This window comes from Kribbella sp. NPDC049584, from assembly GCF_040675555.1.
In the GTDB taxonomy this organism is placed as follows: Bacteria; Actinomycetota; Actinomycetes; order Propionibacteriales; family Kribbellaceae; genus Kribbella.
The window spans coordinates 263,961-376,707 of the sequence record NZ_JBFAPF010000007.1; the positions used below are offsets into that span (position 1 = coordinate 263,961).

At 68.5% G+C, this 112,747-nt stretch carries 108 protein-coding genes (1 of these 108 running past the window's edge); 56 read left to right on the forward strand and 52 right to left on the reverse strand.

What is annotated here, in order from left to right; genetic code table 11:
• Positions 1-9 precede the first annotated feature (9 nt).
• A complete protein-coding gene (locus AB0J62_RS24680; protein WP_363875475.1) occupies positions 10-708 on the forward strand; it encodes a helix-turn-helix domain-containing protein in 699 nt (232 codons plus the stop codon).
• Between the two features lies 1 nt (position 709).
• Here the strand turns inward: AB0J62_RS24680 and AB0J62_RS24685 are convergent, their stop codons facing one another.
• The 3 genes from AB0J62_RS24685 to AB0J62_RS24695 form a co-directional block, all read right to left on the reverse strand.
• On the reverse strand, positions 710-2,878 hold the full coding sequence (locus tag AB0J62_RS24685) for a DEAD/DEAH box helicase (protein ID WP_363875478.1): 2,169 nt from the start codon (positions 2,876-2,878) through the stop codon (positions 710-712).
• A 193-nt stretch (positions 2,879-3,071) separates the two neighbouring features.
• The gene (locus AB0J62_RS24690; RefSeq protein WP_363875481.1) at positions 3,072-3,527 is read right to left on the reverse strand and encodes an SRPBCC family protein; all 456 of its coding nucleotides are present in this window, start codon (positions 3,525-3,527) and stop codon (positions 3,072-3,074) included.
• A complete protein-coding gene (locus AB0J62_RS24695) occupies positions 3,520-4,497 on the reverse strand; it encodes a TIGR03557 family F420-dependent LLM class oxidoreductase (protein ID WP_363875484.1) in 978 nt (325 codons plus the stop codon). Before AB0J62_RS24695 ends, AB0J62_RS24690 begins: the two co-directional genes overlap by 8 nt.
• A gap of 102 nt (positions 4,498-4,599) precedes the next feature.
• Here AB0J62_RS24695 and AB0J62_RS24700 point away from each other — a divergent pair, with 102 nt between their 5' ends.
• Positions 4,600-6,084: an alpha-amylase family glycosyl hydrolase gene (locus AB0J62_RS24700; RefSeq protein WP_363875488.1), complete on the forward strand. Its 1,485-nt coding sequence runs from the start codon at positions 4,600-4,602 to the stop codon at positions 6,082-6,084.
• On the opposite strand, the gene AB0J62_RS24705 is transcribed toward AB0J62_RS24700, so the two are convergent.
• Positions 6,060-7,052 carry an SDR family oxidoreductase gene (locus tag AB0J62_RS24705; RefSeq protein WP_363875491.1) on the reverse strand — a complete coding sequence of 331 codons (993 nt, stop codon included), beginning with the start codon at positions 7,050-7,052 and terminating at the stop codon, positions 6,060-6,062. The genes AB0J62_RS24700 and AB0J62_RS24705 overlap by 25 nt on opposite strands.
• Positions 7,053-7,212: 160 nt before the next feature.
• Here AB0J62_RS24705 and AB0J62_RS24710 point away from each other — a divergent pair, with 160 nt between their 5' ends.
• From AB0J62_RS24710 to AB0J62_RS24720, 3 genes are read left to right on the forward strand one after another with little or no spacing between them, the layout of a single operon-like run.
• Positions 7,213-10,101: an FAD-linked oxidase C-terminal domain-containing protein gene (locus tag AB0J62_RS24710; protein ID WP_363875494.1), complete on the forward strand. Its 2,889-nt coding sequence runs from the start codon at positions 7,213-7,215 to the stop codon at positions 10,099-10,101.
• Between the two features lies 1 nt (position 10,102).
• On the forward strand, positions 10,103-11,890 hold the full coding sequence (locus tag AB0J62_RS24715) for a thiamine pyrophosphate-requiring protein (protein ID WP_363875497.1): 1,788 nt from the start codon (positions 10,103-10,105) through the stop codon (positions 11,888-11,890).
• Positions 11,887-12,972, forward strand: a complete 1,086-nt coding sequence (locus AB0J62_RS24720; RefSeq protein WP_363875501.1) for an enolase C-terminal domain-like protein — start codon at positions 11,887-11,889, stop codon at positions 12,970-12,972. The genes AB0J62_RS24715 and AB0J62_RS24720 overlap by 4 nt, the downstream gene beginning before the upstream one ends.
• 5 nt (positions 12,973-12,977) lie before the next feature.
• Here the strand turns inward: AB0J62_RS24720 and AB0J62_RS24725 are convergent, their stop codons facing one another.
• Together AB0J62_RS24725 and AB0J62_RS24730 are read right to left on the reverse strand one after the other, a co-directional pair.
• Entirely contained in the window at positions 12,978-13,331 is a 354-nt protein-coding gene (locus AB0J62_RS24725) for a hypothetical protein (RefSeq protein ID WP_363875504.1), read from the reverse strand.
• A 53-nt stretch (positions 13,332-13,384) separates the two neighbouring features.
• Entirely contained in the window at positions 13,385-14,329 is a 945-nt protein-coding gene (locus AB0J62_RS24730; RefSeq protein ID WP_363875507.1) for an SDR family oxidoreductase, read from the reverse strand.
• Positions 14,330-14,418: 89 nt separating this feature from the next.
• Between AB0J62_RS24730 and AB0J62_RS24735 the strand changes: the two genes are divergently transcribed.
• Entirely contained in the window at positions 14,419-14,787 is a 369-nt protein-coding gene (locus AB0J62_RS24735; RefSeq protein ID WP_363875510.1) for a TraR/DksA C4-type zinc finger protein, read from the forward strand.
• A 150-nt stretch (positions 14,788-14,937) separates the two neighbouring features.
• Here AB0J62_RS24735 and AB0J62_RS24740 read toward each other — a convergent pair whose 3' ends face one another.
• The 5 genes from AB0J62_RS24740 to AB0J62_RS24760 all read right to left on the reverse strand — a co-directional run bounded on the left by AB0J62_RS24740 (position 14,938) and on the right by AB0J62_RS24760 (position 18,471).
• Complete coding sequence (locus tag AB0J62_RS24740) at positions 14,938-15,147, reverse strand: hypothetical protein (protein ID WP_363875513.1); 210 nt, start codon at positions 15,145-15,147, stop codon at positions 14,938-14,940.
• 70 nt (positions 15,148-15,217) lie between these two features.
• Positions 15,218-16,102, reverse strand: a complete 885-nt coding sequence (locus AB0J62_RS24745) for an NAD(P)-dependent oxidoreductase (RefSeq protein WP_363875516.1) — start codon at positions 16,100-16,102, stop codon at positions 15,218-15,220.
• A gap of 10 nt (positions 16,103-16,112) precedes the next feature.
• Positions 16,113-16,490: a VOC family protein gene (locus AB0J62_RS24750; RefSeq protein ID WP_363875519.1), complete on the reverse strand. Its 378-nt coding sequence runs from the start codon at positions 16,488-16,490 to the stop codon at positions 16,113-16,115.
• Positions 16,487-17,101: an NAD(P)H-dependent oxidoreductase gene (locus tag AB0J62_RS24755; protein WP_363875522.1), complete on the reverse strand. Its 615-nt coding sequence runs from the start codon at positions 17,099-17,101 to the stop codon at positions 16,487-16,489. Before AB0J62_RS24755 ends, AB0J62_RS24750 begins: the two co-directional genes overlap by 4 nt.
• A gap of 86 nt (positions 17,102-17,187) precedes the next feature.
• Complete coding sequence (locus AB0J62_RS24760) at positions 17,188-18,471, reverse strand: cytochrome P450 (protein ID WP_363875526.1); 1,284 nt, start codon at positions 18,469-18,471, stop codon at positions 17,188-17,190.
• A gap of 102 nt (positions 18,472-18,573) precedes the next feature.
• Here AB0J62_RS24760 and AB0J62_RS24765 point away from each other — a divergent pair, with 102 nt between their 5' ends.
• Both AB0J62_RS24765 and AB0J62_RS24770 read left to right on the forward strand, forming a co-directional pair.
• A complete protein-coding gene (locus tag AB0J62_RS24765) occupies positions 18,574-18,897 on the forward strand; it encodes a plasmid stabilization protein (RefSeq protein ID WP_134099862.1) in 324 nt (107 codons plus the stop codon).
• Positions 18,898-18,912: 15 nt separating this feature from the next.
• A complete protein-coding gene (locus AB0J62_RS24770; protein WP_363875530.1) occupies positions 18,913-21,282 on the forward strand; it encodes a phosphoketolase family protein in 2,370 nt (789 codons plus the stop codon).
• 38 nt (positions 21,283-21,320) lie between these two features.
• On the opposite strand, the gene AB0J62_RS24775 is transcribed toward AB0J62_RS24770, so the two are convergent.
• Genes AB0J62_RS24775 through AB0J62_RS24785 form a run of 3 tightly spaced genes read right to left on the reverse strand, consistent with a single transcriptional unit; the run spans position 21,321 to position 23,349 of the window.
• Positions 21,321-21,938 (reverse strand): UdgX family uracil-DNA binding protein, encoded by a 618-nt coding sequence (locus tag AB0J62_RS24775; RefSeq protein WP_363875533.1) that lies wholly within the window; start codon positions 21,936-21,938, stop codon positions 21,321-21,323.
• Positions 21,939-21,967: 29 nt separating this feature from the next.
• Positions 21,968-22,438 (reverse strand): vitamin K epoxide reductase family protein, encoded by a 471-nt coding sequence (locus AB0J62_RS24780; RefSeq protein ID WP_238159633.1) that lies wholly within the window; start codon positions 22,436-22,438, stop codon positions 21,968-21,970.
• 2 nt (positions 22,439-22,440) lie between these two features.
• Positions 22,441-23,349: a DUF929 family protein gene (locus AB0J62_RS24785; protein ID WP_363875536.1), complete on the reverse strand. Its 909-nt coding sequence runs from the start codon at positions 23,347-23,349 to the stop codon at positions 22,441-22,443.
• Positions 23,350-23,542: 193 nt separating this feature from the next.
• On the opposite strand from AB0J62_RS24785, the gene AB0J62_RS24790 reads away from it, so the two are divergent.
• On the forward strand, positions 23,543-24,169 hold the full coding sequence (locus AB0J62_RS24790) for an SAM-dependent methyltransferase (RefSeq protein WP_363875539.1): 627 nt from the start codon (positions 23,543-23,545) through the stop codon (positions 24,167-24,169).
• Here the strand turns inward: AB0J62_RS24790 and AB0J62_RS24795 are convergent.
• A complete protein-coding gene (locus AB0J62_RS24795) occupies positions 24,144-25,274 on the reverse strand; it encodes an MFS transporter (RefSeq protein ID WP_363875900.1) in 1,131 nt (376 codons plus the stop codon). The two genes, AB0J62_RS24790 and AB0J62_RS24795, sit on opposite strands and share 26 nt — an antisense overlap.
• A gap of 97 nt (positions 25,275-25,371) precedes the next feature.
• On the opposite strand from AB0J62_RS24795, the gene AB0J62_RS24800 reads away from it, so the two are divergent.
• The gene (locus AB0J62_RS24800; RefSeq protein ID WP_363875542.1) at positions 25,372-26,238 is read left to right on the forward strand and encodes a diiron oxygenase; all 867 of its coding nucleotides are present in this window, start codon (positions 25,372-25,374) and stop codon (positions 26,236-26,238) included.
• Positions 26,239-26,278: 40 nt separating this feature from the next.
• Positions 26,279-27,550 (forward strand): FAD-dependent oxidoreductase, encoded by a 1,272-nt coding sequence (locus AB0J62_RS24805; protein WP_363875545.1) that lies wholly within the window; start codon positions 26,279-26,281, stop codon positions 27,548-27,550.
• Here AB0J62_RS24805 and sigJ read toward each other — a convergent pair.
• On the reverse strand, positions 27,513-28,433 hold the full coding sequence (sigJ, locus tag AB0J62_RS24810) for an RNA polymerase sigma factor SigJ (protein ID WP_363875548.1): 921 nt from the start codon (positions 28,431-28,433) through the stop codon (positions 27,513-27,515). The two genes, AB0J62_RS24805 and sigJ, sit on opposite strands and share 38 nt — an antisense overlap.
• A gap of 83 nt (positions 28,434-28,516) precedes the next feature.
• On the opposite strand from sigJ, the gene AB0J62_RS24815 reads away from it, so the two are divergent.
• Positions 28,517-28,957, forward strand: coding sequence for a nuclear transport factor 2 family protein (locus AB0J62_RS24815; RefSeq protein WP_363875551.1), 441 nt, complete (start codon positions 28,517-28,519; stop codon positions 28,955-28,957).
• On the opposite strand, the gene AB0J62_RS24820 is transcribed toward AB0J62_RS24815, so the two are convergent.
• Both AB0J62_RS24820 and AB0J62_RS24825 read right to left on the reverse strand, forming a co-directional pair.
• Complete coding sequence (locus tag AB0J62_RS24820) at positions 28,947-29,723, reverse strand: serine/threonine-protein kinase (RefSeq protein ID WP_363875555.1); 777 nt, start codon at positions 29,721-29,723, stop codon at positions 28,947-28,949. The genes AB0J62_RS24815 and AB0J62_RS24820 overlap by 11 nt on opposite strands.
• 171 nt (positions 29,724-29,894) lie before the next feature.
• Positions 29,895-31,658 (reverse strand): ABC transporter ATP-binding protein, encoded by a 1,764-nt coding sequence (locus AB0J62_RS24825; RefSeq protein ID WP_363875558.1) that lies wholly within the window; start codon positions 31,656-31,658, stop codon positions 29,895-29,897.
• Positions 31,659-31,763: 105 nt separating this feature from the next.
• On the opposite strand from AB0J62_RS24825, the gene AB0J62_RS24830 reads away from it, so the two are divergent.
• The 3 genes from AB0J62_RS24830 (at position 31,764) to AB0J62_RS24840 (ending at position 34,316) form a co-directional block, all read left to right on the forward strand.
• Positions 31,764-33,107, forward strand: coding sequence for a histidine kinase (locus AB0J62_RS24830; RefSeq protein WP_363875561.1), 1,344 nt, complete (start codon positions 31,764-31,766; stop codon positions 33,105-33,107).
• A complete protein-coding gene (locus AB0J62_RS24835) occupies positions 33,104-33,736 on the forward strand; it encodes a response regulator transcription factor (RefSeq protein WP_363875564.1) in 633 nt (210 codons plus the stop codon). The genes AB0J62_RS24830 and AB0J62_RS24835 overlap by 4 nt, the downstream gene beginning before the upstream one ends.
• A gap of 67 nt (positions 33,737-33,803) precedes the next feature.
• Positions 33,804-34,316, forward strand: coding sequence for a hypothetical protein (locus AB0J62_RS24840; RefSeq protein WP_363875567.1), 513 nt, complete (start codon positions 33,804-33,806; stop codon positions 34,314-34,316).
• Here AB0J62_RS24840 and AB0J62_RS24845 read toward each other — a convergent pair.
• Positions 34,290-34,931, reverse strand: coding sequence for a class I SAM-dependent methyltransferase (locus AB0J62_RS24845; protein ID WP_363875570.1), 642 nt, complete (start codon positions 34,929-34,931; stop codon positions 34,290-34,292). The genes AB0J62_RS24840 and AB0J62_RS24845 overlap by 27 nt on opposite strands.
• A 92-nt stretch (positions 34,932-35,023) precedes the next feature.
• On the opposite strand from AB0J62_RS24845, the gene AB0J62_RS24850 reads away from it, so the two are divergent.
• From AB0J62_RS24850 to AB0J62_RS24860, 3 genes are all read left to right on the forward strand, one after another.
• A complete protein-coding gene (locus AB0J62_RS24850) occupies positions 35,024-35,371 on the forward strand; it encodes a YciI family protein (RefSeq protein WP_363875573.1) in 348 nt (115 codons plus the stop codon).
• On the forward strand, positions 35,368-36,555 hold the full coding sequence (locus tag AB0J62_RS24855; RefSeq protein WP_363875577.1) for a sigma-70 family RNA polymerase sigma factor: 1,188 nt from the start codon (positions 35,368-35,370) through the stop codon (positions 36,553-36,555). The genes AB0J62_RS24850 and AB0J62_RS24855 overlap by 4 nt, the downstream gene beginning before the upstream one ends.
• A 102-nt stretch (positions 36,556-36,657) precedes the next feature.
• Positions 36,658-37,095 carry an SRPBCC family protein gene (locus AB0J62_RS24860; protein WP_363875580.1) on the forward strand — a complete coding sequence of 146 codons (438 nt, stop codon included), beginning with the start codon at positions 36,658-36,660 and terminating at the stop codon, positions 37,093-37,095.
• Between the two features lie 17 nt (positions 37,096-37,112).
• On the opposite strand, the gene lexA is transcribed toward AB0J62_RS24860, so the two are convergent.
• Entirely contained in the window at positions 37,113-37,766 is a 654-nt protein-coding gene (gene lexA / locus AB0J62_RS24865; protein ID WP_363875583.1) for a transcriptional repressor LexA, read from the reverse strand.
• Positions 37,767-37,835: 69 nt separating this feature from the next.
• Between lexA and AB0J62_RS24870 the strand changes: the two genes are divergently transcribed.
• Complete coding sequence (locus tag AB0J62_RS24870; protein ID WP_363875587.1) at positions 37,836-38,633, forward strand: TIGR02569 family protein; 798 nt, start codon at positions 37,836-37,838, stop codon at positions 38,631-38,633.
• Here AB0J62_RS24870 and AB0J62_RS24875 read toward each other — a convergent pair.
• Positions 38,591-39,784 (reverse strand): Cmx/CmrA family chloramphenicol efflux MFS transporter, encoded by a 1,194-nt coding sequence (locus AB0J62_RS24875; protein WP_363875590.1) that lies wholly within the window; start codon positions 39,782-39,784, stop codon positions 38,591-38,593. The two genes, AB0J62_RS24870 and AB0J62_RS24875, sit on opposite strands and share 43 nt — an antisense overlap.
• Before the next feature lie 46 nt (positions 39,785-39,830).
• Positions 39,831-40,406: a TetR/AcrR family transcriptional regulator gene (locus AB0J62_RS24880; protein WP_363875593.1), complete on the reverse strand. Its 576-nt coding sequence runs from the start codon at positions 40,404-40,406 to the stop codon at positions 39,831-39,833.
• Positions 40,407-40,578: 172 nt separating this feature from the next.
• On the opposite strand from AB0J62_RS24880, the gene AB0J62_RS24885 reads away from it, so the two are divergent.
• A complete protein-coding gene (locus AB0J62_RS24885; RefSeq protein ID WP_363875596.1) occupies positions 40,579-42,594 on the forward strand; it encodes a DUF1906 domain-containing protein in 2,016 nt (671 codons plus the stop codon).
• Here the strand turns inward: AB0J62_RS24885 and AB0J62_RS24890 are convergent.
• The gene (locus AB0J62_RS24890; RefSeq protein WP_363875599.1) at positions 42,591-43,463 is read right to left on the reverse strand and encodes a LysR family transcriptional regulator; all 873 of its coding nucleotides are present in this window, start codon (positions 43,461-43,463) and stop codon (positions 42,591-42,593) included. The two genes, AB0J62_RS24885 and AB0J62_RS24890, sit on opposite strands and share 4 nt — an antisense overlap.
• 85 nt (positions 43,464-43,548) lie before the next feature.
• Here AB0J62_RS24890 and AB0J62_RS24895 point away from each other — a divergent pair, with 85 nt between their 5' ends.
• The 3 genes from AB0J62_RS24895 to ctaD are packed head-to-tail and all read left to right on the forward strand — an operon-like array spanning position 43,549 to position 46,958.
• Positions 43,549-44,355 (forward strand): alpha/beta hydrolase, encoded by an 807-nt coding sequence (locus tag AB0J62_RS24895; RefSeq protein WP_363875602.1) that lies wholly within the window; start codon positions 43,549-43,551, stop codon positions 44,353-44,355.
• Positions 44,356-44,357: 2 nt separating this feature from the next.
• Positions 44,358-45,158 carry an LLM class flavin-dependent oxidoreductase gene (locus AB0J62_RS24900; protein WP_363875605.1) on the forward strand — a complete coding sequence of 267 codons (801 nt, stop codon included), beginning with the start codon at positions 44,358-44,360 and terminating at the stop codon, positions 45,156-45,158.
• 36 nt (positions 45,159-45,194) lie between these two features.
• Positions 45,195-46,958, forward strand: coding sequence for a cytochrome c oxidase subunit I (gene ctaD, locus AB0J62_RS24905; RefSeq protein ID WP_363875608.1), 1,764 nt, complete (start codon positions 45,195-45,197; stop codon positions 46,956-46,958).
• On the opposite strand, the gene AB0J62_RS24910 is transcribed toward ctaD, so the two are convergent.
• The 4 genes from AB0J62_RS24910 to AB0J62_RS24925 all read right to left on the reverse strand — a co-directional run bounded on the left by AB0J62_RS24910 (position 46,959) and on the right by AB0J62_RS24925 (position 50,765).
• Positions 46,959-47,831 (reverse strand): helix-turn-helix transcriptional regulator, encoded by an 873-nt coding sequence (locus AB0J62_RS24910; RefSeq protein ID WP_363875611.1) that lies wholly within the window; start codon positions 47,829-47,831, stop codon positions 46,959-46,961. It lies immediately after the preceding gene.
• A gap of 44 nt (positions 47,832-47,875) precedes the next feature.
• Entirely contained in the window at positions 47,876-48,457 is a 582-nt protein-coding gene (locus tag AB0J62_RS24915; RefSeq protein ID WP_363875614.1) for a class I SAM-dependent methyltransferase, read from the reverse strand.
• Positions 48,458-48,541: 84 nt separating this feature from the next.
• Positions 48,542-49,216 carry a class I SAM-dependent methyltransferase gene (locus AB0J62_RS24920; RefSeq protein ID WP_363875617.1) on the reverse strand — a complete coding sequence of 225 codons (675 nt, stop codon included), beginning with the start codon at positions 49,214-49,216 and terminating at the stop codon, positions 48,542-48,544.
• Entirely contained in the window at positions 49,209-50,765 is a 1,557-nt protein-coding gene (locus tag AB0J62_RS24925) for an ATP-dependent DNA ligase (protein ID WP_363875620.1), read from the reverse strand. Before AB0J62_RS24925 ends, AB0J62_RS24920 begins: the two co-directional genes overlap by 8 nt.
• Before the next feature lie 105 nt (positions 50,766-50,870).
• On the opposite strand from AB0J62_RS24925, the gene AB0J62_RS24930 reads away from it, so the two are divergent.
• The gene (locus tag AB0J62_RS24930) at positions 50,871-51,791 is read left to right on the forward strand and encodes a hypothetical protein (protein ID WP_363875623.1); all 921 of its coding nucleotides are present in this window, start codon (positions 50,871-50,873) and stop codon (positions 51,789-51,791) included.
• A gap of 3 nt (positions 51,792-51,794) precedes the next feature.
• On the opposite strand, the gene AB0J62_RS24935 is transcribed toward AB0J62_RS24930, so the two are convergent.
• Positions 51,795-52,757: a Dyp-type peroxidase gene (locus tag AB0J62_RS24935; protein ID WP_363875626.1), complete on the reverse strand. Its 963-nt coding sequence runs from the start codon at positions 52,755-52,757 to the stop codon at positions 51,795-51,797.
• Between the two features lie 56 nt (positions 52,758-52,813).
• On the opposite strand from AB0J62_RS24935, the gene AB0J62_RS24940 reads away from it, so the two are divergent.
• Together AB0J62_RS24940 and AB0J62_RS24945 are read left to right on the forward strand one after the other, a co-directional pair.
• Positions 52,814-54,007 carry a CPBP family intramembrane glutamic endopeptidase gene (locus AB0J62_RS24940; protein ID WP_363875630.1) on the forward strand — a complete coding sequence of 398 codons (1,194 nt, stop codon included), beginning with the start codon at positions 52,814-52,816 and terminating at the stop codon, positions 54,005-54,007.
• Between the two features lie 57 nt (positions 54,008-54,064).
• On the forward strand, positions 54,065-54,769 hold the full coding sequence (locus AB0J62_RS24945; RefSeq protein ID WP_363875633.1) for an HAD family hydrolase: 705 nt from the start codon (positions 54,065-54,067) through the stop codon (positions 54,767-54,769).
• An 82-nt stretch (positions 54,770-54,851) separates the two neighbouring features.
• Here AB0J62_RS24945 and AB0J62_RS24950 read toward each other — a convergent pair whose 3' ends face one another.
• From AB0J62_RS24950 to AB0J62_RS24975, 6 genes are all read right to left on the reverse strand, one after another.
• Positions 54,852-55,811: a sigma-70 family RNA polymerase sigma factor gene (locus tag AB0J62_RS24950; protein WP_363875636.1), complete on the reverse strand. Its 960-nt coding sequence runs from the start codon at positions 55,809-55,811 to the stop codon at positions 54,852-54,854.
• A 247-nt stretch (positions 55,812-56,058) separates the two neighbouring features.
• A complete protein-coding gene (locus tag AB0J62_RS24955; protein ID WP_363875639.1) occupies positions 56,059-58,140 on the reverse strand; it encodes a S9 family peptidase in 2,082 nt (693 codons plus the stop codon).
• 32 nt (positions 58,141-58,172) lie between these two features.
• Positions 58,173-58,880: a hypothetical protein gene (locus AB0J62_RS24960; protein WP_363875642.1), complete on the reverse strand. Its 708-nt coding sequence runs from the start codon at positions 58,878-58,880 to the stop codon at positions 58,173-58,175.
• A gap of 25 nt (positions 58,881-58,905) precedes the next feature.
• Positions 58,906-59,709, reverse strand: a complete 804-nt coding sequence (locus AB0J62_RS24965; RefSeq protein WP_363875645.1) for an exodeoxyribonuclease III — start codon at positions 59,707-59,709, stop codon at positions 58,906-58,908.
• 9 nt (positions 59,710-59,718) lie between these two features.
• Positions 59,719-60,183, reverse strand: coding sequence for a hypothetical protein (locus AB0J62_RS24970; protein ID WP_363875648.1), 465 nt, complete (start codon positions 60,181-60,183; stop codon positions 59,719-59,721).
• 8 nt (positions 60,184-60,191) lie between these two features.
• Complete coding sequence (locus tag AB0J62_RS24975) at positions 60,192-60,779, reverse strand: TetR/AcrR family transcriptional regulator (RefSeq protein WP_363875651.1); 588 nt, start codon at positions 60,777-60,779, stop codon at positions 60,192-60,194.
• A gap of 73 nt (positions 60,780-60,852) precedes the next feature.
• Here AB0J62_RS24975 and AB0J62_RS24980 point away from each other — a divergent pair, with 73 nt between their 5' ends.
• The 5 genes from AB0J62_RS24980 to AB0J62_RS25000 are packed head-to-tail and all read left to right on the forward strand — an operon-like array spanning position 60,853 to position 64,807.
• Entirely contained in the window at positions 60,853-61,746 is an 894-nt protein-coding gene (locus AB0J62_RS24980) for an SDR family oxidoreductase (protein ID WP_363875654.1), read from the forward strand.
• Positions 61,743-62,879, forward strand: coding sequence for a saccharopine dehydrogenase NADP-binding domain-containing protein (locus tag AB0J62_RS24985; protein WP_363875657.1), 1,137 nt, complete (start codon positions 61,743-61,745; stop codon positions 62,877-62,879). The genes AB0J62_RS24980 and AB0J62_RS24985 overlap by 4 nt, the downstream gene beginning before the upstream one ends.
• Positions 62,851-63,699, forward strand: a complete 849-nt coding sequence (locus tag AB0J62_RS24990) for an alpha/beta fold hydrolase (protein WP_363875660.1) — start codon at positions 62,851-62,853, stop codon at positions 63,697-63,699. The genes AB0J62_RS24985 and AB0J62_RS24990 overlap by 29 nt, the downstream gene beginning before the upstream one ends.
• Positions 63,696-64,088 (forward strand): YccF domain-containing protein, encoded by a 393-nt coding sequence (locus tag AB0J62_RS24995; protein WP_134099988.1) that lies wholly within the window; start codon positions 63,696-63,698, stop codon positions 64,086-64,088. Before AB0J62_RS24990 ends, AB0J62_RS24995 begins: the two co-directional genes overlap by 4 nt.
• Complete coding sequence (locus AB0J62_RS25000) at positions 64,085-64,807, forward strand: MBL fold metallo-hydrolase (protein ID WP_363875665.1); 723 nt, start codon at positions 64,085-64,087, stop codon at positions 64,805-64,807. Before AB0J62_RS24995 ends, AB0J62_RS25000 begins: the two co-directional genes overlap by 4 nt.
• Here AB0J62_RS25000 and AB0J62_RS25005 read toward each other — a convergent pair.
• Entirely contained in the window at positions 64,797-65,312 is a 516-nt protein-coding gene (locus AB0J62_RS25005; RefSeq protein WP_363875668.1) for a hemerythrin domain-containing protein, read from the reverse strand. The two genes, AB0J62_RS25000 and AB0J62_RS25005, sit on opposite strands and share 11 nt — an antisense overlap.
• A 51-nt stretch (positions 65,313-65,363) precedes the next feature.
• Here AB0J62_RS25005 and ddaH point away from each other — a divergent pair, with 51 nt between their 5' ends.
• Positions 65,364-66,125: a dimethylargininase gene (gene ddaH, locus AB0J62_RS25010; protein WP_363875671.1), complete on the forward strand. Its 762-nt coding sequence runs from the start codon at positions 65,364-65,366 to the stop codon at positions 66,123-66,125.
• Here the strand turns inward: ddaH and AB0J62_RS25015 are convergent.
• Both AB0J62_RS25015 and AB0J62_RS25020 read right to left on the reverse strand, forming a co-directional pair.
• Complete coding sequence (locus AB0J62_RS25015) at positions 66,094-67,029, reverse strand: tetratricopeptide repeat protein (protein WP_363875674.1); 936 nt, start codon at positions 67,027-67,029, stop codon at positions 66,094-66,096. The two genes, ddaH and AB0J62_RS25015, sit on opposite strands and share 32 nt — an antisense overlap.
• Positions 67,022-68,377: a DNA polymerase IV gene (locus AB0J62_RS25020; RefSeq protein ID WP_363875677.1), complete on the reverse strand. Its 1,356-nt coding sequence runs from the start codon at positions 68,375-68,377 to the stop codon at positions 67,022-67,024. The genes AB0J62_RS25015 and AB0J62_RS25020 overlap by 8 nt, the downstream gene beginning before the upstream one ends.
• 37 nt (positions 68,378-68,414) lie before the next feature.
• Here AB0J62_RS25020 and AB0J62_RS25025 point away from each other — a divergent pair, with 37 nt between their 5' ends.
• From AB0J62_RS25025 to AB0J62_RS25070, 10 genes are all read left to right on the forward strand, one after another.
• Positions 68,415-69,176, forward strand: coding sequence for an MBL fold metallo-hydrolase (locus AB0J62_RS25025; RefSeq protein WP_363875680.1), 762 nt, complete (start codon positions 68,415-68,417; stop codon positions 69,174-69,176).
• A 78-nt stretch (positions 69,177-69,254) separates the two neighbouring features.
• The gene (locus AB0J62_RS25030) at positions 69,255-70,733 is read left to right on the forward strand and encodes a glutamate--cysteine ligase (protein ID WP_363875683.1); all 1,479 of its coding nucleotides are present in this window, start codon (positions 69,255-69,257) and stop codon (positions 70,731-70,733) included.
• A 378-nt stretch (positions 70,734-71,111) separates the two neighbouring features.
• Positions 71,112-71,540: a universal stress protein gene (locus AB0J62_RS25035; protein ID WP_350856676.1), complete on the forward strand. Its 429-nt coding sequence runs from the start codon at positions 71,112-71,114 to the stop codon at positions 71,538-71,540.
• 1 nt (position 71,541) lies between these two features.
• The gene (locus AB0J62_RS25040; protein WP_134100016.1) at positions 71,542-72,162 is read left to right on the forward strand and encodes an HhH-GPD-type base excision DNA repair protein; all 621 of its coding nucleotides are present in this window, start codon (positions 71,542-71,544) and stop codon (positions 72,160-72,162) included.
• Between the two features lie 285 nt (positions 72,163-72,447).
• Positions 72,448-73,767 (forward strand): RNA polymerase sigma factor, encoded by a 1,320-nt coding sequence (locus tag AB0J62_RS25045; protein ID WP_363875688.1) that lies wholly within the window; start codon positions 72,448-72,450, stop codon positions 73,765-73,767.
• Positions 73,767-74,045 carry a DUF6412 domain-containing protein gene (locus tag AB0J62_RS25050; protein WP_363875691.1) on the forward strand — a complete coding sequence of 93 codons (279 nt, stop codon included), beginning with the start codon at positions 73,767-73,769 and terminating at the stop codon, positions 74,043-74,045. Before AB0J62_RS25045 ends, AB0J62_RS25050 begins: the two co-directional genes overlap by 1 nt.
• A gap of 45 nt (positions 74,046-74,090) precedes the next feature.
• On the forward strand, positions 74,091-74,768 hold the full coding sequence (gene yidC / locus AB0J62_RS25055) for a membrane protein insertase YidC (RefSeq protein ID WP_363875694.1): 678 nt from the start codon (positions 74,091-74,093) through the stop codon (positions 74,766-74,768).
• Between the two features lie 74 nt (positions 74,769-74,842).
• Positions 74,843-75,967 carry an ROK family transcriptional regulator gene (locus tag AB0J62_RS25060; RefSeq protein WP_363875697.1) on the forward strand — a complete coding sequence of 375 codons (1,125 nt, stop codon included), beginning with the start codon at positions 74,843-74,845 and terminating at the stop codon, positions 75,965-75,967.
• A gap of 20 nt (positions 75,968-75,987) precedes the next feature.
• Entirely contained in the window at positions 75,988-76,830 is an 843-nt protein-coding gene (locus AB0J62_RS25065) for a TIM barrel protein (protein WP_363875700.1), read from the forward strand.
• A 1-nt stretch (position 76,831) separates the two neighbouring features.
• Entirely contained in the window at positions 76,832-77,887 is a 1,056-nt protein-coding gene (locus AB0J62_RS25070; protein WP_363875702.1) for a Gfo/Idh/MocA family oxidoreductase, read from the forward strand.
• A 124-nt stretch (positions 77,888-78,011) separates the two neighbouring features.
• Here AB0J62_RS25070 and AB0J62_RS25075 read toward each other — a convergent pair whose 3' ends face one another.
• On the reverse strand, positions 78,012-78,821 hold the full coding sequence (locus tag AB0J62_RS25075) for an aminoglycoside phosphotransferase (RefSeq protein ID WP_363875705.1): 810 nt from the start codon (positions 78,819-78,821) through the stop codon (positions 78,012-78,014).
• Positions 78,822-78,897: 76 nt separating this feature from the next.
• Here AB0J62_RS25075 and AB0J62_RS25080 point away from each other — a divergent pair, with 76 nt between their 5' ends.
• Positions 78,898-79,524, forward strand: coding sequence for a class I SAM-dependent methyltransferase (locus tag AB0J62_RS25080; RefSeq protein WP_363875708.1), 627 nt, complete (start codon positions 78,898-78,900; stop codon positions 79,522-79,524).
• Between the two features lie 42 nt (positions 79,525-79,566).
• Complete coding sequence (ppk2, locus tag AB0J62_RS25085; protein ID WP_363875711.1) at positions 79,567-80,475, forward strand: polyphosphate kinase 2; 909 nt, start codon at positions 79,567-79,569, stop codon at positions 80,473-80,475.
• A gap of 16 nt (positions 80,476-80,491) precedes the next feature.
• On the opposite strand, the gene AB0J62_RS25090 is transcribed toward ppk2, so the two are convergent.
• Positions 80,492-81,280, reverse strand: a complete 789-nt coding sequence (locus AB0J62_RS25090) for a methyltransferase domain-containing protein (protein WP_363875714.1) — start codon at positions 81,278-81,280, stop codon at positions 80,492-80,494.
• Positions 81,281-81,297: 17 nt separating this feature from the next.
• Between AB0J62_RS25090 and rox the strand changes: the two genes are divergently transcribed.
• The gene (gene rox / locus AB0J62_RS25095; RefSeq protein ID WP_363875717.1) at positions 81,298-82,728 is read left to right on the forward strand and encodes a rifampin monooxygenase; all 1,431 of its coding nucleotides are present in this window, start codon (positions 81,298-81,300) and stop codon (positions 82,726-82,728) included.
• Between the two features lie 22 nt (positions 82,729-82,750).
• On the opposite strand, the gene AB0J62_RS25100 is transcribed toward rox, so the two are convergent.
• The 4 genes from AB0J62_RS25100 to AB0J62_RS25115 all read right to left on the reverse strand — a co-directional run bounded on the left by AB0J62_RS25100 (position 82,751) and on the right by AB0J62_RS25115 (position 86,144).
• On the reverse strand, positions 82,751-84,247 hold the full coding sequence (locus tag AB0J62_RS25100; RefSeq protein ID WP_363875720.1) for a HAMP domain-containing sensor histidine kinase: 1,497 nt from the start codon (positions 84,245-84,247) through the stop codon (positions 82,751-82,753).
• Positions 84,247-84,948, reverse strand: a complete 702-nt coding sequence (locus AB0J62_RS25105; protein WP_363875723.1) for a response regulator transcription factor — start codon at positions 84,946-84,948, stop codon at positions 84,247-84,249. Before AB0J62_RS25105 ends, AB0J62_RS25100 begins: the two co-directional genes overlap by 1 nt.
• Positions 84,949-85,027: 79 nt before the next feature.
• A complete protein-coding gene (locus AB0J62_RS25110) occupies positions 85,028-85,558 on the reverse strand; it encodes a DUF5666 domain-containing protein (protein ID WP_363875726.1) in 531 nt (176 codons plus the stop codon).
• Positions 85,559-85,670: 112 nt separating this feature from the next.
• Positions 85,671-86,144, reverse strand: a complete 474-nt coding sequence (locus AB0J62_RS25115) for a DUF456 domain-containing protein (RefSeq protein WP_363875729.1) — start codon at positions 86,142-86,144, stop codon at positions 85,671-85,673.
• A 53-nt stretch (positions 86,145-86,197) separates the two neighbouring features.
• On the opposite strand from AB0J62_RS25115, the gene AB0J62_RS25120 reads away from it, so the two are divergent.
• Positions 86,198-88,210 carry a glycogen debranching N-terminal domain-containing protein gene (locus AB0J62_RS25120; RefSeq protein ID WP_363875732.1) on the forward strand — a complete coding sequence of 671 codons (2,013 nt, stop codon included), beginning with the start codon at positions 86,198-86,200 and terminating at the stop codon, positions 88,208-88,210.
• On the opposite strand, the gene AB0J62_RS25125 is transcribed toward AB0J62_RS25120, so the two are convergent.
• Positions 88,168-88,791, reverse strand: coding sequence for a LysE family translocator (locus AB0J62_RS25125; RefSeq protein WP_363875735.1), 624 nt, complete (start codon positions 88,789-88,791; stop codon positions 88,168-88,170). The genes AB0J62_RS25120 and AB0J62_RS25125 overlap by 43 nt on opposite strands.
• An 83-nt stretch (positions 88,792-88,874) precedes the next feature.
• Between AB0J62_RS25125 and AB0J62_RS25130 the strand changes: the two genes are divergently transcribed.
• Positions 88,875-90,350, forward strand: a complete 1,476-nt coding sequence (locus AB0J62_RS25130) for a PLP-dependent aminotransferase family protein (protein WP_363875738.1) — start codon at positions 88,875-88,877, stop codon at positions 90,348-90,350.
• Positions 90,351-90,455: 105 nt separating this feature from the next.
• Here the strand turns inward: AB0J62_RS25130 and AB0J62_RS25135 are convergent, their stop codons facing one another.
• Positions 90,456-90,686: a hypothetical protein gene (locus tag AB0J62_RS25135; RefSeq protein WP_363875741.1), complete on the reverse strand. Its 231-nt coding sequence runs from the start codon at positions 90,684-90,686 to the stop codon at positions 90,456-90,458.
• A 404-nt stretch (positions 90,687-91,090) separates the two neighbouring features.
• Here AB0J62_RS25135 and AB0J62_RS25140 point away from each other — a divergent pair, with 404 nt between their 5' ends.
• Both AB0J62_RS25140 and AB0J62_RS25145 read left to right on the forward strand, forming a co-directional pair.
• A complete protein-coding gene (locus AB0J62_RS25140) occupies positions 91,091-93,175 on the forward strand; it encodes a DNA topoisomerase IV subunit B (RefSeq protein WP_363875744.1) in 2,085 nt (694 codons plus the stop codon).
• Positions 93,175-93,798 carry an HAD family hydrolase gene (locus tag AB0J62_RS25145; RefSeq protein ID WP_363875747.1) on the forward strand — a complete coding sequence of 208 codons (624 nt, stop codon included), beginning with the start codon at positions 93,175-93,177 and terminating at the stop codon, positions 93,796-93,798. Before AB0J62_RS25140 ends, AB0J62_RS25145 begins: the two co-directional genes overlap by 1 nt.
• Here AB0J62_RS25145 and AB0J62_RS25150 read toward each other — a convergent pair.
• A complete protein-coding gene (locus AB0J62_RS25150) occupies positions 93,791-95,902 on the reverse strand; it encodes a Xaa-Pro dipeptidyl-peptidase (protein ID WP_363875750.1) in 2,112 nt (703 codons plus the stop codon). The two genes, AB0J62_RS25145 and AB0J62_RS25150, sit on opposite strands and share 8 nt — an antisense overlap.
• A gap of 45 nt (positions 95,903-95,947) precedes the next feature.
• Positions 95,948-97,924 (reverse strand): hypothetical protein, encoded by a 1,977-nt coding sequence (locus tag AB0J62_RS25155; protein ID WP_363875753.1) that lies wholly within the window; start codon positions 97,922-97,924, stop codon positions 95,948-95,950.
• A gap of 279 nt (positions 97,925-98,203) precedes the next feature.
• Between AB0J62_RS25155 and AB0J62_RS25160 the strand changes: the two genes are divergently transcribed.
• From AB0J62_RS25160 to AB0J62_RS25185, 6 genes are all read left to right on the forward strand, one after another.
• A complete protein-coding gene (locus AB0J62_RS25160; protein WP_363875756.1) occupies positions 98,204-99,316 on the forward strand; it encodes a LacI family DNA-binding transcriptional regulator in 1,113 nt (370 codons plus the stop codon).
• A 110-nt stretch (positions 99,317-99,426) separates the two neighbouring features.
• Positions 99,427-102,516 carry an endo-1,4-beta-xylanase gene (locus tag AB0J62_RS25165; protein WP_363875759.1) on the forward strand — a complete coding sequence of 1,030 codons (3,090 nt, stop codon included), beginning with the start codon at positions 99,427-99,429 and terminating at the stop codon, positions 102,514-102,516.
• Positions 102,517-102,534: 18 nt separating this feature from the next.
• Entirely contained in the window at positions 102,535-104,007 is a 1,473-nt protein-coding gene (locus AB0J62_RS25170; protein WP_363875762.1) for an extracellular solute-binding protein, read from the forward strand.
• A complete protein-coding gene (locus tag AB0J62_RS25175) occupies positions 104,007-104,990 on the forward strand; it encodes a sugar ABC transporter permease (RefSeq protein WP_363875765.1) in 984 nt (327 codons plus the stop codon). The genes AB0J62_RS25170 and AB0J62_RS25175 overlap by 1 nt, the downstream gene beginning before the upstream one ends.
• Complete coding sequence (locus AB0J62_RS25180; RefSeq protein WP_363875768.1) at positions 104,987-105,817, forward strand: carbohydrate ABC transporter permease; 831 nt, start codon at positions 104,987-104,989, stop codon at positions 105,815-105,817. The genes AB0J62_RS25175 and AB0J62_RS25180 overlap by 4 nt, the downstream gene beginning before the upstream one ends.
• A gap of 50 nt (positions 105,818-105,867) precedes the next feature.
• Complete coding sequence (locus AB0J62_RS25185) at positions 105,868-107,163, forward strand: Gfo/Idh/MocA family oxidoreductase (RefSeq protein ID WP_363875771.1); 1,296 nt, start codon at positions 105,868-105,870, stop codon at positions 107,161-107,163.
• A gap of 49 nt (positions 107,164-107,212) precedes the next feature.
• Here the strand turns inward: AB0J62_RS25185 and AB0J62_RS25190 are convergent, their stop codons facing one another.
• Positions 107,213-108,505 carry a hypothetical protein gene (locus tag AB0J62_RS25190; protein WP_363875774.1) on the reverse strand — a complete coding sequence of 431 codons (1,293 nt, stop codon included), beginning with the start codon at positions 108,503-108,505 and terminating at the stop codon, positions 107,213-107,215.
• Positions 108,506-108,638: 133 nt separating this feature from the next.
• Between AB0J62_RS25190 and AB0J62_RS25195 the strand changes: the two genes are divergently transcribed.
• A complete protein-coding gene (locus AB0J62_RS25195) occupies positions 108,639-109,373 on the forward strand; it encodes a carbonic anhydrase (RefSeq protein WP_363875777.1) in 735 nt (244 codons plus the stop codon).
• Positions 109,374-109,391: 18 nt separating this feature from the next.
• On the opposite strand, the gene AB0J62_RS25200 is transcribed toward AB0J62_RS25195, so the two are convergent.
• The 4 genes in view from AB0J62_RS25200 to AB0J62_RS25215 are tightly spaced (at most 46 nt apart) and all read right to left on the reverse strand, a layout consistent with a single transcriptional unit that may run on beyond the window.
• Positions 109,392-109,889, reverse strand: coding sequence for a carbonic anhydrase (locus tag AB0J62_RS25200; RefSeq protein WP_363875780.1), 498 nt, complete (start codon positions 109,887-109,889; stop codon positions 109,392-109,394).
• On the reverse strand, positions 109,886-110,836 hold the full coding sequence (locus tag AB0J62_RS25205; RefSeq protein ID WP_363875783.1) for a sucrase ferredoxin: 951 nt from the start codon (positions 110,834-110,836) through the stop codon (positions 109,886-109,888). Before AB0J62_RS25205 ends, AB0J62_RS25200 begins: the two co-directional genes overlap by 4 nt.
• Positions 110,837-110,882: 46 nt before the next feature.
• Entirely contained in the window at positions 110,883-112,550 is a 1,668-nt protein-coding gene (locus AB0J62_RS25210) for an MFS transporter (RefSeq protein WP_363875786.1), read from the reverse strand.
• Positions 112,547-112,747, reverse strand: the 3' portion of a protein-coding gene (locus tag AB0J62_RS25215) for an LppX_LprAFG lipoprotein (RefSeq protein WP_363875790.1). It continues 504 nt past the right edge of the window; only the last 201 of its 705 coding nucleotides appear in the window; its start codon lies beyond the right edge, outside the window; the stop codon is at positions 112,547-112,549. The genes AB0J62_RS25210 and AB0J62_RS25215 overlap by 4 nt, the downstream gene beginning before the upstream one ends.

Genomic DNA, 112,747 nt, shown 5'->3' on the forward strand with positions numbered 1-112,747 from the left:
GTTGAGCAGGTGAACGATCGGGAGATCGAGGCGGTGGCGTCGCTCAGCGACCCGTCCCGGCGCCGGATGTTCGAGTTCTGCCGGCGGGCCGGGCGGCCGGTCAGCCGGGACGAGGCGGCCGCCGAGGCCGGGATCTCGCGGAAGCTGGCCGCGTTCCATCTGGAGCGGCTGGTCGAGGCCGGGCTGCTGCGCGCGAGCTTCGACCACCCGGGGCGACTGCGGAAGGTCGGGCGGGCACCGAAGCTCTACGAGCCGGTCGCTGCCGACCTGAGGGTGTCGATCCCGCCGCGGCAGCCGGATCTGCTCGCCGAGATCCTGCTCGACGGGGCGCTGAGCGACGACCAGGGCAGTCCAATGGAGTCGGCCCGGCGCGCGGCCTTCCGGCGCGGTGAGCGGGTGGCCGCGGACGAACGCGCCCGGACCCGCCCCGGCCGGCTGAGTGCCGAGCGGGCCCTGACGTTGTCAGAGGCAACTTTGTTGCGGGCCGGCTTCGAGCCGGTGCGTCCACGGCCGGACTGCGTGCGGCTGCACAGTTGCCCGTTCCACCCGCTGGCGCAGGAGCAGCCGGAGGCGGTCTGCGGTATCAACCACGCGTTCCTGACCGGTCTGCTGTCCGGCCTGCAGGCGAGGACGGTGCAGGCGGTGCTCGATCCCGACGGCGGTGAGTGCTGTGTGGAGATCACCGTCGCCGGGAACGCGTCAGGCTAGCTCAGGCAGCAGCTTCCAGGGCCTGGGTGAGGAGGGCGGCGAGGGCCTCGAGCTGGAAGTCGGCGGAGGCGCCTACCTCCTCGTCGGACCCGTCCAGTGCCTTGGCGGCCAGGCCGGCCTTGGCGTCGATCAGGTCGGCGATGCGGGTGTCGATCGTCTGCGCGGCGATGATCCGCCAGGCGGTGACCGGCTCGTCCTGGCCGATCCGGTGCACCCGGTCGATCGCCTGCGTCTGCTCGGCGTTCGTCCAGGACAGCTCGGCGAGGACGACGTTCGAGGCGACCTGCAGGTTCAGGCCGACGCCCGCGGTCAGCAGCGAGCAGACCGCGATCGACACCTCGGGATCCTTCACGAACGCATCGATGTTCTTCTGCCGGGTCCGCGCGGTCTGGTCGCCGCGGATCGACGAGAACTGGATGCCGCGCTCGGCGAACAGCTCCTCGGCGGCGTCCATCACCTCGATGTGGCGGGCGAAGAAGACCACCTTGCCGACGTTCTGTGCCAGCTGGGCCGCGTAGTCCGCGGCCAGGCCGGCCTTGGCCTGACCGATCCGGCGGAACAGGCTGAACACGTTCTCGCCGGTCTTCTTGGCCGCCATCTCCGTGCGCTCCCAGCCGGCCACCTGGCGGACCAGGTCGTGGTCGATCCCGTCCACGACGATGCCGGAACGGCGGGTTTCGAGCGCGGTGTTGTAGCGGGCGACGAGCCGGTCGGCGAGCTCGCGCTCGGCGGCCCGGATCGAGCGGCCGACGGCGCCGTCCAGCTCGACCGGCAGGTCGGCGATCCGGCGGGCCGGGATGTCCGCGGCCACGTCCACCTTGCGGCGGCGGACGATACCCATGTCGATCACGCTCGCCCGCGCGGCGGCGGAGAAGCCCGGGTCGGCCGGGGTCAGATCGGTGTCGTCGAGCTTCTCCATCAGCTCGGCCCGCGGCGCCTTCTCGTCGATCCAGCCGAGGTACTCCCAGATCGCGGTGAAGTCCTCGATCGAGTTGATCAGCGGCGTACCGGTCAGGGCCATCAGCAGCGGCCGGACCGTGCGGTTGCGGATCCGGTTCGACAACTCCAGCACGTTGCGTGACCGCTGTGACTTCTTGTTCTTGATGAAGTGCGCCTCGTCGACGACCATGCCGCGGAAGCCGAGGTCGCCGAGCCAGCCGACGTGCCGGTCGAGGACCTCGTAGTTGACCACGACGATGTCGGCGAAGCCGTCGATCGTGTCACCGTCGCCGTGGATGACGGTCGGCGTACGGCGTGGGGTCCATAGGTTGGCCTCGCGCGCCCAGTTCGTCTTCACGACGTTCGGGACGACGGCGAGCAGCGGGTAGGCCTCGGCAGCCTGGGCGGCGAGCAGAGCCTGGGCGGTCTTGCCGAGACCCGGCTCGTCGGCGAGGAGGAAGGTCCGGTGGCCGGCGGCCGCGGCGGCGATCACGCCGGCCTGGTGCGGCATCAGCTCGAGACCGCGCAGTCGCAGCGCGTCGATGCCGCCGGTCAGCTGGAGGGAGGTCGGGTCGGGCAGCTTCATGCTCGCCGCGGCACCGGCGTGCTCGAACGATCGCAGCAACGGCCCGATGAGCTCCCAGCCCGCCAGCCGGCTGGCATGCACCGGGCGCGGCGGAGTGCTGGAGAAGTCCGGGGCCAGGAACGGGTTGGCCAGCTGCCGGGCCACGACCGCCTGCGGCACCACTCGCCTGGTCTGGGTCTCCGGGGGAGCGACCGGCTGCACCGGCTCCGGCTCCTCCGGCAGCTCCATGCCGGCGTCCTCGAGCATCTGGCGCCGGAGGGCAGCCGCCGCCTCCGAGATCACCGCGTCCTCGGCCAGCAGACCCAGGAGCGTCGGATCCATCGCAGCAGTCTTCGCCAGGATCGTGGCGATGCCGTCGAGCCGCCGGAGCTGCTCGGTGCGGTACGCCTCGGTGGCGGACTCCGCGCCGTTCACCCGGGCCCGCTCCTCGCGGACCAGCAGGGCGACGACCTGGAACTTCGTCCGGGTCGACGGCTTGATCGCGCCGCGGGTGACCGCGCCTTCGACCTCGCGCACGGCCTGTGCGAGGACCTGGATCAGACCGTCTGACTCGCCGTCGCGGACACGACGCCGTCGACGGGGAGCGGAACGGGTAGCGCCGGGCTGGCGCTGACCTCGTCGGGCCAACGTTTCCTCCTGTGTCATGCCACGACGGAGCCGTGGCGGAAAGCCAGACCGCGCGAAGATCAACCCGCCGACGAGACGCCACGCGGAGCCGTCCAGAGGATCCCCCAGGAACACGGCTCAGAATTCACCGCTCCTGAATGTGCGATCGAGAACCCATCCTACCCTCTGTCAGCACCACCGAGCGCTACCGGGACCCCATCCGATTCCGCGATCAGGCTTCCGGCTCGCTCTCCGGGTGCCTGCTCTCCTGCTCCAGGGTGGCCTTGAGCTCCGCCAGCGCCTGCCCGAGCTCGGCGTCGACGCCGTCGTCGTGGCTGGTCCGGAGGCGGACCGTGAGCTTCGACGTGCCGTCGGCGACGAAGTCGACGACCAGTTCGCCCTGATAGTCACTCTGCGTTTCCGTACCCCACCGCAGGATGCGGTCCTCGTCGAGGACGTCGACCCACCCCTCCTCGTGCGCGTCCCCGGCCGTCATGTCGACCTCCTGGCGCACGGCCTGGTGTGGCAGGCGTACCTCCGGGCCCTGGGCCTCCACCGGGCGGGGCGCCATCAGGTGGACCTCGGTCAGCCAAGGCAGGTAACGCGGCAGCCGATCGAGGTCTGCAAGCCGGTCGAAGACGATGTTCGGCGCGACGTCGATCGTGGTCCACGCTTCGTGGTCACCCATGAGAATGCTCCTTGCGGAGGCGGAGCTCGGGGAGGATCTCGGTGCGGTAGAGGTTCATCATGTCGACGGTGTGCGGTCCCATGTTCGCGACGTACACCTCGTCGAAGCCGGCCTCGACGTACGGCGTGAACGCGTCGACATGGTCGTCCGCCTTCGGGCCGCAGGCGACGGACTTGGCCGTGGCCTCCTTGGTCACCAGCTGGCTGGCCTGCTCGAAGTGCCGGGGCGAGGGGAGCACCTGGGCGAGTTCACCGGGCAGGCCCGAGTTGCCCCAGATCCGGTGGGCCTGTTCGACACCCTCCGCCTCGGTCGGCGCATAGCTGACCTTGAACCCGGCCTGGGCCGGCTTGGTGCCGCCGCCGTTGTCGCGGAACCGCTTCAGCAGCTCCCGGTCCGGAGTCGTGGTGATGTAGCCGTCGGCGATCCGCGCCGCGACATCGGTTGCCTCAGGCCCGAATCCGGACATGTAGATCGGCAGCGGCTGCTGCGGCCGGGTGTAGATCCGGGCGGTGTCGACGGTGTAGTGCTTGCCGTGGTGGCTGACGAACCCGTCCTCGGTCCACAGCCGGCGCATGATCTCGACCGCTTCCTCGAGCATCTCCAGCCGTACGTCGATCGTCGGCCAGACGGATCCGAGCACGTGCTCGTTCAACGCCTCGCCGGTCCCGATCCCGAGTGTGAACCGCCCGTTCAGCAGTACGGCGCTGGTCGCGGCGGCCTGCGCGATCACGGCCGGATGGATCCGCACCGTCGGGCACGTCGCCGCCGTCGTGATCGGCAGCTCGGACACCTGCGAGATCGCGCCGATCGTCGACCAGACGAACGCGCTCTGGCCCTGTTCGTCGTTCCAGGGATGGAAATGGTCGCTGATCCACAACGCGTCGAACCCGGCCTCCTGGGCCATTCGGGCCTGCTCGATCAGCTCGGCGGGTGTGTACTCCTCGCTGGAGAGGAAATATCCGATCTTCACGACGCACCTCCGATGACTGGCTACCCATCGGGTGCCCGATGCCGCGGTCTCCAATCACCCCCGGATTCGCCCGCGCGGGTCCCGGGTACCCGCGAGGGCGTGATGAGTCTCGACGGGCACGTGATCTACCAGGTCGACCCGGCGACGTTCTGCGGCCCCGGAACTGACGGCGGGCTCGCCGGCGTACGGCGGCATCTCGACCACGTCCGCGCGGTCGGGGCGGACACGCTGTGGTTGCAGCCGTTCTACGTCTCGCCGTACCGCGACGCCGGGTACGACATCGTCGATCACCTCGGCGTGTCGCAGCGGTTCGGGACCATGGCGGACTTCGACGACCTGGTCGAGCGGTGTCATCAACTGGACCTGCGGATCGTGGTCGGGCTCGTCGTCCAGCACACCTCGATCGACCATCCCTGGTTCCGCTCGGCGCGCGACGACCCGGCGTCGCCGTACCGCGACTTCTACGTCTGGGCCGCGGAGCCGCACGACGACAAGGTCGTGAGAGAGCCGGTGTTCCCCGGCGTCGAGGACTCCATCTGGGCGTACGACGACCACGCGGCGAAGTACTACCGGCACGCCTTCTACACGCATCAGCCCGATCTCGACGTGGGCCACCCGGGGGTCCGCGAGGAGATCGCGGGGATCGTGCGGCACTGGCTGGATCACGGCGTCGACGGGTTCCGGGTGGATGCCGTACCGCACATGGTTCGGCAGGCCGCGGTCACCGACAGCCGGGACGACGGCTTCTGGTTCCTGTCCGAGCTCGCGGACGCGGCCGGCGGCGCGCCGCTGCTGGGCGAGGTTGACCAGGGGCCGTCGACGTACCTGGACTACTTCGGCGACGCGGACCGGCTGAGCGGCATCCTCGACTTCTGGACCAACAACTTGCTGTTCCTCGCGCTCGCCCGGGGCTCGGCGGAGCCGTTGGTCCGCGCGCTCCGGGCACAGCCGACGCCGCCGGACGGCTGTACGTATCTCAACTGGCTGCGTAACCAGGACGAGCTCAACCTCTCGCTGCTGTCGGAATCCGAGCGCGACGAGGTGATGGCCGCCTTCGCACCCGACGACACCATGCGCGTCTTCGGCCGGGGCATCCGCCGCCGGCTCGCTCCGATGCTCGGTGAGGACGTACGCCGGATCGCGATGGCGCACGCGATCGTGCAGTCGCTGCCGGGCGTTCCGATCGTGCGGTACGGCGAGGAGATCGGGATGGACGACGACCTCTCGCTACCCGAGCGGCAGCCCGTCCGTACGCCGATGGAGTGGTCGAGGGTCGAGGAACAGGAACTCCAGCCGGGCTCGCTGCTCAGCCGGGTGTCGCAACTCGTCCATCGCCGGCGCGAGGTGGGCCCGTTGCGGCCGGGCCGCTGCGAGGCGCTGTCGTTCGGCGCCGGTGCGGTCCTCGGTCTGGTGCATCAGCGCGCGGACGACGCCGTACTGATGCTGATCAACCTGTCCGCCGACGAGGTGCATGTCGAACTGCAGTACGACGTCCGCGCCGACCTGCTCGCGGATCGCCAGTACGAGCCGGCCGGAGCGGACGTCGTGCTCGGTGGTTACGGCTATCGCTGGTTGCGGGTGAGGTAGACGGTCGCGGCGGCCGCGCCGGCGGCGAGTACGCCGCCGACCATGCCGCGGTGGCGCGAGGCCCAGACCTGGTAGCTCCGGTTGGTCGACCGGTCGTCGAACACGCCGTGCGCTCCGTAATCGCGGTCTTCGTCGGCGGGGGCCCACAGATTCGCCGGCTTCTCGGCCGGCTCGTCGGTCTGCTGCGCCTTGTATCCGGTCCGGGCCAGGTAGCGGTCCAGGAGCCCGGCGGCGAACTTGTTCGCGATCAGCGTGGCGGCCGTCGGGGCGCCGACCCAGTACTCGCGCCGGCGCGGATGATCCGCGGCGTACACGACGGCGTCCGCGGCGACCTCGGGCTGGAAGATCGGCGGCACCGGCTGCGGGTGCTTGGGCAGGCGTGAGAGCACCCAGGAGAACTGCGGCGTGTTCACGGCCGGCATCTGCACCATCGTCACGTGCACGTTCGACTTGTCGTGGAGCAGTTCACAGCGCAAAGAGTCGTGGAAGCCCTGGATCGCGTGTTTCGCCCCGCAGTACGCCGACTGCAGCGGGATCCCGCGATAGGCCAGCGCCGATCCGACCTGGACGATCGTGCCGTGGTTGCGCGGCTTCATCCGGGTGAGCGCGGCGCGGGTGCCGTACACGTAACCGAGGTACGTCACGTCCGTGGTCCGCTGGAACTCCTCCGGCGTGATCTCCAGGAACGGCGCGAAAACCGAACTGAAGGCGACGTTCACCCAGACGTCGATCGGGCCGAGGTCCCTCTCGACCCGTGCGGCGGCAAGATCCACCTGCTCGTGGTCGGCGACGTCGACCTCGATCGGCAGCGCCGTACCGCCGGCCCGCTCGACATCCTGTACGGCGGCCGCGAGCCCCGTCTCGCCGCGCGCCAGCAGCGCGACCTTCGCCCCGCGGCGCGCGAACGCGACCGCGCTCGCGCGACCGATCCCGCCGCTCGCCCCGGTCACTACGACGACCTGTCCCACCTGAATCTCCTTCACTGTGCGAGTGACTGCTTGGCGCAGTGGCGACGACGCGCCTCCGAGAACGCTCCGATTCCCCTCCCCAGTGACCACGGCGGCCCGCTCGAAACGTCGGTTTGCGGGGGTAGGCGCCGGGTACCGGCGGAGTCGTGGAGGTGGGGTAGTGGCTGTGCAGGTGGAGATTCATGGCCCCCGCACGCCGCACTGGTTGGCTGGTGCGCTGACGTCGGCCGTCGATGGCGAGGTGCGATTCGACGCGGGGTCGTTGGCGGCTTACTCGTGCGACTCGTCGAACTACCGGCAGATCCCTCTGGGCGTGGTGGTGCCGCGGACGGTGGCGGCGGCAGTAGCCGCGATCGAGGTGTGTCGGCGGGCCGACGTGCCGGTGCTGTCGCGGGGCGGCGGGACGAGCCTGGCCGGGCAGACCACCAACGCGGCGGTTGTGATCGACTGGACGAAGTACTGCAATCGCTTGGTCTCCGTGGACGCCGCCGCCCGGACCTGCGTCGTCGAACCGGGGATCGCGCTCGACGACCTCAACCGTGACCTGGCCTCCGAAGGCCTGATGTTCGGCCCCAAGCCGTCCACCCACCAGTCCTGCACGATCGGCGGCATGGTCGGCAACAACTCGTGCGGCGCCAGCGCGCAGGCGTACGGCAAGACCGTCGACAACGTCCGGCGACTCGAGGTGCTGACGTACGACGGAACGCGGATGTGGGTCGGGCCAACGACCCCCGCGGAACTGGACGAGATTGCTGCTGGCAACGATCGGCGCGCCGGGATCTATCGCCGGCTGGCGGCAATGCGGGACCGGTATCTCGGTCAGATCCGCACCGGTTACCCGAAGATCCCGCGCCGCGTCTCCGGCTACAACCTGGATTCCCTGCTGCCCGAGAACGGCTTCGACGTCGCGAAGGCGCTGGTCGGCAGCGAAGGCACGCTGGTGACGGTGCTGCAGGCCGAGCTCGAGCTCGTGAAGGTTCCGAAGTACCAGACCATGGTCGTGCTGGGTTATCCGTCCCTGGAGGAGGCCGGCCGCGACGTACGCCGGATCCTGCCGCACGAGCCGTGGCAGCTCGAGGGGCTCGACGCGGTCCTTGTCAATCTCGAACACCAGGAACACGTCGTCGACACCGCGATCGAGCGACTGCCGCACGGGCGCGGCTGGCTGACCGTGCAGTTCGCCGGCGACACCTTCGAGGAAGCGGACCGGGCCGCGCACCGGCTGATGGACGACCTCCGCGACGGCAACGCGACGATCAGCTATCTGGACGATCCTGGCCGGGAGCAAGAACTGATCGAGCTCCGCGAGGCGGGCCTCGGCGCGACCGCGCACCCGGCCGCGCAGCACGAGAACTGGGAGGGCTGGGAGGACTCCGCCGTACACCCCAACGATCTCGGCGAGTATCTCCACGACCTTCGCGAGCTGCTGAACGAGTTCGGGTACGACGAGAGCGAGACGTCGCTGTACGGCCACTTCGGGCAGGGCTGTGTGCACACCCGGATCCCGTTCGAGCTACGCACCGCGGGCGGGATCGCGCACTATCGCGACTTCGTCCAGCAGGCCGCCGGACTGGTGACGAGGTACGGCGGCTCGTTGTCCGGAGAGCACGGCGACGGGCAGTCCCGGGGCGAGCTTCTGACGATGATGTTCGGCCCGGAGCTGGTCGGCGCGTTCGGCGAACTCAAGGCGATCTTCGATCCGGGGAACCGGATGAACCCGGGCAAGATCGTCGATCCCAACCCGCTCGACTCGCACCTGCGGCTCGGCACCGAGTTCGCGCACCCGCCGATCCCGACCGAGTTCAGCTACCCGCACGACGACGGCAAGTTCAGCAAGGCGACGATGCGCTGCGTCGGCATCGGCAAATGCCGGCAGTCCACGTCGGCGGACGGTGCGGTGATGTGTCCGTCGTACCTCGTGACCCGCGAGGAGGAGCACTCGCCCCGCGGCCGGTCGCGGCTGTTGTTCGAGATGGTGCGCGGCGAGGTGATCCCGGACGGCTGGCGCTCGACCGAGGTCCGCGACGCCCTCGATCTCTGCCTTGCCTGCAAGGGCTGCAAGGTGGATTGCCCGGTCGGGGTGGACGTCGCGACGTACAAGGCCGAGTTCCTGTCGCATCACTACCGGCATCGGCTGCGGCCGATGGCGCACTACTCGATGGGCTGGCTTCCCGTCTGGGCACAACTGGCCCGCCGGGCACCGCGCACGGTGAACGCGGCAACGCATGCCCCGGTTGTATCGCAGGTGCTGAAGCGGGCGGGCGGGATCGCGGCGGAGCGTGAGCTGCCGCGGTTCGCCGAACAGCCCTTCACCGACTGGTTCGCACAGCGGCCGCACCGAGCCGGGACGCGCGTCGTGCTCTGGCCGGACACCTTCACGAATTTCTTCCATCCGTCCATCGGACGCGCGGCCGTCGAAGTCCTGGAGGCGGCCGGCTTCCAGGTCACTGTGCCGGACCGGCCGGTGTGCTGCGGGCTGACGTGGATCTCGACCGGGCAGCTCGGCATCGCGAAGCGGGTGCTGCGCCGGACGGTCGGTGTACTGCGGGACTCGATCCGGGCCGGGGTGCCGATCGTCGGGCTCGAGCCGTCGTGCAGCGCGGTGTTCCGGTCGGACGCGCCCGAGTTGCTGAACGACGACGAGGACATCCGGCGACTCTCGAAGCAGTTCGTGACGTTCGCCGAGGTACTGCGCGACTGGCAGCCGCCACACGTCGACGTACCGGCGATGGTCCAGACGCACTGCCATGATCACGCCGTACTGGCATCCGATGCGGAAGCAGAGCTGATGCGGAGGGCCGGGATCGACCGCGAGCAACTCGACTCCGGCTGCTGCGGGCTGGCCGGGAACTTCGGCTTCGAACGCGGTCACTACGACGTCTCGATCGCGGCCGGGGAGCGCGTCCTGCTGCCGAAGGTGCGCGCCGCCGACGGGGAGACCGTGATCGTTGCCGACGGCTTCAGTTGCCGCACGCAGATCGAGCAAGCGACCGACCGGCGGGCTGTACATCTCGCCGAACTCTTGGCCACGGGCCTTCAGGAGGATTGATATGAGCACGACAGTTGGCGACTTCGTACTTCAACGCCTGCGTGACTGGGGTGTCGATCATGTCTTCGGGTACGCCGGTGACGGGATCAACGGGCTGTTGTCGGCGTGGGAGAAGGCGGGCAACGAGCCGAAGTTCGTGCAGGCGCGGCACGAGGAGATGGCGGCGTTCGAGGCGGTCGGTTATGCCAAGTTCACCGGCCGCGTCGGTGTCTGTACGGCGACCAGCGGCCCGGGAGCGATCCACCTGCTGAACGGGCTGTACGACGCGAAGCTCGACCATGTGCCGGTGGTGGCGATCGTCGGCCAGACGGCCCGGAGCGCGATGGGCGGCAGCTACCAGCAGGAGGTCGACCTGCACACCCTGTTCAAGGACGTCGCGTCGGAGTACATCGAGACGGTGATGGTCCCGGAGCAACTGCCGAACGTGCTCGACAGGGCGATCCGGATCGCGGCGTCCCGGCGTACCGTCACCGCGCTCATCATTCCGTCGGACGTGCAGGAGCTCGAGTACACGGCACCGTCGCACGCGTTCAAGATGGTTCCCTCGAGCCTCGATCTGAGCTGGTCGGCGCCGGTCCCGGCAGCCGACCAGCTCGACCGGGCCGCGGAGATTCTGAACGCGGGGGAGAAGATCGCGATCCTCGTCGGTCAAGGTGCGCGCGGCGCGGTCGACGAGGTCACGGCGCTCGCCGAGATGACCGGCGCCGGCGTCGCGAAAGCCCTGCTGGGCAAGGATGTTCTCAGCGACGACCTGCCGTGGGTGACCGGCTCGATCGGGTTGCTCGGCACCAGGCCGTCGTACGAGATGATGATGGACTGCGACACCCTGCTGGTCGTCGGATCGAACTTCCCGTACACCCAGTTCCTGCCGGCGTTCGACCAGGCGCGGGCGATCCAGATCGACCTGGATCCGACGATGATCGGGATGCGGTACCCGTTCGAGGTGAACCTGGTCGGCGATGCGGCCCGGACGTTGCGCGAGCTGATCCCGCTGGTCCAGCGCAAGAACGACCGGTCCTGGCGGTCGGGGATCGAGTCGAACGTCGCGCGATGGTGGGAGGTCATGGAGCGGCGGGCGCACACGTCGGCCGATCCGATCAACCCGGAGCTGGTCTTCCACGAGTTGTCGGGGCGACTCCCGTCGAACGCCATTCTGGCGGCCGACTCGGGGTCGGCCGCGAACTGGTACGCGCGGCACATCAAGTTCCGTGACGACATGCGCGGATCGTTGTCCGGCACGCTGGCGACGATGGGGCCCGGGGTGCCGTACGTGATCGGCGCGAAGTTCGGGCTGCCGGACCGGCCGGCGTACGCGCTGGTGGGTGACGGCGCGATGCAGATGAACGGGATCAACGAGCTGATCACGATCGCGAAGTACTGGCAGGAGTGGGCGGATCCGCGGCTGGTGGTCGCCGTACTGCACAACAACGATCTGAACCAGGTGACGTGGGAACTGCGGGCGATGGGTGGCTCGCCCCAGTTCCTGCCTTCTCAGGAGCTGCCGGAGTTCCCGTACGCCGGGTACGCGCGGCTGCTCGGGCTGCACGGCGTGACGGCGGAGAAGCCCGAGGAGGTCGCGCCGGCCTGGGACGAGGCGCTGCGCTCGGACCGGCCGTGCGTGGTCGAGTTCCGCACGGATCCCGCCGTACCGCCGATCCCTCCGCATGCGACCTGGGACCAGCTGGAGAAGGCGCTGGAGTCGATCGTGCGCGGCGACACCGACCGGGTCAGCATGGTCAAGGAAGGCGTGAAGTCGAAGGTCCAGGAGTTCCTGCCAGGCAAGTCATGACGATCGAGTCGGTCCGGGCGTCGGCGTACACGATCCCGACCGACGCGCCCGAAGCGGACGGGACTTTCGCCTGGGACAGTACGACGCTGACCTTGGTCGAGATCTCCGCGGAAGGGCGCACGGGAACGGGCTGGACGTACGGGTCGCCGGCCTGTGCCACGGTCGTTACGCGAGACCTGGCCGCCGTAGTCGAGGGCCGGGCGGCGACGGATGTCGGTGGCTGCTGGACCGCGATGCGCGCAGCTCTGCGCAACATCGGCCGGCCCGGCGTTGGCGGCATGGCGATGTCGGCCGTGGACTGCGCGTTGTGGGATCTGAAGGCGCGACTACTGGACGTGCCTCTGCACCGTTTACTGGGAGCGGTGCACGGGAGCGTTCCGGTGTACGGCAGCGGCGGCTTCACGACGTACGACGACCGGCAGTTGGCCGACCAGCTGTCCGGTTGGGTGGAACAGGGGATCCCGCGGATCAAGATCAAGATCGGCGAGAGCAGCGGAGCGGCCGAGGACCGGGATCTGCGCCGGGTCGCCCAGGCGCGGAAGGTCGTCGGCGACGCCGAGCTGTTCGTCGACGCGAACGGCGGCTACCGCGTCGGCCAGGCTCGGCGGATCGCGGCGTGCCTGTCGTTGTACGACGTGACCTGGTTCGAGGAGCCGGTGTCGTCGGACGACCTGGCCGGGCTCCGTGCTGTCCGAGAGCAGACGACCATCGACGTGACAGCGGGGGAGTACGGCTACGACCTGGTGTACTTCGAGCGCCTGTGCGCGGCCGGTGCGGTCGATTGCGTGCAGGTCGACGTGACCCGGTGCGGCGGCATCACCGAACTCCTGCGGATCGCCGCCGTCGCCGAGGCACACGGACTCCAGGTGTCCGGCCACTGTGCACCCGGACTCCATCTGGCGCCTCTTGCCGCGGTGCCGAACCTCCGCCACCTGGAGTGGTTCCACGACCACGTACGCATCGAGTCGATGCTGTTCGAGGGACTGCCCAAGCCGGCCGGAGGCACCGCGACGCCGTCGAGTGCCCCCGGCCACGGCCTGACCTGGCTCTCCGCTGCCGCTGCGGCCTACCGCGTGGCTTGATCCAGTCAGGCGTGGTCGCCGTCGATGAGTTCGTGGATCTTTTCGAGGGCTTCCTGGATCTCGGGGTGGTTGTACTGCCCGGCGCGTGACTCGGCGCTGATCACGCCGCAGCGGTGCACGCGGCGGAAGTCGCCGTACGGGAACTCGTAGTGGCCCTTCGTCTCCTCGCCCATCTCGTCGTCGACGCCCAGGAACCACAGGCTGTAGTCACTCCAGCCGTGCTTGTCCAGGTACTCGTTCTGCTCGGCCGCGGTCGGGGCGTGCTCGCTCCAGTCGTCCCGCTCATCCTTGACCGTCTGGCCTTTACCGACGAGATACTTCGCGTGCTCGAACGCCTTCTTGTTCAGCTTCACCGTCATATCGCTCCGGTTCCCGCCCGCCGCGAGCCGAACCACCCGGGATGGCCGACGCGTCAGGGCAGCGGGCGTCCACCGGTCGCGCCGATGCGTTCGCCGGTGACGTACGTCGAGTCGTCCGAGGCGAGGAACACGTACAGCGGCGCCAGCTCGGCCGGCTGACCGGCGCGGCCCAGTGGCGTGTCGGCACCAAATTCGCCGACCTTTTCCGCGGGCATGGTCGCCGGGATGAGCGGCGTCCAGATGGGACCGGGTGCGACGGAGTTGACGCGGATGCCCTTCGGCGCCAGCTCCTGCGCGAGCCCCTTGGTGAAGTTGAGGATCGCGGCCTTGCTGGTGGCGTAGTCGAGGAGGTTCGGCGACGGTTCGTACGCCTGGATCGACGTCGTGTTGATGATCGCCGACCCCTCGCTCAGGTGCGGCAGGGCGGCTTTGCAGAGCCAGAACATCGCGTAGACGTTGGTCTTCATCACCTGGTCGAACTGCTCGGTGGAGATGTTCGCGATACCGTCCTGCGACATCTGGTACGCCGCGTTGTTGACCAGGATGTCGAGTCCGCCGAGCTCCTGCACACACTGCTCGACGAGGCGGCGGCAGTGCTGCTCGTCCTGGATGTCGCCTGCCAGCGCGGCCGCCGTACTGCCTGATTCCCGGACCAGGCGGCAGGTCTCCCGCGCGTCCTGCTCCTCGGCCTCGAGGTGAGAGATCATCACGTCCGCGCCCTCGCGCGCGAACGCCAGCGCGACGGCGCGCCCGATCCCTGAGTCGCCACCGGTGATCAACGCGCGCTTGCCGGCCAGTTTCCCGCTGCCGCGGTACGTCTTCTCGCCGTAGTCCGGCTCAGGGCTCATCGAGCCGCTGTGTCCGGGGTGCTCCTGCTGCTGCGGCTCCTGCTCGTCCGGCCCGGCGTACCTCGTCCTCGGATCGTTGCTCATCGTCTGCCTTTCGTCGGGGCGGTGGTCACGGTCGTCCTCGCGGTACCCGCCGTCCGCCGTCGGCACGCGCGTCGCCGCCGCGGCGCGGTCAGGTATTACTCGACGCCTGATCCGGGTACCTGACGGTGCGCCCTGCACGACAAGGAGATCGGGTCATGGTCGTCTCGGATCAGGCGCCGCTGGGGGAGCGCTCTCTGGACCTGGCGTGGTTCCGTCGCGAACTCGACCAGGAGCGGGAATTCAGGCTCGAGCAACTCATCAGCCTGTCGTACGACGCGGACGCGCCCTGCTCGAAGGCCCACGAAGAGGTCCGCGCCGCGTTGACGGCCGGTGCGCGCCGTGCCTTGGCGGAAATCGACGCCGCACAGTTCCGCCTCAGTCGTGGCACATTCGGCATCTGCGAGATCTGCGGGCGCCCGATCCCCGCTCACCGGCTGACAGCAATCCCTACGACCAGGCTGTGCCCGCCTTGCGAGCGATCCCGTGTCGACCCTGCGGAACTCGCCGGTGACGGGACCGATTGATCCGGAGTTTGCTGACGGGGGTGGTGGTCGGACAGGTGACTTCGCGCCGGGCCCAACCCCGGGCGCCAGGACGAGACCCGGCTTTCGAGCTTGGCTGCACTCGGCCTGGCCTTGTGCTTGCCCAGCGCGAAGCGCTTCTGTATGCCGGCCCTAGCGGCCGGTCGGCTCAGCGGTCGCGCGCCCGGACGCGGACGCACGCGTGGTACGGCGAGGTGGCGTCGACGTCCGCTGGTCGTCGACGTCTGCCGGCAGGGTTTCGGGACGGGCGACGGTCTTGTGAACCGGTCCGCCACCGAGGCGCCGATACTTCCACTGGCGCTCGTCGTAGTCGTAGTACGTGTCGACTCCGCCGATAGCCATGATCGAGCCTCCCACCCCAGGTGCGCTCAGGTGAGCGCGGTTGCCTATGGGTTCCCAAAGATCGCAGTACTCAAACCCCTGGATTCTGTCGCCGGCCACGCCAGAGGTTCTCGAGGTGGGTGAAGGCGAGCAGTTCGCCGTCCACGGCGCCGAAGGTGGCGAACGCGTCGCGGTGTACGGCGGTCACCAGTGAGGTGAGGGCAGCTGGAACGCCCCGCAGGCTCGCGAAATCCTCGATTGATTCGAGTTCCTCGACGATCCGATCGAGGCCGAACGTCGCCAGTCGATCCCCGGCCAGCATGCGCGGTACGACGTCCCGGACGAAGGTCGAGGCAGCGGGGCCGTCGAGCAGGATCTTCCTGAGCTGTAAGGGATCGAGGCCGCCGCTCTGCCCCAGCATGAGGGCCTCGCCGACCGCGACGACCTGGTTGAACCACAGGAGGTTGACCAGCAGCTTAGTCAGGTACCCGCTGCCGTGTGGGCCGGTGTAGTGCAGGTCCTTGGCGAAGGCTCGCAGGATCGGCTGGAGGCGATGAAAGGTTGTCGAATCGCCCGCGACGTACAGCGTGAGCTCACCAGCCGCCGCTGCGTCGGGGCCGCCGCCCACCGGAGTCTCCAGGTAGTCGATGCGCTGGTGAGCGGCGGCCGCGGCGAGTTCGGCCCCGAGGGCGGGGGAGGCGCTGGTCAGGTCGAGCCAGCTGGTGCCGGGCCTGAGGCGGTTGAGTAGTCGGGACTCGTCGAGCATCAGCGCGCGAAGCTCCGGGCTGCCGGGGAGCACTGTCACGAGTACGTCGGTGTCCGGCAACGGCTCACCCCAGGTCGCACCCAGTTCCGTGGCCTGATGCTCCACCTCGGGGCGGACGTCGTGAACCCGGACGGAGTGTCCCGCGGCGACGAGCTGACGAGCTACCGGAAGCCCGATCCGGCCGGCGCCGACGAGTGCGATCTCAACCATGAACGCATTATCAGTAGCCGGGAATGTACAGGCAGAAGAGATGCCCGTGCGGGTCGCGCATGACCCGGACGCCGTCCGGCTGCGGCTGATGCGACTCGATCGTCGCGCCGAGTTCGACGGCGCGATCGACCTCGCGATCCAGGTCGTCGACCTGGATGTCCAGATGGGCCTGCATCTGCTGGGAATCCTCAACCTGCGGCCACACCGGAGGGACATGGTCTGTCTCCAGCTGGAAACTGAGCCCCGGCCGCTCCTGCTCAGGCGCCCGCAACCGCACCCAGCCGGGCTCCCGTGTCATCTCCACCCAGCCCAGCAGTTCTCGGTAGAAGTCTGCCAACGCCGGCGGATCCGGAGTACCGAGAACTGTGGCGGTGAGGCTCGCGGTCATGACTCGATCCTCGGGTACTGCGCATCCTGCAAGAGGCGGGCGAGATGGGCGGCGTTGGCGGCGGCGGTCTTCGTGGTCAGGCCTGTGGTGTCGGGCTTCGGTCCGGCGTCCTGGTAGTCCTCCGAGCCCATCGCCTCGCCGACCCAGTACGTCGCACCGGCCGCCGGGATCGTGAATCCGACGTCGTTCAGCGCCTGGAACACCTCCGCGCTGACGTGATGCGCACCATCTTCGTTGCCCACGACACCGACCATGGCGACCTTCCCGTACACCGACGGCCGGCCCTGCTCGTCCTTCTCCGACAGCTCGGCGTCCAGGCGCTCGAGGACGACCTTGCACACGCTCGCCGGCTGTCCCATCCAGATCGGCGTCGCGATGACCAGGATGTCCGCCGCCAGCACCTTCGCCCGCAGCGCCGGCCACTCGTCGCCGTCACCTTCGTCGACGCTGACCCCGAACCGGACATCGTGGTCGGCCACCCGGACTAGCTCGCCGTCGACGTCGTGGTCGGCCAGCGCGGTCAGGATCTCCCGCCCGATGAACTCCGAACTCGACTTCGCCGGTGACTTCTTCAGCGAACAACTCAGCACCAGCGCCTGCAGCGTCGTCATCCAGCCCTCCATCTCAACAGTGTGGGGAACAGTTTCGGAACCGACCGGTAGCCACCGGCCGCCGCCCGGAAACGGGGAGTCGAGGGTCAGGTTCGCCAGAACCCCATGCGGATGGTTGTGTGGTTGAAGGTGGTGGGGAGTGGATCGGTCAGCTTCGCGCGGGTCGCCGGATCGACGTCGAGGTCGTAGTGGGCGGCAACATGGCTGACCGCCGTGCTCGTGGTCAGGAGTGCCACATTGCGGCCGGGGCACTCGGCCGGGCCCGCGCTGAACGGGATGATCGGCCACGAGCCGTCGGCGCGGCCGTCGAGCCAGATGCTCGGTTCGAAGGAGTTGGCGAAGTCGACGGCCTCGTCGTCGCGGTGGAAGACCGAACTGACGATCGCGAACGCGGTGCCTGCGGGCGCAATGCGCTCACGCCACACGGTGCTCGCGCGCGACTCACGCAGTACGACGGGGGTCGTCGGCCAGAGCCGGAGCGACTCCTGGACCGCCGCGCCGGCGTGTGCGAGCAGGGGAGACGCGTCGGGATGGCGAGCCTCGGTGATGATCGGCTCGAGCTCGGCCGGACGGGTTGCGAGTACGGCGAACAGCCGCCAGAGCGCGATCCCCGCGGTATCGAACGCGACCAACCATTCGGCCACCTGACCGGCCGGATCGTGTACGCCGTCGTCGTGGGCGAGCGCACTGACCAGCGACCCCGGTTCCGCCTTGGCGACGTACGCGGCGACGACATCGAGGAAGCCCTCGCGGACGTCGCCCCGCTGCGGACGGAGCTCCGCCCAGTTCGCATCGGCCCGGAGCTGGTCGAGGTCAGCCGTGAGTGAGGTGTCGTCGCGCGCCGAGTCTCCGAGGACGATCCGGCGTACGACGCGGGACCAGATCGAGCGGAACTCGTCCCAACCGAAGGTCCCGGTCAGTATGTCGAGCTCCTCGCGGACGAGCTCCAGCATGCGTTGTCCGTGCTCATGGACGGGCTGATGACTGCCGAGCGCTCGCTCGTTCGACTCACGCCGCGCAGCACGCAAGGACGGATCCGTGCCGAGGACAGCATGGGGCTGGAGGTGCGGCAGCGCTGTCGCCGCAGCGAAGGGGTCCGGCGCCTCCGCCAGCAATCGACGGACGTCGTCCGCGGCGAGAACGAGCGCGATCGTCCGGCCGGAGAACCGGAACAGCAACGGACCGTCGCCGTACCTGTCACGGAGCTTGCGCACCAGCCGCAACGCGCGGTCGTCGGTGTGGAGCCGCTCCGCCAGGGTGCCGACCTGAGGCCGACGGAGGGCCGCGCCGTGTGCGACCAACGGCAGGAAGATGTCTCGCACCGCACGTCCGGTGTCGAGTGGCGAGGCGGCAGGCAACTCGGTCGGCATGCGTTCCGGTGTCCGCCTGAGCGCCGGCGAAACCCGACGATTGACCGCGGTGACTCCGGGTACTGGCGGATCGGGTGAAAATCGGGTGGAAGGAGCAACGACATGCCTGCAGGATCGAGCCCGAAGCGGGAGCGGCAGTACGAGCACATCAAGGACGGGCTGAAGAAGCGCGGTCGCAGCGAGGACGTCGCCGAGGAGATTGCGGCGCGCACGGTGAACAAGGAGCGCGCGCGGTCGGGCGAGGCGAAGGAGAAGAGCCGTACGTCGACGCAGGACATCTCGTCCAGCCGGCGCGGGGGCCTGCGCTCGCACAGCGGCTCCAAGGGCCGCACCAAGGACCAGCTTTACAATGAGGCGAAGCAGAAGAACGTCAAGGGTCGCTCGAAGATGACGAAGGCCGAACTCGCGAAGGCGGTCGGCCGCTAGCTGGGGGAGCCAGCCGTGCAGCAGACCGACAGCACACCACTGACCGACGACGAACTGCGCGGCATCGACGCCTACTGGCGCGCGGCGAACTACCTGTCCGTCGGGCAGATCTATCTACTCGCCAATCCACTTCTCCGTGAGCCGCTGCGGCCGGAGCACATCAAGCCCCGGCTGCTCGGCCACTGGGGTACGACGCCCGGGCTGAACCTGATCTACGCGCACTTCAACCGCGTGATCAGGCAGCGTGGTCGCGAGGTGCTGTTCGTCACCGGACCCGGCCATGGCGGTCCGGCGCTGGTCGCGAACACCTGGCTTGAAGGCAGCTGGACGGCGGAGTACCCGAACACTACGCAGGACGAGCTCGGCATGGGCCGGCTGTTCAAGCAGTTCTCGTTCCCGGGCGGCATCCCGAGCCATGTCGCCGCGGATGTCCCGGGGTCGATCAACGAGGGCGGCGAGCTCGGCTACTCGCTCAGCCACGCGTACGGCGCTGCCGCGGACAACCCCGAACTCGTCGTCGCGTGTGTCGTCGGCGACGGCGAGGCAGAGACTGGTCCGCTGGCGGCGTCCTGGCACTCGAACAAGTTCCTCGACCCGGTGCGCGACGGCGCAGTGCTGCCGATCCTGCACCTGAACGGTTACAAGATCGCGAACCCGGCGGTGCTGGCGCGGATCGGCGACGACGAGTTGTCCGCGCTGCTGCAGGGGTACGGCTACGAGCCGTATCTGGTCGAGGGCTCCGAACCGGCCGAGGTGCACCAGGCGCTCGCCGCGACGCTCGACCTGTGCATGGACCGGATCGACGAGATCCAGCTGGTGGTTCGCTCCGCGGCCCAGCCGCCGCCGCGACCGGCGTGGCCGATGATCGTGCTCCGTACGCCGAAGGGCTGGACCGGCCCGCAGATCGTCGACGGGGAGCCGGTCGAGAACACGTGGCGCGCACATCAGGTGCCGCTGTCCGGCGTACGGACGAACGATGACCATCTGCGCCAGCTGGAATCGTGGATGCGCAGCTACCGGCCCGAGGAGCTGTTCGACGATGAGGGCCGTCCGGTTGCGGCGCTCGTCGAGCTCGCGCCGGGGCCGGAGCTGAGGATGGGGTCGAACCCGCATGCCAACGGCGGGGTGCTGAGCCGCGATCTCGAGCTGCCGGCGGTCGAGGAGTACGCCGTACCGGTGAAGATCCCTGGCGCGGAGGACGGCGAACCGACGCGGGTCTTCGGGGCGTTCCTGCGGGATGCTTTCCGGTTGAATGACAACAACCTGCGCTTGTTCGGCCCCGACGAGACCGAGTCCAACCGGCTGAGCGCCGTCTACGAGACGACCGGCAAACAGTGGCAGGCCGAGCTGCTCGACACCGACAACCACCTCGCCCGTGACGGTCGCGTGCTGGAGATCCTCAGCGAGCACACCTGCCAGGGCTGGTTGGAGGGTTACCTGCTGACCGGCCGGCACGGGCTGTTCTCGTCGTACGAAGCGTTCGTCCACATCGTCGACTCGATGGTGAACCAGCACGCGAAGTGGCTGAAGACGATCAACCGGCTGGAGTGGCGCCGGCCCATCCCGTCGCTGAACTACCTGCTGACGTCACACGTCTGGCGGCAGGACCACAACGGCTTCTCGCACCAGGACCCGGGCTTCATCGACCACGTCGTGAACAAGAAGGCCGAGGTCGTCCGCGTCTACCTGCCGCCGGACACCAACACCCTGCTGTCCACGATGGACCACTGCCTGCGGACCCGGAACTACATCAACGTCGTTGTCGCAGGCAAGCAACCGCAGCCCAACTGGCTCGACTGGGACGCTGCCGCGCTGCACTGTGCGCGGGGCGTCGGCGTCTGGGACTTCGCCAGCAACGACGAGGGCGAGCCGGATGTCGTGATGGCCTGCGCCGGCGACGTACCGACGATGGAGACGCTCGCCGCGGTCGACCTGCTGCGCGAACGCCTGCCCGACCTGCGGATCCGGGTCGTCAACGTCGTCGACCTGATGCGGCTGCAGTCCGAGGGCGAGCACCCGCACGGGCTGCCGGACGCCGAGTTCGACGCGCTGTTCACCACCGACAAGCCGGTGATCTTCGCCTACCACGGCTATCCCTGGCTGGTCCACCGGCTCACGTACCGCCGGCGCGGGCACGACAACCTGCACGTCCGCGGGTACATCGAGGAAGGTACGACGACCACGCCGTTCGACATGGTCGTCCGCAACAACCTCGATCGGTACCACCTGGCGATGGACGTTATCGACCGCGTGCCGTCGCTGGGCAGCCGGGCGGTGTCGACGCGGCAGTACTTCGCCGATCAGCGTGCCCGTCACCACGCGTACGTCACGACGTACGGCGAGGATCTGCCGGAGGTCAGGGACTGGCGGTGGACACCGCGCTAGGACACCCGCGCCAGGACACCCGCACCAGGACGCCGCGTTCAGCCGAGGAGCGCGACCGCGGCGCGGAGGTCGTCGACGAACAGACCGAGATCGCGAGTAAAGTCCTGCGACCGGACCACCGCTGACGGGTGGACGGTCGCGATTGCGGCGGTGCCGTCGGGCAGCTCGACCTTCTCGCCGCGGTGCTGCGTCACCCTGAAACTCGGGCCGATCAGCGACCGTGCGGCGACGGCGCCCATGATCACGACGAGCGCGGGCTTCACGATCTCGAATTCACGCGCGAGCCACGGATGGCACGCGGATATGTGCCCGGCGGACGGCGTCTTGTGGATCCGCCGCTTACCCTCGCGTTCGAACCGGAAGTGCTTGACCGCGTTGGTCAGGTAGATCTCCGACCGGTCGATGCCCGCTTCCGCCAGCGCCCGGTCGAGCAGCCGCCCTGCCGGACCGACGAAGACGTGGCCTTCCTTGTCCTCGTGATCACCGGGCGTCTCGCCGACAACCATCATGCGAGCCCGGACCGGCCCTTCACCCGCGACGGCCTGCTCGGCGTCCTCCCACAGGTCGCATCCGCGGCAGTCCCCGAGGGTCGCACGCACTTTCCGCATGCCGCCGTCGTGCGGCACCCATTTCTCCGCCCCGGCGTACGTCGTCATCCTGCACCGGTACCCGGGACGGCCCTAATTCATGATGCCGGCGGGATCAGGGCCTGCCGGATGATCACGAGTGCGAACAGGATCAGCGTCAGGCCGTGGACCACCGTGCACCACAAGCAGATGGCGTTGATCTGGAACAGCTCCGCCCAGATCAGGTAGCAGATGAACACGACCCCGACGAGTACGGCGGCCAGGCGCAGCCGCCCCGGCCACGGCGACGACGTACGCCAGAGCGGCGGCACCGAAAGGGCCGTCATGCCGACGAAGAAGCCGAGGCCGAGCAGTGCGACCGGGATGCCGAACACCTTCGAATACTGGCTGCTGGTGACCTTCGCGCAGTTCACCACACCGGTGTCCGGGCACGCGAGCGTCGTACCGGCCGTGAAGTGTTCATAGGTCAGGTACCCGGCGACCGCCAGGCCTGCGATCGACACCACCAAGGTGGCCCATGGGATCCAGCCCAGTGACGTCTGGGAGGACCGCTGTGCTGTGTCGCTCACGTTCAGCTGTTCCCGCTGCCGAGCTTCGAGGCCGCCGCGGTGACGGCGGAGCTGGTGCACACGTTGGCCGGCTGGTTGTTGGTGATCTTGCAGATCGCCGCCGTGTACACGTTGGCCGACGCGATGACGGCCTTCGCGATGTCGTTGTTCGGGTCCTTCAGCGCGTCCGCGACCTGCGACTGGGTCTTGCCGGCCAGCAACTGCGGGCTGTACGTCGCGCCGGACGACACGAACTTGCCGCCGATGTCGATGAACGGGATCGACCCTTCACTCGAGACGTACGGCGGTTTGTTGTACGTCTCGAACGTCTTCTCGTCATCGGGCGCCGGGGTGTCGAGCGGTTTGTACCCGTTCCCCGCCTGCTCGTTCGTCGTCGTCTCGACGCCGGTGAACGCGAGGTACTGACTCGTGAACGTCGCGCCGTGGAACGACAGCGTCGGCGTGTTCGGGAACTCGTCAGCGGACGCCGAGTGCGTCGTACCGAGGTTGCTGAACGTCCCGAACCGCGACAGCGCGACCGTCACCGGCCAGCGCTCGGCCGCGCAGAACGGGCAGAACTCGGCGCCGATGTAGAGCACCTTCGGCTTGCCGTTCGCGGTCAGCGCCGGCGCGGTGATCGCGGACGGCGCCGCCTTCACACCCTCGGTGCCGACGGTCGAGAACGTCGACTCCGGGATCGAGGAGAGTGCGGTGATGAGGGCCGCGTCGGCGGCGCCGGAAGGTCCGGTCGCCGTCTTCTTGCCGCCGCCGACCAGCCGGATCGTCACCAGCCCGCCGACGATCACGATGACCAGGACGACCGCACCCACCGCGAGCAGAAGGCGTCGCCGTCGCTCCGCCGCCTGCTGGGCGGCGAGCTGCGCTGCGATCCGCTCCCGGGCCGCAGCCTTCTGTTCGACACGCCTTGCCATGACTCTCCTCTGATCGCGCACGGACTCCTGAAAGACAACTATCCATAGGTCCCGGAAGTTCCTGTCCTTCTGTCACCGCGAGATTACAGATCGCCAGCATTACGGCACGTAGCAGGTCAACCTGCCCGGTCTCACCAGTAAAGCCCCACCGACCGCGGCGTCGGTGTCGGTGGGGCCGTTTAGGGTTCCCGCCATGGATTGGAAGACGTGGCACGAGCGGTACGACGATCCCGATTCCGAACTGTCGCGTCGGCTCGAGGTCGTGAAGGAGCACGTCCGGGCGGCGCTCGACCGAGCTCCCGCTGGTCCGGTGCCGGTGGTGAGCCTTTGCGCCGGGCAAGGCAGGGATCTGCTCGAGGTGCTGGCAGACCATACGCGTCGGGCGGACGTGCAGGCGAGGCTCGTCGAGCTGGATCCTGTGCTGGCTGCCTCCGCTCGGGAGCGGGCCGTGGGATTCGGCCAGGTGGAGGTCGTCACCGGTGACGCGTCGCTGACCGATCAGTATGTCGGTCTCGTGCCGGCGGAGCTCGTCCTGCTGTGCGGGATCTTCGGCAACATCAGCTCCGAGGACATCCGGCGGACCGTCGACGCGAGTCCGCAGCTGTGCCGCACGGGCGGAACGGTGATCTGGACCCGCCACCGGGAAGACCCGGATCTGGCGCCGTCGATCTGTGACTGGTTCGAGGCCCGCGGCTTCGAACCAGTCTGGCTGTCCGACCGCGACGCCGGCTTCGGTGTGGGCGTGCACCGCTTCACCGGCGTACCGGAGCCTTTGATCACCGGGCAGAGCCTCTTCAGGTTCGTTTCGGGCCGAGTATGACGAGACCCACGAGCAGCAGGACGGCCAGCGCCAGATAGCCGGCGTCCAGGACTGCGACGGTCGCGACTGCGGCGACGAAGAGCGGGCCACCCGCGTCACCGAGTTCACGACCGAGCTCGGCGGTCCCCATGGTCTGCCCGAGTCGCTCGGGCGGCGTGCTCGCGGCCAGCGCGGCGAACCCGAGCGGCGTGATCACACCCGCGCCCGCACCGATCAGCGCGGCTGCGATCAGCAGGAACACGACCCCGGGTAGAGCGGCACAACCGAAGCCGAGCGCCGCCAGACCGAGGCCGACCGCGATCCCGGTCTGTGTCGTCAGCCGTCCGGCGTCGAGCGCCCGGCCCGTCCGGGGCTGAACGATCGCGGCCGTTGCCGCCAGCAACGAGACGGCTGCTCCGGTGGCAATCGTGCCGAGCCCGTCGGAGGCACCCGTGACCGGCAGGAACCCGACGCCCACCGACAACGCGGCTGTCGCGGCCGCAAGCGCCATGGTCGGACGGAGAAAAGCCGGGTCCGTGATCCGCCGCGTGAGATCGAGCACGGTCTGTCGCGTCCGCGGCAACGGAGGCACAACGGGTACGGCGACCAACGCCCACACCGCTACGCTCGCCGCAAGCACGGTCATCACACCGAACAGCAGCCGGAAGCCACCCAGCCACACCAGTCCGCCACCGAGCAGCGGCCCGGCGGTGTACCCGATGCTCTTGTAGAACCCATAGCTACCGAAGGCACGCCCGTGCTTGCTCGCCGGGTTCAAGCGGGCGACGAGCGTCGAGGCTGCCGGTGAGAACGCCGAGGCGGCAGCTCCCTGGCCGAGCCGGGCGACCCACAGCCAGCCCGGGCTGTCGACGAGCACATAGGTGCCTGAGGCGATCGCGAACCCGACCAGGCCGAGCAGCAGCACCGGACGGGCGCCGATCCGGTCCGCGATCGTCCCGAACACCGGCTTCAGCAGCACCTCGGCTCCGTCGTACAAGGCCAGCAGGATGCCGAGCGTGAGCAGCGAGGTGACGGCATCCGACGACGACGCGCCGAGGTTCGCCGCCACCGCATGGGCGCCGAAGGCCGTCGTAAAGCCCGCCGCGTACAGCGGCCACATCCGCATCACAAGGCCCGAGGGTATCCGGGTCGGCGGCTTGCCGGATGGTGAGACAGCGGTTATGTTACATGGACGATGTCATATCGCATCGGAGGTGTGTGGGATGGATGAGACCGCGCAGCGGTTGCTCGGGTCGGCGACCCGGTTGTCCCGGGATCCGGAGACGGAGATCGACTGGGACGCGCCGATCGGTGACGGGTACGGGATGTCGCCGGAGTGGAGCACGCTCTACGGCACGCCGTACTGGGACGAGCTGACCGAGGCTCAGCAGCGGGAACTGACCCGGCACGAGTCCGCCTCGGTGGCGACGACCGGGATCTGGTTCGAGCTGATCCTGCAACAACTTGTCCTTCGGGATGTCTACGACAAGCCGGCCCGGAGCGCCGAGTTCCAATGGGCGCTGACCGAGATCGCCGACGAGTGCCGGCACTCGATCATGTTCGCGCGGGCAACGGAGAGGATGGTCGAGCCGGCGTACCGGCCGCGGCTGCTGGCCCGCGAGCTCGGGCGGATGTTCAAGACGATCGCGACGGGCGAGTCGGCGTACGCCGCGATCCTCGTGGCTGAAGAAGTCCTGGACGTCATGCAGCGCGACTGGATGCGGGACCGGCGGGTCGAGCCGTTGGTGCGTACGGTCAACCACATCCATGTCGTGGAGGAGTCGCGGCACATGGTGTTCGCTCGCGAGGAGACTCGGGAGCGGTTGGCCGGTGCCGGACGCGGACGGCGCTGGGTGAGTGCCCTGGTGATCGCGATCGCGGCCGACATGATCGTGTCGAGCATGGTCGGTCCGGCGGTCTACGCGAACGTCGGTCTGGATGTGGGCCGGGCGGTCCGTGAGGCGCGGCGGAACGAGCATCACCGGTCGTTGCTGCGGACGAGCTGTGCGAACTTGATGGACTTCCTGGGGTCGCTCGGGCTGCTGACGCCGGCCGCGTCCCGGGTGTATCGGCGGACCGGGCTCCTTTGAGTGCTCTGAGTGCTGTGACTGCGGTGAGTGCGGGGCCGGTATGAGTTACGCGATCTCGGGGGAGTGCTGCTCGGACGCCAGTTGCGTGGCGGTGTGCCCGATGAACTGCATTCATCCGTCGCCTGGTGAGCCTGGGTTCGGGACCGGAGCGAGTCTGTTCATCGATCCCCGGACGTGTATCGACTGCGGGGCGTGCGCCGACATCTGTCCGGTCGATGCGGCTCAGCCGTCCGAGCAGGCCGCGGCTGAGGATGTCGAGCGGAACGCGGCGTACTTCGCGGGGCAGGAGCCGCTCGATGCGATGGACCTCGACAGCTGGGAGGCCCCGTCGTACCAGGTGTGGGGTGGTGAACCGCGGCGGGTGCTGGTGGTCGGCGCCGGGCCCGCCGGTCTGTATGCGACGCGTGAGTTGTTGCTCCGGACAACCGCTGAGGTGACGCTGGTCGATCGCTTCGAGCAGGTCGGCGGGCTCGTTCGATACGGCGTTGCGCCGGATCATCCGAGCACCAAGCAGATCATGAGCAGCTTCGAACGTATCACCCACCACAGGCGCGTCCGGTGGTTGCCGGGCACCGATGCGACGGAGCTGGAAGGCGGCGCGGCCGGTGGGCTGCCGGATGGGTTCGACGCGGTCATCCACGCCGTCGGGGCTCGGCGGAGTCGTCGGCTGGGGATCAGCGGCGAGGATGCCGCGTGCAGTGCGGAGGATTTCGTTGCCTGGTACAACGGGCGGCCGGGCTCGACGTTGCCGGTCGAGCTTGTCGGCCCGCGAGCGGTGATCGTCGGGAACGGCAACGTCGCGTTGGATGTCGCCCGGATCCTGCTGAGCGACGAGGCGCGGCTGCGGACGATGGATGTATCGCCGCAGGTGCGCAGAGCGCTCGTGACCAGCGGAATCAAGGAAGTCGTTCTGCTCGGCCGCCGAGGCCCGGACGAGGCCGCCTACACGCAGCCGGCGTTCCAGGAGTTGCTGACCGCGGCGGGAGACAGGGTCGAGCTGCGGTATCACGCCCGGCCGACGGCCTGGAGCTCCGAAGGTCTCGCGCTGGACGACGGTACGACGATTGCTGCGGGCAACCTGTTCACCGCGATCGGGTTCGAGGGTCGGCCGATCGACGGGCTGCCGTTCGACCCGGACCGTGGGATCGTGCCGAACGTCCGCGGCGCCGTCGTCGGCCGGCCCGGGCACTATGTGGCGGGCTGGATCAAACGCGGCGGTCGCGGCGGGATCGGCGTGAACAAGGCCTGTGCGCAGGAGACCGTGATGACGCTGGTCAGTTCGTCCAGGGCCCCAGCTTCTCCGGGTTCCTGATCGCCCAGATGTTCGTGATGTGATCGCCGTCCACGTCGAACGCGATCACGGTCTCGATCACACCCTCGAACTGGATCACCAGACCGGGCTGGCCGTTCACCGTGCGCTCGACGAGCTCGCGACCGAGCATGAACACCGGAAGCCCGGCGAAGTACGACGCGACCTCTGTGCCGCCGTGCACCGGCTCGAGGGCGGCCGTCACGATGCCGCCGCCGTCGGCGACCGCGGTGACCTCGGGGTCGAGCAGGCTGACGAGCTTGGCGATGTCGGTCGCCTCCCACGCCTGCTTGAACTGCCGGATGAGCTCGGCCCGGTGTGCCGAGGGCGCCGCCGGGAGTTGCGCGTCGCGGATCCGGCGGCGGGCCGAGGAGGCGAGCTGACGGCAGGCCGCCGGAGTACGACCGACGATCTCGGCCACCTCCGGGAACGGATACCGGAAGACGTCGTGCAGGATGAACGCGACCCGCTCGGCCGGCGTCATCGCGTCGAGCACGACGAGGAACGCCATGTTGACGGACTCGTCCAGCGTGACGCGGTCGGCCGGATCGCCGGTACCGCCCGGCTGACCGGTGTGCCACTCGGTGCTCTCCGGGAGCGGCTCGGGGATCCACTCACCGACGTACCGCTCGCGCCGGGACCGCGCGGAGCGGAGCAGGTCGAGGCAGATCCGGCTGGCGACCTTGGTCAGCCACGCGGCCGGGTTGTCGATCGCCTGCTGCTCGGCCGGCGTCATCGCGTACCACCGGGCGTAGGTCTCCTGGACCACGTCCTCCGCGTCGGCCAGCGACCCGAGTAGCCGGTAGGCGAGGTTGATCAGCTGCCGCCGTTCGCTCATGATCGCGCTCAGGCCCGGCTCGCTCATGTCGGTCCTCTCCTCGTTCATACCCCGGTTCATATCCGTACGACGGGACAGCCCGGCGAACTGTGAGGTCTGACAGTCCGCGCCGCTGCCTCGTCGTAGCGATCATGACCACAAACAACGCAGTAGCCGAAGTAGCTATCCGTGAGCGTATCGACAGCCTGCTCGACGCGGTCCGTACCGGGGACCTGGAGACGTTGCGGACGGTCTTCGCCCCGAACGTCGTTTCGTTCGACATCGAAGCGCCGCTCCGGCACCTCGGCGCGGAGAAGAAGATGTCGAACTGGGAGCAGATGTTCACCGTGCTCGAGGTGCCGTTCGAGTACGAGACCCGCGACCTGACCGTGCTCGTCGACGGCAGCCTCGCGGTGGTTTACAGCCTCAACCACATGAACGCGAGCATCCACGGCGGCGGCAAGATCGACTACTGGCTGCGCTGGACGTCGGCGTGGCAGAAGATCGACGGACAGTGGATGATCGTGCACGACCAGGTCTCGGTGCCGACGTACTTCCCGGAGCGCCGGGCGGCGATGGATCTCATGCCCTGAGCCAGGACGGCCACGGCCTGAGTTCGCCGGCCGCCTCCGCCAGTGCTGTGAGCGCTCGCTGGGCCGTCGGGTGCGGCGCGAGGAGGAAGCGGAGGTTGTCGGGCAGCTCTCCACAGGCCTCGGCGAGCGTCCGGCCGAGACTGTAGAGGTCCATCTCGGCGGAGACCGGCTCGCACGCTTCTTGCGCGGGCGATGCGTAGTCTTCGGTTCCGACCGGATGCCCGGCGGGCTGCTCACTCCCGATCCGGCGCGCGCTGCCGAAGTCGATCAGCACCGGCCTGCCGTCCCGCAGAACGACGTTCTCCGGTTTCACGTCCAGGTGCGCCAGCTCGCGACGGTGCAGGTCCATCAACGCGGGCAGCAACTGCGCTCCGAGATTCGCCGCCTCGGGGATGCTGAGCAGCCCGTTGTCCTCGAGTTCGTCGGCCAGCGGGGGACCATCGACGTACTCGACGAGGATGTGCGGGATGGGACCGTCGGTGCCGTCGGCGAGCAGCCGTGGAAGGGCCGGGTGCAGGTTGCCGGCGAGCGCGGTCGTCTCGCGGCGGAGAGACTTCACCGCGCGAGGATGGTGGATCTGATGAGGGCGTGCGGCCTTGAGTACGGCGGGCGCCCAGAGTTGGACCGACCACACCAGCCAGGTCTCGCAGCGGTGGCCGACGCCGAGACGCTCGATGGCGAAGGTTCCACCGGGCAGCTCGCAGCCTTCGGCCCAGTCCCAGACGGCCAGGCCGTCCACATCATCGGTCGGCGTGTCGACAAGCACGGTCGGTCTCCTGGAAAGAGGTGAAGCCTGCCGCCGGGATCGACCCCGGCGGCAGGCTGGTGGGTCAGCCGCGCGAGCGGCTGCGGGAACGGCTGCGGCTGCGCGAACGGGACCGGCTACGGGACCGTCCGTGGTGCATGACGGGCTTGATACGCAGGGTGTGCATGGTGCTCACCTCCTTCCGGCGAGTTGGTGGTCGAGGGTGACGACCCGGTCGGCGATCGCCGCCAGGTCGCGATCGTGGGTGACCATCAGCACCGTGCGGCGCGAGGTCCCGGTTGTCCCAGATGTCCCGGTTGTGCCGGTTGTCATCGCTTGGATGGCCCGGATCACGGTGCCGGCCGAGACCGGGTCGAGCGAGGCGGTCGGCTCGTCGAGCAGCACCATCGGCGCGGGCGACACCGCGGCCCGGGCGAGTGCGACCCGGCGGCGCTGACCGCCGGAGAGCCGTACGCCGCCTTCGCCGAGCGGCGTGTCGTAACCGAAGGGGAGCCGGTCGGCGAACTCGTCCACCAGAGCGGTCCGTCCGGCCGCGATCACGCCGGCACGGGTCGCATTCTGGTTGCCAAAGGCAATGTTCTCGGCGACGGTTGCATCTAGCAACCACGGGTCCTGCGGGACGAACGCGAACCGGTCCCGCAGGCTGCGCTGGTCGCAGTCGCGGAGGTCCACGCCGTCGATCAGGATCCGGCCGGCGTCCACGTCGTACAGGCGGAGGAGCAGGTGGAGCGAGGTGCTCTTGCCGATACCGCTCGGGCCGAGCAGGCAGACCGTCTCGCCGGCCGTGATGTCGAGGTCGAACTGGTCGAGGACCGGGTGGCCGGGTTCGTAGCCGAAGGACACTCGCTCGAAGCGGACCCCGGAGCGCAGCCGGGGCGCTGGGCGGGCGTCGTACCGGTCCTCGACGGCTTCGTCGCAGTCGAGCACGTCGCGGACGCGGACCGCGCTGGCTCCGGCCTTGGCGAGTACGACGGACAGGCGGGTCAGGCCGCGGACGGGGGAGTAGAGGTCGCGGAGGTATGCCAGTACGACGAGGAGCTCGCCGACGGAGAGCGCACCGGACAGGACGTGGCGTCCGCCGACGACCAGGACGAGGGCGGTGCCGATCGCGAGCACGATGTCCGCCATCGGGGTCCAGCGGGCGTCGACGTCGATGGCACGGAGCTCGACGTCGAGGACGGCGCGGTTCCGGGTGCCGAAGATCGCGGCGGCGCGGTCGATCCGGCCGAAGGCCTGGACGGCGCGGACGTTGCGGAGCAGGTCGGTCGTTGCCCCGGCCAACCGTCCGGACTCGGTCCGGGCGGCGTGTTGCGCGGCGCGGATCCTGCGGCGCTGGCGGACCGCGAGGACGGCGAGGACCGGAGCGACGGTGAGACCGATCAGAGCGAGCTCGGGGTCGAAGGCAACGAGCAGGGCGAGTACGCCGGCCAGCATCACCGCGTCGGGCAGGAACGAGGTGGTCATCGCGACGACCGCGTCGAGGAGGCGGCCGACGTCGGTCGTGAGGCGGGAGACCAGCTCGCCGCTCCGCATCCGGTCGTGCCAGCGGAGCGAGCGGGTCATGGTGCGCTGGAACATCGTGGCCCGGAGCGAGGCACCGATGCGCTCGGCGGCGCCCTCGACCGTTCGCAGACTCGCCATGTCCAGCAGCCCGACGATCGCGGACAGCAAGACGCTGGCGGTCGCGGCCAGCACGAGCACGACAAGCGGGCTCGCCCCGAGGCTGGCAGCGAATCCCGACGCGGCGCTCCGCGTGGTTGTGGACTGCGCCGAGGAGGTGGGGCGGAGGACGTGGTCCACCGCGAGGGCGAGGGGCCAGGGGCGGAGCAGGACCGCGCCGACTCGCAGCACGACCAGGCCGGACGCGGCGGCGAGAGCGGGTAGCTCCGGTCGTGCGGCGGGCCCGGCGACTGCGACCGACAGCGGAAGTTTCATGCCGACAACGCTCGCCGTCAGCTGGTCGGCTCCGGTAGTGCACCTTGGTACTAGGACCGTTGTCGGGCTGCCGTCCGGCGGTGGGCGCACCCTACGATCCCTGACATGGGGAGACTCCGACGTGCGGACCGCGGACAGCTGACCGAGCGCACCAGACAGGACGGTTCGACGGTCGGCCTGTTGGTCCGCTTCACGGCAGCCGGGTTGATCGTGCTGCTGTCGCTGGCCGCGCTGATCGCGTTCGTCGCGCGACAGGCCGGCGTGGACCAGGCGACCGAGTCCGCGCGACAGGTGACGTATGTGACCGCGCGCGGGGTGGTCGAGCCGCGGCTGGACGCAGCGGTGATTGCTGGGCAGCCTGCCGCGCTGACGGCGTTCGACCAGGCGATGCGCAGGTACGTCCTGCAGGGCTCGCTCGTCCGGGTGAAGCTGTGGAACGCCGAAGGGCGGATCGTCTACTCGGACGAGCCGCGATTGATCGGTCAGCAATTCCCGCTCGGACCCGAAGAACAGGAAGCCCTGCAGCGGCAAGGAAGCAGCGCATCCGAGGTCAGCGACCTGAGCCGGCCGGAGAACAAGTTCGAGATCCCCTACAAGAAACTGCTCGAGGTGTACGTCGGGGTGCGCGGCACGAACGGCGAACCGATGCTGTTCGAGGCGTACTTCGAGTACCGGGCGGTCACCGAAGCGGGTCAGGCCGCGTGGCGACGGTTCGCGCCGCCATCGCTGGGAGCGTTGCTGGTCCTGGAACTGGTGCAGATCCCGTTCGCGTGGTCGCTGGCCCGGCGGGTGCAGCGGCAGCAGCGGGAGCGGGAACGGTTGCTGCAGCACGCGGTGGACGCGTCGGACGCGGAGCGCCGGCGGATCGCGGGAGAGCTGCACGACGGCGTCGTACAGGAGTTGACCGGGCTGAACTATGCGCTCGACGCGATGCGGCTCGGCCATCCGACCGAGGGGCAGCGGGCGGAGCTGATCGCGGACAGCGCGAGCCGGCTGCGGGGGAGTATCGGGTCGCTCCGGTCGTTGCTGGTCGACATCTACCCGCCGAACCTCGCCGAGGAGGGGCTGACGTCGGCGCTGGCCGAGTTGGCTGCTGGGCTCGAGCGAGCCGGGATCGAGGTACGTCTCGAGACCGATGGCGCGGAGGCGTTGCCGCCGGCGGTTGCGGCGTTGTTGTTCCGTACGGCGCAGGAAGTCGTGCGGAACGTCGCCGCGCACAGCGGGGCCGGCGAAGTACTGATCAAGGCCGGTCGTTCGGACGGGCGAGCTGTGTTGATCGTGGACGACGACGGGCGTGGATTCGACGAGTCGCGGCTCGGGGAGCGCAGCAGCAACGGGCACCTCGGGCTACGCTCGATCGGCGACCTGCTCGCGGAGTCGGGTGGCACGCTGACGGTCCGGGCCGCGCCCGGTCAGGGGACACGGGTGGAAGCCGAGGTACCGATGTGACGCGGGTGATCCGGGTGTTGATCGCCGACGACCATGCGATCGTCCGCACCGGCCTGTCCCAGTTGCTCGGTACTGCGGACGACATCGAGCTGGTCGGTGCTGCCGGTGACGGGGCCGAGGCGGCGACGATGGCGGCGGAGTTGCGGCCGGACGTCGTACTGATGGATCTGTCGATGCCCGGGACCGACGGGATCTCGGCGACCGAGCGGATCGTGGCGGCGTCGCCCGAGGTGCATGTGCTCGTGCTGACGTCGTTCAGCGATCAGGCGCGGATCCTCGATGCGTTGCAGGCCGGGGCCGAGGGGTATCTGCTGAAGCACAGCGAGCCTGAGGTGATCCTGGCCGGAATCCGGGAGATCGTGTCGGGCGGTTCGCCGCTGGATCCGAAGGCGGCGCGGGTGTTGCTGACGAACCGGCGCTCGCCCGGCCCTGAAACCAAGCTGACCGACCGCGAGCAGGAGGTGCTCGACATGGTCGGCGCCGGCTTGCCGAACAAGACGATCGCGCGACGGCTGGGAATCAGCGAGCGCACGGTCAAGGCACACCTCACCAACGTGTACCAGCGCCTGGGCGTGACCGACCGCACCCAAGCTGCCCTCTGGGCCCAACGCCAACGCCGCGACAACTAGGTGACGACCAGGTACTAGTACCAACGTCCGATACCCCCGGGACCGCCGGGTGCGACACGATCGAAGCATGGACGACTCAGATGATCTCCGGCGGCGACCTGTCGTCCTGCACACCGATGGCGCCGGCGACGAGGCTCCGAAGCGCTCACGCCGGTACCTGGCCTGGGCGAGCACCAGCTTGATCGGCGTCGTGGCGGCGGCCGGGTTGGTAGCCGGCGGTACCGCGGTGTGGTCCGCGTTCGATCCTGGTACGCCGGGGCGGTCGCCGGCGCCGTTGTGGTTCCCGCCGCCGGAGACCATTACGCCGCAGAGCGAGCGCATCACCCCAACGCCGACCCCGACACCGACTGTTGACGATCACGGTGGTGACCGCACTCGTACTCCGAAGTCCGGCAGCACGACCGAGCCGGGAGACGACAAGGGCGGCACCCGCCCCCGGACCGCGACGACCACGGCGTCGAGCACAGGGAAAACCTCAGGGAAGACGACAGGGAAGACCATGGCGACGTCGACGTCCGGCAAGCACGGGTCGGACGATTCCGGGAAGTCGGGTTCAGACGACGGGCCCAACCACCGCTGACCTGGCACGTCCCAGGATGTGCGGTCGCGCCGGGTTCGGCTGACCGGCCGGGAAATCGAACCGATCGATCTCCTCGATCACGAACCCGGCCGCCTCGATCGCGGCCGCGGTGTCGCGATGCAGATGACACCCGCCCGCGAACAACGACCACACCGTCGCATCCGCGAGCCGCTGCGCCGTCTCCAGCCGTCCGCCGTCCGCCGCAACATGCTCGTAGAACCTCAGCTCGCCACCAGGCCGCAGTACGCGAAGAGCCTCAGCCAGCGCTACCTGCTGATCCCGCACCGAGCACAGGACCAGCGACACGACAACCACATCGGCTGACGCGTCAGCGGCCGGCAGCCGCTCTGCCGTACCCTCGACGACCTCCACCGGCACAGGTGCTGTTGCAGCGGACCGAAAAGCCTGAGCCCGCAGATACGGCTCGGGCTCAACTGCGAGAACACGAACGACCTCAGCCGGATAGTGCGCGAAGTTGCCCCCGTCACCCGCACCGACCTCGACCACGTGTCCAACCGCTCCGGCCAGCAGCCGCCGCCGGTGCTCGGCCGCGCCTTCCCGGTCCATTGCCGGGCGGACGCGCGTGTACATCCGGGCGAAGATCGGTCGCTTCATGCGGACACGATGCCACCCGGGAATGTCAGAGTGTCGGATTGAGCGTGACCCCGATCGTCATCAGGCTGAAGCTATCGACCGGAGGTGTACGGGTGAAGTACGTGCTGATGTTCATCGAGACCGAGGAGTACGCCAAGGAGTTCGAGGCGAAGGGGCCGGCCGAGCGGGAGGAGGCGTACCGGCGGGTGTACCAGTGGTTCGACGACCACCGGGACAAGATCACCGACCGCGGGAACAAGCTGCAGGGTCCGGAGACGGCGACCACGGTCCGGCTGGACGGTGGCGTGGCGATGACCACCGACGGTCCGTTCATCGAGGGCAAGGAGGTCGTGTCCGGGTTCACCGAGATCGACGTCGCGGACCTGGACGAGGCGCTGCGGATGGTCAGGTCCTGGCCCGCCTGCCCGGTGATCGAGATCCGTCCGGTGGCAGAGATGTGAGTACCGAGGACGAACTGGCTCGGGTGGTGCGTGACCACGCGGGCCGGTTGGCCGGCGCACTGGTGTCGCTGCTGGGTGACTTCTCGGCGGCCGAGGATCTGGTCCAGGACGCGGTCGAGATCGCGCTGAGGCGCTGGCCGGTCGAGGGCATTCCGGATCGGCCGGACGCCTGGCTGTTCACGGTCGCCAAGCGGCGCGGTCTCGACGTACTGCGTCGTCGGCAGAACTATCGCGCCAAGCTGGCAGAGCTGCAGCGACAGGACGACCAGCCGGCGCCGGACGACCGGCTGCGGCTGATCTTCACCTGTTGCCACCCGGCCCTCGCCCGCGAGGCACAGGTCGCGCTGACCCTGCGAGTCGTCTGCGGCCTGACGACCGCACAGATCGCGGCCGCCCTGCTCGCCTCCGAGTCCGCGATCGCGCAACGCATCACGAGGGCTAAGCGCAAGATCACCGACGCGGGGATCCCGTACCGGATCCCGCGCGACGACGAGCTGCCCGAGCGCCTCACCGAAGTACTGACCGTCATCTACCTGCTCTTCAACGAGGGCTACCTCTCCAGTACGGCGGAACGTGCCCACTCGCGCGACCTGGTCGACGACGCCGAATGGCTGACCGCACTGCTGCACGGCCTCCTGCCCAACGAGCCCGAGGTCGCCGGCCTCCTCGCCTTGATCCGCCTCCACCGAGCCCGTACGGCTGCCCGTTTCACGCCCGCCGGCGAACTCGTCCTACTCGAAGACCAGGACCGCACTCTGTGGGATCAAACCGCGATCGCCGAAGCGACAGCCCTCCTCACCAGGACCGCCCACCGCCACCACGCGCCCGGCCCGTACCAGCTCCAAGCCGCCATCGCGGCCTGCCACAGCGAAGCGCCGACCTGGGCCGAGACCGACTGGCGGCAGATCCTCGTCCTGTACGACATGCTCCTCACGCTCCAGCCGAGTCCCGTGACCTGCCTGCACCGCTCGGTCGCGCTCTCGTTCGTCGACGGACCGGCGGTCGCGCTGGCCGAGCTCGATCGGCTCGCCCTCGACACCTATCCCTTGTTCCACGCGACCCGCGCGCAGTTCCTCCGCGATCTCGGTCGCGATGCCGAGGCACACGTCGCCGACGAGCGCGCGGCCGAGCTGACTGCCAATCCGGCGCAACTCGACCTGTTACGCGAGCGCCTGGCCCGCTGAGCATTCTCGGTGCAAAGGTGTCGAAGGTGCCGAAGGTGTCGAATCCGGGTCCGCGCCGATCGTCAACAGATAGAAGGCATCCGATTGAAGGAGACTGGAGCAATGGGATCGATCGTCACGAAGGTCGAGGTCGAGCGGAAACCGGACGAGGTGTTCGCCTATGTCACGGACCCGAACCATTTCACCGAGTGGCAGGCGAACGTCACCGGCGGGCACCTCGAAGGCGGTGAACCGGTCGTCGGCGCCAAGTGCCTGACCCGCCGCAAGATCGGCGGCCGCGAGCGGGACGTGACGTCGCGGCTGACCGAGTTCGACCCGCCGCGGGCGTGGGCGGTGCACGGCGACGAGGGACCGATCCGCTCCACGGTCAAGGTGACCGTCGAGCCGATCGCCGGCCGCGACGCCAGCACCGTGACGATCGACCTCGACTTCGAGGGTCACGGCATCGGCAAGCTGCTGGTGCCGCTGATGGTGGTCCCGCAGTCGCGCAAGGAGATGGTGCGCAACATGGCCCGCTTGAAGACCAACCTCGAGAGCTAATCGCTGGTCAGACGGGGTCAGACGCTGCGGAGGACCGACACGACGACGCCGAGGATCGAGGCGTTGTCGCCGTCGATGACCTCGTACGCCGGGTTGCGCGGCTCGAGGTACACATGGCCGTTGCGGCGACGGTAGACCTTCACCGTCGCCTCCTCGTCGATCATCGCGGCGACGATCTGGCCGGAGTGTGCCTCGGACTGCTGACGGACCACGACGATGTCACCGTCGCAGATCGCGGCGTCGATCATCGACTCGCCGCGGACGCGCAGCCCGAACACGGTGCCGCGTCCGGTCAGCCCGCGGGGGAGTTGCATGACATCGTCGACGTGCTCGATCGCGGAGATCGGCGTACCGGCCGCGATGTCACCGACGACCGGCACCGGCACGTTGTCGTCACTCGTGGCCTGCGTGGTCGACTCCTGCAGGAACATCCGGACGTCGATCGGCCGCGAAACCGACGGACTCCGGCGCAGGAACCCCTTCTCTTCCAGGCTCGCCAGGTGCTTCGACACCGACGACGAGGAGCGCAGCCCGACCGCGTCACCGATCTGCCGGCTGCTCGGCGGGTACCCGTGCCGCGTCACCCAGTCGCGGATCACCACCAGGATCCGCTGCTGCCGCTCCGGAAGGGCGGCGGTGTCGAGGTCGCCGAACAGGTCGAGATCAGTCACCGCAGAACCCTATATCTCGCGGTGCTAAAACCTGGTGAGCCCGCGCGCTGTTGATGGCAGGGTGCGCACATGGTTGGTCCTTCTGAGGATGTGCTGGATGCGTTCGGTCTGTCGGAGCCCGCGGTGTTGCTGCCGGGCGGGCAGGGCGAGACGTGGCGGTCCGGTGCTGTCGTCCTGAAGCGCGCGGTTTCGGAAAGCGTGTGGCGGGCCGAGGTATTGGCGACGCTGCCTGACTCCGAGGCATTCCGAGTGCCCCGGCCCGTGCGGAGCCTTCGCGGCGAGTGGGTCGAGTTCGGGTGGGAGGCCTGCGAACTGCTCGCCGGGGCGACCGACGTCCGGCGGCAGGACGAGGTACTGACGGCAGCCGAGGCTTTTCACGCCGCCGTTGCCGGGTTGTCGCGGCCCGATTTCCTTGATGGGCGCAACGATCCGTGGTCCGACGGCGATCGGATCGCGTGGCGCGAGCAGTCGTACGACGGCAGTCCGGCGTACGCCGACCTCACCGGGCCTCTCGTGGACGCCTGGCGACCGGTCGAGCTCGTGGACCAGGTCGTGCACGGAGACCTGCCGGGGAACGTGATGTTCGCCGACGGGCTGCCGCCGGCGATCATCGACTGGCCGGTGTACTGGCGACCACCGTCGTGGGCGTCGGCGGTCGCCGTTGCCGACGCGCTGTGCTGGTACGGCGCCGAATCCGGGCTCGCCGCTCGCTGGGCGCACCTGCCGGAATGGGGGCAGATGCTGATCCGCGCGTTGATCTACCGGATGGCGACCGACGACCTGGCCGGAGGAGCGGTCACCTGGACCGAGGCCCGCCGTTCGGGTTATGCGCCGGTGATCGAGCTCGCGCTCTCGTACGCCGGCTGATCCCGGCGCGACCGCTCGGCGGCCCGGATCGCGACCGGAATGGTGCCGAAGGCAAGTACTCCGAGTCCGGCGCCGATCCAGCCGACCGAGGAATACCCGGCGCCCGCGTCCAGCGCGAGTCCGCCCAGCCAGGGACCGACCGTGATCCCGACGTTGAACGCGGAGATGTTGAACGCCGCGGCCAGCGTCGGCGCGGATCCGGCGACGCTGAAGACCCGCGAGTTCACCGCCGGGTTGGTCGCGAACCCGAACGTCCCGACCGCGATGATCGCAGGTACGGCGAGCCACGGCGTACCGGTCGCGAGCGCCAGCACGATCGCCGCGACGATCACTCCGGTCAAGCTCAGAGCGAGCGTGCTGAACGGGCGCCGGTCCGCCGTGCGTCCGCTGACGGTGATGCCGATCAGCGCGCCGACGCCGTACAGCGCCAGGATCGCCGGCACCCACCCGGCCGAGAGCCCGGCGGTGTCGGTGAGCAAGGGAGCGAGGTAGCTGAAGATCACCAGGATCGCGCCGGTCGACAACGCGGTGGTGCCGTACGCGAGCCACAGCTGCGGATTCGTCATACTGCGCACTTCCTGCCGCAGTTGCGGTGTCCGCTCCGCCCGGCCGCGCGGGATCGTGGCGACGATGCCGATGATCGCGAGCGCCGACACTGCGGCGACCGCCCAGAAGGCGGACCTCCAGCCGAGGTGCTGGCCGAGCAGCGTGCCCGCGGGGAGACCGACGATCGTGGCGACGGTCAGTCCGCCGGCCAGGATGCTCATCGCCTTGGCCCGGGCCTCCGGTCCCGCGAGCTCGATCGCGGTCACGGAGGCGACCGCCCAGAACCCGGCGTACACGAACGCTCCGGCGACGCGGGTCGCGAGGAGTACGCCGTACGACGAGGTCAGCGCGCCGGCGACGTGGGTGAGCGCGAAGATCACCAGGAACGCGAGCATCGCCGCGCGGCGGGACCAGCGCAGGGTGGTGACGGCCAGGATCGGCGCGCCGACGAGCATGCCGACGGCGAACGCGGAGATCAGCAGGCCGGCGGCCGGGATCGACACGTCCAGGTCGGTGGCGATCTCGGGGAGCAGACCGGCGAGCATCAGCTCGGACGTGCCCTGGGCGAAGATCGCCAGGCCGAGCAGATAGACAGCGCGAGGCATGAGGTCCTCTCGTGGTGTTCAGTGCAAAGGTGGGCAGGGGTGAAGCTCAGAAGCTGCGCAGTGTCGCCTCGACGACTGCCTGCTGGCTCGCGCGGTCCGCGCCGCGCCGAGCGGCGACGCGGAGGCCGCCGAGAACGGTGAAGACGTACGTCGCGAGCCCGGTCGCGTCCTGCTCCGGGTCGACCTCACCGCCGGCCTGCGCCGCGCGGATCGCGTCGGCCAGAGCGGTCAGCTTGGTCTCGTGGTCCCGGTCCAGCAGGTCGATGATCTCGGCGTCCTTCGGGCCGAGCTCCACGATCGTGTTGATCACGAAGCAACCGGTCGGATCGTCGGGCTCCGGCTCGACCGCGGCCCACAGGATCCGCCGGACCCGTTCACGGATCGGTAGCGCGGCGTCCTCGATCACCTCGAGCTGAGGCGCGGTGAACTGGTCGACGTACCGACGCAGGGCGCGGTCGAACAGATCGCGCTTGCTGCTGAACGTGTTGTAGATGCTGCTGCGGCCGAGGCCGGTCGCCTCACACAGGTCCTGGGTCGAGGTCGCTTCGTAGCCGGCCGTCCAGAACACCCGCATCGCGGCGTCGATGGCGCGATCCTCGTCGAACGTCCTCGGTCTCGGCACGCCGCCAGCCTAGCACGTTATGGACTGATCGATCCAAAATGGGCCCCGAACAGGTGAACCACCTGCGCCGATAGCATCCGGGCATCGAGGCGAGTGCCGGATGCTCTTCGACAAGAGCGCAGGTGCTCGCTTTCACTTGGGGGCTCTGATCGTCGATCATCTGGGGAGCACTGTGAGGTTGTTCAGACCTGGGGGGCTGGCAGTCGCCCTCGCACTGGTCGCGGGTGTCACCGCGACCACTTCAGCTGTCGCGGAGGGGACCAAGACCGTCTCGTACCGCGGCTACCAAGTCAGCGTCCCGGCCGACTGGCCGGTGGTCGACCTGACCGCCGACCCGACGGCCTGCGTCCGGCTCGACCAGCCGGCGGTATACCTGGGCCGCAGTACGTCGCAGGCCAAGTGCCCGGCGCACCTCGTCGGCCGCAGCTCCGGCCTGATCCTGGAGCCGCTCACCACGAACACGCCGTCCAGCGACGGACTGCTGTGGCGCGCGGTCACCGACGCCGGCGTTCTCGCGACCGCGTACTACGCGCCGGGGGCGGAGCGTGCGGCGAGCGACGTACTCGCCACCGGCCGGGTGGTGACGAAGACGCCGTCCGCCCGGGTCGCGGCACCGGCCGCCGTCACTCCGTCGGTGGTGGCTACGGGCAACTTCGCGGGGAACGGCTTCGACACCTGCGCGGCGCCGGCGCAGTCCTCGATGGACGCGTGGCGCTCGACGTACCAAGGGGTCGGCATCTACATCAGCGGCGGGCTGCGCGCATGTGCGCAGCCGAACCTGACCGCCGACTGGGTTGCCGCGAACGCGAGCAAGGGCTGGCAGTTCCTCCTGATCGACGTCGGTCTGCAGGCGCCGTGCACGACGTACAACAGCCGGATGTCGTCGGTTGCGTCGACCGCACTGACCCAGGGCCGCAACGCCGCGATCAACGCGGTCGCCGCCGCGCAGGCGCTCGGGTTCGCGCAGCGGAGCGCGATCTACAGCGACATCGAGGCATACACGTCGACGGCGGCGTGCAAGGCGGCCGTGCTGTCGTACCTGAGCGGCTGGACGCAGGAGCTGAACTCGCGCGGGTATGTCGGCGGCGCGTACGTCGGTGCCGCGTCGGGTGGCGCTGACCTGAACAGTGCCTACACGAGCACGGCGTACACCCGTCCGGACAACATCTGGTTCGCGCACTGGGGATCGCCCGTTGGGACCAGCCGCTTCGTCAATGCGGCGTACTGGAACAACCACCAGCGTGTGCACCAGTTCGCCGGCGATGTGAGCGAGACCAACGGCGGCGTCACGATGTCGATCGACAAGGACTACCTGAACCTGACCGCTCCGCCGCCGCCTGTCAGCAGCTTCACCGTCGCCGGTGGTGTCGCGGCCGCGACGTTGCGGTGGACCAAGCCGGCCAACGTGACACTGGGTCAGATCATGGTCCGCAGCGCGGTCGGCTCGACTCCGCCGCCGCTGCCGACGTCCGGTACGGCGGTGTACAACGGCACAGCCAGCCTGTTCACGCAGACCGGGCTGTCGAACTCGGCCAGCTACGCCTACCGGGTCTGGGTGAAGGACAGCAAGGGCAAGATCGGTCCTGGCGTCGACGTGCAGCTCGTCGGGTCGAAGGCGACAATCGGCGCCAGTGCGGCGTCGATCATGTACACGCAGGCGGTGACGCTGTCGACGGCCGTCAGCCGGCTGGACGGCGTGAAGCTGGCCGGCGTACCGGCGGTGCTGTACGCGAAGGCGAAGAACGCGAGCAAGTGGTCGACGGTCGGATCGTTCACCACCGACGCCAACGGGATCGCGTCGACGTCGCAGAAGCCGGCCGTGTCGACGTACTACATGTGGGGCTACAACGGCGGCGGAGCGGTGCTCGGGACGCGGAGTACGGCGCCGCTCGTCCAGGTGCATCCGGCGCTGTCGGCGTACCTGACGCCGGGCGCGATCAAGCTGGGCGCGTCGACCTTGCTCTACGGGTACCTGAACCCGGCGCATGCCGGGACGACGGCCTACCTGCAGCGTCGTTCGGGTACGACGTGGGTGGCGGTGACGACCGGAAAGCTGACCACGAACGGGAAGTACGCGTTCAGCATCAAGCCGACCGCACGCGGCACCTACACGTACCGCGTGGTGTGGCTGGCGGACGCTGACCACCAGGGGACGCAGACCGCCTCGAAGGTGCTGACCGTCAGTTAATCGGTGAGGCCGGCCGCCGCACTTCGCGCGAGCTCGATCGCGTGGGCCGCAAGCGGTGAGTGCGTGCGGCCGGCCTGCCACAGCAAGAAGATCTCCCGGGCCGGGAGTTCGGGCGTCAGCTCGTGCAACCTGAGGCTCGGGTCGTCACGCAGTACGGCGAGGCGCGGCGCGAGCGCTGCGCCCAGGCCGGCGCGGACCATCGCGAGCAGTGCCTCGTTGCCCTCGGTGCGGAACACGAACTGCGGGCGGATGGTCCGGGCGCGTAAGAAGTCCTCGACCACCGCCTGGTGGCAGATCGCCGGATGAGCGACGAGTGGCAAGCCGTCGAGCGTCTCCAGCGGGACCGGCCCGTCCGGGAAGTCGCCGGGTCTTGCGACCAGGACGTACGGGTCGTCCAGGAGTTTGAGGTCCTCGACCGTGTCGTCGGTCCGTCCGTCGAAGAACATCAGGTCGAGCCCGGTGAGATCGGGATCGTCGGTCTCTTCCTCGAACAACCGGATGTCGCAGCCCGGATGCGCGTCCCGCAACCCGCGAATCACCTGCGGCAGCAGCGTGTTCGAGACGGTCTGGAACGTGCCGATGTCGATCCGGCTGTCGCCCGCCCGGAACCGCTCGATCCCGTCGCTCAGTTCGTCGGCGCGACGCAGCAGTTCGCGCGCGTGCTGCAGCAGGACGGCGCCGAGCGGCGTGATCCGCACCGGCTTCGGCCCACCCGGCCGGTCGAACAGCGGGCCGCGTGCGATCTTCTCGAGTACCGCGATCTGCTGGCTGACGCTCGACTGGGTGTACCCGAGCCGGCTCGCGGCGCGGCCGAACGATCCCTCGTCGGCGACGGCAACCAGCGTGGCCAGATGACGCAACTCGTACATGACAGCACTCTATCGCCATTGGCGATTGCTTTGATCAGAATCAATCGCTTTTCACGATCGCCAGCCGCCTCCTACGGTCGTGTCTATGGAGAACTTCTACGAGGTCAACGGCATCGAACTCTGCGCGGAGACGTACGGCGATCCGGCCGATCCCGCCGTCCTGCTGATCCACGGCGCCACCGCCTCCATGCTGTGGTGGGACAGCCGTTTGTGCTCCGCTCTCGCCGCGCGAGGGCGGTTCGTGATCCGGTACGACCAGCGCGACACCGGCCGGTCGACGTCGTTCCCGGTCGGGGATCCGGGCTATGCGATGAGCGACCTGGCCGCCGACGCCGTCGGTCTCCTCGATGCCCTCGGCATCGACCAGGCGCAGGTGGTCGCGCAGTCGATGTCCGGCGGTACGGCGCTGATCCTCGGCGTCGACCACCCGGCCCGCGTCGCCTCCCTGACCTTCGTCTCGACGAGCACCGGCGATGAGGGCCTCCCGGGGCCATCACCCGGCATGCCACGACTGGGCACGCCGGACTTCAACGATCCCGCCGCGATCGAGGAGTACGTCGTACGGTCGATCGAGGCTGAAGCCGCCGGGCATTTCGACGAGACGTCCACCCGCACCCTGGTTCGGCAGGACATGGCGCGGGCCAAGAACTACGAGGCCTCACTGACGAACCACTTCGCGACGACCTTCGACGGCCCGCGCAACGGAGACTTCGGCGACCTGACAATGCCGGTTCTCGTGATGCATGGGGACGCTGACCCGTTGCTCCCGTTGCCGCACGGTGAGGCGGTACGTGACGCCGTACCCGGCGCTCGGCTCGTGGTGCTGCCCGGCATGGGACACCGGCTGTCGGCGCCGTACTGGGACTCGTTCATAGATGAGTTGGGGGAGTGAGGATGAAGTTCGCTGTCTGGCTGCCGTTGTTCGACGAGTTGTCCGATCCCCGCGAGGTCGCGCACCTCGCCGCGGCCGCTGAAGAGGCCGGGTGGGACGGGTTCTTCCTCTGGGACCAGTTGTGGTGGCGGGAACCGGTCCGGCTGGTGTCGGATCCGTGGATCGCGATGAGCGCGATGGCCATGACGACCGAACGGCTGCGGATCGGCCCGATGGTCTCGCCGATCGCGCGCCGCCGTCCGACCAAGTTGCTGCGCGAGACCACGACCTTGGATCGGCTGTCGGGTGGCCGGCTGACGCTCGGCGTCGGGCTGGGCAGCGATCGCTTCGCGCAGGAGTACTCGAAGACCGGTGAGGAGGTGAACGACCGGGTGCGGGCGGAGAAGCTGGACGAGACGCTCGACATCCTGACCGCGGGCTGGACGGGTGAGCCGGTTGCGTACCGCGGGAAGCACTACCTGGTCGACGACGTGCAGTTCCTGCCACGCCCGGTCACTGGCCGAGTGCCGGTGTGGATCGCCGGGTTCCCCGGCAACGCCAAGCCGATCCGGCGAGCGGCCCGGTACGACGGGTTCTTCCCGGTCAACCTCACCTCGCCGGAGCAGGTCGCCGAGCCGGCCGCCGTACTCCGGGAATTGCGCGGCAATCTGGACAATTTCGACATCGCCGTGGCGCTGGAGCCGGACGTCGATCCGCGTCCGTACGCCGACGCCGGTGCCACCTGGTGCCTGCTGGACGTCGACCCGGCGGCGCTTCGGCTGGACGACGTACGCACGGTGATCGCGGCCGGACCTCCGCGCTAGGGGGTGTTCCTCTCCGGTGCATAGGTGTCTAATCGAATGGTGGCCAGCGTCAGCGGACAGGCTGGGATCACCGAGCGCACCGGAGCGACAGCTGTCGGACTACGACGGCGGCCCATCGGGCAGGTGATCGGGAAAGTCCTGTCGACCACCGATCACAAGGTGATCGGCCACTTGTACCTGATCACCTCGTTCATCTTCTTCCTGATCGCCGGCGTGATGGCGCTGATCATGCGCGCCGAGCTCGCCGAGCCGGGCCTGCAGATCGTGAACGAGGAGACGTACAACCAGCTGTTCACGATGCACGGCACGATCATGCTGCTGCTGTTCGCGACCCCGCTGTTCGTCGGCTTCGCCAATGTGATCATGCCGGTCCAGATCGGTGCTCCGGACGTGGCGTTCCCACGGCTGAACATGTTCAGCTACTGGTTGTTCCTGTTCGGTGGGCTGATCACGATGGGCTCGTTCCTCACTCCGGGCGGGGCGGCCGACTTCGGCTGGACGGCGTACTCGCCGTTGTCGAACGCGGTCCGGTCGCCGGGCGTCGGTGGCGACCTGTGGATCATGGGCCTGTGGATGGCCGGTCTGGGCACCATCCTCGGTGGCGTCAACTTCATCACCACGATCGTCACGCTGCGAGCGCCGGGCATGACGATGTTCCGGATGCCGATCTTCTGCTGGAACATCCTGGTCACGTCGATCCTCGTGCTGATCGCGTTCCCGATTCTCGCGGCGGCGCTGCTGGTGCTCGAGGCGGACAGAGCCTTGGGAGCCCATGTGTTCGACGCCGCGAACGGCGGCGCGATCCTCTGGCAGCACCTGTTCTGGTTCTTCGGGCATCCCGAGGTCTACATCATTGCCCTGCCGTTCTTCGGCATCATCACCGAGATCCTGCCGGTCTTCAGCCGCAAGCCGGTCTTCGGCTACATCGGTCTGGTCGCGGCGACCATGGGCATCGGCGCACTGTCGATCGCGGTGTGGGCACACCACATGTTCGTCACCGGCGCGGTGAACCTGCCGTTCTTCTCGTTCATGACGTTCTTGATCGCGGTGCCGACCGGGGTGAAGTTCTTCAACTGGATCGGCACGATGTGGGGCGGTTCGCTGTCGTTCGATACGCCGATGCTCTGGGCGATCGGCTTCCTGACGACGTTCCTGTTCGGCGGGCTGACCGGGGTCATCCTGGCCTCGCCGGCCTTGGACTACCAGATCTCCGACACGTACTTCGTCGTGGCGCACTTCCACTACGTGGTGTTCGGCACGGTGGTGTTCGCGATGTTCGCCGGGTTCTACTACTGGTGGCCGAAGATGACAGGCCGGATGCTCGACGAGCGCTGGGGGAAGTTGCATTTCTGGCTGCTGTTCATCGGCTTCCACACGACGTTCCTGGTGCAGCACTGGCTGGGTGTCGAGGGCATGCCGCGTCGGTATGCCGACTACAAGGCGTCCGAGGGCTTCACAACCCTGCATCAGGTGTCGACCGTCGGTGCCTTCATCCTCGGGATCTCGATGTTGCCGTTCTTCTGGAACGTCTACAAGTCGCGGCGGCATCCGCTCGTCGGGGTGGACGATCCGTGGGGCTGGGGCCGGTCGCTGGAGTGGGCGACGAGTTGCCCGCCGCCGCGGCACAACTTCGACACGCTGCCACGGATCCGGTCGGACTCGCCGGCCTTCGACCTGCACCACCCCGACATCGCGCTGTCCGAGTACGTCGACAACCAGGCCGGTGACGGCGGCTTGCTCGACGCCGGGGAGGACACGGGCCGGGTCAGCCACCTCGAGTCGACCGACACCGAGGACTAGTCAGCTCGCCAGCCGCGCGATCAAGCGGGTGAGCTCGCGGTCGGTCTGCTGTGGTGACGGGCTGCTCGAGGCCAGTAGGTCCAGCGCCTGTGTGTAGGCCTCGACGTCCTCGCGCTTGTCGAGGTACAGCGCGCTGGTCAGGTGCTCCAGGTAGACGATGTCGGGCAGATCGCGCTGCGGGAACCGCAGCAGCGAGAACGCCCCGCCGGTCGCCGCGTGACCGCTGCTCGCGAGCGGGATGATCTGGAGCGTCACATTCGGCCGGGTGATCGCCTCGCGGAGTGCGCCAAGCTGATTGCGCAGCACGTCGGGGCCGCCGATCGGGCGATGCAGCACCGACTCCTCGATGACCGCCCACAGTTTCAGCGGCGGCTCGCGGTCCAGCACCCGTTGGCGGCGCGTGCGCAGCGCGACGATCCGCTCGATCTCGCCTTCGGTCGGCACTCCGGACGGTGTCAGCCGGGCCACGGCACGCGCGTACTCCGCGGTCTGTAGGAGTCCCGGGACGAATTGGATCTCGTAGGTCCGGATCAGCTCGGCGGTCGCTTCGAGGCCGAGATACGCATCGAACCAGTCCGGCGTGACGTCGCCGTACCGATGCCACCAGCCCGGGTCGTTGGCCTCGCGGGCGAGCTCCAGCAGCCGGTCCCGCTCGCGCGCCTCGTGCACGCCGTACAGCGTGAGGAGGTCGGCGACGTCACGTTCCTTGAAGCCGACCCGGCCGAGCTCGAGCCGGCTGATCTTCGACTCCGACGACCGGATCGCCCAGCCGGCGTCCGTGCGGGAGACGCCGGCACGCTCGCGCAGCTCCCGCAGATGACCGCCGAGCATCATCCGCAAAGCCGTCGGCCCCACCACGCCTCGCCCCGCCATAGAGCGAGTCTACATCATTTTCGAACAGATGTTCCCATGCGATCTCATCGCACCCGGGTGCCCACCAGCAGCGAATTCCGCAGATCCGGAAGCACCACTTCGGTAGCCACCAGCCGTGAATCGGCAAAGAAGAACTCCCGCTTCGGGTCGTTCTCCCGGTACGGCGAGTCCGCGGGCAACGCCTCGACCGGCGTCACGTCGTCGAACACAAGCCGCCCGCCGATCCGCAGCAACTCCACCACCCGATCGGACGGACCGCCGTCAACGAAGACCAGGTCGAACGGCGCCTGTAGCGCCAGTTCGTCGAACGCATCGCCCTGGATGACCTCGACGCGGTCCTGATCGGCGAACACCCGCTGTGCCGCCGCCGCGCGGTTCGGATCCAGCTCGACCGTCACCAGCTGGCAGTCCGCGGGCATGGCCGACGCCATCCACGCCGCCCCGACGCCGACGCCCGTACCCATCTCGCCGATCCGCCCGCCGAGACACCCCGCCGCAAGGACGGCCAGGAACCGTCCGACGCCGGGCAGACAGGCCGAGGGTCCGGTTCCCTCTCGCGCCAGCGGCATGCCGACCTCTGCCGCTGCGGCGTTGGCCCGCTCGACCAGCGGTGGTACGTCGACCATCAGGCCCCCAGGAGTCGGTCCACGCGCATCGCAGGCGTGTGCGTTTACCCGAGCACCGTAGTACCTCCGGGTTTGTTGTGCTTGTCAGTCGCGGAGGTACTCGGCTCGCCAGCGGAGGATGGTGGGGTCGCTCGGGCTAGCGGCCTGGTCGAGCTGGATGAGGTGGAGGTCGGGAGCGGTGAAGGATCGGATGGCCGCGCGAGTCAGGGGCCAGGGTGGGCCCTGGATCTCGTCGTCGGGTTGGTCGTCGGGGCGGGCGGCGGCGATGACCAGCAGGGTCCCGCCTGGGGCTACCAGCTCGGTGACCTGCTTGATTGCCTTGGGCTGCACGGGGATCGGGAGCGCCTGGACCGTGTAGATCTCGACGACAAGATCGAAGGCGCGATGCCAGTCGGCCGGCGGAGCCAGCAGGTCGGCGACGATGTAGTGCGCCTTGGAGTCCGGGTGGTTGCGGTGGGCCATCTCGATCGCGGTGGGGGAGATGTCGAACGCGGTCGTGTCGTATCCGCGGTCCGCGATCAGCTCGGCGTCCCAGCCGGTGCCCGCGCCGACCACGAGTGCTGTCTTGCCCGTGCCGTCGGGCTGCGACTCGTCGACCCACTCGATCAGCTGCTGATGCGCCGTACCGCGGTCCCACGGGACGATGGCAGATCCCTCGGCCGCCGCCGCGTACAGCGGCTCGAACCAGCCGGTCGGGTCGTCGCGCTCGATCGACTCGCGAGCGATCCGCCGGGAGGCGACATCAGGTTCCTCACTCATCAGCTGGGCCTTCTTCCCCAAGATCTGGACCGACGTGGATCGCACGCACGGTCTGCACCGTATCAACGTCCGCCGGCCGCTTGTCCTCGCGATAACGAACCACCCGGGCGAACCGCAACGCCATCCCGGCCGGGTAGCGAGGCGACGTCTGCACCCCGTCGAACGCGATCTCCACCACCACCTCCGGACGCAGGTAGACAGCCCAGTCGTCCCGCCGTACTGCGAGCTCCTGGAAGCGCTCGGTCTGCCACCGAAGGAGCTCGTCCGTCAGCCCCTTGAACGTCTTCCCGAGCATGACGAACTCGCCCGTCTCCTCGTCGCGCGCCCCGAGATGCAGGTTCGACAGCCAGCCCGTCCGCCGACCATGACCCCACTCCGCCGCGAGCACGAGCAGATCCAGCGTGTGCGTCTGCTTGACCTTCACCCAGCCGGACCCGCGCCGTCCCGCTTCGTACGGCACGGTCAGCGACTTCACCATCACGCCCTCATGCCCGCGCCGGACCGCATCGGCGAAGAACGCCTGCCCGGCCTCGGCGTCATCGGTGACGAGCCGCGGCACCCGTCGCTCTTCCGGGATCAGCTTCGCCAGCCACTCCTGCCGTGCAGCGCCGTCGAGCCCGAGCAGGTCCTGCCCGTCCTGATGCAGGATGTCGAAGAAGTACGGCGTGAGCGGCACGGTCTCCGGGCCCGTCGCCGCGCGCGTCGCCGTCCGCGACCCGGTCACCTGGAACGGCTCCGGCCGCCCGTCCGGTCGCAGCGCGATCAGCTCACCATCAAGCACGACCTGCTGCGCATCCAGGGCGAGCACCGCTGTGACCACCTCGGGCACCCGCGTGGTGATGTCGTCGAGCGTCCGCGTGTACACGACCACGTCGTCGCCGTTCCGATGCACCTGGATCCGGATCCCGTCGAGCTTCCACTCGAGCGCTGCCGGCGTGCCCGTCTTCGTCAGCGCCTCCGCGACCGTCGTCGCGGACTGCGCCAGCATCGGCTGCACCCCACGCCCGACCTCGAGCCCGAACTGGGCGAGCCCGGCCTCGCCCTCGGTCAGTACGGCGACGGCGACCGGAGCAGCCGCTCCGCGCAACATCGCCGCGGCCCGGATCTTGTCCAACGGAATCCCGGTGGCCCGAGCGACCGCGTCCGCCATCACGCCGTCGAGCGCACCCTGCCGCAACTCGCCGCCGACGAGCTGGCGCAGGAACGTCTGCTCATCCGCCGTCGCCCGCGCGAACAACCCGTCCACGGCCTCCCGCCGCCGGGCCTGCACGCCGGTGCCTGACATCTGAGCCAGCTCCGCGAACGCCGCGTCGACCTCCTCGACCGTCAGGGACGGCTCCGCGGCCGGCTCCGGCGCGTCCATCAACGTCCGCCAGCCGACCCCGGTCCGTCGTTGCCGTAGCTCGCCGGACAGGTACGTCACGACGATCTCGATCTCGGCCGGTTCGGTGGCCTTGGACAACAATCCGGCGATGAACTCCGCCTTCTTCAGCCGCGACCGGGTCCCGGCCAGCGCGGCCGACGTCGTGACCACCTCGGAGAGCAACATGCATCCAGTCTGGCCTATGGCACCGACAGGTTGGCTTTCACAACTTTCGAGGTGACACCCGCATCGAGGGAAGTGTGAAAACTCGGCACTGAAGGGGGAATCGATATGCGACGCATGATCGCGGCGGCGGCAGGCCTGCTCTTGGCCGGCTCCGCCCTCACAACTATCAGTCCGGCCCAAGCAGCCCAGACAGCACCCAGCGCCACTGCGTGCTACGTCCAGGCCGGCTCGGTGACCGCGGGGACGAACCTCGTGGACAAGTACGTCCGGGCGACCTCGCCGATCTCGGTGAATCCGGTCGACACGATGGCGAAACAGCCGTTCGCCGGCACTGTCACCCTGAGCAGCGAATGGGTCTGGGACGACGACTTCGACGACGACACGGATCTGACCGGCGCCGTCGTCACCGGAGGCGTCCTGTACGACGGCGGCCTGCTCACCCAGAAGGGGACCGGCGGGCAGGTCGTCAGCAACCAGATGAACCGCATCGGCGGTGGCTGGAACGACTTCCGCACTCTGACCAAGTCGTGGTCGGCTGACGGCGGAAGCAGCTACCGGGCGTACGCGCTGCGGAACGACGGCGTGCTCTACCGGTGGTTCGTCAGCGAGGTCAACGGCAAGCCGGCCTGGCGCGCGGCGGGTTCGTACGCCGGGTTCGCGTCGGTCAAGGCGGTCGCGCTGATCAGCAGGACGGCGACGTACGACACGCTGCTGGCGACGACTCGTGGCGGCGCCCTGTACACGATCCGCATTCCGTTGACCTCGCCGATGAAGCCGGTCGTCAAGGCGTTGCGGACCAGCACCTGGCAGGGGTTCGAGTCACTCCTGACGACTCGTTGCGGTCAGTACGGCACGCTGCTCCTCGGCATCGACAAGGACACCGGTTCGGCGTACCTGTACGCCGTTGGGCACGCCAACGGAACCGCGACCGTCATCAACAGCCTCGGCAAGGTGCCCGGGACGTTCAACGACCCGGTGAACTACAGCTGGGCGAGCTTCGTCGACCCGCCGCTGAACGGCGAGTGAGCCTCAGGGCGCCGGCGGCAGATCGTCGAGGAAGTCCGACGTCGGGGTGAAGAACAGGCCACCCGTGACCGCTGTCGAGAAATCGAGCAGCCGGTCATGGGTGCCCTCGGGTACGCCGATGAACATCCGCCGCAGCATCAGCTCCGTCACCGCCGGGCTCTTCGCGTACCCGATGAAGTACGTGCCGAACTCCTGCGTGCCGATCGTGCCGAACGGCATGTTGTCGCGCAGGATCTGCTGCTCGTTGCCGTCCTCGTCCTCGATCACGTTCAGCACGATGTGGGCGTTGGCCGCCTTCTTCGCGTCGGGGAACTCGATGTCGTCGAGCTTGGTCCGGCCGACCGCCGCCTCCTGCTGCTCGACCGTCAGCGCGTTCCACGTCTTCAGGTTGTGCAGGTACTTCTGCACGATCACGTAGCTGCCGCCCCGGAAGTCAGGATCCTCGTCGCCGACGAGTACGGCGGCCTCCGCGTCCGCGCCGGTCGGGTTCTCGGTCCCGTCGACGAAGCCGAGCAGGTCGCGCATCTCGAAGTACTTGAAGCCGTGTACTTCGTCGACCACCGTGGCGGCGCCGTCGAGGACATTCATGATCTGCTGGGCCAGCTCGAAGCACTGGTCCTGGTGGGATGCCCGGATGTGGAAGAGCAGGTCGCCGGGCGTGGCTGGAGCGTGGTGGATCGCGCCTTTGACCTCGATGAACGGGTGCAGCTCGGCAGGCCGCGGACCACTGAACAGGCGGTCCCAGACGTCCGAGCCGATGCTGACGACACACGAGAGGTTGCCGTCGGGTACGCGGAAGCCGACCGAGCGCACCAGACCGCTCAGTCGCTCCAGGAGGTCGCGGGTCCGGTCCTCTCCGCCTTCCTCGACCTGGACGACCAGGAAGATGGCCGAGCCGCTGAGCGGCATCAGTACCGACTGCGGCAGCGCATCCGTCGACCTGGATGTTTCCGGATCAGTAACCACCGTGTTCTTCCCTCCATGTGCCCTGGGTGCTTGGCCCGATCTTCTAGAGTCCAGTCATGGACCCGCAACAGCCCGGGCCGCCACCGCAACACCAACCGCAACCGGGCCCATACTCCCAGCCGGGGCAGTACCCGCCGCCCCCGCCCCACCCCGGCCCGTACCCAGAGCAGTGGGGAGCGCCGCCGCCGCACCAGCAGCAGTGGGGCGCCCCGGCGCCATACCCGACGCCGTACCCAGCGCCGAACCCAGCGCCGTACCCGGTCCAATATGCCTACCGCGAGCCCCGCGTCATCCCCGCCCCGCCGGGTACGCCGTTCCACCGGCTCGCCCGTACTCCGAAACACGCGTGGTGGCGCCCGATCGTCGGGACGCTGCTGCTGGGCGCCTTCGTCTTGTTCCTGACGACAGGTGTCGTCGTCGCCTGGACCATCGTGCACCGCCTGGTCGCCGGACCGGTCCCGACGCCGACCGGGACGGATATCTTCCCGAGCGACACCGAGAACCTCGCCGTCACGCTGGTCATGCTCGGCATCCTCACCCCGTGCGTCGGCCTGGCCGCGTGGGTCGTGCAACGCAGGCCGTTCTGGAGCGTCGCCTCGGTCCTGAACAAGATCCGCTGGCGCTGGCTGCTGCTGTGCTGCGTGCCGGCCCTCGGCTACCTCGCCCTGTCGTACGCGATGGGGCTGCTGGTCGACGCGATCTTCCCGCCCGATGACGCGATCGGCAACGACGGAGGATCGTGGATCGGTTTCGGCGCGTTCCTCGTACCGGCGCTGGTGATCCTGTTCCTGGTGCCGTTCCAGTCGGCCGCCGAGGAGTTCATGTTCCGCGGCTGGCTGATCCAGGCGGTCGGCGCCTACGGCCCGGACAGCCCCGACGGCCCCGGCGGCAGAGCCCGCTGGGTGCGGACGATCTTCCGGTCGCCGTGGCCGGGCATCGTGATCGGCGGTGCGGCGTTCGTCTCGGCGCACGGGTACACCGGCTGGGCGATGGCCGACGTGTTCCTGTTCGCGATCACCGTCGGCTGGCTGACGGTCCGGACCGGGGGACTGGAGGCCGGCATCGCCCTGCACGCGCTGAACAACGTGCTCGCGTTTATGTTGCCTGCGGCAACTGGTCAGCTGTCCGGCTGGGACGAGCAGGGCGGCGCGCCGTGGACGTTGCTGGCCTCGGACATCCCGAGCCTGGCGTTCTACGCGTTCGCGATCACCTGGCTGGCCAAGCGTCAGCAGGTCGCCACAGTCAGCTGATCGGGTGAGCTGAAAAGCAGGCGAGAACTGTCGGCCTGCTCTGGCAGGCTGTGCCGCGTGACGAACGTGAAGATCGAAGCCGTCCTGTTCGACTGGGGCGGCACACTGGCAACCTGGCACGACATCGACCTGCACGAGACTTGGCGGGCGGTCGCCGCGGTGCTCGACGAGGCGCAGGCCGACGAGCTGGCGGCCCGGCTCGTGGCAGCCGAAGGGTCGATCTGGCGGCGCTCCCGCGACGAGCATCTCAGCAGCACGCTGGAGGAAGTGTGCACGCTGGCCGAGGTCGTGATGAGCCCGGCGGCCCAGGCGGAGTACGACCGGCAGTGGGACCCGCACACCGAGTTGGATCCGGACGCGATCGACACGCTGCGGGAGCTCCGCGCCCGTGGGCTGAAGGTCGGCGTGCTGTCGAACACGATCTGGCCCCGGCAGCGGCACGAGGAGATCTTCGTGCGGGACGGCGTCCACGAGCTGCTCGACGGTGCGGTCTACACCAGCGAGATCGCGCACACGAAGCCGCACCCGGAGGCGTTCCTGGCCGCGATGCGGGCGGTCGGAGTGTCGGAGCCGTCACACTGCCTGTTCGTCGGCGACCGGCTGTTCGACGACGTCTGGGGCGCGCAGAACGTCGGCATGCGGGCCGTGCACCTGCCGCACAGCGCGATCCCGGTCGAGCAGATCGGCCACACCGAAGGCACGCCGGACGCCACCATCCAGCGGCTCTCGGAGCTCCCCGCGCTGATCGACAGCTGGAACTGACCGCGGAAAAACACCTGCGGAGACCGAAGGACCCCCGAGCCGGATCGCGGCTCGGGGGTCCTGAGGGGTTTCGGAGTGGGTGTTACGCGGCCAGCGTCGGGTCTGCCATCAGGCGGAGGCGGCCCAGCGCCTCGCGCTCGATCTGGCGGACTCGCTCCGCCGAGATGCCGTGCACCGCGCCGATGTCGGCCAGCTTGGCCTGGCGGCCGTCGTGCAGGCCGTAGCGGCGGCGGATGACGTCCGCGGACCGCGGGTCGAGCTGGTCGACCAGGCTGAACAGGCCCGAACGGTCGGACGCGTCCGCGACCAGCTGGTCCGGACCCGGCGCGGTCTCGGCCGCGATCAGGTCACCCAGCGAGGTCTCGCCCTCGTCGTCGACCGGGCTGTTCAGGCTGATGTGGTCCCGGCCGATGCGGATCAGTTCGGTGACCCGCTCCTCTTCCAGGCCCAGCTCTGCCGCGATCTCTTCGATCTCCGGCTCGCGCCCGAGCTTGCGCTCCAGCGTGCGCCGCGCCGACCCGATCTGGTTCAGCTGCTCCACCACGTGCACCGGCAGCCGGACCACTCGGGCCTGCTGCGCGATACCGCGGGTGATGGCCTGCCGCACCCACCAGGTCGCGTACGTCGAGAACTTGAAACCCTTGCGGTAGTCGAACTTCTCCACCGCGCGGATCAGCCCCGTGTTGCCCTCCTGGACGAGGTCCAGCAGCGGCATCTGGGACCGCCCGTAGCGGCGGGCGATCGACACCACGAGCCGGAGGTTCGCGGTCACGAACCGCTGCTGCGCGCGCCGGCCCGCTTCGGCCAGCCACTCCAGCTCCTCCTCTGTCGCATATTTGGGCGCTCCGCCCTTCTTACGTCCAACCCGCCCCTCGGCCAGCAGTTGCTCCGCCAGGAGTCCTGCTTCGACCGTCTCAGCGAGCTCGACCTCTTCCTCAGCCGTCAGCAAAGGCGTACGTGCGATCTCTTCGAGGTAGAGACCTACACTGTCCTTGCCGTCGATACCGTCGTCCGTTGACCGGACACGAGCCATGCGAGCCACCGAAACTCCCTTCGTCGTTACATGGAGAGCAACGCTCGAGTAGGGTTCAAGATTCCGGTACCAGTGTGTAAACACCCTGAAGGTTCCCTGAGAGTTCCCGGCAGCGATTCCGCCGTGGAAACCGGTGTCCCGCAGCTTTGCTGAGGTATTGGGCCCGACACTCCGCGCCGAACCTGAGAATCCGTCCAGAAATCCGTCCCTGGATGTGTTGCACAACACACGCCCAGGGACAGATATTCCCTCCGGTTCAGCTCAGGCCGAGCGTGTCCAGCTCCCAGGCCAGCGAGAACGCGACCTCGCGCCAGGCGTCGTACCGCCCGCTGCGGCCGCCGTGGCCGGCTTCCATTTCGGTCTTCAGCAGTACGTCGGCGTCGCCGGTCGCGGTCGCGCGGAGTTTCGCCACCCACTTCGCGGGCTCGACGAAGAACACCCGGGTGTCGTTCAGGCTGGTGATCGCCAGGATGCGCGGATAGTGCTGCGCGGCAACGTTTTCGTACGGCGAGTAGGACTTCATGTACTCGTAGACGGCTTTGTCCTCGAGCGGATTACCCCATTCCTCCCACTCGATCACGGTGAGCGGCAATGACGGGTCGAGGATCGTGGTCAACGCGTCCACGAACGGGACCTCCGCGACGATTCCGCCGAACGCCTCCGGGGCCAGGTTCGCAACGGCGCCCATCAGCAGTCCGCCGGCGCTGCCGCCCTGGGCGACGATCCGTTCCGGCCTGGTCCAGCCGGCCTGCACGAGGTGTTCCGCGGCCGCGATGAAGTCGGTGAACGTGTTCCGCTTCGTGAGCATCTTGCCGTCGTCGTACCAGTGCCGACCGAGCTCGCCGCCGCCGCGCACGTGTGCGATCGCGAACACCACGCCGCGGTCGAGCAGCGACAGCCGCGGGATCGAGAACCATGGGTCCATCGACGACTCGTACGAGCCGTAGCCGTACAGCACGACCGGAGCGTTCCCGTCCTTCGCCACGTCCTTGCGCGCGACCATCGAGATCGGCACCTTCGTCCCGTCCGGCGCCGTCGCCCACTCGCGGTACTGCGTGTACGCGGTCAGGTCCACGCCGCCGAGAACGGGCTGCTGCTTCAGCAAGCGGCGCTCGCCCGTCGCGACGTCCACGTCGTACGTCGAACCGGGCGTGACGAGCGACGTGTACCCGAAGCGATAGCGGGTGTCGTGCCACTCGTCGTTGCGGCCGGGGGAGACCGTGTAGATCGGTTCGTCGAACTCCAGCGCCTCGGGCACGCCGAAGGAGCCGTCGGTGCGGCGCATGATCGCGAGCTCGGTGAGCGCGTTGCGGCGCCGGTAGAGGATCACGTGGTCGGCGAACGCGTCGGTGCCGAGCAGGCGGCTGGTCTCGTCGCCCTCGATCAGCGTCGTCCAGTCGCCGGGGGAGTCCAGCGGGGCGGACGCGAGTGAGAAGTTGGCGGCGTCCGCGTTGTGCGTGATCAGGAGTTGGTCGCCGGCGTGCTCGACGTCGTACTCGACGCCCTCGCGCCGCGGCGCCACGACCACTGCCTCGCCAGTCGGGTCGTTGGCATTGAGCAGCCAGACCTCGCTGGTGAGCTTGCTGCCGAGCGCGATCATGATCGCCTGCTCGTTGCGGGTCAGGTCGACGCCGACCCAGAACCGCTCGTCCGGCTCCTCCATCACCAGGACGTCGTCCGTCGTACCCAGGGTGTGCCGCCAGACCTGGTACGGGCGCCAGGCGTCGTCGACCTTGGTGTAGAAGATCGTCGAACCGTCCGCGGACCAGGCTGAGCCGTAGTGCACCTCGGGCAGCTCGTCGGGCAGCAGCTCGCCGGTGGTCAGATCCTTGATCCGCAGGGTGAACCGCTCGTCGCCCTTGAGGTCGACGGAGTACGCGAGCAGACGGCCGTCGGGGGACACGTCGACGGTGCCGAGCGAGAAGAACTCGGAGTCGCCGGCCACCTCGTTCCCGTCCAGCATCACCTCTTCGCCGGCGATCTCGCCGTCGGTCGCGGGCGGCTGGTCGCCGTCCACCTTGACCCGGCAGTGCAGCGAGTACTGCCGGCCCTCGATCGTGCGCGTGTAGTACCAGTACCCGCCGCGTCGCGCCGGGACGCTCAGGTCGGTCTGCAGGGTCCGGTCCGAGATCTCCCGAAAGATTGCCTCACGCAACGATTCCAGATGCGCCGTGCGCGCCTCGGTGTACGCGTTCTCGGCACGCAGGTACCCCAGCACCTCGTCGTCGGTCTTGTCCCGCAACCATTCGTACTCGTCGACGAACACATCGCCGTGATGCACCCGCTCAACCGGCTTGCGGGCAGCAACCGGCGGCGTAACAGAAGAAGTCTCGGACATGCCGCGAGACTACCCGCGCCACCGCACGACGGCTAAGCGCGGACCGAGGCACTCACCGCGGTCAACGCAGCCGTCACCGCGCGCCGCGACTCATCGGTGTGATCGAGTACGTCGAACCCGTGCCGGCCGTTCGGTACTTCGATCACCTCGAGCCTCGCCCCGGCAGCCCGCGCCGCGTCGATGAACGGCGGCTGCGTCGGCGCTACGTCGTCCAGCTCGTGCCCCACTACGGTCATCACCACCGGCAGCCCGCGAGCGCCTTTGACCGCCTCGACCGGATGGACGCCGCGAACTGTGACCAGCTCGGAGTCGCCCAGCACCGGGTACGTCAGCGCGACACAGCGGAGCCACTCCGGCGGGCTCTGCAAGAACGGAGCTGCGAGCGGGCCGCTTCCGGAGAAGAACCACAGCGCCACGCGGCCGCCGTCTACCCGCGGGTGCGGCCGGACTGCCGCGATCGCCTTCGCCAGCGCCGCGTTGGAGCGGTCGTCGTCCGGCCGTCCGTCGGGGCTGTGGTCGACGACAACGGCGACGCAGCCGTGGTCGGCGAGTTGACTGGCGTAGCCCTGATAGATGTTCCACGCGCTAGGCAGCGGTCGTCCCTCGGCGGAGTACGGCACGCCGTGGATCAGCAGGACCGCGGGCGCCGGCTCCGTACCGCTCGGGAGATAGAGCTCGAGGCTCTCGTGCGTCGTGCGGGTGACGTCTGGGGTGGACAGGACGAACGCGGGATCAGCCATGGCGCCACGGTAAGCGCGGGCAGGGCTAGACGTGGTACGTCGCGACGACTGGTGCGTGGTCGCTCCAGCGTTCGGCGTACGTCGGGGCGCGGTGGATGACGCAGCTTGTTGCTGAGGCCGCTAGGTCGGGGGAGGCGATCTGGTAATCGATGCGCCACCCGGCGTCGTTGTCGAAGGCCTTGCCGCGCCACGACCACCACGAGTACGGCCCGGGTCCTTCACCGCCGAAGCGGCGGCCGAGGTCGACCCAACCGGCCTCGAACAGGCGATCCATCCAGGCACGTTCTTCGGGCAGGAAGCCGCTCTTCTTGCGGTTGGCCTTCCAGGCCTTCAGGTCTTCCTCGCGGTGCGCGATGTTCAGGTCGCCGCACATCAGCACGTGCCGCCCGTCGGCGCGCAGTTCGGTCAGGCGCGCCGTGATCGCGTCGAGGAACGCGTACTTCTCCTCCTGCCGCGGCGGCGTCTCGAACTCCCCGGTGAACACATACGTGCTCACCGCGGTCAGTGTCGTGCCGTCGTCGAGTACGACGTCCGCCTCGACCCACCGCCCGGTCCCGGCGAACCGCTCCGGGCCGATCTCGCCGCGCTCGTCCTTGATCGGCCGACGGCTCGCCACCGCGACCCCGGCGCGTCCCTTGTGCCCGTCGATCGCGGGCTCGGCGTGCGCGATGTCCCAGTCGCCGCCGAGGAGCTCCCGCAGTACGTCGTCGGTCGCCCGGACTTCCTGCATCAGCAACAAGTCCGGGTCCGTGTCGTCCAGCCACGGCTGCATCCCGCGCCGGAAGGCGGCCCTGATTCCGTTCACGTTCACCGTGGCAACCGTCAGCACGCGGGAACCCTACCCTCTGTGGTGCCCCGGCTTGACGACCATCAGCACCAGCACGACCAGCCAGAGCAGCGCGAAGATCCCGGACGTCATCGAGAGCAGCTTCGCCTTCGACAACGCGGCGCCGCGCTCCTCGGTCGTCCCGCCGACGACCGCCAGCACGCTCGACTGCGCCGGCGCGACGAGGAACGCGAGCACCAGCGCCGCGGCCAACGTCAGCACGATCGAGATGATCAGCCAGGCCTCGCCCATGACGTGCATGCTGCCCGCGAGAGCGAATCCGAAGATCGGGACCGCGAGGCTTGCCCAGGCGTAGACGCTGGTGATCCGATGGAGCACCTGCAATCCGCCCGCGTCCGGGGTCTCGGCGGTCAGCGCGCGCTTCGCGATCGACGGGAACATGCTGGTCGCCACGGTCACCGGGCCGACGCACAGGATGGCCGCGAGGATGTGGACCGTCAGGAAGAACTTGTTCATCACGCTCACTAGGAAGTCGTCGTGAGGATCGCGTCCAGCGACTGCTCGCAGAGATGTTCGAGGGATTCCGGCGAGACGGTCGGGTCGTCGATCCACACCAGGAGGGTCTGTTCGACGTAACCCTGCCAGCCGTGGCACGCGAGCTCGACGACGGGGGTGACCTCGATGCCACGCTGAGCGACCGCGCTGATCACCCACTGGCTGAACACGCGGCGCAGCTCGGAGTGCAGCGCGCGGATCTCCGGATCGCCGGCGGCCGACATCAGCAGCGTGGCGCGGTAGAGCTGCGGAGCCTCGAGTACGGCGCGGACGAAGGCGCGGATACCCGATCGGAGCTGCTCGTCCGGTGGGAGTGACGGATCCGGGGCGGTCCGCAGCATGACCTCCGCGGCGGCCTCCTCGATGACGGCGTACTGGAACTTCTTCTTCGAGCCGAAGTAGTGGAACAGGAGAGCGGGGGAGACGCCGGCCTGCGCGGCGACGAGCTCGACCGTCAGCTCGCGGTGCGGGTCCGCGAGCAGCACCTGGCGCGCAGCCGCGAGAATCTGCGCCCGCCGCTCGTCAGGGCGCAGTCTGGCGGAGGAGGTCTGGCTCATACGGTCATTCTATTGAGTAAATGGTCAACAAGCACTTACTGTTGAGTATCTGCTCAACAAGCTGGAGGTCCAGATGCGTCCGTTGGCCGGTCAAGTCGTCCTCATCACCGGAGCCTCCCGGGGGATCGGCGCCGCGGTGGCCCGGGAGTTGGCGAGCGAGGGCGCGAAGCTCGCGCTGGTCGGCCTGGAGCCGGACGAGCTGAAGAAGGTCGCGGAGGATTGCGGTCCGGAAGCCGGCTGGTGGGAGGCGGACGTCACCGACACCGACTCGCTGCGCACCGCGGTCGAGGGTGTCGTCGAGCGCTACGGCCGGATCGACGTCGTGATGGCGAACGCCGGCATCGCGGCGCCGGGCTTCAGCCGGAGCATGGACCCGAAGGCCTGGGAGCGGGTTGTCGACGTCGATCTGTACGGCGTCTGGCGCACGGTCCACCTCACGCTGCCGTATCTGCTGGAGAGCAAGGGCTACCTGCTGCTGGTCTCGTCCCTGGCCGCGATCGTGCACATCCCCGGCCTCGCGTCGTACAACGTGTCGAAGGCCGGCGTCGAAGCGCTGGGGGACACGCTGCGGCCCGAGCTCAGGCATCTCGGCGTACGGGTCGGTGTCGCGCACATGACCTTCGTCGACACGGACATGGTGCGGGGAGCGGACGAGCATCCGGTGTTCGGCCGGATGCGGACCGGGCTGCCGCTGGCGAGCAAGACGTATCCGCTCGAGTTCGCCGTCGACAAGTTCGTCGACGGCATCAAGAAGCGGTCGCGGACGGTGCACGTGCCGGGCTGGATCGGTGCGCTGAAGGTTGTCCGATGGGCGATCCCGCACCTGATCGAGCTGGGCTCGCGGTTCAGTGTCCCGAAGGCAGACGCGGCCGCGCTGGCCGACATTCAGGCGCGCGGCGCCGAGGCATCGTCCAGGGCGACCGGCGCCGGTGGGTTGGCCGACTCGGAGAAGGCTGCACACAAATGAGCCGCGAGTATGACGTCGTGCTGCTCGGCGCGAGCGGGTTCACCGGCGCGCTCACCGCGGAGTACCTGGAGAAGAACGCACCGGCGAGCCTTCGCTGGGCCGTTGCCGGACGCAACAAAGCCAAGCTGGAACGCTTCGGCAAGGACATCCTGTACGCCGACGTGACAGATTCCGAGTCACTGCGCGCGCTCGCCGAGTCGGCCAAGGTGGTCGCGACAACGGTCGGGCCCTACATCCAGTACGGCGAACCGCTCGTTGCGGCGTGCGCCGAGGCCGGAACCGACTACCTCGATCTCACCGGCGAGCCCGAGTTCACCGATCGCATGTACGTGCGCTACCACGAGCTCGCGACACGGACCGGCGCGCGGATCATCCACGCGTGCGGGTTCGACTCGATCCCGTACGACCTCGGCGTGCAATACACCGTCGAGCAGCTGCCCGAACGCGTGCCGATCCAGGTGGACGGCCTGCTCCGCGTGGCCGGCCGACCGTCGGGCGGCACGTTCCACACGGCGATCACCGCCTTCTCGCGGCCGAAGCAGCACCTCGAGGCGCATCGGGCGCGCAAGCAGGCTGAGCCGCGACCGGAGGGGCGGAAGGCGCGTGCGGTGGCCGGGCGGATCCATCGTCAGCAAGGTTTCTGGGCGGTACCGCTGCCGACGATCGATCCGCAGATCGTCGGGTACTCCGCGCGGCTGCTCGATCGGTACGGTCCCGACTTCCGCTACTCGCACTACGCGGCGATGGACCGTCTGCCGATGGTTGCCGTGGGCATCGGTGGGGTCGGTCTGCTGATCGCGGGCGCTCAGCTACCGCCGGTGCGGAAGGCGATGCTGAGCCGGCTGCAGCCCGGCGACGGTCCGAGCCCGGAGCGACGGGCGCGGTCGTGGTTCAACGTCCGCTTCGTCGGCCGTGGTGGCGGCAAGCAGGTGATCACCGAGGTGGCCGGCCGCGATCCGGGGTACGACGAGACCGCGAAGATGCTCGGCGAGAGCGCCCTGTGCCTGGCACTCGACGACCTACCGGAGACCTCCGGCCAGACGACGACAGCCGCCGCCATGGGACCTGCTCTGCGCGAGCGACTGGTGAAAGCGGGGATGACCTTTGCCACCCTCGAAGTCGACTACTACTAGCCGGGACGGCACGCGCATAGCCGTCTACGACTACGGCAACCCCGATGCGCCGACCCTCATCTGCATCCACGGCTACCCGGACAACGCGACGCTCTGGGAGCCAGTAGCAGAGCGCCTTGCCGCCGACTTCCACGTCATCGCGTACGACGTCCGCGGTGCCGGCGCGTCAGACCACCCGAGCCGCACCTCCGCGTACGCCCTGGACCGCCTTCACGAAGACTTCCGAGCAGTCCTCGACCACGCTGCCCCCACCCAACCCGTCCACGTCCTGGCCCACGACTGGGGCTCCATCCAGTCCTGGCACTTCGTCACCGCTCCGGAGCCCCGCGTCGCGTCGTTCGTCTCCATTTCAGGGCCCTCACTGGATCACGCCGGATACTTCCTTCGTCAGCGAAGCCGCCCCGCCCTGAGACAGCTCATCCACTCCTGGTACATCTTCTACTTCCACCTGCCATGGCTGCCCGAGCTTGCCTGGCGAAAGGGTTGGGCTCACCGCGCTTTCAATCGTCTGGAGAGACAGCCCACGAACGGCAACAGATCGATCGGCGACTACGTGAACGGCATGAAGCTGTACCGCGCCAACGTCGTCCCGCGCCTCGTCCGCCCGGCAGCCCGCCGTACCGACGTGCCCGTGCTCGCCGTCTCACCGGATGCCGACCCGTTCGTCACCACCGCTCTGCAGACCGATATCGCACGATGGGCGCCCAACCTGACCGTGAAGGTGGTCAGGGGTGGGCACTGGATGCCCCGGAACGATCCCGGACTTGTCGCCGAGCTGGTACGGGAACACACCCGCCAGGTGGCAGGCTTGGGAGCATGAAGACGCTTCTCAACCTGATCTGGCTGGTGCTGGCCGGATTCTGGCTGGCTGTCGGGTACGCGGTCGCCGGCATCATCTGCTGCGTGCTGATCGTGACGATCCCGTTCGGCATCGCGTCTTTCCGGATCGCCGGGTACACGCTGTGGCCCTTCGGCCGGACCGTGGTCGACAAGCCGGGCGCCGGCGCGGGCGCGCTGCTCGGCAACATCATCTGGATCATCTTCGCCGGCTGGTGGCTGGCGCTCGGTCACCTGACCACCGGGATCGCGCTGTGCCTGACGATCATCGGCATCCCGCTCGGCGTCGCGAACTTCAAGCTGATCCCGGTCTCACTGCTGCCGCTGGGCAAGGAGATCGTGCCGAGCAACCAGCCGTTCGCGACCCGGTGAGGTCGCTGACGGTCCTCGGCTCCTGCGGCGCGTGGCCCGAGGCCGGGCGGGCGTGTGCCGGGTTCTTGCTGGAGTACGACGGCTTCCGGGTCGTGCTCGATCTCGGGTACGCCGCGTTGCCCCGCCTGCTCGAGCACTGTCCCCGGGGTGAGGTCGATGCGGTGGTGGTGACACACCAGCACCCGGATCACTGCGTCGACGTGAGTGGGCTGGCACGAGTGCGGTACTACGAAGCCCCGGATGCGCCGCCCGTTCCACTGCACTGCACGCCCGGGACCCTCGACGTACTGCGGGCACTCGAACCCAACCCCGATCCAGCCGATGTTTTTGCGGTGCACGATCTTGCGTCGACAACGCGGATCGGGCCGTTCGACGTGGTGACCGTGGAACTGCCGCATTACAAGACGAATCTCGGTGTGCGATTGAGCGCGCCGGGGGTGGCGGTCGCATACACCGGCGACAGCGGCCCGTCGCCTGAACTGCGGCGATTGGCCGAGGGCGCCGACGTGTTCATCTCGGACGCGACATACCAAGGCGCGCCCGTCAGCGACTACCTGATGACAGCTGCCGAGGCGGCTCGAGCAGCGCGCGGAGCCCGGCGGCTCGTGCTGACGCACTTCTGGCCGGGCTCCGATCGCGCCGTCTCGGTGCGCGAGGCGGAGGCCGAGTTCGACGGCGAGGTCATCGCCGCCGACGAAGGGCTCATCCTCAGTCTTTGACAGCCTCGACGATCTTGCGAACGTTCGCGATGTCGCCGCAGCCGGACTTGATCAGCCGGGCCCGTTCCTCCGCGAACGCGTCGCCGAGGTCGCGGCGTTCCTGTTCGGAGACGTCGGTGCGGGCCGGGTTGAGGACGTCACGTTCCTCTTCGTCGAGGTGGTGGGAAAGGGCCTCGGACAGCTCGTGCAGCTTCTCGCTGAACTCCTCGCTGCCGGTGTCCTCGACCTCCATCAGCTCGAGCAGCGCCTCGTTGCCCTCGTCGTGCTCGTGCTCGGAGTGCTCGACCTCGTCCGCGTCGATCGCGTGCTTGCGCCGCAGCGTGGGGTAGACCTTCGACTCCTCGGCCTCGGCGTGGGCGATCAGCACCGTGGCCAGGTCGGCGAGCACTGCCTCGCGGTCGCTGCGGACGTCGCGCAGTTCACGCAGCGCCTCTTCGAACCACCGGTGGTCGGCGAGGATGATCTCGACCACATCGCCACCCGCCGCCGGAAGAATCTTCGGCATCCCGTTGTCTCCTCTCTCGGATGCCTCCTGGTACCCGGATAGCCTGCGGGCATGCCGACAGCTCTCATCCGCCGTCCGGGTCCACGCCTCGCCGAAGGCCTCGTCACCCACATCGAGCGCAGGCCTGTCGATCTCGACCTCGCCGCAGCTCAATGGCAGCGGTACGTCGACGCGCTGCATCACACCGGCTGGTCCACGGTCGAGGTGCCGCCGATCGAGGAGTGCCCGGACAGCGTGTTCGTCGAGGACACGATGGTGGTGTACGGCGACCTCGCGGTGATCGCGCGCGCCGGTGCGAACGAGCGACGCCCGGAGGCCGCGGCCGCCGAGGAGACCGTCGCGAAGCAGGGCTACCGGATCGCTCACATCACCGACCCCGGCACGCTCGACGGCGGCGACGTGCTGAAGGTCGGCTCGACGATCTACGTCGGACAGGGCGGACGGACCAACGCAGCGGGTATCGACCAACTGCGTGCGGCGTTGGCACCGCTCGGCGCCGACGTACGGGCAGTGCCGGTGAGGAAGGTGCTGCATCTGAAGTCGGCGGTGACGGCGCTGCCCGACGGGACGGTGATCGGCTACGAACCACTGGTCGACGACGCGTCGGCGTTCGACAGCTTCCGGCCCGTTCCGGAGGAGGCCGGCGCCCACGTCGTACTGGTGGGGGAGGACCAGCTGCTGATGGCCGCGTCGGCGCCGAGGTCCGCTGAGTTGTTCGCAGGCCTCGGATACACGCCGGTTGTCGTGGACATCAGCGAGTTCGAGAAGCTCGAAGGATGCGTTACCTGCTTGTCGGTGCGGCTTCGCCGGTGAGCGCCCGGCGTGCCGCCGCGGCGAGTTGCACCTCACGCTTCTTCCCGCGTCCGTCGGCGATCTCGCACGCCTCCACCAACGCCGCGCGATAGACAGCCGTGTCGGGATGCCCCGGAGTCGCGTCGCGAACGACCTGCGTCAGCGCTTCGAGCGCCTCCGAGATGTCGCCGCACGCGAGCAGCGCCCGTCCCAACGCGGCCCGATCGCGCACCAACTGCGGATCCGTGGCCAGGAGGCTGTCCTCGTCGGCGGCAACGATGTCGGCGAGCAGCTGAGCTTCGGATCGCGGGCCGCCGATCATCAGCCGCGCACCGGTCGTGGCCTCGGTCGCCGCCCGGGTCAGCTCGTGATGCGGCCCGAACACCTCCGTCAGCTGCGGCGTCACGAGCTCGAACCACGCGATCGCGCGCCCGTAGTTCGCCGTCGCCAGCAAGCCCTGGGCCACCCGCAGCCGGACCCGCAACGTGGCCGGGTCGTCGGCGGCCAGCACCTTCTCGCGCTCGGTCAGCGCCGACTGGTAGAACGGCAACGCCTGCCCCGGCTCGTGCTGCTCCCAGTACGCCTCGGCCCGCTTGTACGCCGGGTCCGCCTCGAGCTCCGGATACGTCGCGATCGCCGACACCGGCTCCCGCCGTACGACGGTTTGCAGCGGCCGCGTGACCACCTTCCGGCCGACGTACGTGCGCCCGCCGGTCGGGATGATCCGGAACGTGCCGACCTTCGACACCGGCAGCCACAGGACCGTGCGGTAGAGCGTCCGCACCGACGAGCCGCAGTTCTCACACACGTCGCGGTGGCCGTAGAACCGGCTGCCCATCGGGCCGGCCGTCCCGGCGGCCCAGGCCTCGGACGACGCCGTACACGGCGCGCAGAACGGGTACACCCCCCGCCGTTCCTCATTCATTCGAGACATTCTGGCCGGTCTCGGGTTCTTCGTCTGCATCCGCCCCACTGATCCGCACTTTTGTCAGCGCCGGGTCGTCGATCGCGAACGTCCGGACCGGGCCCGGCGGGGTGTCGGCGGTCTCGAAGCGGACCGTCACCCGGCCGCGGCCCGAACCCCAGACCCAGCCCCGGCCGTAGTCGGGGTGGGCGACGTCCTGGCCGGGATGGAAGCCGACCTGGTCGCGCGGCCGGGCGGGCAGCTCGACAACCTCGATCGGATTCTCGGCATGCTCGTCGTCGGTGAACAGGTCGTCCTGGATCCAGTCGGCCAGTGACGACACGCCTACGCCGAGCAACCGGATGCCGCCGCCGACCTCGCTCTCCTCGAGCAGCCGGCGCGCGACCCGCGCGATCACCCGCGAGTCGTCGGTCGGTCCGGCCAGCGTCGACGAGCGGGTGTGGGTGGTGAAGTCGTGCATCCGCGTCTTCACCGTGACGGTCCGGCCGGACAGCTGGGCCTTCTGGAGCCGCTCGGAGACGCGCAGGGACATCCGGTCCGCGATCGCGACCAGCAGCGAGCGGTCGATGATGTCGGTCTCGAAGGTGTCCTCGACGCTGACCGACTTGGTCTCGCGGTCGCTCACCACCGGGCGGTCGTCGGCCGCGACAGCGAGCCGGTGCAGGCTGGTGCCGTGCGCTGACCCGACCTGCCGGATCAGCTCGTCCTCGTCGAGCTGCTGCAGATCGGCGACGGTCCGCACGCCGGCCATGCTGAGCCGTTGCGCGGTCGCCGGACCCACACCGGGGATCACGGTCACCTGCATCGGCGCGAGGAACTCCGCCTCCGTGCCGGCCGGAACCACGACCACACCGTCCGGCTTGTCGAGGTCGCTGGCGATCTTCGCGATCAGCTTCGAGGTCCCCGCGCCGACCGATGCGGTCAGGCCTCCGCTCACCTTCCGGATCGACTCCTTCAGGTCGCGTGCGATCGCCTCGACGTCGTCGACCGTCAGCCCGCGCAGCCCGCTCGCCGCGAGGTCGATGAACGCCTCGTCGAGCGACAGCGGCTCGACGAGCGGCGACAACGCGCGCATCTCCGCCATCACGGCCCGGCTGCTCTGCCGGTACACCTCGAACCGCGGACCCAGGTACGCCGCGTGCGGGCAGCGCGATCGCGCTTCGGCGGTCGACATCGCGGACCGCACGCCGTACTTGCGGGCCTCGTACGACGCGGTCGACACCACTCCGCGGACGCCGATACCGCCGACGACCACGGGTTTGCCCCGTAGCGACGGCTTGTCCCGCTGCTCGACGGCCGCGAAGAACGCGTCCAGATCGACATGCAGCACCGACGGATCCCCACGCACCTGTCCAGTGTCCCTGGTGTGACCGACAATTCCGGTTATGACGTTCCCCGCGCAGTGGGACGACGGCACCGATCCGTCCACTCCCGCGCACCAGGTCCACTGGTACGACGACCGTACGGCGATCATCCGCCAGGCGCTCCACACCAACTTCGAAGGCCCGTTCCTGTACCTCCTGCTCGGTGACGAGCGAGCCCTTCTCCTCGACACCGGCACCGGCCACGCGCCGCTCCGTCCGCTGGTCGAGAAGCTGGCGGGAGAGCGACAGCTCGTCGTCGCGCACACCCACAGCCACGGCGACCACGTCGGCGGCGACGGCGAGTTCGACGAGGTCGTCGGCAGGTCGGCCGAGGACGTCGCGCAGTACTTCGGGTTCGCCGACTGGCCGGACGGCGTCGTGCAGTTCGACCTCGGCGGACGGGTGCTCGACATCGTCGCGATCCCTGGGCATCACGCGTCGCACATCGCGACGTACGACCGGAACACGCGGCTGCTGTTCAGCGGCGACTCGCTCTATCCCGGCCGGCTCTACGTCGCCGACTGGCCCGCATTCCGGGCGAGCGTGGCGCGGCTGGCGGAGTTCGTTGCTGACGGCAATCCGGTCGACTGGATCCTCGGCGCGCACATCGAGCTGACCGGCAAGCCGGGACAGGACTACGAGCTGGGCGCGGCGAAGCACCCGGACGAGCACGAGCTGCAGTTGCCTCCCGACGTACTGACCGAGCTGGCGACGGTCGTCGCCGAGGCCGGGGAGGAGCCGGTGCGGATCGGCCGCGACCACTTCATCGTCTACCCGGTCTGAAGTCACCACGCGATTGAGTCACCCACGCGGGGGCACCTTCAGGCACACTGAGCGAAGGAGCCACCACGGGAGGCGCTGATGGGTGAGGAAGTCGACCGGGTGGAGTTCACCCGGGCGGACCGGACCGCGTTCCGGGGTCAGGTCCATCGCAATCTGGACGCGTTCGCGCGGATGCTGCGCGAGGCCCGGTTCGCGCCCGACCGGCCGATGACCGGGATCGAGATCGAGCTGAACCTGGTCGACGAGAACTGCGACCCGGCGTTCAAGAACACTGAGGTGCTGAGCGCGATCGAGGACGACGCGTTCCAGACCGAGCTGGGCCAGTTCAACATCGAGATCAACGTGCCGCCCGGGCAGATCGACGGACTCGGCCTGGACACGATGGAAGCGAGTATCCGGGACAGCCTGAACGCCGCCGAGGACAAGGCGGCCCGGACCGGCTCGTCGATGGTGGTCGTCGGCATCCTGCCGACCCTGCTGACCGAGCACATCCGCCGCGACGCGCTCAGCACGAACCCGCGGTACGCGTTGCTCAACGATCAGATCTTCGCGGCCCGCGGTGAGGACGTGCAGATCTCGATCGACGGTGTCGAGCGCCTGCAGGTCACCGCGGACAGCATCGTCCCGGAGGCCGCGTGCACGTCGACGCAGTTCCACCTCCAGGTGACGCCGGAGGCCTTCCCACGCTACTGGAACGCCGCGCAGGCGATCTCCGGCGTACAACTCGCCGTCGGCGCGAACTCGCCGTTCCTGTTCGGCAAGGAGTTGTTGCGCGAGACCCGGATCGCGTTGTTCGAACAGGCCGCCGACACGCGCACGCACGAGCTGAAGACCCAGGGCGTCCGGCCGCGGGTCTGGTTCGGCGAACGATGGATCACCTCGATCTTCGACCTGTTCGAGGAGAACTCGCGCTACTACCCGGCCCTGCTGCCGGTGACGTCCGACGAGGACCCGATCGAAGTCCTCGACCGCGGCGACACGCCGGCCCTTTCGGAGTTGCGGCTGCACAACGGGACGATCTATCGCTGGAACCGCCCGGTGTACGACGTTGTCCGGGAGAAGCCCCACCTGCGCGTGGAGAATCGTGTCCTGCCGGCCGGCCCGACGGTCGTCGACACGATCGCCAACGGCGCGTTCTACTTCGGTCTCGTCCGCGCGCTGGCCGACGACGAACGGCCGATCTGGTCGCAGATGTCGTTCAGTGCGGCCGAGGAGAACTTCCATAACGCCGCCCGCACCGGGATCGACGCGGAGGTGTTCTGGCCGGGCGTCGGGACGGCGCGCGCGACCGAGCTCGTGCTCAGACGCCTTCTGCCGTTGGCGGTTCGCGGTCTGGACGCCTGGGGCGTCGACGTGGCTGTCAGGGATCGACTGCTCGGCATCATCGAGCAGCGGTGCCTCACCGGCCGCAACGGAGCGTCCTGGCAGGCCGATGAGTTCCACCGCCTGTATACAAAGGGCTCGCACGGTCGCAAGGACGCGTTGCGCGGGATGCTCCGCCGGTACCGCGACCACATGCACGAGAACATGCCGGTGCACGAATGGCCGGTCGACTGAACCGGTTCGGACTCGCGATTGATGCCTGACCGGGTGGTGGGGTGGGGAAGGTATTACGCAGACAACGTAGGACAGGGATGGACGGAACCCCGGTCCTTCTGGCGGAACCCGTTCGCTCTTGCCCAGGGCAACGGGGTGGGCCGGTTCAGGGACGAGTTCGATAACGACCCGGACTACAGGGGTGGCGCGTTGGGTGACAGCCCTGCAAAGGTGTGGCCACCGGAAGGTTAGGCGGGCCCGCCGCGGGTAGTACTCGGGCACCGGCAGCCCTCCGTCACCGCCGCGACACAACAGGTGCAAATGCAGCGGATGCCGACCGCGGTCGGGAGCAGTATCGTTCGAGACGGGTCGACACACACCCGGAGGTGAGGCAGGGCGATGACGACCATCGTCGTGGGTTATGTGCCGAAGGCGGAAGGCCGTGCGGCTCTTCGGCGAGCAGCGGAGGAAGCGACGCTGCGCGACGCGAAGTTGGTGGTGGTGAACTCGCACCGGGGCGGACGCAGCTTCGACAGCGACGAGGCTGCGGCGAGTGATGCCGCTTTGACGGAAGTACGGGAGCAGCTCGACTCCACCGGCGTGCCCTACGAGGTGCGGCAGCTGGTGCGTGGCCTGGACCCGGCGGAGGACCTGGTGGCCGTCGCCGAGCAGGTGCATGCGGAGTTCATCGTGATCGGGCTGCGGCGCCGCTCACCGGTCGGCAAGCTCATCCTCGGCAGCAACGCTCAACGGGTGCTGCTCGATGCTCCGTGTCCGGTGCTCGCCGTCAAGGCCGAGCCTGAGTTGTCTGATGGGGAGGAGGACTGAGGTGACTTCGACACGCAGCAGGAAATTGTGCCTCGCACAGCAGCCCGACGCCGACGAGATGTTGAGCAGAGATCCGTTCGCCTTGCTGGTCGGCATGTTGCTGGACCAGCAGATCCCGATGGAGCGCGCGTTCGCGGGCCCGGTCGCGATCTCGAAGCGGATGATAGGTCCGTTCGATCCGGCCACGGTCGCGCACTACGACCCCGACGCGTTCGTCGAGGTGGTGGCCGGTCCGCCGGCGGTGCACCGGTTCCCGACCGCGATGGCGGCGCGGATCCAGACCCTGGCCAAACACCTGGACGAGCAGTACGGCGGTAACGCCTCGGCCCTCTGGTCCGATGTCAAGTCGGGGGACGATCTGCTGGCCAGGCTGTCGGCCCTTCCGGGCTTCGGCGCGCAGAAGGCGAAGATCTTCGTCGCGTTGCTCGGGAAGCAGCTCAAGGTCCGCCCGCGCGGGTGGCGCGAGGCGTCCGAGCCGTACGGCGAGGACGGCGCGTTCAAGTCCGTCGCGGATGTGATCGACGTGGCATCGCTGGTGCGGGTGCGGCAGTTCAAGCAGGAGCAGCAGGTGGTGCGGCAGCGGGTGGTCGCACGTCCGCTGCGGCAGACACGCAACGGGTGAACACAGACGTATAACGGTTCAGCAGAAGGGCGACCGACGACGTACCCTTCGAGTACCGAGCAGATCAGGCCCTTGCCGGCGCGGGATTGCCCGCCCGGCAGGGGCCTGAGCGCACCGTTCCGGGGGGTCGTGCGACGCGTGGCCTTGGTTCGCGGATTACAATGGACTGTTGCCGCCGCCTGACCAGCGAGCAGCCACACACAGCAGTGCCCACAGACTCAGCAACACAACGCGCTTCAACAGTCGTACCGCCGTACAAACCCTGCGTCAGACGAGAGGTAATTCGTGTCGTCCAGCTCGTCCGAGAATCTTCCCGCCGAGCCGGCCCGGGCCGTGGCCGCCACCGCCCGCAGCACGGCTCCGAGGACCAGCGCCCGAGTGACCGATCCCGCTGCCAAGAAGGCGGCCGCGAAGAAGGCGGCGGTGAAGACCGCCAGTACCAAGGAGGACGGTATCCCCGCGAAGAAGGCCGCTGCTGCCAAGAAGGCTCCGGCGAAGAAGGCAGTGTCCGAGGCGGGTCTGGCGATCGACCCGAAGACCGGCAAGCCGCGCGCGCTCGACGAGGTGGACGAGTCCGACTTCCAGCCGGACGCGGTCAAGGGGCTGGAGAAGGAGCTCACCGAGGACCAGGGCTTCATCGTCTCCGAGGCCGACGAGACCGACGAGCCCGAGCAGCAGGTGATGGTCGCCGGCGCCACCGCGGACCCGGTCAAGGACTACCTGAAGCAGATCGGCAAGGTCCCGCTGCTGAACGCCGAGCAGGAGGTCGAGCTCGCGAAGCGGATCGAGGCCGGCCTGTTCGCCGAGGAGCAGACCGCCGACGAGGGCGCCAAGCTCAAGGACAAGGTCCGCGACGAGTACGAGTGGATCTCCGAGGACGGCCGCCGCGCCAAGAACCACCTGCTCGAGGCCAACCTGCGCCTGGTGGTGTCGTTGGCCAAGCGCTACACCGGCCGCGGCATGCTGTTCCTGGACCTGATCCAGGAGGGCAACCTCGGTCTGATCCGCGCGGTGGAGAAGTTCGACTACACCAAGGGCTACAAGTTCTCGACGTATGCCACCTGGTGGATCCGGCAGGCGATCACCCGCGCGATGGCCGACCAGGCCCGGACGATCCGTATCCCGGTGCACATGGTCGAGGTCATCAACAAGCTCGCCCGGGTCCAGCGGCAGATGCTGCAGGACCTCGGCCGGGAGCCCACTCCGGAGGAGCTCGCCAAGGAGCTCGACATGACCCCGGAGAAGGTCATCGAGGTGCAGAAGTACGGCCGCGAGCCGATCTCGCTGCACACCCCGCTCGGTGAGGACGGCGACTCCGAGTTCGGCGACCTGATCGAGGACTCCGAGGCGATCGTGCCGGCCGAGGCGGTCTCGTTCACGCTGCTGCAGGAGCAGCTGCACGCGGTCCTCGACACGCTGTCCGAGCGCGAGGCCGGTGTGGTCTCGATGCGGTTCGGCCTCACCGACGGCCAGCCGAAGACGCTCGACGAGATCGGCAAGGTGTACGGCGTGACCCGCGAGCGGATCCGCCAGATCGAGTCCAAGACCATGTCGAAGCTGCGGCACCCGTCGCGCTCGCAGGTCCTGCGGGACTACCTGGACTGATGACGATGGGGCAGGTGCTCGCCGGCGTGTGGACGCTGGCGATGCCTGCCCTCGGCCCGGACTCGGGCCTGCTGGCCGTCGCCGTGTTCACGGCGGCGGCCGTGCTGTTTCTCGCCGTCCAGGTCGCCGTCGCCCGGACGGCTGCCCAGCGGCCGCTCGCATCGCCGCTCCCGGCGCGGGTCAGCGCCGCCCGGGCCAACGCCCGCCGCACCGCCTACCTCCCGCTCCGGGATCCCGACCTGGCCGGCCGGCCCCGACCACGAGCACCGGGACAGTAGCGCTCCTCCTCGCTACCTGTTCCTTCTCACTCGTGGAGTGCTGCTGTGCCTTCTTTCCTGGAGGCACCGGTCGCCGGTGCCTATTACTTGCTCACGTCCCTGGTCTCGACCCTCCAGCCGCTCACCGGCGCGTACGCCGCGGTGATCGCGATCGTGCTGTGCACCCTCGTCGTACGCCTGTGTCTTGTCCCGTTGAGCGTGCGCGCCCAGCGCGGGCTGAAAGCGCGCGCGGCGATGATGCCGCAGTTGAAGCAGTTGACCGAACGCCATCGCGGCAACCCCGAACGCCTGCAGCGTGAGGTGGCGAAGCTGCAGTCGGAGTCCGGTACGACGCTGTTCGCCGGATTCCTGCCGACGCTCGCGCAGCTGCCGTTCTTCTGGCTGATGTACACGCTGTTCTCCCGCACGGTCGTGGCGGGGGAGTCGAACCAGTTGATCAGCGGCAGCCTGCTCGGTGCGCCCCTCGGTGTGCACTGGCCGATCTTCGCCGGGACGCCGGCGTTCATCGTCGTGGCCGCTCTGGTGGCCGTCGTCGCGTGGTTCTCGGCGCGACTGCAGGTGCGCCAACTCGACGCGTCGGCGACGACGCTGTCCCGGCGCCTTGCTCGGCTGTTGCCGTACGGCACGATCCTGACCGTCGCGTTCGTGCCGCTCGCTGCCGGTCTGTACGTGCTGACCACGACCGCGTGGACGGTGGCCGAACGGACGATTCTCAATCGCTGATGTCCGTTGCCACCCGTGAACCTATTCTGTTACGGTCTTTATTAAAGCCGGTTGCATAACAGGGTTTGGGGCCGATGGACACTGTGCGAGGCGCGAATCAGGTCGCCTGCCTGCGCTTCCTGGCCGACACCGACGACGCCCAGACGGTCGGTGTCATCAGCGCCGGCACCGGCCTGTCCCGCCCGACGGTGCACGCCGTCCTCGACGATCTGGTCGGGGCCGGCCTCGTCGAACCGACCGAGCCGTCGACCGCGGGACCAGGCCGCCCGGCGCGAGCCTTCCGGTTCGCGCGGGAGGCCGGTCTCGTGGCCGGCGTCGACCTCGGCCCACGCGGCGTACGCGCGATCATCTGCGATCTGTCCGGCCGCCGCGTCGCCTACACCGAGCTCAGGCAGGAGCCGACGACCGAGCTCATCCAGCACGCCGTACACCTCGCGGCCGACGAGAGCGGGTTGGACCTCGAGCGGCTTCGTGCGGTCGGGGTCGCGCTGCCTGGCGTGGTCGAACCCAACGGCTACCTTCGCGCGAGCCTCGCGCTGCCCGGGCTGGTCGGCCTGCAGACCGCGGATGTCGTCGGGCAGGACCTGGGCAAACCCGTTGCCGTAGACAACGACATCAAGCTGGCAGCACTCGCGGAGCAGCGCCTCGGCGCGGGTCGTGGGTACTCCGATGTCGTCTACCTCCAGATCGGTCAGCGCCTGTCCGTGTCGATCGTCCTCAACGGGGTGATCCGGCAGGGACGTCACCGCCTCGCCGGCGAACTGGGCGCGCAGCGCGGCATGCGCTGGACGCGGAACGCCCAACGGGGACAGCTGATCTGGGCCTCGCACCCGACCGGCGAGGAAGTGCTGACGGCGGCCGCGCAGGGCGATGCCGACGCGCAGGCGGAGATCGAGGACTTCTGCGCGCAGATCGCCGGGCGTATCGCGACGGTTTTGCTGACCGTGGACCCCGAGGTCGTCGTCGTCCGCGGCGGCCTCGCGCAGGACAGCGGCGTACTGCTGCGGCCGCTGGTCGCCGCGGTCGAGAACGAATTGGTTTTCCCCGAACGTCCACCGTTCGTCGCCTCGGCTCTGGGGCGCGAGGCGGTGGTGCTCGGGGCGGTCGGCAACGCGTTCGACCGGTTCGGCTCTGACATCTACGGCGTCAAGGACTATCCGGGTCCATGGCACCGGATCAGCACCGCCTCAATCCCCTGAACACCTGAGAGGACCACCAAGTGAAGCTCGGAGTCAGCTCGTACTGTTTCCGCTCGCTCATGACCAGCGGCGAGATGGACCTGATCGCGGTCCTGGACTGGGTGGCCGCGTCCCCGGCCGGCCATATCGAGGTCGCCGCGATGGACGGCGAGTACTACCTGGAGAACCCCGACGTCGTGAACGCCACGGCCAAGCACTCCGCGGACATCGGCGTACCGATCGTGAACTACCTGGTCAGCGGCGACCTCCGGACCGCTGACGACAAGGAGATCGACCGGCTCCGTCGGCAGCTGGATGTAGCGCACCGGTTCGGCGCCCGCATCTTCCGGCACGACGTCGCACCGTGGTCGTGGCGCGAGCAGGACCCAGGGGAGTTCGAGACGACGTTCGCTCAGGTCGTGGAAGGTTGCCGTGCGGTCGCCGACCACGCGGCGGAACTGGGTATCACGTCGACGATCGAGAACCACGGCTTCTTCATGAACGGGAGCGACCGGCTGGCGCGGCTCGTGCACGCCGTCGACCGCCCGAACTTCCGCGTCACGCTCGACCTCGGCAACGGTCTGTGTGTCGGCGAGGTGCCCGGCAAGACGGCCGCCGGCCTGATCGACCTCGCCGCTTCCATCGGCGTGAAGGACTTCCACATCCGCCGCTCGGCCGGCGACGGCTGGCTGAAGACGCTGGCCGGCGATTACCTGCTCGGCACGATCTCCGGGCACGGCGACGTCGACCTGCCCGGTCTGCTCGCGCTGGTCAACACCAAGCCCGAGGTACCGGTGAGCCTCGAGTTCGAGGGTCTGGAGTCGACCCCGGACGCGATCTCGCGCTCGCTCAACAACATTCTTCGACTGGCAGGAGCTGCCTGACATGACGACCCGTATCGCAGTGATCGGGGTGGGCGCAATCGCGACCCAGCACCTGATCTCGTACCAGAAGAATCCGCAGGCCGAGCTCGTGGCCGTGTGCGACATCGACCAGGCGCGGGCGAAGGCGCGCGCCGACGAGTTCGGCGTACCGCGGGCGACCGATGTCGTCGACGAGATCCTCAACGATCCCGGTATCGACGCGGTCAGCATCTGCGTGCCGAACCTGCTGCACGCGAAGATCGCGGAAGCGGCGCTGCGGGCCGGCAAGCACGTGCTGGTCGAGAAGCCGATGTCCGTGACGGTCGCCGAGGCCGAGGCGCTGGTCAAGGCGACCAAGGAGACCGGCAACGCCCTACAGATCGGCTACGTACGGCGGTTTGCCCCGAATGCCCTGGTGACGAAGCGTTTCCTGGACGAGGGCGAGTTCGGCGACATCTACGCAGCGAGGGCAACGATCATCCGCGCGGCCGGCAACCCCGGCGGCTGGTTCGGCGACGTCAACGTGTCGGGTGGCGGTCCGCTGATCGACCTGGGCGTGCACATCATCGACCTGTGCTGGTACCTGATGGGGATGCCGAAGCCGGTCTCGGTGTCGGGCGCGACCTTCTCGCCGCTCGGTGCGCGCGACAACATCCAGCACCTGACCCGGTACCGCGCTGCGTCCGAGACCAAGGTCAACAACGTCGAGGACTACGCGACCGCGCAGATCCGGTTCGAGGGCGGGGCGGTGCTCGACGTGGACACGTCGTACTCGCTGCACGCACGGAACTCGACGAGCGTGAAGATCCACGGCGACAAGGGCGGCGCCGAGATCGAGCCCGAGTTGCTGATGATCACCGAGCGGCACGACACGCTGCTGCACATCCAACCGCAGATCGACTCGCTCGGCTTCGACTTCCAGGTCGGGTTCGCCAACCAGATCGACCACTTCCTGCAGATCTGCCGCGGCGAGATCCCCGCCGACGCGACCGCCGAGCAGGGCCTGGAGATGGCACGCATGCTCTCCGCGATCTACGAATCCGCGCGGATCGGATCCGAGGTCACCATCACCCGCTGAGCAGGCGCCGCGGCTGAGCCTGGTCAGGGGCGGTCAGGTTCAGCCGCGGTCAGCCTTCCGGTGCAGTCAGCAACAGTCAGGCAGCGGGTCTGCCAACATTCCAAGCGTGAGGCCAAGCGGCAGGTCAGGCGAGTAGTGCGGCCGTGAGGCGGTCGGCGTGTTCTTCGAGCCAGGCCTGGCGGTGCCGGATCGTGTCGCCGACCCCTTCGCTCCACATCCGCTGCCAGCCGCCGCCCAGGGTCTCGGCGCGGTACTTCATCGTGTGCCACGCGCGCGCGTCCCGGGCGATCGCGAGCCTCACCAGTCGCTCGCGGTCCGGATCGGACAGGCCGTAGGCGTCGGCGAGCAGGTGGCACCGCCGCGGCCGGTCGAGACCGCGCAGTTCGGGATCGAGGTCGGCGTCCTCGCCGAACGGCGCCCACCACAGCATCAGGTTCACGACGTCGCCGGCCCGGCTCACCGGACGGACCAGGTCGAAGTCGATCAACGCGTACGCGCGCCCGTCACGGAAGACGACGTTCTCGGGCGTGACGTCCTGATGCCCGATCAGCTCCAGCGGGTCGTCGAGGTCAGGCAGGCCCGGCGGCTGGATCGGCGCCGGCAGGTTCTGCGGGATCCCGAATCCTTCGACCGCGTCGTGGTAGGCGCGCAGCAGCCGGGCGACCGACAGCGCCCGCTCCTCGTCGGCGATCCACGGCGGCCGCGGGCGTCCGGCGACCTCGCCCTCGACGTACGTGAGAGCGTGGCGGCCCGCGGAGTCGACGCCGAGGTACCGCGGTGCTCCTTCGAAGCCGGCCTTCTCGAGGTACAGCAGCACGTCCCGGACAAGTTCGTCGCGCTCGCCCGGCGGCCGCCGTACCGTGTCGCCGACGCGGACCAGCCCCTCGGTCACGTCACCGCCGAGCAGCGGGATCTCTTCGCCGTCCTCGATCACAGCAGTCCTCCGTCGTGAGTTGCCGGTCTGGCAAACATGTTTGCCTGTCGTCGTCGGGTCAACGCAGCATCTTCACATGACAACCGAGGAGCTGTCCGAGGATTATTGGAATTCGTTTTACGCCGAGCGCGACCAGATCTGGAGCGGCCGGCCGAACGTCGTGCTCGTGGACGAGGTATCCGGCCTCACGCCGGGTCGCGCGCTCGACCTCGGCTGCGGCGAAGGCGCAGATGCGATCTGGCTCGCGCAACAGGGCTGGACGGTGACCGGGGTCGACATCTCGTCGGTCGCGTTGGCACGTGCGGCGCAGCATGCGACGGACGCCGGGGTCGAGGACCGGATCGACTGGCAGCAGCATGAGCTCGGGCAGTCGTTCCCGCAGGGCTCTTTCGATCTCGTGTCGGTGCAGTTCCTGCATTCGAAGACGGAGTTGCCGCGGGACGCGATCCTGCGGAGCGCGGCGGGCGTGGTCGCACCTGACGGCGTACTGCTGATCGAGGGACACATGGGATTCCCGCCGGGGGAGCACAACCCGCACCCGGACATTCACTTTCCGACGCCTGACGAGGTGATCGAGAGCCTCGACCTGGCGGACGGCGAGTGGGAGACGCTGGTCAGTCGCGTGCACGACCGGGCGCAGGTGATGCGCGACGGTGAGCTGATCAATCGCCGCGACTGCACGGTGAAGCTCCGTCGCCGGTGAGCTGTTCACCTCGCGGTCATCGAAGGAGTTGAATCTGGGGGTATGAACACCCCTGATCTCGTGCAAGAGCTTGGCTTTCGTGTCCTGGACGAGGAGGACGACGACCCGGTGCTGCTGCGTGCCGACGGTACGCCGGTCGACACCTGGCGCGAGGGCTATCCGTACGGTGAGCGGCTGCCGCGGGAGATCTACGACCGGGACAAGCGGCTGCTCCAGATCGAGCTGCTGAAGCTGCAGTACTGGGTGAAGCGCTCGAAGCAGCGGCTGGTGATCGTGTTCGAGGGCCGCGACGCGGCGGGCAAGGGCGGGACGATCAAGCGGTTCATGGAACACCTGAACCCGCGCGGCGCGAGCATCGTCGCCCTCGAGAAGCCGACCGACCGTGAGCAGACCCAGTGGTACTTCCAGCGGTACGTCGCGCACCTGCCGGCCGCCGGCGAGATGACGTTGTTCGACCGCTCCTGGTACAACCGCGCGTGCGTCGAGCACGTGATGGGGTTCTGCACCCAGGAGCAGTACGAGGAGTTCATGCGCCAGGCGCCGGAGTTCGAGCGGATGCTGGTCCGGTCGGGGATCCTGCTGGTCAAGCTGTGGTTCTCGGTGTCGCAGGCGGAGCAGCAGACGCGCTTCACCATTCGCCAGATCGACCCGGTCCGCCAGTGGAAGCTGTCGCCGACCGACCTCGCGTCGCTCGACAAGTGGGCGGCGTACACGGAGGCGAAGGAGGCGATGTTCCACTACACCGACACGGAGCACGCGCCGTGGACCGTTGTGAAGAGCAACGACAAGAAGCGCGCGCGGCTGGAGGCGATGCGCCACGTCCTCAGCCTCTACGACTACACCGACAAAGACGTGGAACTGGTCGGCCGGCCCGATCCGAAGATCCTCGGCCCCGCCGCCCAGGTCCTGGAACACGGCGAATCCGCCAATCGCACCTTCCCGAAGCTGTAATTCGGAGGCGGTGGGTTCAGGCCGGCTTGCGGCCCCACGCGGTGATCATCGGTGCCAGCATGAGGTCCAGGTCGCCGCGCGCGAGGTTGGTGAGGTGGGTCTCGATCTCCTCGGGCGTTGCCAGGTCGGCTGCCAGGAGCTGATCGCGCACATGCTGGAGCGTGGTCGATTCCAGGACCGCGCACGCCGGTGACGCGATCGGGAAGTAGGCCTCGGCGCCGACGTCTTCCAAGTCCGACTCACGCAGCAGCCGGGGGAGCGTGCGACCGTAGGCGAAGTCCGCCCCGCGCTCAGCCATCAGCGCCCGCATCTGGGCGCGTAGCCGGTTCGCCAGCGCTTCGGCCGGGCCGTGTTCGTCGGGGCAGGCGAGTGGTTGCAGGGCCGGGTCGCCATCCTCGATCACCAGCCATCCGCCGGGCCGGAGCGCATCGATCATGACGCGCATCGCGGCCGCGCGATCCTTCAGGTGGACCAGGACGAGCCGGGCGTGTACCAGGTCGAACTTTTCCGCCGGCGGTGGATCGCGGAGTACGTCGTGCCGTCGTACTTCGAGTACGCCGCCGGCCGCGGGCTCGGCCCACGACACGTCGATGTCGGTGGCAAGCACCCGTCCGCTCGTCCCGACCCGCTCGGCCAGGCCGCGCGGCACCGAGACGCCGCCCGCACCGACCTCCCAGCATCGCCATCCTTCGCCGAGCCCCAGGTCGTCGAGGTGACGAAAGGTCCACGGGTCGAACAGTTCGGCGAGCGCCGCGAACCGCTCGCCGGCCTCCGGGCGACGGTTGTCCAGCAGATAGCGGTTCACTGCACCAGTATGGCGGGGTGGACACCTTCGACGTAATCATATCCGGGTGCGGCCCGACCGGCGCGATGCTCGCCGCCGAACTGCGGCTGCACGACGTGCGCGTACTCGTTCTGGACCAGGAAACCGAGCCCGCGTCCATCGTCCGCATTGTCGGACTGCATATTCGCAGTCTCGAACTGATGGCAATGCGCGGCCTGCTGGATCGCATGCTCGAACGCGGCCGGAAACGTCCGGCCGGCGGTTTCTTCGCGGCCATCAACAAGCCCGCACCCGCAGGCCTGGATTCCGCTCACGCCTATTTGCTCGGCATCCCACAGCCGGTCGTCGTACAACTCCTCGAGGAACATGCAGTCCGTTTGGGTGCACAGGTACGGCGAGGTTCCGCGGTCGTCGACTTCGTGCAGGACGACGAGGGCGTGACTGTCCGCCTGGACGACGGGGAGCGGTTGCGTTCGCGGTATCTCGTCGGCTGCGACGGCTCGCGCAGTACGGTGCGCAAGATGCTCGGTGTCGGCTTTCCGGGCGAGCCCTCGCGCAACGAGACGCTGATGGGCGAGCTCGAACTGGCTGTGCCCCAGGACGAGGTCGCCGCCAAGGTGACCGAAGTCCGTGAGACCTACAAGACCTTCAGCATCACGCCGTTCGCCGACGGGATCTATCGCGTCGTAGTCCCAGTAGCGGGAGTCAGCGGCGGCGCCGAACCGCCCACACTCGGCGATTTCAGAAAACACCTGCGCGCCATCTCCGGGACCGACTTCGGCGCGCATTCCCCGCGCTGGTTGTCCCGTTTCGGGGACGCCACCCGGCTGGCAGAGCATTATCGGGTAGGGCGCGTATTGCTCGCCGGCGATGCGGCACATATCCATCCTCCGACCGGCGGCCAAGGTCTCAACCTGGGCATTCAGGACGCATTCAACCTCGGCTGGAAACTGGCCGCACAGATCCGCGGTTGGGCGCCGGGAACGCTGCTGGACACCTACGAGGCGGAACGCCACCCGGTTGCCGAGGATGTTCTGGACAACACCCGCGCCCAGATGGAATTGCTCTCCACCGAACCAGGCCCACAGGCCGTACGTCGGCTGCTCACCGAGCTCATGGACTTCGACGAGGTGAACCGCCGCCTCATCGAGAAGATCACCGCGATCGACATCCGCTACGACTTGGGCGAAGGCCCAGACCTGCAAGGCCGCCGCCTGCGCGACGTCAAGACCAAGTACGGCGACCTGTACGCCCTCCTGCACCACGGCCGCGGCATGCTCCTGGACCGCACCGAGCAGCTCACCGTCGACGGCTGGTCCGACCGAGTCGACCACCTCACCGATCCCACCGCGGCAGTAGACGTCCCCGCACTCCTCCTACGCCCCGACGGCCACATCGCATGGCTCGGCACCGACCAGCACGACCTCACCACGCACCTCACTCGCTGGTTCGGCAAACCCGCCAGCTGAGCCCGCCAGTGTGCGGGAAGGGCTATCGGTTGAGTGGGAGGTAGATGGTGAAGGTCGCGCCGTGGGGTTGGGTGTCGGTGGTGGTTACTCGGCCGTTGTGGGCGGCTACCAGGGCGGCGACGATGGAGAGGCCGAGGCCCGAGCCGCCGGTGGTGCGGTTGCGGGCGGTGTCGGCTCGGTAGAAGCGTTCGAAGACCCGGGCCTTCTGCTCGTCGGACAAGCCCGGTCCGGTGTCGCTGACCTCCATGACGGCTTCGTTGCCGCGGGTGCCTATCGAGACGGTGATCGGCGCATCCACCGGGGTGTAGTTCAGCGCGTTGCTGACGAGGTTGCCCAGCACCTGCCGGAGGCGGGCCTCGTCGCCCTGGACAACGGGAGCCTCCGAGTCAGGGAGGATCGTGAGCGAGAGGTTGCGATCGGGCTGGATGGCTTGGGCGTTGTGGAGGGCGTCCGCGGCAATCGGGAGCAGGTCGACGGTCTCCATCCGAAGCGGACGCTGCTGATCCAGGCGAGCCAGCAACAGCAGGTCGTCGACGAGGAGACCCATCCGCTTCGCCTCGTCCTCGATGCGGCGCATGGTGTCTGAGTCCGTCGTGTCGCCCCGCTGACGCGACAACTCCGCGAACCCACGGATCGACGTCAACGGCGTACGCAGCTCGTGCGACGCGTCCGCCACGAACCGCCGCATCCGGTCCTCCGACTGCCGTGCAGCCTCCTCCGAACGGCGGGCGGTGTCCTCGGATCGCCGCGCCGCGAACTCCGAGGCCGTCCGCTGCGCGAAGGCGGTCTCGATCTGACCGAGCATCTGGTTCAGCGCGAGCGACAACCGCCCGACCTCGGTCCGCGGATCCCGTTGCGGTACGCGCCGACTCAGATCCCCGCCGGCGATCGCCACCGCGGTGTGCTCGACATCCTCGAGTCCGCGCAGACTTCGCCGTACGACGTAGGTCCCGACGCCGGCCAGCAGCACCAGGAGGATGACTCCCGCGGCGACCTGGATCCCGACCAGGCGCTGGATCGTGTGATCCATCTCCTTCAGGCTCTGCGCGACCATGACGGACCCCTGCTCGTCCTCCGTCGGCACCGCCAGCACCCGCCAGGTCGCGCCGCCGGACTGGGCGTCGACGTTGAACGACTTCCCGTTGAGCGCGCGGACCTGGTTCAGGTTGAGCGTCGGCAACTTCGGCAGCGGCTCGGTCTCGTCCGGCCGCACGTTGACCGGCCCGTTGTCGCTGTCGCCCTCCGAGTTGCTGAACTGGACCACGAACTGGCTCGGCAACTGCCGCCGCGCCGGACCGGCGCCCGGCGGCAGCGGCCGGCGATCGGACGACACATGGGCCAGCGGCATCGCGGTCTGCTGCAGCTGCTCGTCGACGCGGTCGATCAGGTACCCGCGCATGATCGTTGTCGCCAGTACGCCGGACGCGCCCAGCGCGACGACCACCAGCGCCAGCAGTACGACGACGATCGTGACGCGCAACGGGTACCGGTCGGCGAACCGCTGGTGGGTCGGTTGCATCAGTTGGGGCCTCGCGGGGTGCGCAGGACGTAGCCGACCCCGCGGACGGTGTGGAGCAGCTTCTGGTCGCCGGTGTCGACCTTGCGGCGCAGGTACGACATGTACGACTCGACCACGCCCGCGTCACCGGCGAAGTCATAGTTCCACACCGCGGAGAGGATCTGGCCCTTCGACATCACCCGCTCCGCGTTCTCCAGCAGGCACCGAAGCAGCTTGAACTCGGTCAGCGACAGCTGGACCGCCTGTCCGCCCTTGAACACCTCGTAGCTGTCCTCGTTCAGCTCCAGGTCCGCATAACGCAGTACGGCGGCCTCGGTCGTGGTCTGCTCGCGGTGACCGGACCGGCGCAGCAGCGCACGCACCCGCGCGACCAGCTCGTCCAGGCTGAACGGCTTGGTCACGTAGTCGTCGCCGCCGGTCTGCAGACCGAGCACCTTGTCCTCGACCGCGTCACGCGCAGTGAGGAACAGCACCGGCACGTGCCGGTCCTCACCACGGAGCCGGCGGACCACCTCGAACCCGTCCAGGCCAGGCATCATCACGTCGAGCACCACCAGGTCGGGCTCCACGTCACGCGCCTTGCGCAGCGCCTCGGCGCCATGGGTCGCCGTGGTCACGTCGTACCCGGCGAAACGCAGGCTTGCGGACAGGAGCTCGACGATGTTCGGCTCGTCGTCGACCACCAGCAGATGCGGACTCATGCTGTCAGTGTGCCGTCAGTACCCATGTGGACCCTGGAAGCTTCCTGGCAATCAGCTGTGAGTCACCAGGAACACTGACTCAGCGCGGCCCGTGCTTGAACCCCCACTTCTGGCCGGCCGCGTCGCGGGCGGAGCCGTCGTTGATCATCGTCGCGGTGGCGGTGTTGTCCGCCACCACCGCACTCACGGTCACGGTGCTGCCGGTCTTGATCGACGCGATGCCGTCACGGGCAGAGTTGACCAGCGTGTCGGCGTCCACCGTGTACGTGCGGCTGTAGCCGTCGTCGCTCTTGACCGTGATCGAGTCCTTGCTGACCGCGGTCACCGAGCCACGCTGCGTCGCGACGGTCTGGTACCCGCCGCCTTCCTTCTGTACGACGAATTCGCCGTGCAACGCGCCGCCCAGCCCGAACTCACCACGCGGCCCGAAGCCGCCCTTACCGGGCCGGTCGGGCTTCTGCTGCTGCTGTCCGGGTGTGGACGGCGACGCCGAGGGCGACGGCGTCGGATCGGCGTTTGTCGCCGCCCAGGCGACCCCGCCGGCAGTCGTGGTCACGACAACCGCGGCCACGGTGCCGATGAGCCGCCATCGCTGCTGCGAAAGCTTCATCCTGCTGCGCCTTCCGTCCTGCGTGCCGGGCCGTCACCTGGCACTGGGTCTTTCCACCCTGCACCACCGAACTGAGACGGACCTCCCGTACACCTGAGAATCAGCTGGCAGTTCAGACGACGAACAGTACGGCGATCAGCCAGAGCGCGGCGGCCAGCGACGTACCGAGGAGCTCGATGAGCATCGAAACCCCGGTCTCACGAAGAGCGTGCTTGGTGGAGGTCCAGGCGGCGGCGTGGGTGCGCAGCCGCTGCAGCTCGGAGATGTAGACGCCGACGGGGAAACCGATGAACATGCCGATCACCGGGATCACGAAGAACCCGACGATGCCGAGCAGGACCCCGACGATCATCGAGCGCCGTGGCACGCCGGCCTCGCGGAGCCGGCGCTCCGGTACGACGTACTTGACCACCTGACTGGCACCGATGAGGACCGCGGTGATCGCGAACACGATCCACCCGGTCGCACTGTGCTCGACGATCGCCCAGACCAGGATCGCCGCCAGGCTGAGGATCGCCCCGGGCAGGATCGGCACGACGATGCCCACGATCCCGACAAAGATCGCGATCCCGACCAGAACAGTCACACCCGTCTCCACACCCCCACTCTGCCGCAAAACCAGGGCCTTAGGGTGGAGACATGTCCCCGCTCCACGAACTGGTCACCGCTCTTGCCGCCCCGTGGGTGGTTCTCTCGCCGCGATCCGGTCAGCTGACCGGCGCCGGCGCCGAGGGGGTGTACGCGCGGGACCGGCGGATCCTGTCCCGGCTGAGCGTCACCGTCGACGGCCGGGAACCGGTCCCGGTCCATGTCGACGAGCGGGACGCGGCCACGCATCAGTACGTCGCGATGGTCGAGGGTCTCGGCGACACGCGGCACGATCCGACCGTGATGCTGTACCGGACCCGGACCGTCGACGACGACGGCCTGACCGAGCAGATCACCCTGGTGAACCGTTCCCGCTCGACGGTCGAGGGCCGGCTGGATGTTGCCCTGGGCACCGATCTTGCGGGCACGGCCGCGGTCCGCAGCGGCGCCGCCGCGAGCCTGCCGCAACTCGCTCCGCTCCCGGACGGTCCCGGCCGTACGCGCTGGGAGAGCGACGACACCCACGTCGTCGTGACCGCCGACCCCGGCGTCACGGCGACGCCGCGGCTCGAGCCGGGGGAGGAGTTCACGATCACCCTCCGCGTCACCGCCGACTTCCCGAAGTCGACCACCGGCTTCTCGATCGAGCCGCCTGCCGAGCGCACGCCGTACGACGTCACTGTCCACTGCGACGACAAGCGGGTCGAGCGTTGGATCGATCGCTCGCTCGAGGACATCAGCGCACTCCAGTTGGCCGCGGGCAGCGACCGGTACCTCGGTGCCGGCCCGCCGTGGTACCTGACGCTCTTCGGCCGCGACTCGCTGATCTCGTCCGGCATGCTCATCCCGGTCGACCCGGCTCTCGCCGCCGGCACCCTTCGCGCGCTGGCTGCCTGGCAGGGTACGAAGGTCGACGTCGGGTCGGCCGAGCAGCCCGGCAAGATCCCGCACGAGTTGCGCGCCGAGGTCGCCGACCATGGCGGCGGCCTGGTCCTCCCCGCGGCGTACTACGGCACCCACGACGCGACCCAGCTCTGGATCATGACCCTGCACAAGGCGTGGCGCTGGGGCATGCCCGCCGACGAGGTCCGCGATCTGCTGCCGAACCTGCAGCGCGCGCTCACCTGGATGAAGGAGTACGCCGACCCGGACGGCGACGGCTTCCTCGAGTACGTCGACGAGTCCGGCCACGGCCTGGCCAACCAGGGCTGGAAGGACTCCGTCGACGCAGTGCAGTGGCCTGACGGCACGCTGGCCACGGCGCCGATCGCCCTGTGCGAAGTGCAGGGTTATGCGTACGCCGCCGCGGTTCAGGGCGCCGAACTGCTCGACGCGCACGGCGAGTCCGGTGACGAATGGCGCGAATGGGCGGTCGCTCTGCAAGAGCGTTTCCGTAAGACGTTCTGGGTGGACGGCTACCCGGCGATCGCGCTCGACGGCGCGAAGAACCCGGTCGCCGGCCGCGCATCCAACATGGGCCACCTGCTCGGCACCGGCCTGCTCGACGCCGACGAGGAGCAGGTGGTCGCCGACGTCCTCGCAGGTGACGATCTGAACAGCGGCTTCGGACTGCGAACGTTGTCCACGGCAATGACCCGCTTCAACCCGCTCGGCTACCACACCGGCAGCGTCTGGCCGCACGACACCGCGATGACGGTCCAGGGCCTGTTCGCGACCGGTCAGTCCGACGTGGCGACGTCGTACGTCGAGGGCCTGATCCGCGCGGCGGAGTCGTTCGGCTACCGGCTCCCGGAGTTGTACGGCGGCCGCGGGACGAGCGAGGAGAACACACCGACGCCGTACCCGCTGTCGTGCCGCCCGCAGGCGTGGGCAGCCGCGTCCGCGGTCGCGGTACTCGTGGCCGCGCTCGGCATCGAGCCGGACGTCCCGGGCGGCACCCTCATCATCAATCCCGCAGAGACGATGCCCTGGAACGCGCTTGAGGTAAGGGGTTTGCGCGTCGGCAACGACACGTTGTCCGTGCGCCTCGACGGCGACCGGCTGACGGTGCTCGAAGCGCCTCAGAGTGCGGTGATCAGCGCGAACGCCGACAGCCCGAGGTAGATCGTCGCGACGACGAGATTCCGCGCGCGGCCCGTCGTACGGACCGAGCGGAAGCGTCGGCCGATCGCGTCCGCTCCGACGGCGTACGAGAGGTCGAGGACGAGGCCGATCAGCAGCGTGCCCACTCCGAGCAGCAGCATCTCGGTGCGGAGTTGGCCGGGCCCGGCGCCGCGGGTGGTGAACTGCGGGAGGAACGCCAGGAAGAACAGCGCGGCCTTCGGGTTGAGGAGGTTGACCACGACACCGTCGCGGAACACTCGCCCCAGCGGTGCCGGCGCGATGCCGTCGAGTTCGGCAGTCGCGGCTCTGAGCGTCTTGATGCCGAGAAAGGCGAGGTAGAGCGCGCCGGTGACGGTGATCGCGGCGAACAGCGTGGGGGAGGCCTGTACCAGTGCGGCCAGGCCGAGCGCTGTGACGACGATGTAGACGAGCGTCCCGGTCTCGACGGCGAGCGCCGACACCACGCCGGCGCGGCGTCCCTGCGTGAGGCTACGCAGCGAGATGTACAGGTTGTTCGGCCCCGGCATCCCGACCAGCACGACTGTCGCGCCGGCGAACCCCAGCACCTGACCGATCCCCATGGCTCTCCTTCTCGAACTGGACTGCTTGCCAGGACTAGCCTGGCCGCGGAGGAAGCAGTCCACCCGAGCCAATAAGAGGAGAAGTGGACCGTTCTGGAGATCCCGCCGCCCTGGCCGACCTGATCGGTCACCGGCTGAGCGGCCGCGCGGGCGGCCTGTACCGGCGACTGGCCGACGAGATCGCGGCGCTGATCGGATCCGCCGAGCTCCCGGTCGGCGCGCGCCTCCCGGCCGAACGCCGGCTGGCCGAGTCGCTCGCGATCAGCCGCTCGACGGTCGTCGCGGCGTACGACGAACTCCGCGCCCGCGGCCTGGTCGAGAGCCGCCGCGGCAGCGGTACGACGGTGGCACGCGCGGCCGGCCGTGGGCGTTCACGAGCGGACAAGCGCATCCCCACGGGGTACGGCGAGTCGCTGTTCCACCGCATCACCGTCGGCCCGGGCGAAGTCATCTCGCTGACGTACGCCGTCGACCCCGGCCTGCCCGAACTGTCGTCAGAGCTCATCGACCTCGCCACCACCGAGCTGCCTGCACTGCTCGGCGACGTCGGGTACCACCCGCGCGGCCTCCCTGTGCTGCGAGAACGCATCGCCGATCACTTCACCGACTCCGGACTGCCCACGTCTGCGGACGAGATCGTGGTGACGACCGGAGCGCACCAGGCAATCGGGTTGGCGACGCAGATGTACCTGCGCAACGGCGCCGCGGTCGCGATCGAGCAGCCCAGTTGGCCGGGCTGCTTCGACCTGTTCGGGGCGGCCGGCGGGCGGGTGGTCGGCGTGCCGCTGGACGATGCCGGGATCCGGCCGGACCTGCTCGAGGCGGCGTTCGCGGAGCACCAGCCGGCGATGTTGTTCGTGATGCCGACGTTCCACAATCCGACCGGGCGGTTGATGTCGGCGAACCGGCGGCGGCAGGTCGCCCAGCTCGCCGCGCGGTACGGCGTCGTGGTGGTCGAGGACAACGCGTACTCGGCGTGGGATCCGTCCGGGCCGGCGATCCCGCCGCCGCTCGCCGCGTACGCTCCGGACGATGCCGAGGTACTGACGATCGGGTCGGTGTCGAAGGCCGTGTGGGGCGGTCTACGGATCGGCTGGATCCGGGCCTCGCGACCGTTGGCGGAGCGCCTGGCCCGGCACAAGGCGTTGGCCGATCTCGGGAGTCCGCTGATCGATCAGGCACTGACGGCGCGTTTGCTGCCGCGACTCGCGGAGGTCACGGCGACCCGGGCCCAACTGGCCACGGCCCGGAAGAAGCTGATGGGGGAATTGCTGACCGAACGTCTGCCCGAATGGGAATGGAGCACACCCGTCGGCGGGTCCGCGCTGTGGATCCGGCTGCCGGAGACGGACGCGCGAGTCTTCGCACAGGTGGCGTTGCGGCACGGTGTCGAAGTGGTGGCGGGTCAGGCGATGGATCCGTCCGGATCGCACGACGACTACCTACGGGTGCCGTTCGCCTATTCGGAACAAGTGCTTGATGATGCGGTGACCCGGTTGGCGCGGGCCTGGCAGGAACTGCGGCGGCACGGCCCGGGCCCCGGAGTACCTGTCGTGTAAGGGGTCGTGTAAAGGAAGGATGGCGGTCACCCTTCCGGGTGAACCGCCATCGAAGCCTGTATGACTTTGGCGCCGCCATTGGCGCGTTTGGGACAGCCTTGGGGCTTACCGCTCTTCTTCCGCAGCGACCGTCGGGGTGGCTTCGAGCCGCCCGGTCTCGTCGTGGATCGTGATCGCGATGTCGCGCAGCTTCTCCGAGTGCTCCCGACCGTGGTGGGCGCAGAAAAGTAGCTCCCCACCGCTGGTCAAGGTGACTCGGACGTAGGCCTGCGCACCGCAGCGGTCACAACGATCCGCGGCCGACAGGGCCGAACTCGGGGCGAGTGCTGTAGTCATTGAGGCCTCATCTCATCTAGTTCCGTACTCACCAGATAGCAACATCCTGACATGCGGATCGCTTCCCGGTGGGGACAACGTGTCCGTATGTGAGACGAACCACCTGTCTCCGTATGACGCTTGCTGACACGGAATCGTTTCGTGGGTCGGGGATATTCCGGTGAGCCACGGCGGCGGAGTGCTTCTTCTCTCACTGTGCGCCATGGAACCGTCACCGTGTGCTGAGAATCGGAGTGTCGTACGCCACTCCGAATCGAGTCCGGATCGATACCTGTCGCATCATGTATCTCCGGTTCCCCCCGGCATGCCCGGCCGGATGCCGTACCGGGCCCCGCCTGCCGCGTTTTGGGGGTCCGGCCACATAGGCTGTCGGTAGTAAGCGTGTGAACCAGTGAAGGAGCCCAGTGGCCGCCCCGACGCCTCGCAGTACCGAGATCGACCCGGCGTACAACGCCCGCCATCTGCTCGTCCTCGAGGGTCTCGAGGCGGTCCGGAAGCGGCCCGGTATGTACATCGGGTCGACCGACAGCCGCGGTCTGATGCACTGCCTGTGGGAGATCATCGACAACGCCGTGGACGAGGCCCTGGCCGGCTTCGGCGAGCAGATCGACGTCATCCTGCACAAGGACGGCTCGGTCGAGGTGAGGGACCGCGCTCGCGGCATCCCGGTCGACATCGAGCCGAAGACCAAGCTCAGCGGTGTCGAGGTGGTGTTCACCAAACTGCACGCCGGCGGCAAGTTCGGCGGCGGGTCCTACAACGCGTCCGGCGGTCTGCACGGTGTCGGCGCGTCGGTCGTGAACGCGCTGTCCGCGCGGCTGGACGTCGAGGTCGACCGTGGCGGGTCGGTCTGGACGACCTCCTTCCGGCGCGGTGTGGCCGGCGAGTTCGACGGCGAGGGCGCGAGCGCCGCGTTCACCCCGGCGAAGGGGCTGCGGAAGGCGGGCCGGGCGAAGAAGGGTGTCACCGGCACCCGGATCCGGTACTGGGCGGACCGGCAGATCTTCACCAAGGACGCGACCTTCAACTACGACGAGCTGGTGACCCGGGCGCGGCAGACGTCGTTCCTGGTGCCCGGCCTGTTGCTGGTGATCCGCGACGAGCGCGGCGACGAGGTCACCGAGGAGCACTTCAAGCACGACGGCGGCATCAGCGAGTTCACCGAGTTCCTCGCGACCGACCAGAAGGTGACCGACGTCATCCGCCTGACCGGGACGGGTCACTTCACCGAGACCGTGCCGATGCTGGATGACGCCGGCCACATGACACCATCCGACGTCGAGCGCGATCTCGACGTCGACATCGCAGTGCGCTGGGGCGATGGGTACGAGACCGAGCTGCGGTCGTTCGTGAACATCGTGGCCACGCCGAAGGGCGGCACCCACGTCAACGGTTTCGAGCGCGCGCTGTCGAAGAGTTTCACGAATGCACTTGATGGCACCCGGCTGCTGAAGAGCGGCGAGGAGATCATCAAGGACGACGTGCTCGAAGGCATGACCGCGGTCGTCACCGTGCGGCTGGCCGAGCCGCAGTTCGACGGCCAGACCAAGGAAGTTCTCGGTACGCCGGCGGCGTCGCGGATCGTGGCGAAGGTCGTGCAGTCGGAGCTCGAGGCGTTCCTGACCTCGACGAAGCGTGAGCACAAGGCGCAGGCGCGTGCGGTGCTGGAGAAGGTCGTCGCCGCGTCGCGGACCCGGGTGGCGGCTCGTCAGCACCGTGAGCTGCAGCGGCGGAAGACCGCGCTGGAGTCGTCGGCGCTGCCGGCGAAGCTGGCCGACTGCCGCAGCAACGACGTCGACCGGTCCGAGCTGTTCATCGTCGAGGGCGATTCGGCCCTCGGTACGGCGAAGCTCGCGCGCAGCTCGGAGTTCCAGGCGCTGCTGCCGATCCGGGGCAAGATCCTCAACGTGCAGAAGGCGTCCGTCGGCGACATGCTGAAGAACGCCGAGTGCGCGTCGATCATCCAGGTCGTCGGCGCCGGCTCGGGCCGGACGTTCGACCTGGAGCAGGCGCGGTACGGGAAGATCATCTTCATGGCGGACGCCGACTCCGACGGCGCCCACATCCGCTGCCTGCTCGCGACGCTGTTCTTCCGGTACATGCGGCCGCTGGTCGAGGCCGGGCGCGTGTACACCGCCGTACCGCCGCTGCACCGGTTCGAGCTGACGAACCCGAAGAAGGGGCAGGACAAGTACCTGTACACCTACAGCGACGCGGAGTACCAGCGGAAGACGGCCGAGCTGATGAAGAAGGGCGTCCGCTGGAAGGAGCCACCGCAGCGCTACAAGGGTCTGGGTGAGATGGACGCCGACCAGCTGGCCGAGACCACCATGGACCCGCGGCACCGCACGCTTCGCCGGATCACCGTCGACCACGCGGAAGAGGCGGCCCAGGTCTTCGACCTGCTGATGGGCAACGACGTTGCCCCACGCAAGGAGTTCCTGGTCCAGGGCGCCTACGAACTGGACGAGAACCGCATCGACGTCTGATGCACCTGGCTTGCTTCGACCTGGACAACACCCTGATCGATCGCGATGGGGCGTTTCTGGCGTGGGCGCGCTGGTGGGTCGGCCGCGCCGGACTCGGTCCGGAGGCGGTGGACTGGTTGATTGCCCATGACAACGGTGGGTTCACGCCGCGCGGCGAACTGTTCGAACGATTCGAGCGGCGGTTCGGTGTTGGGATTTCGGTGGATGACTACGACCGGGAGCACCCGCCGTTCACCTCGGTGGACCCCGAGGTACTCGACGGGCTGGCGGCTTTGCGTACGTCGGGTTGGCGGGTGGCTGTGGTGACGAACGGGAACGTCGTCCAGCAGTCCGCCAAACTCGCGCACACGGGCATCGACCGCGCAGTCGACTACTGCTGCATCTCCGGCGCGGTCGGAGTCCGAAAGCCCGATCCCCGGATCTTCGCGATCGCGGCCGAGGCGGCCGGCGCGGGGCTCGAGGGCGGGTGGATGGTTGGCGATCATCCGGCGTACGACATCGCAGGTGGAATCAACGCGGGTCTTCGCACGATCCGCATCGGGAGCCGCCATGCGGTGGACTCACCGGCTGCGGATCATCACGTCGATTCGGTGCTCGAAGCCTTCGCTCTGCTGTCTAGTTGAGGGCGTCGGCCAAGGCTTTGCGGCCTCCGACCACTGGTATGTCGATGGAGCTGTGGGACAGGTCGAGGGTCAGCTGAGTGCCAGGAGCCGGCCGGATGGTGAAGTCGCGGTCGCTCGACACGATCATCAGAGCCAGTCTGTTTCCGGCCGGTACGACGGTGTCCTTCGGCTGCAGGTCGATGTCCAGCCGGTACATCTTGCCCGGCTTGACCGGTGCGTCGATCCAGTCGGACACGCGGTTGGCCGGGTCCATCCACCCGCGGGTGAGGATCGTGCCGGTACCGGTCGGGGAGTAGCTGACCAGCGCCGCGGTGACGTTCGCCTTCGATGCGCTGAAGGCGAGTTGCAGCGAGGCAGACGGCGTACCGCTGATGCGGACCGGCTTGGTCAGCGGCGGCGTCTGGTACACCAACCGCACTCCCGACGACGGCGCGTTCGCCGAGGTGATTGCGGCGATCGATGAGTCGTCGGTGAGAGTCTCGGTTCCCGCCTTGGATGGCGCGAAGGTCAGGCCGCCGCGCGTCGGCGCTCCCGGCGTGAGATGGAGTCCTGCCTGGCCGGCGGCCGGATCCGGCCATTCGGCGTACGGCGTCGGGTTGGCGTTGCTGCATTGCAGGCTGACGGTCGCGCCATCGGCAACCTTCTGGCCAGCAGCTGTTGCCACGGGGGAGGCGAGGACCAGATGGGTCGCGTCCGGGATCTTCGCGATCAGCCGGGTCGTGGTGGTGACCGTGCCGTCGGGGTTGGTCTGCGGCACGGTCAAGGAGAACCCGATCCGGAACGGTTGCGTATCCGCCACCGCGAGCTTCGCCGTATTGGACTGTTCGCCGGCCACCGTCGTCTGACGCGGCGGGCACGACACGGCCTCACGGACGACCCAGGATCGCGGCAACCGCTCGACCCCGTTCTGCACGCCGTACAGGTACCGGGTGAACCAGTAGTTGACGAGTACGTCGGGTGGCGCGCCGCCGTGGCCGCCCTGGTGGAAGTAGAACATGTGTGGCACGTGCTGCTTCTTCAACGCGGCGTAGAACTGGGCCGCGTTCTTCGTCATCACGTTGAAGTCGTTGTTGCCGTGGGCAAGCAAGGTCGCGGCGCGGACGTTGCGCACGTCCTTCATGTAGTCGCGCTCCTGCCAGAACTTGTTGCGGTTGCCGGTGGCGCGGTCGATGTTGCGCTCGATGTCGTCGATCACCGGCTGACAGATGGTCCGCGCACCGGTCTCGTCGAGCCGTGAGTAGACCACGTCGGCCAGTACGTCGAGGTCCTCGCCCTGGAACGCGTTGTTGTTTCCGGACGGGTTGGACGACGAGTGCGGCGCCCGGACCATGCCGTTGGCACGGTAGTAGTCGTACCAGTCCGAGATGGCCGAGATCGGCACGATCGCCTTCAGGCCGGCCACTCCGGTCGTCGCAACGGCCTCCGGCAGAGTGCCGTTGTACGACGTACCGATCATGCCGACGTTCCCGGTCGTCCAGCCGGCGACCGCCGGGGTCGAGCCGTCCTTGGTCGTGTACGCGCGGGCTCGACCGTTGAGCCAGTCGATCACCGCTTTCGCGGCCAAGGTCTCGTTCGTGCCGCCTGATGTGGGGCAACCGTCCGAATGGCCTGTACCCGGCGACTCCGCGTGAACGACGGCGAACCCACGCGGCACCCAGGTCGACTCGTAGACGGTGCTGATCACCGGGCTGGTGTCGAATGCCGACCAGAACGGCGCGCGCGGACGCGTTGCCGGCGGTGAGCCCAGCTCGTGATCGACACCCCAGTTGCTGTACTCGTCCGCCGTACCCGCGTAGTAGGGGCTGTCCTCGAAGATGACTGGCACCTTGAGACCCTGGGTAAGGACCTCTGACGGCGCGGTGAAGTCGGCGTGGATCCGGTCGGGCGCGCCGTCGTGATCGCTGTCGAACGGCGCCTGCACCCACACCTCGCCGCTGTACCAATCGGCGGGGTTGGTCGAGAAGACCGCCTGCGCGAGACCGTCGACGAAGGTCGGCACCGCCGGCGCGGCGATCGCCTGCCGTGACGCCTGAGCGGGACTTGCGACTGCCGCGGCCACGAGCGCAGTCGCTGCCGCAGCACTCACCAGAAGTCGGATCCTCATGCGTAGGCCCCTCCCAGCATTCGACGGGCGGATCGAACCCCTGAATCATCCGGCCCTGGTGCCGGAACCGCAACCGCTACCCGCGGGGCGTACGGCGACGACGGTGCCGTCGGGGTCGGGGGACTGTGGCCGGCCGTCCACAGAGACCTCGAAGCCGTCGGGCCTGATGGTGATGTCGATCGTGTGCCCGCGGTAGCCGAGACCACTCAGCGTGATGTTGCCAGCGGCAACCAGGTTCGGGGTGATGTGCAGCGAGCCGTCGGGGTTGGGGCGGATGCCGGCGAGCCCGGTGAGGATGGCTTCGGCTCCGGTGAGGCCGGCGATGATGTTGATGCGGCGGCCGGAGGCGGGTGCGCCGGGTTTGTCGGAGTAGTGGTCCTGGGGGAAGTACGGGTAGTGCTCGCCCATCCAGAACAGCCGGCGCAACACGTCCCACGCGAGCTCGGGACGGCCTTGCTGCCACAGCGTCAGCGCGAGCTGCGGCGCCTCACCGGTATAGGCGCCGGCGCCCGACCAGTCGATGTCGGCCGTCTCGTAGTGCAGTTCGTCCTCGGCGCTGACGCTGCTCACGCCGTACTTTCCGAGGAACGCGCCGGGGCGGAGGTGGCTGATCAGCGCGTTCGCGATCTCCGGCGGGCAGGAACTCAGCGCGTCGAACGCCTGGACGGAGTACGCGAGCTCGGTGTGGCCGTCGGAGTAGCGGCTGCGGAACCATCCCGCATCCTCGTCCCACAGTTGCCTGATCAATTCTTCGCGGATCTTTCGTGCGGAGCGTCTCAGCTCGCCGGACGGGAGTGCGGCGCCGGTGAGATCAGAGAGTTCGGCGAGTGTCTCGAGGGTCCAGGCACGTTCGGCGTTGGGGCTCGCGACGACATGTTCCCAGCCGGATCCGCGCATCTCGAGCAGATTGCTCTGGTCGCCGTAGTCGCGTAGTACGCCGGTCTGCTCGTCCGGCTGGAACCGCTTGTCGAGAGTCATGAGTACGTCGTACAGCCGGGCGATCAAGGTCGGATCGAGCCGGCGTCCGGCAGCCGCCGCCCGGGTCAGGGCGACCAGTGACCAGCCGCTGTACGCGTAGGCGACGCCGAGGCCGGTGCCGTCGGGGGCGATGGCGTACCGGTCGGTCAGGTCGGCGTCGAGGAACGACTGGATGACATCGAGGACGCCGTCGCCGAGCATCAGGCTCAGCAGGGTCGGCGCGTAGCCGCCGGTGTCCCACGCGTAGGAACACAGGGCGCCCCCGTCGAGGCCGGAGGTTGCGATGAACGGCTGGGTGACGAAGTCAGCGTGGTCCCACCAGCAGACGAGCCCGCTGGCGAGCGAGCGGCGGTAGTACTGCTCGAGGCCCGGGATGTCCGACGTGAGCGTCGGGACCTGGCCGAGCGTCCGTGCGATGCGGGACTCCCAGACTCGGGTGGTGTCTTCGGCGTTGGCGGCCTGGATGCGGATGCTGAAGATCGCTTCACCGTGGGCATCAAGGATTGCCGTCAGACCGTCGTGCGACAGAGTGACTGGCTTGCCGCGGCCGGCGGCAGGCGGAACCCAGCCCCACTCGGACAGCGGGACCTCGCGGGCGTGGGTCGCGACCAGCTCCGGGCGGACGGTGAGTTCGTGGGTGTTGGCGGAGCGGTTGCGTATCCGCAGCGTGAGCACGTAGCCCGGGGAGCCGTGGCTCGGCGTCAGAGTGGACTCGACGGCCAGTGACGTGAGGCGACCGGCGTACTGGTGGTAGGTGCCGCGGCGGACGATCCGGTCCGGACGCCAGGTGCCGCCGGCCGGGAGCAGACCGCGATTGCCGGCGCCCGGGCGGGCCAGGTCGACGATCACCTGCCCGTCGACCTCCAGCGAGATCGTCAGCCGGCTGTCAGGCGCGGCCAGCGGGGGAGCGAACCAGCCTCCGACCCCGCATACGGTGCCGGTCAGCTGGCTGACCGTCCCGGTGCCGCTGCCGACCCAGATCTCGGCGGGAGGTGCGGCGCGGCGGAGGTCGAAGGCGAAGTCGTCGAGGGCGTACGGAGGCATGGGCGGCCTTCCTGGCGGCGGCTGGTGGGCGTTGTCAGGTCTTGCCCGGGGCGGCTGAGCCTGCGGGCGTGCCGGACCGGTCCCGGCAGGTGATCCCGGCCTGCGTAGGACCGGTCCAACACGGTGCGACGATCGTGGCACGAAGACCGCGACGGGCGCAATGCCTCGTACTGAAACCGATTTGCAGGCGGGGTGTTGACGGCGCACCGGCGCACTGTTACGTTCCGATGCAACCAGCCGTTGGACCAGTCCAACGAACCGAACCCGAAGGATGGCCGGATGGCGAAGCTGACGATCCGCGACATCGCCGCGCTCTCCGGGCTGTCGAAGTCCACCGTCTCGCTGGTGCTCAACAACAGCCCGAAGGTGGATCCGGCGACCAGGCGGCACGTCCTCGCGGTGATGCGCCGGCACCGATACGTGCCGAGTTTCGCCGCGACCGCGCTGGCCAAGGGGAGCACCCGGCTGATCGGCATGGTCGTGCCCGGCCTGTCCTGGCACATGGTTGCCTCGATCAACATCGGGGTGGCCGCGGTGACCGAGCGGAGCGGGTTCGACATCATCCTCTACACGGCGACCAACGACCGCGACTACGGTCCGCTGATCGACCGGATCCTGACCTCGAGCATGGCGTCCGGTCTGCTGGTCGTCAGCCATGAACAACCGCTCGACCCGCTGGTCCAGCTGCACGAGGAAGGCCTGCCGGTCGTCCTGGTGAACACCATCGACGCCGACGTCGCACTGCCGTCGGTCACCGCCGACAACTACGACGGCGCGTTGACGGCGATGGATCATCTGCTGCAGCTCGGGCACGAGCGGATCGCTTGTGTGCAAGGCCGGATGACGTACCGCTGCTGCCAGGACCGCTACCGCGGCTACCTGGACGCCCTCCGGTCGGCCGGCATCCAGCCGGATCCGGAGCTGACCAAGCCCGGTGACTTCCTGCCCGAACAGATCCGCGCCCGGTCGCACGAGCTGTTCGCGCTGCCCGCCGACGAGCGGCCGACGGCCGTGTTCGCGCACTCCGACGTGACGGCGTACGCCGTGATGACCGCGGCCGCCGAAGCCGGGCTGCGGGTGCCGGAGGACGTGTCGGTGATCGGCTTCGACGACATCGAGTCGGCGGCACAGATCCGGCCGCCGTTGACCACCATCCAGCAACCGTTCATCGACATGGGCAAGCGGGCCGCGGAGCTGCTGCTGTCCGAGATCGGCCCCCGCGACCCCGACGACGAGGAGCCGGGGGAGGCGGGTGCGACGGTCGACGTCGAGCCGCCGGCCGCCGAGCTGCCTCGTCTGGTGATGCCTACCAGCCTGATCGTCCGGGCGAGTTGCGGGCCGGTGCCCGTGACCCGGTCCCCGCGCGGACGCTCGCAGACCACCAAGGCCTGATCTCCGGATCGAGGTCCCGCCCGACCCCCCTGACACAACGCACGGCACCAGCCCAGGCTCTCTCGCCGCCGGGCGATGCTGTTGTGCGCCCTCTGGAAGGAAATCCTCCAGTGCTCAGAAAACTGGCCACCGGTGCGACGCTTGCCCTCCTCGCCACCGTGGCGATCCAGCCCACCGCCCGAGCCGACGCGACGCCGTACGAAGTCCTCCCGGCTGATGCCGTCGCCAACTTCACCGAGTTCAAGAGCCTGCCTGCCGACGCGACCCGGCAGGTCGACATCACCGGTAACCCCGACTTCACCAAGGCCCTCGAGATCGCCGTACCCAACGCGCCGCAGAGCCCCGGCCTGGACGGCGAGTACGAGATCACCCTCGGAGTACCCGCTGCCGCCACGGTCACCGAAGGTGACGCGCTGGTCGCGACGGTCTGGGCCCGAGCGATCACGCCGACCGGCGGCAACGCCCACCTGGTCTTCGAGACCGACGGCTCGCCGTACAAGAAGTCCCTCAACGCTGCCCTGCGCTACGAGACCGAGTGGAAGAAGTTCGAGTTCCCGTTCCGCGCGGCGACGACGTACACCGCGGGGACGAGCACGGCCGCGCATCTCAACCTCTGGCTCGGGTATGGCGCGCAGACGTTCCAGATCGCCGGCGTCTCGGTGCAGGACCTCGGCCCGGGCAACCCGGCCGGCTACCCGCAGGTGACGTACGACGGCCGCGACGCGAACGCCGCCTGGCGTACGGCGGCCAACGCCCGCATCGACCAGTACCGCAAGGGGAATCTCTCGGTGTCGGTCGTCGACACCGCCGGGAATCCGGTCAGCGGTGCGACCGTGTCCGCAGTACAGCAGACGAGCGCGTTCGAGTTCGGCGCGGCGTCCGACGGCGCGCGCCTGGTCGGCGATCCGTCCGGCGGGATCAGCGGGACCGACCTGGCGCAGTACCAGTCGAAGTACTCGACGCTCTTCAACCAAGGGGCCCTGGGCAACAACCTGAAGTGGAACCACTGGGAGAACCCGACCGAGCGCGAGACGATCACGCTGCCCGCACTGCAATGGATGCGTGAGCACGGGCTGCGGATCCGCGGCCACAACCTGATCTGGCCGTCGTGGGGACTGATGCAGCCCGACGTCGTGAACCTGCAGAACGACCCCGCCGCGTTGCGCGCCCGGATCAACACCCACATCACCGACGAGGCGTCGTCGCTGGCGGGCATCGTCGACGAGTGGGACGTGGTGAACGAGCCGTACTCCGAACACAACGTCCAGGACATCCTCGGCCAGGACGAGATCGCGAACTGGTTCCGGCTCGCGCACGCTGCCGACCCGAACGCGAAGCTGGCCCTGAACGACTACGGGCTGGTGGAGAACGACGGCTGGGAGACACGTCACCGCGACCACGTGTACAACCTGGTGCAGTCGTTGAAGTCGTCGGGCGCGCCGATCGACACGGTCGGGTTCGAGAGCCACTTCAACGGGCTCCAGCTCACCTCGCCGGACGACCTGATGACGATCGTCGACCAGTTCGCCGGCCTCGGCGTGAAGGTCGCGGTCACCGAGTTCGACGTGGACACCGACGACCAGCAACTGCAGGCCGATTACACCCGCGACTTCATGACCGCGATGTTCTCGAACCCGAACGTCAACCAGATCAGCAACTTCGGGATCTGGTCGAAGAACATCTACAACCCGCGCGTCGCGCTGTACAACGACGACTGGTCGCCCAAGCCGAATGCTCTGGTCTGGGAGGACCTGATCCAGCATCAGTGGCACACCAGCGTCTCCGGCCAGTCGAACGCGGCCGGGACGTTCGGTACGCGGGGCTTCCTCGGCGACTACCTGGTGACAGTCACCGTGAACGGCATCTCCAAGCAGGTGAAGGTCGCCATGCCGACCACTGCCGGCGCCTCGGTCAAGGTGATCACGGACGGCATCGCCACCACGGTCCGCGCCAACCAGCCGAATCCGATCGGTGACGGCGGCTTCGAGAGCGGCACGCGCGGCTGGACGTCACTCGGCACCGGTCCGAACACAGCCGCGAATGCGCACAGCGGCCACAGCGCACTCTCACTGAGCCCCGGCTCCGGCGTCACGCAGAACGTCACCGGCCTGACCCCGGGGACGAGCTACCTCCTGTCCGGTTGGGGACGCCTGAACGGCGGCGGCACCCAGTGCTACGTCGGCGTCCGCGGTGGCGCTACAGCCGGTACGCCGACGTTCCAGTACGAGCTGTCGTACGCCGACGAACGCGCGTACACGCAGAAGCTGGCCGCCTTCACGCCGCCGACGGGAACGAAGTGGGTCCAAGCCTTCGCTTGGTCGAATCCCAGTGCGAGCTCACCTGAATGCACTCTGGACGACCTGGCCATCACACCGACCGACGGCACGCCACCGCCGGCGCAGGGGGCGCCCACAGTCACGCCGTACCTGCCGACGCCGTCTGTGCTGGCGAACGGATCGCTGGAGAACCAATCGAACACGACCGGCTGGTACTGCCTCGGGACGTGCACGCTGAAGAACGCGTCGACGACTCCGCACACCGGGTCCGGTGACCTGTCGGCAGCCGGACGAGAGGCTGCCTGGGCCGGTCCGGCGCAAGGAGTGTCCGTCGTGAACGGCGGGCTGTACGACTCCTCAGCGTGGGTGCGGCTGGCGTCCGGCTCCGACACCGCGATGGTCAGTCTGAAGCTGACCACGTCCACCGGCTCAACCACGCTTCGGCTCGGCTCGGCCCCAGTGAGCTCGAGCGGGTGGACACAGATCTCGGCCTTGAACACACCGGTCTCCTGGACCGGGACGCTCACCAAGGCCGAGTGGTGGGTCAGTACGACGACCGGCGCCGCCGACCTGCTGGTCGACGATGCCTCGTTCGCTCCACTCGCCAAGGACGCACCTCGCGGGACCGGTCCTGCGGAGACCGCGTTCAACCCGGTGCAGCCGACCGCGGCCTGCGTCGTACACAACGCCGACTCCTACACGGCGTACTTCGGCTACTCGAACGCCAACAACTACTACATCCCCGTCCCGGTCGGCAGCGACAACGCCTTCAGCCCGGGACCGTCGGATCGCGGCCAGACCGTCTCGTTCCTGCCCTTCCAACGTCCGCGTCGCGTCGCGGTGACCTGGGACGGCAGTCCGCTCACCTGGCGGCTCGGCTCCCTGTCCCAGACCGCGTCGTCGGCCTCGCCGGCCTGCAGCTAAGTCACTGGAGGAATTCCCATGTCATCACCCATCTCACGGCGGACACTGCTCCGGGGCGCCGCCGGCCTGGCCGGCGCGGGCGCACTCGCCGCCTGCTCCTCGGACAACTCGGCCAGCGGGGCCTCAGGATCGAAGGCCAAGACCACCATCACCTACTGGGACTGGTACGCAAGCCAGGCCGGCTGGGTCGACAACGAGATCAAGCTGTTCCAGCAGGCCCACCCGGACATCGCGGTGAAGAAGACCACGCAGGTCAGCGACAAGTACGCCGACCTCGTGTCGCTCGCGTACCGCAGCAACAACCCGCCTGACATCCTGATGGTGCCGAAGAGCCCGCAGCTCAGTCAGCAGGTGTCGCAGGACTGGCTGATGCCGGTCGACAAGTGGGCGACGAAGTCCTGGCAGGCCGGATTCCCGGAGGACAGCTTCGTCGAGGGAGTCGATGTCTTCGGCGGCAAGGTCTACACCGCGCCGTTCGCCGCCCCGGCGCCGTCGCTGCAGCTCTACATCCACCACGGCGTCTTCAAGGCCGCCGGCCTGACCAACGACGACGGCAGCATCAAGCTACCGAAGACGTGGGACGACGTGACGCAGGCGGCCGACGCGATCGCGTCGAAGAGCGGCGGGAAGGTCGCGCCGTTCGGTTTCGGCAACTCGACGAACACGACCCTGGCCTGGTGGCTCGATCTGTTCGTCCGCGGCGCGGGCTCGCCGGGCGGCGCGGCGGTCGGCGGGATCGACGGGATGGACTACCGGGTCGGGCACTGGACCTTCGGCAGCGATCGCAACTACCTCGACGTGATCAACCTGCTGATGGAGTGGAAGAACAAGAACTGGTTCTACCCGAACTCGATGAGCATCTCCGACGAGCAGGCGCGGGCGTTCTTCGAGCGCGGGCGGTTCGGGATGACTGTCGGGGGAGTGTGGAACCAGCCGGAGTGGTCGCAGCACAAGTTCACCGACTACAGCCTGGTAACGCTGCCGAGCCCGAGCGAAGCTCCGAAGGCCTTGTTCTACGGGCCTCCCGGAGGACGGTTCGTTGCGGTCTCGTCGAAGACGACGCATGCCGACGAGGCGTGGGCCTGGTTCGACTGGCTGTACAGCCCGGACGCCGGCAAGCGTTGGGTCGAGCAGGGCCAGGGGCTGTCCGTGTACGCGAAGAACAACGACCCGAAGAGCGTCACGTTCAAGCCGTTCTCGCAGTACGTCGCGATGGCGGGCGCGGCAGTGGTCGGACCGCAGCCCGCCATCCGGAACCCGAAGGTGTCCGCGGTCCAACTGCCGGCGGTCAAGCCGGACATCAACGACGTGCTGGCAGGCATCTACACGGGGCAGCTGAAGGATCCGCAGGGTGCGCTGACCGAGCTCGAGGGCAAGATGAACCAAGCGCTCGGCGACGCGATCAAGAAGGCGCCGGGGGTCAGCGCCAAGGACTTCGCCTTCACGGACTGGGATCTCACCAAGGCCTACACCACGAAGCCGGGCGCCTGATGGCGATGACCGCCGTACGCCAGGACGTGACCGTCACCGGGCCGCCACCAGCGGCGGCCCGGCGGCGGGCGCGACGCCGTACCTATCTGTGGTCGTACGTGTATCTGGCGCCGATGATGGTGCTGCTGCTCGCGTTCGTGGTGTACCCGATCGTCGCGTCACTCGGCTACACGTTCTACAAGTGGGACGGGATCGGCGACCCGTCGGACTTCGTCGGCCTGGCCAACTTCCGGCAGATCGTCCACGACAGCATCTTCTGGCGCTCGCTCGGCCACACCTTCGTGTACGCCGCGTTCGTCGTGCCGGTGCAGCTCGTGCTGGCGTTGGCGCTCGCGCTCGTGCTGAACAACAAGCGGCTGCGGTTCGCATCGTTCTACCGGACGCTGTTCTTCCTGCCGGTGGTGACGTCGGCCGCGGTGATCGGTGTCGTGATCCAGCTGCTGGTGTCGAACTTCGGCGACTCGATCAACACGCTGCTGCTGAACCTGCATCTGATCCATCAGCACATCGACTGGCTGGGGGATCCGCACTTCGCGATGGCGATCATCATCCTGGTCGGGATCTGGCACACGTTCGGCTACAACCTGGTGTACTTCCTGGCCGGGCTGCAGACGATCCCGGACGAGCTCTACGAGGCCGCCCGGCTGGACGGGGCCGGCCGGATCGCGATGTTCCGGTACATCACGATCCCGATGCTGCGGGCGGTCGGCGTGGTGATCGTGATCCTGGCGGTGATCGGGACGTTCCAGATCTTCGACCTGGTCCAGGTGCTGACCAGCGGCGGCCCGTTCTTCGCGACCGAGGTCGTGAACACCTACATCTACCACCTGGCCTTCGGCGGCAGTAATGCCAACGCGGTCCAGCCGGACATCGGCCTGGCGTCGGCGGCGTCGTTCATCTACGGCCTGCTGCTGATCGGGTTCTCCGTCGTACAGGTCGTCGTACTGCGTTCGCTCGCTCGTCGGAGAGGTACCGCATCATGAGTCGGCGTCGCGTGGTGACCGTGATGACGCATGTGGCCTTGCTGGTCAGCGGATTGGCGTGGCTGTATCCGCTGTTCTGGGCGCTGGGCTCCTCGCTGAAGAGTGACGACGACTTCTTCACCGACGGGCTGAATCCGATGCCCTCGCACTTCCTCTGGGCGAACTACCTGAACGCCTGGCAGGAGGCCTCGTTCGGTCGGTACTTCGTGAACACAATACTGATCACCGTAGGCACGGTAGTGATCACTTCAGTAGTCACGTCCTGCGCGGGATACGTACTTGCCCGTACACGGTTCCCGGGCCGTGGCTTCTGCCTCGCGCTGGTGTCGGCGACGCTGTTCCTGCCGCACGGGTACACGATCATCCCGGTGTTCGACCTGATGCAGCGGGTGCATCTGCTGAACAGCCTGTGGTCGGTGATCATCGTGCAGGCGTCCGGGGGAGTGGTGTTCGGGACGTTCCTGTTCATGGGCTACTTCATGGCCATCGACAAGGAGCTCGAGGACGCCGCGATGGTCGACGGCGCGAACTTCCACCAGACGTTCGCGCGGATCATGCTGCCGCTGTCCGGGCCGATGCTGGCAACGGTCGGCCTGTTCACCGCGATCACGGCCTGGAACAGCTTCTTCATCCCGCTGGTGTTCACGCTCGGCCGGCCCGAGCTGCGCACGCTCGCGATCGGCATGTACGCGTTCATCGGCGAGAACTCGACCGAGTGGACGCTGCTGTGTGCCGGCACGGTCATCACGCTCGCCCCGATCATCCTGCTCTTCGTGCTTCTGCAGCGCTTCTTCGTCAACGGTCTGGCCGGTGCGGTCAAGCAATAGCAAGCAATAGCAAGCAATAGCAAGCAATAGCAAGCAATAGGAGGTCCTCCATGCCTGTGCGGACGGCAATCGTCGGAACCGGGAACCGCGCCCAGCTCTTCACCGAAGGCCTGGCCAAACGGGACGGGTACGACGTCGTTGCCCTGTGTGACCCGAACTCGGTCCGGATGGCCTTCCACAACCGCATGCTGCTCGCGGCCGGCCGTCGTACGGCGCATCAATGGCCACCGGGGCGGTTCGAGGAGATGTTGCGGGTCGAGCGGATCGAGCTGCTGATCGTCACCAGCGTCGACGCGACCCACAACCTGTACATCGAGGCCGCGCTGAGGGCGGGCGTACGGGTGATCAGCGAGAAGCCGATGACGACCGATGCGGCGAAGGCGACGAGCATCCTGGCCACGGTTCGCGAGACCGGCGGGTCGTTGTCGGTGGCGTACAACTACCGCTTCAACCCGGTGCATCGACGGGTGCGTTCGTTGCTGGCCGATGGCGGAATCGGGGACATCCACTCGGTCCACTTCGAGTGGATGCTCGATGTGTCGCACGGCGCGGACTACTTCCGCCGCTGGCATCGCGACAAGGCGAACTCCGGTGGATTGATGGTGCACAAGGCCAGTCACCACTTCGATCTGGTGAACTGGTGGCTGGGCGCGGAGCCGCGGATCGTCTATGCACAAGGACAATTGGCGTTCTACGGACCGGGGCATTCCCACGGGTACGCGCGCGCCTACGACCGTGTCGACGGATCCGCTGCCGCCCTTGACGATCCGTTCGCCCTGCACCTCGCTGACAACGCGACGCTCCGCGAGCTGTACCTGGATGCGGAGGGGGAGGACGGCTACTACCGGGACCGCAATGTGTTCGCGCCGGGCGTGACGATCGAGGACGACATGGCCGTGCTGGTGTCCTACGACAGCGGCGCGACGATGACCTACCACCTGACGGCGTACTCACCGTCCGAGGGCTACCGTGTGATGTTCAACGGTTCGCGGGGCCGGCTTGAGCTCAATGTCGAAGAGTCGACATTTACCGCCCCGAATCAACGGGTCGAATCCGCGAAGGGCTGGATCCACGGCGACCTGGCCGCACCAACCGCCGGACGTACGTCGATCACGCTGCGGCCGTTGTGGGAGCCGCCGATCGACCACACCGTCGACCACGACCACGCCGGCCACGGCGGCGCCGACGCCCGTGTGCTGGCGGCTCTCCTCGACGACGAACCGACCGAAGGAGCCGACATCGCCGACGCCCGTCAAGCTGCCTTGGCCCTCGTCACCGGCCTGGCAGCCAACCGCTCCTTCGAGACCGGCCAGCGCGTCCGCACGGCCGACGTACTCGCGATCTGATGGACAGAATTGTGATCATGCTGAGCGGGGCGATGATCAGTTTTCTGTTCTAGCGCAGGGCTGCTCGAAGGATTGCGTGGGCTCCGGTGACGATGGACTCGCGGTTGGCTTCGTAGGTCGGGTCGGTGATCTCGGTCTTGTTTGCCGGGTCGAAGGACAGGACCGGGACGTGTAGGTGGCCGGCTGGCATCGACGGGTCGAGGAGGTCGCGTTGGAGGGTGTTGCGGTAGGCGACCTCGTTGGACAGGTAGCCGCCGCCGGTGCCCTCCGAGGCGATCGAGCCGGGTGTCGGGCCGTCGGGTCGGCGTACGGGCTCGGTCTGGCCGGCCGGGATCTCCAGGACCGAGGTGTTGACGCGGGTCCGGAACGGGCTGACGTCGGCCTGCGACATGCGGGCCAGCGGAAGGCTCGAGGTGATGAACTCGGGGCCTGGCGGCATGCTGGGGGAGACGACCGGTGCGTTGATCGTGCCGCCGCCCCAGAGGTTGTTGTTGTCGCCGATCGAGCTGACCGAACGGCGGCGGCCGTTGAAGACCTCGAGGTCGAAGATGCCGACGCGGCCCTGGCTCGCGGTCATGACGAGATCGGCGTGCTGCGGACCCGGGCGGTAGTGCGGCGCGAGAGCGTTCTCGACCATGTTCTCGTCGAAGTCGGTGTAGCGGACCGGGAAGACGACGGTCTGGATCTCGTACGTCTTGCCGTTCACCGTCCAGCGCTGGCCGTCGAGCGTGAGCGCGTTCGCGCCGGACGGGTTGCCGATGCGGATGTCCGCGTCCAGGGTGAACGGATCGAACCCGGTGACGAGGATCTTCCGCACGCCCGGTGTGAAGCGAGTGCTCGTGATGCCTCGCGACGCGTACTCGAACGACTTGATGAGCCCGGCGCGTTCCGTCGTACCGAGGCCGAAGCGTGGTTGCCATTGGCGTAAGGCGAATGCCATCGAGATCCGCGCCCAGTACAGGCCGCGGTCGTCGGTTGCCGGGAGCGCGTCGGCTCCGTGGACGGGATGCTGAGCCCGGTACGTCGCCGTACGCCAGAGCGTCTCGCCCTGGGCACGCACCAGAACCGCCGCGGCCTGACGGGTTGGGACGTGGCACAGGAGTCGAGTGAAGAGCTCAACCTGCTGGTCGAAGCCGGACCGCCGCAAAATCTCGGCCGGAACCGACGGGCCACCGCCGACCCCTCTGTCGAGTCGCTGCTCCTCGACGGTCCCGGCGGTCGACTGATCCAGACAGCCGGTTGTCGGCACGGCCTGGACCATGGGCGCGCCGGAAAGGACGGCGGTCAGCGCCAAAGCGCCGATGAGCAGGGAACGGTGGAATGAGCTGGGGCGGAGTCTCATACGGGGTGTCTATCAGATTTCCCGGCTGGAGCCGAGAGATTCGAAGACTTTGTGGGTACTGCAGACTGTATGCAATCTGCTACCGTCAAGAGGACGGCACCGCCCACGCCGTCCGCGCGTGAGGAGCCCTCCGTTGACCAATCCGTCCCGCCGTCAGGCCCTGACCGCCGGCCTGGCCGCTCTCGGCGCCGGAGCCCTCGCCGGTTGCGCAGGGGCCGCTGGAGGCACCCCCGAACTCTCCGCCGGCACGCAGGTCCCGAGCACGACCGAGAGACCGGTTGCCGACGGCAAGCAAGCTCTCGAGCGACTGATGGTCGGCAACGCGCGCTTCGTCGCGGCTCAGGACCAGGACCTGAACGAAGGTATTGCGCGGCGCGTGGCGGTGAGCAAAGGCCAGCAGCCGTTCGCCACGATCCTCGGCTGCGTCGACTCCCGCGTGCCGATCGAGCTTGTCTTCGATCAGGGTCTGGGCGATCTCGTCGTCGTACGTAGCGCCGGCGGAGCGCTCGACCAGTCGGTGACCGGCAGCATCGAGTTCGGCATCGCCGAGCTCCGCACCCCGCTCCTGATGGTCCTGGGCCACCAGCGCTGCGGTGCCCTGGACGCCACCATCAAGGCGTTGGACGCCGATCAACGCACCTCTCACACCAAGGGCCTCGACTACCTCGTAGACACTCTCGCGCCGGCCGTCCGCCAGGTCACCGGCAAACCCGGCGACCGCCTCACCAACGCCGTACGGGCCAACGTGACCCTCGTCCTTGCCAGACTCCGCCAGTCACCTGTCATCGGCCCTTTGGAAAGGTCCGGCAAACTCCGACTGGCCGCCGCGTACTACGAACTCGACACCGGCAAGGTCATCATGCTCTAGCCGGGCCGGCGCGACGCGTCAGTCGATCTGGGTGAGACGGCCGTCGTCGACGTCGTACATGAAGCCGCCGACGAGGATGTCGTCGCCGATGAGGGGGTGTTCGCGGACCGCGGCGACGTCGCGGCGGAGGGCCTCGAGCTGGTCGGGAATGACCGAGATCGGCAGGTATCCGGCCGGCTTGCCCGCCGCCTGCTCGACCTTCGCGCGCAACTCGTCCTCGGACATCGCGGCCATCGCGCAGCGGGTGTGCGGGATGATCATGATCCGGCGTACGCCGAGCAGCTGGGCGCCGAGCACCAGCCCGGTCATCGTGACCTCGGTGACGCGCCCGCCGGGGGAGCGCAGGACCTTCGCGTCACCCGGCTTGAGGCCGAGCATCTCCAGCGGCGGGATCCGGGAGTCCATGCAGGTGACCAGGCCGATCCCGGCGTGCGCGATCCCGTCGAAACCGCCGTAGTGGAAATCTGCGGCGTACTCCGCGTTGGCGGCAAGCAGATCGTCGAATCCGCCGGTCATCGGATCGCGCCTGACACTGGAGTTCCGGTTTGCAGGATCGACATCGCGAACGGTTCCTTTCCACACGAGTCCGGACGGGGAGGGTCAGCGAGCGTGCTGGTGACCGGGACGATCCACGACCTGCCGTCGAGGTGCTGGACGGTCACAGTCTCGGGGTCGTCGGCCATCACACGCAACGCATCCAGGGAGAGCTCGCCGGTGAGCTCTCGGACGGCGACCTCGGCCGCCTGACCGCGTTTGCTCCAGGTGGAGCGGCCGCGCAGTCCGGTGGTGATGGTCTCGCCGCGATCGGCGGCGGCCAGCGCCTCGACCGCGGTCTCGACGGTGAGGTGCCCGTGCATCGTGCCGGCGGGCAGGTACGTCGCGGTCGGAGCGAAGCGGTGTCCGCCGAGATGGTTGGCTTCCCACACACGGCCCGGTGCCCGTTCGGCGAGCCCTGACACCAGCGGCCGACCGAGAAGCGCGCAACATTCGTCACGCTTGCCGTTCGTACATACGAGCACGACCGGCTCGTCGACCGGCAGGAGCACCGGCAGCGAGGCGATCACCGCAGCACGGTCACCGCGCGCGACCGCACCGAGATCGAGGTCGCGCAGCTCGGATGGGTCGTCGAGCCGGCCGCCGAGCAGCCAGCTCCGGCCCGGCGTGGTCGAGGCGACGAACACCTGGTGCGACCGCTCGGCCGCGTCGGCATGCCGCCCCGGCGACCGGATCAGCCCGAACCGTAGATCGGCCTTCTTGCACTCGTCGTCGAACGACCCGCCGAATTCGACATCGAGGTGACTCTGCGTCGGCGCCTTCGCACCCCACGGCCCCGGCTGCTCGAGAACAACCCATCCCTTGGCCACGACCGCAGTACCGGCGAGCGGCTCACGCAACACCCGGCAGTACGTCGAACACAGGCCGGGCCGCGCTGTGTTCGACAAAGCGTCGGGCGCAGGGGTCACACCCTCACCGTACGCGAGGTGAGACAGCTGTCCCTCATGATGATCATCATGTGTGCGTTAGCCCACGTCGGCCGAGCAGGAGCACGGCGAGGCCAGCGGCCAGGAACGCGCACACGGCAGCACCGGCGAAGATCGCGTGAACTTGTGAAATGGCGGCATCGCGGAGCGCGTCGACGAACGGCCGGCAGTTGCCGGGGGAGGACGGGCACAGCTCGTTCGGTGATTTGATGCCGTCGGCAATGGCGTAGTACCGCCGGAGCCCGATCGCGGTCAGTGCGGAAACGCCGACCAGCATGCCGACCATGCGTGCGACGACGACGAGCGCGCTCACCAGCCCGTGTGTGTTGGCGGGCGTCGCACCGAGCATGGCGGTGTTCAGAGGCGACAGCGCCAGGCCGAATCCGAAACCGCAGACGAGCAGTACGACAGTCGCCGGCCAATGATCGAGCGCCGTACGACTCCAGAACGCCATGACGACGAACATCGCCGCGGACAACCCCAGCCCGGCCCCCGCGATCAGTCCGAGCCCGTAGCGCCGCGTGAGCCACCCACCGGCAACCGCTCCGACCGGCAGCGCGATCAGGAACCGCACCAGCACGAGCGCGGCCGCCAGTTGCCCACCGCCTTGCGTAGTCCGCGCAAACACCGGTACGTCGACCAGCGCCGCGATGAGCGCGCAGCCGATGAGGAAGCTGACCGCCAACGAGCCCCAGGCATGACGGGCACCCAGCAACCCACGAGGCACGATCGCTGCCGCCGTACGACGCTGCCACAGCGCGAACGCCACCGCGAAGACGGCGGCCGCGACCAGGAGCCACGGACCGGCCGGCGACATCAGCTCACGCTCCGGGTCCGCCGTCGCGAACGCCAGCACCACGCCCGCCAGTGCGAGGGCGAGCAACAGTGCTCCGACGAGGTCAACCCGCGACAAAACGCCAGAGGTTCGGCCGCACCCGCGCCACAGCACCAGGCCGAGCCAGATCAGCGCGAGGACAAGAGTGGCGACGCCGATCGGCGTAAGCAGCCGGGAGGTTCCGGTGAAGGGCACGAACGGCAGTCCGAGCGTCACACCGGACGCGAGTCGCTCGGGTGCCGTCAGCGTGAGACCGAGAGCGATACATGCGAGCAATCCGACAACACCGGAGAGCGAGGGCCGTCGACGGCCGCGAAGGAGCAGCGCGAGCACGACTGCGACAGCCAGGTTGAGCCAGAAGATGTACCGCCAGTCGGCCACCGCGAGTACGGCGGCGCCGAGCAGCGGACCGAGAACCGCCCCAAGCTCCTGGACGGCGCCGACGACACCGAGCGGCAGACCGCGCCGGTCGGCCGGCCATAGATCAGCGACCAGCGCGAGCGTCGCCGGAACCAGGCCACCGCCGCCGACCCCCTGAAGAAACCGACCGGTTACCACCAGCGGCAGGTCGTACGCACCGGCCGTGATCAGCGATCCGACCGCGAACAGCAGCAGCGCCCCGACCAGCACCGGCGTCCGCCCGACCACATCCGCGATCCGCCCGATCAGCGGCAGTACGGCGATGTACCCGAGCAGGAACCCTGAGATGATCGGCGCCGCGCGCTGCAACTCGTCCGCGGACAGCCCGACGCCGGCCATCATGTCCGGAAGCGCCAGCACGACGACGTACGTGTCCGCCGCCGCGAACGCGACCGCGATCGACGCCAGCGTCAGTCGCGTCCTCGCCGAGCTGTCGCTCACGGCTTCGTGATCTCTACCTTCTCGCCGTACTTGTCGAGGGTGACGTCGTAGCTGCTGGTCGCGCCGGAGTAGAACGGGCCGGTGATGGTGGCCGAGACGAGCTGCTTGGCGTCCTTGTCGATCTTGAAGGTGCTCGGGAAGTCCTGGTCCGCGGGCGCCTTCGGGAAGATGCCTTGCAGATCCTTGCCGCGGACGGA

What these genes read in the sequence shown, in the direction of transcription:
- AB0J62_RS25160 (WP_363875756.1), top strand. Translation starts at nt 98,204, where the DNA reads ATGGCGAAGCTGACGATCCGCGACATCGCCGCGCTCTCCGGGCTGTCG.
- AB0J62_RS25120 (WP_363875732.1), top strand. Translation starts at nt 86,198, where the DNA reads ATGTCCCCGCTCCACGAACTGGTCACCGCTCTTGCCGCCCCGTGGGTG.
- AB0J62_RS24765 (WP_134099862.1), top strand. Translation starts at nt 18,574, where the DNA reads ATGCCTGCAGGATCGAGCCCGAAGCGGGAGCGGCAGTACGAGCACATC.
- AB0J62_RS24805 (WP_363875545.1), top strand. Translation starts at nt 26,279, where the DNA reads ATGAGTTACGCGATCTCGGGGGAGTGCTGCTCGGACGCCAGTTGCGTG.
- ctaD (WP_363875608.1), top strand. Translation starts at nt 45,195, where the DNA reads ATGGTGGCCAGCGTCAGCGGACAGGCTGGGATCACCGAGCGCACCGGA.
- AB0J62_RS25005 (WP_363875668.1), bottom strand. Translation starts at nt 65,312, where the DNA reads ATGCCGAAGATTCTTCCGGCGGCGGGTGGCGATGTGGTCGAGATCATC.
- AB0J62_RS24960 (WP_363875642.1), bottom strand. Translation starts at nt 58,880, where the DNA reads ATGGCTGATCCCGCGTTCGTCCTGTCCACCCCAGACGTCACCCGCACG.
- AB0J62_RS25200 (WP_363875780.1), bottom strand. Translation starts at nt 109,889, where the DNA reads ATGACCGGCGGATTCGACGATCTGCTTGCCGCCAACGCGGAGTACGCC.
- sigJ (WP_363875548.1), bottom strand. Translation starts at nt 28,433, where the DNA reads ATGAACGAGGAGAGGACCGACATGAGCGAGCCGGGCCTGAGCGCGATC.
- AB0J62_RS24740 (WP_363875513.1), bottom strand. Translation starts at nt 15,147, where the DNA reads ATGGCTATCGGCGGAGTCGACACGTACTACGACTACGACGAGCGCCAG.
- AB0J62_RS24925 (WP_363875620.1), bottom strand. Translation starts at nt 50,765, where the DNA reads ATGTTGCTCTCCGAGGTGGTCACGACGTCGGCCGCGCTGGCCGGGACC.
- AB0J62_RS24715 (WP_363875497.1), top strand. Translation starts at nt 10,103, where the DNA reads ATGAGCACGACAGTTGGCGACTTCGTACTTCAACGCCTGCGTGACTGG.
- AB0J62_RS24755 (WP_363875522.1), bottom strand. Translation starts at nt 17,101, where the DNA reads ATGACGACGCTGCAGGCGCTGGTGCTGAGTTGTTCGCTGAAGAAGTCA.
- AB0J62_RS24760 (WP_363875526.1), bottom strand. Translation starts at nt 18,471, where the DNA reads ATGCCGACCGAGTTGCCTGCCGCCTCGCCACTCGACACCGGACGTGCG.
- AB0J62_RS24870 (WP_363875587.1), top strand. Translation starts at nt 37,836, where the DNA reads ATGGTTGGTCCTTCTGAGGATGTGCTGGATGCGTTCGGTCTGTCGGAG.
- AB0J62_RS24995 (WP_134099988.1), top strand. Translation starts at nt 63,696, where the DNA reads ATGAAGACGCTTCTCAACCTGATCTGGCTGGTGCTGGCCGGATTCTGG.
- AB0J62_RS25030 (WP_363875683.1), top strand. Translation starts at nt 69,255, where the DNA reads ATGGGTGAGGAAGTCGACCGGGTGGAGTTCACCCGGGCGGACCGGACC.
- ppk2 (WP_363875711.1), top strand. Translation starts at nt 79,567, where the DNA reads ATGAACACCCCTGATCTCGTGCAAGAGCTTGGCTTTCGTGTCCTGGAC.
- AB0J62_RS24775 (WP_363875533.1), bottom strand. Translation starts at nt 21,938, where the DNA reads ATGACGACGTACGCCGGGGCGGAGAAATGGGTGCCGCACGACGGCGGC.
- AB0J62_RS24890 (WP_363875599.1), bottom strand. Translation starts at nt 43,463, where the DNA reads ATGTACGAGTTGCGTCATCTGGCCACGCTGGTTGCCGTCGCCGACGAG.
- AB0J62_RS24795 (WP_363875900.1), bottom strand. Translation starts at nt 25,274, where the DNA reads ATGCGGATGTGGCCGCTGTACGCGGCGGGCTTTACGACGGCCTTCGGC.
- AB0J62_RS24735 (WP_363875510.1), top strand. Translation starts at nt 14,419, where the DNA reads ATGGTCGTCTCGGATCAGGCGCCGCTGGGGGAGCGCTCTCTGGACCTG.
- AB0J62_RS25190 (WP_363875774.1), bottom strand. Translation starts at nt 108,505, where the DNA reads ATGAGACTCCGCCCCAGCTCATTCCACCGTTCCCTGCTCATCGGCGCT.
- AB0J62_RS24790 (WP_363875539.1), top strand. Translation starts at nt 23,543, where the DNA reads ATGGATTGGAAGACGTGGCACGAGCGGTACGACGATCCCGATTCCGAA.
- AB0J62_RS25050 (WP_363875691.1), top strand. Translation starts at nt 73,767, where the DNA reads ATGACGATGGGGCAGGTGCTCGCCGGCGTGTGGACGCTGGCGATGCCT.
- AB0J62_RS24910 (WP_363875611.1), bottom strand. Translation starts at nt 47,831, where the DNA reads ATGGCGGGGCGAGGCGTGGTGGGGCCGACGGCTTTGCGGATGATGCTC.
- AB0J62_RS25060 (WP_363875697.1), top strand. Translation starts at nt 74,843, where the DNA reads ATGGACACTGTGCGAGGCGCGAATCAGGTCGCCTGCCTGCGCTTCCTG.
- AB0J62_RS24930 (WP_363875623.1), top strand. Translation starts at nt 50,871, where the DNA reads ATGCGACGCATGATCGCGGCGGCGGCAGGCCTGCTCTTGGCCGGCTCC.
- AB0J62_RS25100 (WP_363875720.1), bottom strand. Translation starts at nt 84,247, where the DNA reads ATGCAACCGACCCACCAGCGGTTCGCCGACCGGTACCCGTTGCGCGTC.
- AB0J62_RS24845 (WP_363875570.1), bottom strand. Translation starts at nt 34,931, where the DNA reads ATGAAGCGACCGATCTTCGCCCGGATGTACACGCGCGTCCGCCCGGCA.
- AB0J62_RS24700 (WP_363875488.1), top strand. Translation starts at nt 4,600, where the DNA reads ATGAGTCTCGACGGGCACGTGATCTACCAGGTCGACCCGGCGACGTTC.
- AB0J62_RS24915 (WP_363875614.1), bottom strand. Translation starts at nt 48,457, where the DNA reads ATGGTCGACGTACCACCGCTGGTCGAGCGGGCCAACGCCGCAGCGGCA.
- AB0J62_RS24785 (WP_363875536.1), bottom strand. Translation starts at nt 23,349, where the DNA reads ATGGCAAGGCGTGTCGAACAGAAGGCTGCGGCCCGGGAGCGGATCGCA.
- AB0J62_RS24920 (WP_363875617.1), bottom strand. Translation starts at nt 49,216, where the DNA reads ATGAGTGAGGAACCTGATGTCGCCTCCCGGCGGATCGCTCGCGAGTCG.
- AB0J62_RS24800 (WP_363875542.1), top strand. Translation starts at nt 25,372, where the DNA reads ATGGATGAGACCGCGCAGCGGTTGCTCGGGTCGGCGACCCGGTTGTCC.
- ddaH (WP_363875671.1), top strand. Translation starts at nt 65,364, where the DNA reads ATGCCGACAGCTCTCATCCGCCGTCCGGGTCCACGCCTCGCCGAAGGC.
- AB0J62_RS24830 (WP_363875561.1), top strand. Translation starts at nt 31,764, where the DNA reads ATGGGGAGACTCCGACGTGCGGACCGCGGACAGCTGACCGAGCGCACC.
- AB0J62_RS24955 (WP_363875639.1), bottom strand. Translation starts at nt 58,140, where the DNA reads ATGTCCGAGACTTCTTCTGTTACGCCGCCGGTTGCTGCCCGCAAGCCG.
- AB0J62_RS24690 (WP_363875481.1), bottom strand. Translation starts at nt 3,527, where the DNA reads ATGGGTGACCACGAAGCGTGGACCACGATCGACGTCGCGCCGAACATC.
- AB0J62_RS25145 (WP_363875747.1), top strand. Translation starts at nt 93,175, where the DNA reads ATGCACCTGGCTTGCTTCGACCTGGACAACACCCTGATCGATCGCGAT.
- AB0J62_RS25025 (WP_363875680.1), top strand. Translation starts at nt 68,415, where the DNA reads ATGACGTTCCCCGCGCAGTGGGACGACGGCACCGATCCGTCCACTCCC.
- AB0J62_RS25080 (WP_363875708.1), top strand. Translation starts at nt 78,898, where the DNA reads ATGACAACCGAGGAGCTGTCCGAGGATTATTGGAATTCGTTTTACGCC.
- AB0J62_RS24750 (WP_363875519.1), bottom strand. Translation starts at nt 16,490, where the DNA reads ATGACCGCGAGCCTCACCGCCACAGTTCTCGGTACTCCGGATCCGCCG.
- AB0J62_RS24725 (WP_363875504.1), bottom strand. Translation starts at nt 13,331, where the DNA reads ATGACGGTGAAGCTGAACAAGAAGGCGTTCGAGCACGCGAAGTATCTC.
- AB0J62_RS24970 (WP_363875648.1), bottom strand. Translation starts at nt 60,183, where the DNA reads ATGAACAAGTTCTTCCTGACGGTCCACATCCTCGCGGCCATCCTGTGC.
- AB0J62_RS25035 (WP_350856676.1), top strand. Translation starts at nt 71,112, where the DNA reads ATGACGACCATCGTCGTGGGTTATGTGCCGAAGGCGGAAGGCCGTGCG.
- AB0J62_RS25185 (WP_363875771.1), top strand. Translation starts at nt 105,868, where the DNA reads ATGCCTGTGCGGACGGCAATCGTCGGAACCGGGAACCGCGCCCAGCTC.
- AB0J62_RS24745 (WP_363875516.1), bottom strand. Translation starts at nt 16,102, where the DNA reads ATGGTTGAGATCGCACTCGTCGGCGCCGGCCGGATCGGGCTTCCGGTA.
- AB0J62_RS24875 (WP_363875590.1), bottom strand. Translation starts at nt 39,784, where the DNA reads ATGCCTCGCGCTGTCTATCTGCTCGGCCTGGCGATCTTCGCCCAGGGC.
- AB0J62_RS24895 (WP_363875602.1), top strand. Translation starts at nt 43,549, where the DNA reads ATGGAGAACTTCTACGAGGTCAACGGCATCGAACTCTGCGCGGAGACG.
- AB0J62_RS24840 (WP_363875567.1), top strand. Translation starts at nt 33,804, where the DNA reads ATGGACGACTCAGATGATCTCCGGCGGCGACCTGTCGTCCTGCACACC.
- AB0J62_RS25125 (WP_363875735.1), bottom strand. Translation starts at nt 88,791, where the DNA reads ATGGGGATCGGTCAGGTGCTGGGGTTCGCCGGCGCGACAGTCGTGCTG.
- AB0J62_RS24860 (WP_363875580.1), top strand. Translation starts at nt 36,658, where the DNA reads ATGGGATCGATCGTCACGAAGGTCGAGGTCGAGCGGAAACCGGACGAG.
- AB0J62_RS24685 (WP_363875478.1), bottom strand. Translation starts at nt 2,878, where the DNA reads ATGACACAGGAGGAAACGTTGGCCCGACGAGGTCAGCGCCAGCCCGGC.
- AB0J62_RS25170 (WP_363875762.1), top strand. Translation starts at nt 102,535, where the DNA reads ATGTCATCACCCATCTCACGGCGGACACTGCTCCGGGGCGCCGCCGGC.
- AB0J62_RS24720 (WP_363875501.1), top strand. Translation starts at nt 11,887, where the DNA reads ATGACGATCGAGTCGGTCCGGGCGTCGGCGTACACGATCCCGACCGAC.
- AB0J62_RS24825 (WP_363875558.1), bottom strand. Translation starts at nt 31,658, where the DNA reads ATGAAACTTCCGCTGTCGGTCGCAGTCGCCGGGCCCGCCGCACGACCG.
- AB0J62_RS24900 (WP_363875605.1), top strand. Translation starts at nt 44,358, where the DNA reads ATGAAGTTCGCTGTCTGGCTGCCGTTGTTCGACGAGTTGTCCGATCCC.
- AB0J62_RS24940 (WP_363875630.1), top strand. Translation starts at nt 52,814, where the DNA reads ATGGACCCGCAACAGCCCGGGCCGCCACCGCAACACCAACCGCAACCG.
- AB0J62_RS25150 (WP_363875750.1), bottom strand. Translation starts at nt 95,902, where the DNA reads ATGAGGATCCGACTTCTGGTGAGTGCTGCGGCAGCGACTGCGCTCGTG.
- AB0J62_RS24975 (WP_363875651.1), bottom strand. Translation starts at nt 60,779, where the DNA reads ATGAGCCAGACCTCCTCCGCCAGACTGCGCCCTGACGAGCGGCGGGCG.
- AB0J62_RS25175 (WP_363875765.1), top strand. Translation starts at nt 104,007, where the DNA reads ATGGCGATGACCGCCGTACGCCAGGACGTGACCGTCACCGGGCCGCCA.
- AB0J62_RS24985 (WP_363875657.1), top strand. Translation starts at nt 61,743, where the DNA reads ATGAGCCGCGAGTATGACGTCGTGCTGCTCGGCGCGAGCGGGTTCACC.
- AB0J62_RS25105 (WP_363875723.1), bottom strand. Translation starts at nt 84,948, where the DNA reads ATGAGTCCGCATCTGCTGGTGGTCGACGACGAGCCGAACATCGTCGAG.
- AB0J62_RS25110 (WP_363875726.1), bottom strand. Translation starts at nt 85,558, where the DNA reads ATGAAGCTTTCGCAGCAGCGATGGCGGCTCATCGGCACCGTGGCCGCG.
- AB0J62_RS24980 (WP_363875654.1), top strand. Translation starts at nt 60,853, where the DNA reads ATGCGTCCGTTGGCCGGTCAAGTCGTCCTCATCACCGGAGCCTCCCGG.
- AB0J62_RS25135 (WP_363875741.1), bottom strand. Translation starts at nt 90,686, where the DNA reads ATGACTACAGCACTCGCCCCGAGTTCGGCCCTGTCGGCCGCGGATCGT.
- AB0J62_RS24815 (WP_363875551.1), top strand. Translation starts at nt 28,517, where the DNA reads ATGACCACAAACAACGCAGTAGCCGAAGTAGCTATCCGTGAGCGTATC.
- AB0J62_RS25015 (WP_363875674.1), bottom strand. Translation starts at nt 67,029, where the DNA reads ATGAATGAGGAACGGCGGGGGGTGTACCCGTTCTGCGCGCCGTGTACG.
- AB0J62_RS25070 (WP_363875702.1), top strand. Translation starts at nt 76,832, where the DNA reads ATGACGACCCGTATCGCAGTGATCGGGGTGGGCGCAATCGCGACCCAG.
- AB0J62_RS25180 (WP_363875768.1), top strand. Translation starts at nt 104,987, where the DNA reads ATGAGTCGGCGTCGCGTGGTGACCGTGATGACGCATGTGGCCTTGCTG.
- AB0J62_RS25155 (WP_363875753.1), bottom strand. Translation starts at nt 97,924, where the DNA reads ATGCCTCCGTACGCCCTCGACGACTTCGCCTTCGACCTCCGCCGCGCC.